98 protein-coding genes (1 of these 98 running past the window's edge) are annotated in these 115,343 nt (G+C 60.6%); 55 read left to right on the plus strand and 43 right to left on the minus strand.

Going from position 1 to position 115,343, the window contains the following annotated elements; genetic code table 11:
- The first annotated feature begins 401 nt into the window (after positions 1-401).
- From ACQKP1_RS18365 to ACQKP1_RS18380, 4 genes are all read left to right on the plus strand, one after another.
- Positions 402-1,355, plus strand: a complete 954-nt coding sequence (locus ACQKP1_RS18365) for an ornithine cyclodeaminase family protein (RefSeq protein ID WP_427276487.1) — start codon at positions 402-404, stop codon at positions 1,353-1,355.
- The gene (gene hrpB / locus ACQKP1_RS18370; RefSeq protein WP_427276488.1) at positions 1,352-3,814 is read left to right on the plus strand and encodes an ATP-dependent helicase HrpB; all 2,463 of its coding nucleotides are present in this window, start codon (positions 1,352-1,354) and stop codon (positions 3,812-3,814) included. The genes ACQKP1_RS18365 and hrpB overlap by 4 nt, the downstream gene beginning before the upstream one ends.
- A 25-nt stretch (positions 3,815-3,839) precedes the next feature.
- A complete protein-coding gene (locus tag ACQKP1_RS18375; RefSeq protein WP_006724163.1) occupies positions 3,840-5,141 on the plus strand; it encodes an ActS/PrrB/RegB family redox-sensitive histidine kinase in 1,302 nt (433 codons plus the stop codon).
- A 71-nt stretch (positions 5,142-5,212) separates the two neighbouring features.
- Complete coding sequence (locus ACQKP1_RS18380) at positions 5,213-5,809, plus strand: ActR/PrrA/RegA family redox response regulator transcription factor (protein WP_427276489.1); 597 nt, start codon at positions 5,213-5,215, stop codon at positions 5,807-5,809.
- Here the strand turns inward: ACQKP1_RS18380 and ACQKP1_RS18385 are convergent, their stop codons facing one another.
- Positions 5,810-6,292 carry an MmcB family DNA repair protein gene (locus tag ACQKP1_RS18385; RefSeq protein WP_427276490.1) on the minus strand — a complete coding sequence of 161 codons (483 nt, stop codon included), beginning with the start codon at positions 6,290-6,292 and terminating at the stop codon, positions 5,810-5,812.
- Positions 6,293-6,468: 176 nt separating this feature from the next.
- On the opposite strand from ACQKP1_RS18385, the gene ACQKP1_RS18390 reads away from it, so the two are divergent.
- The gene (locus tag ACQKP1_RS18390) at positions 6,469-7,134 is read left to right on the plus strand and encodes a L,D-transpeptidase (protein WP_427276491.1); all 666 of its coding nucleotides are present in this window, start codon (positions 6,469-6,471) and stop codon (positions 7,132-7,134) included.
- Positions 7,135-7,213: 79 nt separating this feature from the next.
- On the opposite strand, the gene ACQKP1_RS18395 is transcribed toward ACQKP1_RS18390, so the two are convergent.
- The 6 genes from ACQKP1_RS18395 to hslV form a co-directional block, all read right to left on the minus strand.
- Complete coding sequence (locus ACQKP1_RS18395; RefSeq protein WP_427276492.1) at positions 7,214-9,382, minus strand: malate synthase G; 2,169 nt, start codon at positions 9,380-9,382, stop codon at positions 7,214-7,216.
- Positions 9,383-9,485: 103 nt separating this feature from the next.
- On the minus strand, positions 9,486-11,489 hold the full coding sequence (locus ACQKP1_RS18400; RefSeq protein ID WP_427276493.1) for a hydantoinase/oxoprolinase N-terminal domain-containing protein: 2,004 nt from the start codon (positions 11,487-11,489) through the stop codon (positions 9,486-9,488).
- Between the two features lie 98 nt (positions 11,490-11,587).
- Positions 11,588-12,991: a cytochrome P450 gene (locus ACQKP1_RS18405; protein WP_427276494.1), complete on the minus strand. Its 1,404-nt coding sequence runs from the start codon at positions 12,989-12,991 to the stop codon at positions 11,588-11,590.
- Positions 12,992-13,030: 39 nt separating this feature from the next.
- Positions 13,031-14,032 (minus strand): DUF1402 family protein, encoded by a 1,002-nt coding sequence (locus ACQKP1_RS18410; RefSeq protein WP_427276495.1) that lies wholly within the window; start codon positions 14,030-14,032, stop codon positions 13,031-13,033.
- A gap of 114 nt (positions 14,033-14,146) precedes the next feature.
- Entirely contained in the window at positions 14,147-15,454 is a 1,308-nt protein-coding gene (hslU, locus tag ACQKP1_RS18415) for an ATP-dependent protease ATPase subunit HslU (protein ID WP_427276496.1), read from the minus strand.
- 69 nt (positions 15,455-15,523) lie between these two features.
- Positions 15,524-16,051 (minus strand): ATP-dependent protease subunit HslV, encoded by a 528-nt coding sequence (gene hslV, locus ACQKP1_RS18420; protein WP_427276497.1) that lies wholly within the window; start codon positions 16,049-16,051, stop codon positions 15,524-15,526.
- 201 nt (positions 16,052-16,252) lie between these two features.
- On the opposite strand from hslV, the gene hisB reads away from it, so the two are divergent.
- From hisB to coaA, 6 genes are all read left to right on the plus strand, one after another.
- Positions 16,253-16,849 (plus strand): imidazoleglycerol-phosphate dehydratase HisB, encoded by a 597-nt coding sequence (gene hisB, locus ACQKP1_RS18425; protein WP_054149978.1) that lies wholly within the window; start codon positions 16,253-16,255, stop codon positions 16,847-16,849.
- 87 nt (positions 16,850-16,936) lie between these two features.
- Complete coding sequence (gene hisH / locus ACQKP1_RS18430) at positions 16,937-17,587, plus strand: imidazole glycerol phosphate synthase subunit HisH (RefSeq protein WP_427276498.1); 651 nt, start codon at positions 16,937-16,939, stop codon at positions 17,585-17,587.
- 17 nt (positions 17,588-17,604) lie between these two features.
- A complete protein-coding gene (gene hisA, locus ACQKP1_RS18435; protein ID WP_427276499.1) occupies positions 17,605-18,339 on the plus strand; it encodes a 1-(5-phosphoribosyl)-5-[(5-phosphoribosylamino)methylideneamino]imidazole-4-carboxamide isomerase in 735 nt (244 codons plus the stop codon).
- Between the two features lie 10 nt (positions 18,340-18,349).
- Positions 18,350-19,126, plus strand: coding sequence for an imidazole glycerol phosphate synthase subunit HisF (gene hisF, locus ACQKP1_RS18440; RefSeq protein ID WP_427276500.1), 777 nt, complete (start codon positions 18,350-18,352; stop codon positions 19,124-19,126).
- 16 nt (positions 19,127-19,142) lie between these two features.
- Positions 19,143-19,466: a phosphoribosyl-ATP diphosphatase gene (locus ACQKP1_RS18445; protein ID WP_427276501.1), complete on the plus strand. Its 324-nt coding sequence runs from the start codon at positions 19,143-19,145 to the stop codon at positions 19,464-19,466.
- Positions 19,463-20,458 carry a type I pantothenate kinase gene (coaA, locus tag ACQKP1_RS18450; protein ID WP_427276502.1) on the plus strand — a complete coding sequence of 332 codons (996 nt, stop codon included), beginning with the start codon at positions 19,463-19,465 and terminating at the stop codon, positions 20,456-20,458. The genes ACQKP1_RS18445 and coaA overlap by 4 nt, the downstream gene beginning before the upstream one ends.
- A 15-nt stretch (positions 20,459-20,473) precedes the next feature.
- Here coaA and ACQKP1_RS18455 read toward each other — a convergent pair whose 3' ends face one another.
- From ACQKP1_RS18455 to ACQKP1_RS18465, 3 genes are all read right to left on the minus strand, one after another.
- Complete coding sequence (locus ACQKP1_RS18455; RefSeq protein WP_427276503.1) at positions 20,474-21,103, minus strand: alpha-ketoglutarate-dependent dioxygenase AlkB family protein; 630 nt, start codon at positions 21,101-21,103, stop codon at positions 20,474-20,476.
- A gap of 2 nt (positions 21,104-21,105) precedes the next feature.
- A complete protein-coding gene (arfB, locus tag ACQKP1_RS18460; RefSeq protein WP_427276504.1) occupies positions 21,106-21,540 on the minus strand; it encodes an alternative ribosome rescue aminoacyl-tRNA hydrolase ArfB in 435 nt (144 codons plus the stop codon).
- Positions 21,541-21,653: 113 nt separating this feature from the next.
- Positions 21,654-23,264: a phosphoenolpyruvate carboxykinase gene (locus ACQKP1_RS18465; RefSeq protein WP_427276505.1), complete on the minus strand. Its 1,611-nt coding sequence runs from the start codon at positions 23,262-23,264 to the stop codon at positions 21,654-21,656.
- A 340-nt stretch (positions 23,265-23,604) separates the two neighbouring features.
- Between ACQKP1_RS18465 and ACQKP1_RS18470 the strand changes: the two genes are divergently transcribed.
- From ACQKP1_RS18470 to trxA, 12 genes are all read left to right on the plus strand, one after another.
- Positions 23,605-24,330: a response regulator transcription factor gene (locus ACQKP1_RS18470; protein ID WP_006724182.1), complete on the plus strand. Its 726-nt coding sequence runs from the start codon at positions 23,605-23,607 to the stop codon at positions 24,328-24,330.
- A 52-nt stretch (positions 24,331-24,382) separates the two neighbouring features.
- Positions 24,383-26,164 (plus strand): stimulus-sensing domain-containing protein, encoded by a 1,782-nt coding sequence (locus ACQKP1_RS18475; RefSeq protein ID WP_427276506.1) that lies wholly within the window; start codon positions 24,383-24,385, stop codon positions 26,162-26,164.
- Complete coding sequence (locus ACQKP1_RS18480; RefSeq protein ID WP_427276507.1) at positions 26,161-26,631, plus strand: HPr kinase/phosphorylase; 471 nt, start codon at positions 26,161-26,163, stop codon at positions 26,629-26,631. Before ACQKP1_RS18475 ends, ACQKP1_RS18480 begins: the two co-directional genes overlap by 4 nt.
- A 105-nt stretch (positions 26,632-26,736) precedes the next feature.
- Positions 26,737-27,138 carry a PTS sugar transporter subunit IIA gene (locus ACQKP1_RS18485; RefSeq protein ID WP_006724185.1) on the plus strand — a complete coding sequence of 134 codons (402 nt, stop codon included), beginning with the start codon at positions 26,737-26,739 and terminating at the stop codon, positions 27,136-27,138.
- Entirely contained in the window at positions 27,135-27,422 is a 288-nt protein-coding gene (locus tag ACQKP1_RS18490) for an HPr family phosphocarrier protein (RefSeq protein WP_203018785.1), read from the plus strand. The genes ACQKP1_RS18485 and ACQKP1_RS18490 overlap by 4 nt, the downstream gene beginning before the upstream one ends.
- 160 nt (positions 27,423-27,582) lie before the next feature.
- Positions 27,583-28,980, plus strand: coding sequence for an adenosylhomocysteinase (ahcY, locus tag ACQKP1_RS18495; RefSeq protein WP_427276508.1), 1,398 nt, complete (start codon positions 27,583-27,585; stop codon positions 28,978-28,980).
- A gap of 240 nt (positions 28,981-29,220) precedes the next feature.
- A complete protein-coding gene (locus ACQKP1_RS18500; RefSeq protein WP_427276509.1) occupies positions 29,221-31,761 on the plus strand; it encodes an ATP-binding protein in 2,541 nt (846 codons plus the stop codon).
- Positions 31,758-33,287, plus strand: coding sequence for a tRNA (adenosine(37)-N6)-threonylcarbamoyltransferase complex ATPase subunit type 1 TsaE (tsaE, locus tag ACQKP1_RS18505; RefSeq protein ID WP_427276510.1), 1,530 nt, complete (start codon positions 31,758-31,760; stop codon positions 33,285-33,287). Before ACQKP1_RS18500 ends, tsaE begins: the two co-directional genes overlap by 4 nt.
- A 4-nt stretch (positions 33,288-33,291) precedes the next feature.
- Positions 33,292-34,026, plus strand: a complete 735-nt coding sequence (locus ACQKP1_RS18510; RefSeq protein WP_427276511.1) for a nucleotidyltransferase family protein — start codon at positions 33,292-33,294, stop codon at positions 34,024-34,026.
- A gap of 1 nt (position 34,027) precedes the next feature.
- Complete coding sequence (gene addB / locus ACQKP1_RS18515) at positions 34,028-37,216, plus strand: double-strand break repair protein AddB (protein ID WP_427276512.1); 3,189 nt, start codon at positions 34,028-34,030, stop codon at positions 37,214-37,216.
- The gene (addA, locus tag ACQKP1_RS18520; protein WP_427276513.1) at positions 37,209-40,766 is read left to right on the plus strand and encodes a double-strand break repair helicase AddA; all 3,558 of its coding nucleotides are present in this window, start codon (positions 37,209-37,211) and stop codon (positions 40,764-40,766) included. The genes addB and addA overlap by 8 nt, the downstream gene beginning before the upstream one ends.
- Before the next feature lie 75 nt (positions 40,767-40,841).
- Positions 40,842-41,162, plus strand: a complete 321-nt coding sequence (gene trxA, locus ACQKP1_RS18525) for a thioredoxin (RefSeq protein ID WP_006724193.1) — start codon at positions 40,842-40,844, stop codon at positions 41,160-41,162.
- 51 nt (positions 41,163-41,213) lie between these two features.
- Here trxA and ACQKP1_RS18530 read toward each other — a convergent pair whose 3' ends face one another.
- From ACQKP1_RS18530 to ACQKP1_RS18565, 8 genes are all read right to left on the minus strand, one after another.
- Positions 41,214-42,554, minus strand: a complete 1,341-nt coding sequence (locus tag ACQKP1_RS18530; RefSeq protein ID WP_427276514.1) for a bifunctional folylpolyglutamate synthase/dihydrofolate synthase — start codon at positions 42,552-42,554, stop codon at positions 41,214-41,216.
- Positions 42,555-42,594: 40 nt separating this feature from the next.
- Complete coding sequence (gene accD, locus ACQKP1_RS18535; protein WP_427276515.1) at positions 42,595-43,503, minus strand: acetyl-CoA carboxylase, carboxyltransferase subunit beta; 909 nt, start codon at positions 43,501-43,503, stop codon at positions 42,595-42,597.
- A gap of 38 nt (positions 43,504-43,541) precedes the next feature.
- Positions 43,542-44,381 carry a tryptophan synthase subunit alpha gene (gene trpA / locus ACQKP1_RS18540; RefSeq protein ID WP_427276516.1) on the minus strand — a complete coding sequence of 280 codons (840 nt, stop codon included), beginning with the start codon at positions 44,379-44,381 and terminating at the stop codon, positions 43,542-43,544.
- Between the two features lie 2 nt (positions 44,382-44,383).
- Positions 44,384-45,604: a tryptophan synthase subunit beta gene (gene trpB / locus ACQKP1_RS18545; RefSeq protein WP_427276517.1), complete on the minus strand. Its 1,221-nt coding sequence runs from the start codon at positions 45,602-45,604 to the stop codon at positions 44,384-44,386.
- Positions 45,601-46,275, minus strand: coding sequence for a phosphoribosylanthranilate isomerase (locus ACQKP1_RS18550; RefSeq protein WP_427276518.1), 675 nt, complete (start codon positions 46,273-46,275; stop codon positions 45,601-45,603). The genes trpB and ACQKP1_RS18550 overlap by 4 nt, the downstream gene beginning before the upstream one ends.
- A 72-nt stretch (positions 46,276-46,347) precedes the next feature.
- The gene (locus ACQKP1_RS18555; protein WP_427276519.1) at positions 46,348-47,106 is read right to left on the minus strand and encodes a M48 family metallopeptidase; all 759 of its coding nucleotides are present in this window, start codon (positions 47,104-47,106) and stop codon (positions 46,348-46,350) included.
- A 92-nt stretch (positions 47,107-47,198) separates the two neighbouring features.
- Positions 47,199-47,630 carry a DUF2852 domain-containing protein gene (locus ACQKP1_RS18560; protein ID WP_427276797.1) on the minus strand — a complete coding sequence of 144 codons (432 nt, stop codon included), beginning with the start codon at positions 47,628-47,630 and terminating at the stop codon, positions 47,199-47,201.
- Positions 47,631-47,774: 144 nt separating this feature from the next.
- Positions 47,775-49,058: a polyhydroxyalkanoate depolymerase gene (locus tag ACQKP1_RS18565; RefSeq protein WP_427276520.1), complete on the minus strand. Its 1,284-nt coding sequence runs from the start codon at positions 49,056-49,058 to the stop codon at positions 47,775-47,777.
- A 277-nt stretch (positions 49,059-49,335) separates the two neighbouring features.
- Between ACQKP1_RS18565 and ACQKP1_RS18570 the strand changes: the two genes are divergently transcribed.
- Entirely contained in the window at positions 49,336-49,926 is a 591-nt protein-coding gene (locus ACQKP1_RS18570; protein WP_427276521.1) for a nitroreductase family protein, read from the plus strand.
- A gap of 117 nt (positions 49,927-50,043) precedes the next feature.
- On the opposite strand, the gene gyrB is transcribed toward ACQKP1_RS18570, so the two are convergent.
- The 5 genes from gyrB to ACQKP1_RS18595 form a co-directional block, all read right to left on the minus strand.
- Positions 50,044-52,479: a DNA topoisomerase (ATP-hydrolyzing) subunit B gene (gene gyrB, locus ACQKP1_RS18575; protein ID WP_427276522.1), complete on the minus strand. Its 2,436-nt coding sequence runs from the start codon at positions 52,477-52,479 to the stop codon at positions 50,044-50,046.
- A 141-nt stretch (positions 52,480-52,620) separates the two neighbouring features.
- Complete coding sequence (locus tag ACQKP1_RS18580; protein WP_006724204.1) at positions 52,621-52,986, minus strand: helix-turn-helix domain-containing protein; 366 nt, start codon at positions 52,984-52,986, stop codon at positions 52,621-52,623.
- The gene (locus ACQKP1_RS18585) at positions 52,986-53,543 is read right to left on the minus strand and encodes a Smr/MutS family protein (RefSeq protein WP_203018765.1); all 558 of its coding nucleotides are present in this window, start codon (positions 53,541-53,543) and stop codon (positions 52,986-52,988) included. Before ACQKP1_RS18585 ends, ACQKP1_RS18580 begins: the two co-directional genes overlap by 1 nt.
- The gene (gene mltA / locus ACQKP1_RS18590; RefSeq protein ID WP_203018763.1) at positions 53,544-54,659 is read right to left on the minus strand and encodes a murein transglycosylase A; all 1,116 of its coding nucleotides are present in this window, start codon (positions 54,657-54,659) and stop codon (positions 53,544-53,546) included.
- Positions 54,656-55,354, minus strand: coding sequence for a Tim44/TimA family putative adaptor protein (locus ACQKP1_RS18595; protein WP_427276523.1), 699 nt, complete (start codon positions 55,352-55,354; stop codon positions 54,656-54,658). Before ACQKP1_RS18595 ends, mltA begins: the two co-directional genes overlap by 4 nt.
- Before the next feature lie 148 nt (positions 55,355-55,502).
- Between ACQKP1_RS18595 and ACQKP1_RS18600 the strand changes: the two genes are divergently transcribed.
- Both ACQKP1_RS18600 and secB read left to right on the plus strand, forming a co-directional pair.
- Entirely contained in the window at positions 55,503-55,991 is a 489-nt protein-coding gene (locus tag ACQKP1_RS18600; protein WP_427276524.1) for an FxsA family protein, read from the plus strand.
- 86 nt (positions 55,992-56,077) lie between these two features.
- Entirely contained in the window at positions 56,078-56,554 is a 477-nt protein-coding gene (gene secB / locus ACQKP1_RS18605; protein WP_427276525.1) for a protein-export chaperone SecB, read from the plus strand.
- A 49-nt stretch (positions 56,555-56,603) separates the two neighbouring features.
- Here the strand turns inward: secB and dnaQ are convergent, their stop codons facing one another.
- The 5 genes from dnaQ to ACQKP1_RS18630 are packed head-to-tail and all read right to left on the minus strand — an operon-like array spanning position 56,604 to position 60,205.
- Positions 56,604-57,305 carry a DNA polymerase III subunit epsilon gene (gene dnaQ / locus ACQKP1_RS18610; RefSeq protein ID WP_427276526.1) on the minus strand — a complete coding sequence of 234 codons (702 nt, stop codon included), beginning with the start codon at positions 57,303-57,305 and terminating at the stop codon, positions 56,604-56,606.
- On the minus strand, positions 57,298-57,903 hold the full coding sequence (gene coaE, locus ACQKP1_RS18615) for a dephospho-CoA kinase (protein ID WP_203018758.1): 606 nt from the start codon (positions 57,901-57,903) through the stop codon (positions 57,298-57,300). Before coaE ends, dnaQ begins: the two co-directional genes overlap by 8 nt.
- On the minus strand, positions 57,900-58,760 hold the full coding sequence (locus tag ACQKP1_RS18620; RefSeq protein WP_427276798.1) for a shikimate dehydrogenase: 861 nt from the start codon (positions 58,758-58,760) through the stop codon (positions 57,900-57,902). Before ACQKP1_RS18620 ends, coaE begins: the two co-directional genes overlap by 4 nt.
- Complete coding sequence (locus ACQKP1_RS18625) at positions 58,753-59,352, minus strand: Maf family protein (RefSeq protein WP_427276527.1); 600 nt, start codon at positions 59,350-59,352, stop codon at positions 58,753-58,755. Before ACQKP1_RS18625 ends, ACQKP1_RS18620 begins: the two co-directional genes overlap by 8 nt.
- A 31-nt stretch (positions 59,353-59,383) precedes the next feature.
- On the minus strand, positions 59,384-60,205 hold the full coding sequence (locus tag ACQKP1_RS18630) for a pyruvate, water dikinase regulatory protein (RefSeq protein ID WP_006724214.1): 822 nt from the start codon (positions 60,203-60,205) through the stop codon (positions 59,384-59,386).
- Positions 60,206-60,610: 405 nt separating this feature from the next.
- Between ACQKP1_RS18630 and hemE the strand changes: the two genes are divergently transcribed.
- The 8 genes from hemE (at position 60,611) to ACQKP1_RS18670 (ending at position 69,264) form a co-directional block, all read left to right on the plus strand.
- The gene (hemE, locus tag ACQKP1_RS18635; RefSeq protein ID WP_203018751.1) at positions 60,611-61,642 is read left to right on the plus strand and encodes a uroporphyrinogen decarboxylase; all 1,032 of its coding nucleotides are present in this window, start codon (positions 60,611-60,613) and stop codon (positions 61,640-61,642) included.
- Between the two features lie 2 nt (positions 61,643-61,644).
- On the plus strand, positions 61,645-62,181 hold the full coding sequence (hemJ, locus tag ACQKP1_RS18640) for a protoporphyrinogen oxidase HemJ (RefSeq protein WP_203018749.1): 537 nt from the start codon (positions 61,645-61,647) through the stop codon (positions 62,179-62,181).
- A 193-nt stretch (positions 62,182-62,374) separates the two neighbouring features.
- The gene (gene rho, locus ACQKP1_RS18645; protein ID WP_085942900.1) at positions 62,375-63,640 is read left to right on the plus strand and encodes a transcription termination factor Rho; all 1,266 of its coding nucleotides are present in this window, start codon (positions 62,375-62,377) and stop codon (positions 63,638-63,640) included.
- Between the two features lie 51 nt (positions 63,641-63,691).
- On the plus strand, positions 63,692-65,017 hold the full coding sequence (mnmE, locus tag ACQKP1_RS18650) for a tRNA uridine-5-carboxymethylaminomethyl(34) synthesis GTPase MnmE (RefSeq protein WP_203019853.1): 1,326 nt from the start codon (positions 63,692-63,694) through the stop codon (positions 65,015-65,017).
- A 28-nt stretch (positions 65,018-65,045) separates the two neighbouring features.
- Positions 65,046-66,917 (plus strand): tRNA uridine-5-carboxymethylaminomethyl(34) synthesis enzyme MnmG, encoded by a 1,872-nt coding sequence (mnmG, locus tag ACQKP1_RS18655; RefSeq protein ID WP_427276528.1) that lies wholly within the window; start codon positions 65,046-65,048, stop codon positions 66,915-66,917.
- A 1-nt stretch (position 66,918) separates the two neighbouring features.
- Positions 66,919-67,551, plus strand: coding sequence for a 16S rRNA (guanine(527)-N(7))-methyltransferase RsmG (rsmG, locus tag ACQKP1_RS18660; RefSeq protein WP_427276529.1), 633 nt, complete (start codon positions 66,919-66,921; stop codon positions 67,549-67,551).
- 15 nt (positions 67,552-67,566) lie between these two features.
- Positions 67,567-68,361: a ParA family protein gene (locus tag ACQKP1_RS18665; protein WP_203018743.1), complete on the plus strand. Its 795-nt coding sequence runs from the start codon at positions 67,567-67,569 to the stop codon at positions 68,359-68,361.
- Between the two features lie 21 nt (positions 68,362-68,382).
- Positions 68,383-69,264, plus strand: coding sequence for a ParB/RepB/Spo0J family partition protein (locus ACQKP1_RS18670; protein ID WP_006724222.1), 882 nt, complete (start codon positions 68,383-68,385; stop codon positions 69,262-69,264).
- On the opposite strand, the gene holA is transcribed toward ACQKP1_RS18670, so the two are convergent.
- The 3 genes from holA to leuS are packed head-to-tail and all read right to left on the minus strand — an operon-like array spanning position 69,265 to position 73,447.
- Positions 69,265-70,311 carry a DNA polymerase III subunit delta gene (gene holA / locus ACQKP1_RS18675; RefSeq protein ID WP_427276530.1) on the minus strand — a complete coding sequence of 349 codons (1,047 nt, stop codon included), beginning with the start codon at positions 70,309-70,311 and terminating at the stop codon, positions 69,265-69,267.
- Positions 70,312-70,320: 9 nt separating this feature from the next.
- Positions 70,321-70,836 carry an LPS assembly lipoprotein LptE gene (locus ACQKP1_RS18680; protein ID WP_006724224.1) on the minus strand — a complete coding sequence of 172 codons (516 nt, stop codon included), beginning with the start codon at positions 70,834-70,836 and terminating at the stop codon, positions 70,321-70,323.
- The gene (leuS, locus tag ACQKP1_RS18685) at positions 70,826-73,447 is read right to left on the minus strand and encodes a leucine--tRNA ligase (protein ID WP_427276531.1); all 2,622 of its coding nucleotides are present in this window, start codon (positions 73,445-73,447) and stop codon (positions 70,826-70,828) included. The genes ACQKP1_RS18680 and leuS overlap by 11 nt, the downstream gene beginning before the upstream one ends.
- A gap of 193 nt (positions 73,448-73,640) precedes the next feature.
- On the opposite strand from leuS, the gene ACQKP1_RS18690 reads away from it, so the two are divergent.
- Complete coding sequence (locus tag ACQKP1_RS18690) at positions 73,641-74,300, plus strand: YggS family pyridoxal phosphate-dependent enzyme (protein ID WP_427276532.1); 660 nt, start codon at positions 73,641-73,643, stop codon at positions 74,298-74,300.
- A 111-nt stretch (positions 74,301-74,411) separates the two neighbouring features.
- Positions 74,412-76,349: a propionyl-CoA synthetase gene (locus ACQKP1_RS18695; RefSeq protein WP_427276533.1), complete on the plus strand. Its 1,938-nt coding sequence runs from the start codon at positions 74,412-74,414 to the stop codon at positions 76,347-76,349.
- Positions 76,350-76,421: 72 nt separating this feature from the next.
- Here ACQKP1_RS18695 and ACQKP1_RS18700 read toward each other — a convergent pair whose 3' ends face one another.
- Complete coding sequence (locus ACQKP1_RS18700) at positions 76,422-77,123, minus strand: DUF1013 domain-containing protein (protein ID WP_427276534.1); 702 nt, start codon at positions 77,121-77,123, stop codon at positions 76,422-76,424.
- A gap of 233 nt (positions 77,124-77,356) precedes the next feature.
- On the opposite strand from ACQKP1_RS18700, the gene acs reads away from it, so the two are divergent.
- Entirely contained in the window at positions 77,357-79,309 is a 1,953-nt protein-coding gene (acs, locus tag ACQKP1_RS18705; protein WP_203018734.1) for an acetate--CoA ligase, read from the plus strand.
- Between the two features lie 41 nt (positions 79,310-79,350).
- Here the strand turns inward: acs and ACQKP1_RS18710 are convergent, their stop codons facing one another.
- The 3 genes from ACQKP1_RS18710 to ACQKP1_RS18720 all read right to left on the minus strand — a co-directional run bounded on the left by ACQKP1_RS18710 (position 79,351) and on the right by ACQKP1_RS18720 (position 80,376).
- Positions 79,351-79,620 carry an excalibur calcium-binding domain-containing protein gene (locus ACQKP1_RS18710; RefSeq protein WP_427276535.1) on the minus strand — a complete coding sequence of 90 codons (270 nt, stop codon included), beginning with the start codon at positions 79,618-79,620 and terminating at the stop codon, positions 79,351-79,353.
- Positions 79,621-79,664: 44 nt separating this feature from the next.
- The gene (locus ACQKP1_RS18715; RefSeq protein WP_427276536.1) at positions 79,665-80,084 is read right to left on the minus strand and encodes a thermonuclease family protein; all 420 of its coding nucleotides are present in this window, start codon (positions 80,082-80,084) and stop codon (positions 79,665-79,667) included.
- 88 nt (positions 80,085-80,172) lie between these two features.
- Positions 80,173-80,376 carry a DUF1674 domain-containing protein gene (locus ACQKP1_RS18720; protein WP_427276537.1) on the minus strand — a complete coding sequence of 68 codons (204 nt, stop codon included), beginning with the start codon at positions 80,374-80,376 and terminating at the stop codon, positions 80,173-80,175.
- 125 nt (positions 80,377-80,501) lie between these two features.
- Here ACQKP1_RS18720 and htpX point away from each other — a divergent pair, with 125 nt between their 5' ends.
- The 4 genes from htpX (at position 80,502) to purH (ending at position 86,426) form a co-directional block, all read left to right on the plus strand.
- The gene (gene htpX, locus ACQKP1_RS18725) at positions 80,502-81,464 is read left to right on the plus strand and encodes a zinc metalloprotease HtpX (RefSeq protein ID WP_427276538.1); all 963 of its coding nucleotides are present in this window, start codon (positions 80,502-80,504) and stop codon (positions 81,462-81,464) included.
- The gene (locus ACQKP1_RS18730) at positions 81,455-82,843 is read left to right on the plus strand and encodes an RsmB/NOP family class I SAM-dependent RNA methyltransferase (protein WP_427276539.1); all 1,389 of its coding nucleotides are present in this window, start codon (positions 81,455-81,457) and stop codon (positions 82,841-82,843) included. The genes htpX and ACQKP1_RS18730 overlap by 10 nt, the downstream gene beginning before the upstream one ends.
- 189 nt (positions 82,844-83,032) lie before the next feature.
- Positions 83,033-84,709 (plus strand): heparinase II/III family protein, encoded by a 1,677-nt coding sequence (locus ACQKP1_RS18735; RefSeq protein WP_427276540.1) that lies wholly within the window; start codon positions 83,033-83,035, stop codon positions 84,707-84,709.
- 100 nt (positions 84,710-84,809) lie between these two features.
- Positions 84,810-86,426, plus strand: a complete 1,617-nt coding sequence (gene purH / locus ACQKP1_RS18740) for a bifunctional phosphoribosylaminoimidazolecarboxamide formyltransferase/IMP cyclohydrolase (protein ID WP_427276541.1) — start codon at positions 84,810-84,812, stop codon at positions 86,424-86,426.
- A gap of 56 nt (positions 86,427-86,482) precedes the next feature.
- Here the strand turns inward: purH and ACQKP1_RS18745 are convergent, their stop codons facing one another.
- Positions 86,483-87,859 carry an MFS transporter gene (locus tag ACQKP1_RS18745; protein ID WP_427276799.1) on the minus strand — a complete coding sequence of 459 codons (1,377 nt, stop codon included), beginning with the start codon at positions 87,857-87,859 and terminating at the stop codon, positions 86,483-86,485.
- 54 nt (positions 87,860-87,913) lie between these two features.
- A complete protein-coding gene (locus ACQKP1_RS18750) occupies positions 87,914-92,701 on the minus strand; it encodes an NAD-glutamate dehydrogenase (RefSeq protein ID WP_427276542.1) in 4,788 nt (1,595 codons plus the stop codon).
- A 187-nt stretch (positions 92,702-92,888) separates the two neighbouring features.
- Here ACQKP1_RS18750 and pdxY point away from each other — a divergent pair, with 187 nt between their 5' ends.
- Positions 92,889-93,773, plus strand: a complete 885-nt coding sequence (gene pdxY, locus ACQKP1_RS18755) for a pyridoxal kinase PdxY (protein WP_427276543.1) — start codon at positions 92,889-92,891, stop codon at positions 93,771-93,773.
- Positions 93,774-93,838: 65 nt separating this feature from the next.
- Entirely contained in the window at positions 93,839-94,492 is a 654-nt protein-coding gene (locus ACQKP1_RS18760; protein WP_203018720.1) for a carbonic anhydrase, read from the plus strand.
- Positions 94,493-94,561: 69 nt separating this feature from the next.
- Here ACQKP1_RS18760 and ACQKP1_RS18765 read toward each other — a convergent pair whose 3' ends face one another.
- Both ACQKP1_RS18765 and ACQKP1_RS18770 read right to left on the minus strand, forming a co-directional pair.
- Positions 94,562-95,383, minus strand: coding sequence for a lytic murein transglycosylase (locus ACQKP1_RS18765; RefSeq protein ID WP_427276544.1), 822 nt, complete (start codon positions 95,381-95,383; stop codon positions 94,562-94,564).
- 178 nt (positions 95,384-95,561) lie between these two features.
- Positions 95,562-96,593, minus strand: a complete 1,032-nt coding sequence (locus ACQKP1_RS18770) for an aspartate-semialdehyde dehydrogenase (RefSeq protein WP_203018716.1) — start codon at positions 96,591-96,593, stop codon at positions 95,562-95,564.
- A gap of 410 nt (positions 96,594-97,003) precedes the next feature.
- On the opposite strand from ACQKP1_RS18770, the gene ACQKP1_RS18775 reads away from it, so the two are divergent.
- Complete coding sequence (locus ACQKP1_RS18775; protein ID WP_203018714.1) at positions 97,004-97,555, plus strand: GNAT family N-acetyltransferase; 552 nt, start codon at positions 97,004-97,006, stop codon at positions 97,553-97,555.
- 3 nt (positions 97,556-97,558) lie between these two features.
- On the opposite strand, the gene ACQKP1_RS18780 is transcribed toward ACQKP1_RS18775, so the two are convergent.
- Together ACQKP1_RS18780 and ACQKP1_RS18785 are read right to left on the minus strand one after the other, a co-directional pair.
- Positions 97,559-97,957, minus strand: a complete 399-nt coding sequence (locus ACQKP1_RS18780) for a DUF2794 domain-containing protein (RefSeq protein ID WP_203018712.1) — start codon at positions 97,955-97,957, stop codon at positions 97,559-97,561.
- Between the two features lie 94 nt (positions 97,958-98,051).
- Entirely contained in the window at positions 98,052-98,990 is a 939-nt protein-coding gene (locus ACQKP1_RS18785; RefSeq protein WP_427276545.1) for a LysR family transcriptional regulator, read from the minus strand.
- Between the two features lie 171 nt (positions 98,991-99,161).
- Between ACQKP1_RS18785 and chvE the strand changes: the two genes are divergently transcribed.
- From chvE to ACQKP1_RS18830, 9 genes are all read left to right on the plus strand, one after another.
- A complete protein-coding gene (gene chvE, locus ACQKP1_RS18790) occupies positions 99,162-100,232 on the plus strand; it encodes a multiple monosaccharide ABC transporter substrate-binding protein (protein ID WP_427276546.1) in 1,071 nt (356 codons plus the stop codon).
- Between the two features lie 121 nt (positions 100,233-100,353).
- Positions 100,354-101,889, plus strand: coding sequence for a multiple monosaccharide ABC transporter ATP-binding protein (gene mmsA, locus ACQKP1_RS18795; RefSeq protein WP_006724246.1), 1,536 nt, complete (start codon positions 100,354-100,356; stop codon positions 101,887-101,889).
- Positions 101,889-103,100, plus strand: a complete 1,212-nt coding sequence (gene mmsB / locus ACQKP1_RS18800) for a multiple monosaccharide ABC transporter permease (protein ID WP_006724247.1) — start codon at positions 101,889-101,891, stop codon at positions 103,098-103,100. The genes mmsA and mmsB overlap by 1 nt, the downstream gene beginning before the upstream one ends.
- 10 nt (positions 103,101-103,110) lie before the next feature.
- A complete protein-coding gene (gene araD1 / locus ACQKP1_RS18805) occupies positions 103,111-104,076 on the plus strand; it encodes an AraD1 family protein (RefSeq protein ID WP_427276547.1) in 966 nt (321 codons plus the stop codon).
- Positions 104,077-104,125: 49 nt separating this feature from the next.
- Positions 104,126-105,871 (plus strand): L-arabinonate dehydratase, encoded by a 1,746-nt coding sequence (gene araD, locus ACQKP1_RS18810; RefSeq protein ID WP_427276548.1) that lies wholly within the window; start codon positions 104,126-104,128, stop codon positions 105,869-105,871.
- 11 nt (positions 105,872-105,882) lie between these two features.
- Entirely contained in the window at positions 105,883-106,812 is a 930-nt protein-coding gene (locus ACQKP1_RS18815) for a Gfo/Idh/MocA family protein (protein ID WP_427276549.1), read from the plus strand.
- A 21-nt stretch (positions 106,813-106,833) separates the two neighbouring features.
- Positions 106,834-108,348, plus strand: a complete 1,515-nt coding sequence (locus ACQKP1_RS18820) for an aldehyde dehydrogenase (NADP(+)) (RefSeq protein ID WP_203018704.1) — start codon at positions 106,834-106,836, stop codon at positions 108,346-108,348.
- 9 nt (positions 108,349-108,357) lie between these two features.
- The gene (locus tag ACQKP1_RS18825; RefSeq protein ID WP_203018702.1) at positions 108,358-109,290 is read left to right on the plus strand and encodes a 2-dehydro-3-deoxygalactonokinase; all 933 of its coding nucleotides are present in this window, start codon (positions 108,358-108,360) and stop codon (positions 109,288-109,290) included.
- Positions 109,291-109,293: 3 nt separating this feature from the next.
- A complete protein-coding gene (locus tag ACQKP1_RS18830; protein ID WP_427276550.1) occupies positions 109,294-109,926 on the plus strand; it encodes a 2-dehydro-3-deoxy-6-phosphogalactonate aldolase in 633 nt (210 codons plus the stop codon).
- Between the two features lie 271 nt (positions 109,927-110,197).
- Here ACQKP1_RS18830 and ACQKP1_RS18835 read toward each other — a convergent pair whose 3' ends face one another.
- Together ACQKP1_RS18835 and acnA are read right to left on the minus strand one after the other, a co-directional pair.
- A complete protein-coding gene (locus tag ACQKP1_RS18835) occupies positions 110,198-110,986 on the minus strand; it encodes a DUF1223 domain-containing protein (RefSeq protein WP_427276551.1) in 789 nt (262 codons plus the stop codon).
- A 163-nt stretch (positions 110,987-111,149) separates the two neighbouring features.
- Positions 111,150-113,843 carry an aconitate hydratase AcnA gene (acnA, locus tag ACQKP1_RS18840; RefSeq protein WP_427276552.1) on the minus strand — a complete coding sequence of 898 codons (2,694 nt, stop codon included), beginning with the start codon at positions 113,841-113,843 and terminating at the stop codon, positions 111,150-111,152.
- A 272-nt stretch (positions 113,844-114,115) separates the two neighbouring features.
- On the opposite strand from acnA, the gene ccmA reads away from it, so the two are divergent.
- Positions 114,116-114,763 (plus strand): heme ABC exporter ATP-binding protein CcmA, encoded by a 648-nt coding sequence (gene ccmA, locus ACQKP1_RS18845; protein ID WP_427276800.1) that lies wholly within the window; start codon positions 114,116-114,118, stop codon positions 114,761-114,763.
- Positions 114,760-115,343: the 5' portion of a heme exporter protein CcmB gene (gene ccmB, locus ACQKP1_RS18850; protein ID WP_054150054.1), read on the plus strand. 76 nt of this gene lie beyond the right edge of the window; 584 of the gene's 660 nt are visible here — the first part of the coding sequence; its start codon is at positions 114,760-114,762; its stop codon lies off the right edge, out of view. The genes ccmA and ccmB overlap by 4 nt, the downstream gene beginning before the upstream one ends.

The following is a 115,343-nucleotide window of genomic DNA, read 5'->3' on the forward strand; positions in this document are numbered from 1 at the left end:
TTGTCAAAAAACAGACGGAGCAAAACCCGTCGAAAATCCCTCACCGCCCAACCCTTAAGTCGGGCAACAAAACCAGCATCACAGCCAATTTCAAGGATCTTGTCTGAACCAGTCCGGCGGGCCCTGCGGCGCCGCCCTCTCGTTCGGTGAAGCGGCTTATACGGCCACTCCCGCAAACCGTCAACAGCCGGATTTCACAAAAGTGCAAAAAATCGACATGTCATTGATTCTTTTGCATTTATTTCGATAGCCTTGAATTGTTGGTGGCAAGTGACACCATTTCAGCATCGATTGCACAGGTATCTGGAGGACCTTGGGTGCTGTTCAACCCCACTCCATGCGTTTGCAAGCCGGACTTGCCTTGCTAGTGTCCGACATCCCCATCCCGGAGTTCCCTTCGCATGCTTATCCTTGATCAGAACCAGACCAGCCATTGCCTCGAATGGAGCGCGCTCATCGGCGCGCTCGATACCATGTTCCAGGGGGACTGCGTCATGCCGATTCGTCACCATCATAAAGTCGATGTACCGGGAGAGAGCGATGCGACGCTGCTCCTGATGCCGGCCTGGCAACCCGGAAACTATGTAGGCGTGAAACTGGTTTCGGTTTTCCCGGACAATCATCTGCGCTCGCTGCCAGCGATCCATGGCAGTTATCTCCTCTCCTCCGGGCGTACCGGTGAACTGCTTGCGGTCATCGATGGCGGCGAACTCACAGCGCGGCGCACAGCCGCTGCCTCGGCGCTCGCGGCACGCCATCTGGCGCGCGAAGATGCGTCCCGTCTGCTCGTGGTTGGAACAGGTCGGCTCAGCGTCAATCTCATTGAAGCGCATAGCCGCGTGCGGCCCATTCAGGCGGTGTCGGTCTGGGGGCGAGATCGGAAGAAAGCAGAGCGCGCGGCGGATGAGGCGCGGGCGCTCGGCTTTGCCGTCGAGGTTGCTGACGATCTGGAAAGCGCTGCCCGGCAGGCCGACATCATCTCGTGTGCTACCCTGTCGCGCGCGCCTTTGATCCGGGGAGAGTGGTTGAAGCCCGGCAGCCATCTCGATCTGATCGGCGCCTTTACCAAGGATATGCGCGAGAGCGATGACGAGGCCGTTCGTCGGGCCCGCGTTTTCGTCGATACACGTGCCGGTGCCTTTGCCGAAGCCGGCGATATCCTGCAGGCGATCGCTTCCGGCGCCATCGCAAAAGATCACGTGCAGGGGGAACTGGCAGAACTGGTCAAGGGTCATGGTGGGCGCCGGAGTGCCGAGGACATCACCTTGTTCAAATCCGTAGGCGCAGCGCTCGAGGATCTTGCCGGCGCGATCCTCGCTTACGAGACCGCCAGTCAGGACAGTGCAGCGTCGTGAGACCTTCGCTTCCGCTTCTTCCGATCAGCGATCGTCTCGATCAGCTCGGTACGGCTCTCGAAAAGGGCAATCGCGCCGTGCTGTCGGCGCCCCCCGGCGCCGGCAAGACGACGATCGTTCCCTTACATCTGCTCGACCAGCCCTGGCGCAGCGACGGGCGGATCATCCTGCTGGAGCCTCGGCGACTTGCCGCACGGGCGGCCGCGTCGCGTATGGCCGGGCTGCTCGGCGAAGCCGTCGGCGAGACCGTGGGATACAGGATGCGGCTGGACAACCGGATCAGTGGCCGGACGCGCATCGAGGTGGTGACCGAAGGCGTCTTCGTGCGCATGATCCTCGACGACCCGGAATTGACCGGTGTGGCCGCCGTCCTGTTCGACGAGTTCCACGAACGGTCGCTGGACGCCGATCTCGGGCTGGCGCTGGCACTCGATGCCCAAGCCGTACTGCGCCCGGATCTGCGGATCGTCGTGATGTCGGCAACCCTGGATGTCGAGCGGATCGGACAGTTGCTTGAGGATCCACCCGTCATCATCAGTGAGGGGCGAAGCTTTCCGGTCGAGATCCGCCACCGCGACCGCTCGGGCGACGAGCGCATTGAAGATGCGGTCACCGCGACCATTCTGAAGACACTGTCGGAGGAGGCGGGATCGATCCTCGCCTTTCTGCCGGGGCAGGCGGAGATCCGGCGCACCGCCGAGCGGCTCGAGGACCGGATCGGGCCGGATGTGACGATCACACCGCTTTATGGCGTGCTGAGCCAGGCGGATCAGGACGCGGCGATCCGTCCGGCGGCACCGGGAAAACGCAAGGTCGTGCTGTCGACCTCGATCGCAGAGACTTCGATCACCATCGACGGTGTGCGCGTGGTGATCGACAGCGGGTTGCAACGGCTTCCCGTGTTTGAAGCATCGACGGGGATCACGCGTCTCGAAACGGTGCGGGTGTCCCGGGCTTCCGCAGACCAGCGAGCCGGTCGCGCGGGGCGAACGGAACCGGGGATTGCGATCCGGCTCTGGCATGCCGGACAAACGGCGGCCCTTCCCGCCTTCACGCCGCCTGAAATCCTGTCGAGTGACCTTTCCGGTCTTGCGCTGGACCTTGCCCATTGGGGCGTTGCGGATCCTGGCCAGCTCCTGCTGCTCGACACGCCGCCTGAGGCCGCCCTCAAGGAGGCACGCCAGTTGCTGATCGGTCTCGGGGCGCTCGACGAAAAGCTGCAGCTGACCGACAAGGGTCGACGCATGCGGGATTTCGGACTGCCACCCCGGCTGTCGGCCATGGTGCTCGGCGCCGCCGAGCACGGCGATGCCAAAGCCGCCGCAGAGCTGGCGGTTCTCCTCACCGAACAAGGACTGGGCGGCAATGATCTCGACCTCGATGAGCGGCTGAGGCAGTTCCGCCGGGATCGCGGCGAGCGGGCCCGCAACGCCCGCAACCTTGCGCAACGGCTATCTTCCGGTCTCAAGCATCGGGATGATGCCGATGCACCTGTCTCAGCTGGCGCCCTGCTCATTCACGCCTTCCCGGACAGGATTGCCCGCCAACGGGGCGGGCGTGGCCGGTTCGTGATGACCAATGGCCGGGGAGCAGAGATCCCCGCATCGGAACGCCTGGCGGGTGCCGAGCTGCTTGTCATCGCCGATCTGACCGGCAAGGCGGCGCAGGGACGTGTGCTGGCCGCAGCGGATACCTCACGCGGCGACATCGAGACACTTCTGCCCAAGGCCATCACGACATCGGAGGAAAGCGGCTTCGATACGGCGAGCCGACAGGTGCGGGCGAGGCGGGTGACGCGCCTGGGCGCGATTATCTTCGACGAGCAACCCCTGCCGAAGCCCAAAGGCGAGGATGCCGCCAGAGCACTTGCCGAGGGAGTGCGCCTTCTTGGTATTGCCGCCCTGCCCTTTTCCAAGGCGGCGGCCCAGTTGCGGCAAAGGCTCGGCTTTCTTTACCGCAGTCTTGGCGAGCCATGGCCGGATACGAGCGATGACGGCCTGATCGCGAGACTGGACGACTGGTTCGTGCCCTTTCAGTCTGGCGTGACGAGCTTCCAGGAGATCAGTGCCGGCAGCCTGCACGACGGGCTCATGGCCTTGGTGCCAGGTGGATCGCAGCGGGAGCTCGACCGGCTTGTCCCGACGCATTTCACTGCGCCGACCGGACAATCCCATCCGATCCGCTACGAGGGGGATGAGCCCCTCCTGCAGATCCGCGTGCAGGAGCTTTTCGGGTTGAAGAGCCACCCCACGATCGGCGGCGGCAAATTGCCACTGCTTCTGGAGTTGACCTCGCCCGCCCATCGACCCATTCAGACAACACGGGATCTTCCGGGGTTCTGGACGGGATCGTGGAAGGATGTGCGCGCCGACATGCGGGGCCGCTATCCGAAGCATCCCTGGCCAGAAGACCCGGCTGCAGCAGCCCCCACGACACGAGTGAAACCCCGCGGAACCTGATGGCGCGGCAGAACAGGGAATAGTGATGACCATGGATCTGGCAGCCAAATTCGGTCCGAGCAGCCGGCGCCTGCGTCTCGAAACCTTGGTGAAGCTCCGCTGGGTTGCCGTGGCGGGGCAATTGCTGACCATTCTCGTCGTGTCGCTCTGGTTCGAGTTTCCTCTGCCGCTCATGACATGCCTTGGGCTGATCGCCGCACTGGCTGCGGCCAATTCGTTGATGTCGGTGGCGTTCCCGCCCACCTACCGGCTGGAACCGGCGGCTGCTTTCGCAGTGCTTGCGCTCGATCTCTTCCAGATGGGAGCCCTGCTCTTCATTACAGGCGGGCTCAACAATCCCTTCGCGCCACTGATCTGCATCCCTGTCATCATCTCCTTCGCATCGCAGCCGAGCCGCCATTCGATTGCGCTTTTCGTGACGGCGCTCGCCTTCATCACCCTGCTTGCGTTCACACCCTATCCCCTGCCCTGGTTCGAGGGTCGAACGCTCGAAGTGCACCCGCTTCTGCAGCTCGGCATGTGGAGCTCGATCGTCTCGATGACGGCCTTTGCCGCCTTTTATGCTTATCGCGTCTCCCAGGAGGCGACGCTGCTAGCGGACGCTCTGACTGCGACTGAACTCATCCTGCAAAGGGAAAAGCATCTGCATCAGCTTGATGGTCTCGCAGCAGCCGCAGCGCATGAGCTCGGAACGCCGCTCGCGACCATCAGCGTGGTGGCCAAGGAGATGGAGCGCGACCTCGGCAATGACGAACGGTATCGCGAAGACGTGCAGCTTCTGCGCAGCCAGAGCGAGCGCTGCCGCGACATCCTGCGCCGACTGACGTCACTCGCCACGGAAGGCGAAGCCCATATGCGGGAGCTGCCGCTCTCCTCGATGATGGAAGAAGTCATCGCGCCGCATCGGGAGTTCGGGGTGAAAGTCGAGCTGATCGAGCTGTCCGATCGGGCACTCGAGCCGGTCGGCACCCGCAATCCCGCCATTCTCTATGGGCTCGGCAACCTGCTCGAGAATGCGGTCGATTACGCACGATCCAAGGTCATGGTCAGCGTGGAACATACGGCCGCGGACGTCACCGTCACGATCGAGGACGACGGGGCCGGTTTCTCCGCAGGGGTCTTGCAAAGAATTGGCGAGCCCTATGTTACCAGCAGACAGAATGAAACGCGCGCCGGGGGGCTCGGTCTTGGGCTGTTCATCGCAAAGACACTGCTCGAACGGTCCGGAGCCAGCCTTCGTTTCGAAAACCGCAGCCCGGAAGGGTCTGGCGCGCGCGTCGTGGTGATCTGGCCCCGCGAATACATGGAATTGGACACGTCGTTATGACTTTACCTCTAGGGTCTTCGCACGCATAAGGTCGACAGCGCAGTTTTTGGAACAGTCGCAGGAACGAAAAGATGGCAGACGCAGCATCACAGGTCGCAAAACCAGCCGCCGGCACGCAAGCAGCGGACAGTCACGATCTCGGCCCTGATCCATCGCTGCTGATCGTCGATGACGATGCGCCGTTTCTGCGTCGCCTGGCGCGCGCCATGGAAAGCCGCGGCTTCACGGTGGAGCTTGCCGGCTCCGTTGCCGAGGGCATTGCGAAAGCCAAGGAAGCCGCACCCGCCTATGCCGTGGTCGATCTGCGGCTAGGTGACGGAACCGGGCTCGACGTCATCGAGGCGATCCGGGAGCGCCGTTCCGACACACGGATCATCGTGCTCACCGGTTACGGCAACATCGCAACGGCAGTGACGGCCGTTAAGCTCGGGGCACTCGATTATCTGGCAAAGCCTGCAGACGCTGATGATGTCTACCTGGCGCTGACCCAACGACCAGGCGAGAAGGCCGAGATCCCTGAAAACCCGATGTCGGCCGACCGGATTCGCTGGGAGCATATTCAGCGCGTCTATGAAAGCTGCGAGAGGAACGTCTCCGAGACAGCTCGTCGCCTCAACATGCATCGCCGGACACTGCAGCGCATTCTCGCCAAACGCGCCCCGAAGTAATCAGACAGACTTGAGCTGGGCCGCCCATTCCGCGGCCATGAGCCTCTGTGCGGCGGCCCTCGAGAAGTCGAGGGTAACCGACTTCCGCGTCGCAGGCGGAAGCCGGTGCTCGGGAGCGTCTCTCAGCAGGTGGCCCGAATACCCATCCGATAGAAAGAGGCCGCAGTCTTCCGGGAAGATATCCAGAGGCACACCGGCGTGGGTGGCAAAAAACAATCGGTCGCAGTAGCGACGATAATCCGGCCACTTCCGGTCGACGCGATAATCCTCGATCGAAGATTTGATCTCGACAATCCAGATCTCGCCTTTGTCTGAAAGGGCCATCAGGTCGGCACGACGTCCATTGGAGAGCGTCAGTTCCGGCAGGATGGCAAAACGCATCTCCGCCAGAAGGATCTGGACACCACGCCGAATCATCATGGCGCGATCCGACTGACGCCCGTCAATTAAGGGGTTGTTTACTGCGACAGAGACTAAGGTCATGGATAACTCCACTCCGCGCGGCAGGTCTGTTGCAAAAAAGCAATGCGGAGTCATTTTGCAGCGCCGAACACAGTCGGCTGTAGTACGGCACTTGCGTTGCCGAGATTAATTCAAAATAAACCATAATCAAAGATGGTCACAAGACCGTCTCTCAGCCATCACCCACGAGCTTTATCATGCGCTTCCGCAATATCTTGACCGCGCTTGGCCTGGTTATGTCCCTAGGCCTCGCGGGCTGCACAACGACGACCGGCGACAAGGCCGAAGTGGCCGAAACGACCAAGGTCGAGATCTTCAGCGACTCCTATGGTTCGGTCACCGATGCAGGTTATGCCCTGCCGGCCATTCCGATTCAGAAGGTCGACAAGAAGTTTCACCGACAAATTGTCGATTATGCGACCACGGAAAAGCCCGGCACTGTCGTGGTCAATACGCGCGAGCGCTTCCTTTACTACGTGCTGCCGCGCGGCAAGGCCGTTCGTTACGGTATCGGCGTCGGCAAGCAGGGTTTTGCTTGGCAGGGTGAGGCCTATATCGCCTGGAAGCAGGCCTGGCCGACCTGGCATCCGCCGAAGGAAATGGCGGAACGGAAGCCCGAAGTCGCCAAGTATGTCGAAAAGGGCATGGAACCTGGCCTGCGCAACCCGCTCGGCGCACGCGCCATGTATCTCTTCAACGAGAAGGGCCAGGACACTCTGTTCCGTCTGCATGGCACGCCGGAATGGGCATCGATCGGAACGGCTGCTTCGTCGGGCTGCATCCGCATGATGAACCAGGACGTGATCGACCTCTACAATCGCGTCAAGCCGGGCCGCAACTCCAAGGTTGTTGTTCTGCAGTAAGCAGCGACTGCGTGATGAAACCGAAAGCCCCGCCGGATCGCTCCGGCGGGGCTTTTTCGTTTCCATCAAAGATTGGAGGTTAAGCTGCAGACTTCGCCTTGAGTTCAATGCGGCGGCGATGGAGAACCGGCTCGGTATAGCCATTCGGCTGCTCCCTGCCCTTCAGCACGAGGTCAAGTGCTGCCTGGAAAGCGACCGAGCCATCGTAGTCTTTCGCCATCGGCACGTAGACCGGGTCGGAGGCATTCTGTCCGTCGACGACCACCGCCATGCGCTTCAAGGTCTCGACGACCTGTTCTTCCGTCACCACGCCGTGATGCAGCCAGTTTGCCATGTGCTGGGCGGAGATGCGAAGCGTAGCGCGGTCCTCCATCAGTCCGACATTGTTGATGTCAGGCACCTTGGAGCAGCCGACGCCCTGGTCGATCCAGCGGACGACGTAGCCGAGGATGCCCTGGGCGTTGTTGTCGAGTTCCCGCTGGATTTCCTCTGGCGTCCAGTTCGGACGCGGCGCGACCGGAACGGAGAGGATATCGGCCAGTTTTGCGCGCGGACGTGACTTCAGGCCGTTCTGGACATCGGCGACATCGACGCTGTGATAGTGTGTGGCATGCAGCGTGGCAGCGGTCGGCGACGGGACCCAGGCGGTGTTGGCACCAGCCTTCGGATGGGCGATCTTCTGCTCCAGCATGGCCGCCATGAGATCGGGCATGGCCCACATGCCCTTGCCGATCTGGGCGTGCCCGGAGAGGCCGCATTCAAGGCCGATATCGACGTTCCAGTTTTCATAGGCCGAAATCCAGGCGGCCTGCTTCATGTCGCCCTTGCGGATCATCGGGCCCGCTTCCATCGAAGTGTGGATTTCGTCGCCGGTGCGGTCGAGGAAGCCGGTGTTGATGAAGACGACGCGGTCACGCGCCGCGCGGATGCATTCCTTGAGATTGACCGTCGTGCGACGCTCCTCGTCCATGATGCCCATCTTGATGGTGTTGGGCGCCATGCCGACGAGTTCTTCGACACGCGAGAAGATCTCACAGGCGAAGGCGACCTCTTCGGGGCCATGCATCTTCGGCTTCACGACATACATCGAGCCGGCGCGAGAGTTCTTGCGGCGGCCATTCGGACCGATGTCATGCAGTGCGATCAGAGCGGTGATCGCGGCATCCATGATGCCTTCCGGCACCTCGTGGCCATTCTTGTCGGTGATCGCAGGATTGGTCATGAGGTGACCGACATTGCGGATGAGCATCAGGGAGCGGCCCGGCAGCGTCACCGCACCGCCCTCAACACCCGTGAACTCAAGGTCTCCGCTCAGAGCACGCGTAAACGTCCTTCCGCCCTTGGAGACTTCCTCCGTCAGGTCGCCCTTCATCAGGCCGAGCCAATTGGAGTAGACAGTGATCTTGTCCTCGGCATCGACGGCCGCGACCGAATCCTCGCAGTCCATGATGGTGGTGAGCGCCGATTCGAGCCCGACATCGGCGATGCCGGCGGGATCGTCCTTGCCGATCAGGCTGTCCGGATCGACGAAGACGAGGGTGTGCAGGCCGTTGGTGCGGAAATAGAGGCGATATGCCTTATCGCTTTCACGCTTGAAACCGACATATTGGTCGGGACTGGATAGACCTGTCCGGCCGCTCGCGGTCTCGACGAAGAGCGCACCGTTTTCAAAGTCGAAACCTGCAACATCGGCCCAGCTGCCGCCGGCGAGCGGCAGGCTCCGGTCAAGGAAGGACTTCGCCCAGGACACCACCTTGGTACCGCGAACCGGATTGTAGCCCTTACTCTTCTCCGCGCCATCGGCCTCGGAAATCGCGTCGGTGCCATAAAGCGCATCGTAAAGAGAACCCCAGCGGGCATTGGCGGCATTCAGCGCATAACGCGCGTTCATGACGGGAACGACGAGCTGCGGGCCGGCGATCGACGAAATCTCCGGATCGACATTGGCCGTCTCGATCTTGAAGTCCGGGCCTTCGGGCAGGAGATAGCCGATTTCACGCAGGAAGCTTTCATAAGCGGCGAGATCGGCGGGAGCGCCGTTCTCGCGATACCAGGCATCGATTTGGGCCTGCAGCTCATCCCGCTTGGCAAGCAGAGCGCGGTTCTTCGGTGCCAGATCGTGAACGATCCGGGAAAAGCCGGCAAAGAAGGCATCGGCCTCGACTGGCGTTCCCGGGATCGCCTGGCTCACGATGAAATCGTAGAGGCGCTTGTCGATCGAAAGGCCGTGGGCTTCAACTGATGTCATGACGTCATTCCTCGTACTGGACTGGCTTTGGCACGCAGCATGGCTGAAACCGATTAGCAGTCAATCCGTCATAAATACGAAATATTGTTTCTAAAATCGAAAGTCAGCCGCGTGCGGTCCTGGGGCGCCCCGAGGCCGTCGCCGTGATCCGCGCTTCCACGAGCTGGCGGCGTCCCTCGATCTCGGGCGCGTCAAGTTCTTCCCGGATGATCAGCACAACATCGACGGCACCACTGGCTTCGGCCCTTGCACGCGCGAGTTCGGTCGCCCTTGTCCGCGCCCTCTCCAGGGCAACGGCTTCATCCGTCGCCCGCTCGCCGTCGCCGCCGCCGGTGATGATAAAGAGACCTTCTTCCGGCGAGGTGACGGTTACCGTCACGCTACTGCGTACCTGCCCAACCACAGCGCCGACGGCATTTGCGACATCGGCGTCTTCAGGCACGGCAAAATTAGATGCCAGCATATCAGCGATTGCGGGGTAATAGACGCCGGCGGAGGCTCCGAGGCCGACGAGAGGCCGATCGAGGGAAAGACCGAAGCGGGCGATGCCTGCCTGACGCCGGAGGGCACGGTCGATCAATATGGATTTCGAAGGCTCGACGTCGGCGAGCCCATCTTCGGCAAGCGCTGCGGAGAGAATGACTTCGGCCGACTGGCGCGTCAGGCGATCAACGATCAGCTGGGCAAGCACTTCGGGCGATGACGCGATCGGCTGGCCAGAACCATCCTTCTGTCGGATCGCCAGCGCCGTGCCGAGTTCGGCGGCCCTGCGATCCCACTGGCTCTGGCGACCCAAGATATGCATGGCATCGGAGGGTGTGATGCCGCAGATATGAACGAGGCCCCGCGCCACGAGACCGTCGAGTGTCGCCTTCTGCTGGGTGAAGCTGATCAGCTGGTCGAGGGGAAGCGGCACGGCACCAATCTTCTGAAACAGTGCGGCCTCCTGCGGCTGCAGCCCGGCTGCGAGGTGATCGGGAACGCCGGTGCGGACGGCAAAACGTCCGTCATGACGCCCGAGATGTGGCGCGCGGAGCTGGCGCTCTAGGGCGTCTGTGATGGCTATTCCGTGCAGCGATGCCGCAAGGCTCAGCGGCACCAGACGGCGGGGGCCGAGCTCGATCTTCGCCGCGAGGCCCCGGTCGTCGAAGCGGACTTCCGAATCGCCTCCGAGGCCAAAGGTGCGCATGGCGACTGCTTCCACCATGGTTCGGTAGCCGCCGACGACGGCGCCATCCTGATCAAGCCGCGGCTGGCCGGCCTCCATGACGGCGACGTCGGTCGTCGTGCCGCCGATATCGGAGACGACGGCATCGTCGAGGCCAGTCAGGTGACGCGCGCCGACAAGGCTTGCGGCTGGGCCGGAGAGAATGGTCTCGATTGGCCGCAGGCGGGCTTCGGCTGCCGAGATCAACGCACCGTCACCACGCACGACCATCAGTGGGGCATGGATGCCGCGCTCCCCGAGATAGCGCTCGGCTGAGCCGATCAACCGGTCGATCATCGAGACCAGGCGTGCATTGAGAAGGGTTGTCAGTGCCCGTCTTGGCCCGCCGAGCTTGGAGGAAAGCTCGTGGCTGCAGGTGACGGGCAGGCCGGAATGCCGGCGAATGATCTCGCGCGCGCGCTGCTCATGCGCCGGATTGCGAACCGCGAAATAGCCGGCGATCGCGAAGGATGAGACATTGGCCGAAAGCTCGGGCAGTGCCGCTTCCAACGCCGCCTGATCGAAAGGTGTCTCGTTGCCATGAACGTCATGACCGCCGGCAATGAAGAGGACTGGATCGTTGCCAAGCGCATCGGCCAGACCGTCGCGCTTCAGGTCTTCGGGGCCGAAGCCGATCATGATGAGGCCGGCGCGGCCGCCCTGCCCTTCCACCAGCGCATTCGTAGCGAGTGTCGTCGACAGCGAGACGAGGCCGATCGCCGTGGGATCAATCGCTGATTCGGCAAGCACACTTTCGAGCGCTCCTGAGATACCGATCGACAGGTCGTGACGGGTGGTGAGCGATTTCGCCTTGGCGACAATCCCATGCGTTTCGCTATAGATGACGGCGTCCGTATAGGTGCCGCCGGTGTCGATGCCCAGCATGTAATCGGATGTCACGCAGTCTTCCCCATGATGCCCGCCCTGATGGCGACGCATCCCTTATGACACAGGCATTCGCCGGATTTCCAGCGGAGGAGCGGCAGGATCGCGCCGCTTTACGGCTTGCGCGACGTGACCCGCATCGGCAGACCGCCAGCGGGTTGGGTGGTGAGCTTCTGGACCGGCCAGGGTTTCGTCTGCGGCGTCGCGGCGAAACGATATCGCTGCATCAACACCGCGAGCGCGATGACGGCTTCCTGCAGCGCAAAGGTGGCGCCGATGCAAACGCGCGGACCGGCGCCAAAAGGCAGATACTGAAAGCGACCGATTTTCTCCCGCTCGCCCAGCAGAAAGCGGGATGGGTCAAAGACGCGCGGCTTGTCCCAGTAGAGCTCGTGGCGATGCAGGGTCCAGGGCATGACGAGGACGGTGGCGCCCTTCGCAATCTCGACGGTCTCGCCATTGGGCGCGGTGTAGCGATCGTCGGCGATCGCATCGCGGTTGATGGAGGGCGCCGGCGGATAAAGCCGCATCGCCTCTTCGAAGGCGGCTCGCACATGCGGCATCTTATCGAGCCACTCGACAGGATCGGCGCCGGACGCGATGACCTCGTCGATTTCGCGCTCCATTGCGTCGCGGACATCCGGACAATGGGCCACACAATATAGTGTCCAGGCTAGCGCACGCGCCGTTGTTTCGTGTCCTGCCCCGATAAAGGTCAGGATATTGTCCTCGATCTCTTCGGAGGTCAGACCGTCAGGTCCTTCCAGTTCGAGAAGCAATGTCAGGAAATCGTCGGGTGCGTTCTCCCGATCCGCCTTGATGATGGCCCGTCGGTGATCCATCGTTCGGCGCACGAGTTCGCGGAACTTGCGCAGGACGCCGAGACCCCGGATTCGAGTCAGGCGCGGGATCCATCTCGGCGCCTTCAACAAGTCCAGTGGATCGATACGGCCCATGCTGTGCAGGAGATCGTCGACGTCCTTGGCAAAATCGCCCTGCTCGGAGACGATGCCACCCGAGAAAAGTGTTTCGGAGAGGATGGCATAGGTGAGTTCGGTCATATCGACGGCGATATCGCGGACCACGCCTTCGGCACCGGCTTCGTAGCGATCGAGAAAAAGTTCGCTTTGCTCACGCATCTGGCGCGCGAAACCGCGCGCATGCCGCGGGGTGAAGACAGGTGCCATGGCCTTGCGCGACCGTTTCCAGACCGGACCTTCGGCCGTCAAAAGCCCATCCCGCAGAATGGGGCGCAGAACGAGCTGGCGGATCTCGGACATCTCGTAATTCGAGGCGTTGTCGACGAGCACATGCCGGATCAGACCGGGATCATTGGCAATTATGGTGGTCTGGCCGAAAAAGCGCGTGACGATCCAGGGCCAGGTGTAGGAGGGCTGTCCCCACAGCTCGAGCGGGTTCTTCAGGACCGTGCGAATGATCTCCAGCCGGCTGGGCGGGACCGTCCGCGGCACGGGTGCCGGCGGCTCGAAGGTCGATTTGCGCAGACTGGCGTCCATGTGTTGCTCCCTCGAAGGGTTGGAGCCCCCCTTAAGGAGTTAGAGCAGGGGCTCCAACTCGTCCAGCCGATCATTGATCAACCAGCCGTAATAGTTCTCTTCCGGCCAATTCGCCGCACCGCTCGAGCGCTTCGCAGCCAGTGCGCGTGCGCGCTGCTGCGAGCCGCCGATATTGAAAAGCGTGGCTGTCACGCCAGGATTGCCCGAGATATCGACGTCGGCGATCTGCCGGTAATCGTCGATCGACTTGCGGATGACCGCCGCCATGAAGGCAAGCGAGATATCGGGATCCATGATCGCCTTGTAGACGCCCGCCGCATCATTCTCGTCCAGCTTCGGATAGCCGGACTTCTCATGCACGAGGTCCGACAGCATCAGGGCGGTCAGAGGATTGATCTGCCCCAGACCAAAGGTCTGACCGGCATAGAAAGGCTGGAAGAACACCGCGCTGAAGCGATTGTTCGGATAAGACTTACCGCCGACGGATTTGCCGCGAAACTGATCCTCCCAGACCTTCTCGCGGCAGGTCCAGAGACGGTAGCTGTCCGAATAGCCGCTGCATTCGGAAAATTCGGATCGGCCGACGAAGTCGGCAATGCTTTCGTCCTTATAGCCGAAACGGAAGCTGTTGCCTGCGTAGGAGGCAGCCTTCACATAATAGCTCTGCAGACTGTCATAGGCATCGACGTTGTAGGTGTGCTCGCCGACGATCGCGCCCACCATGTGGATCGGAGCGATCTGATAGGCTGATGCCGTCTTCTTGATCTTCCCGACCAGTCTCGAGTCGGTCTTCAGAAGATCGCGAACCTTCTCGTACTTGATGTCGAAGCTGGTCTTGCCCGCCTTGGTGCGGCGGACCGAGGCGCCAGGAACGGCCGGCTGCTCGGCATTGCGATTTCCCGGCGGCACCTTGTCTGCAGCGTGGCCCGACAACGGAACAAGCCCGGCAAGCCCCAATCCGACGATGATGATCCTGGTGATGTTCAGCACGATGCGCGGCCCCTGGACATGTGTCCCCGAACGGATTGCCGACGCATCCATGGGCGTCGTCCGACAGCGGCTCTCCTTACATAAGGGCTGCCTGTATTGTCGATATGGGTCGCTTTCACTTTCCCGACATGGCAACGGCGAAAGCGACCCATAGATGCACAAAGATCACAGGATGTAGCGGCTCAGATCGGTGTTCGCCGCGAGATCCCCGACATGCTCCTGAACATAGGTCGAGTCGATCATGACTTCCGAGCCACCACGGTCCGGTGCATGGAAGGATATCTCGTCCAACACGCGCTCCATGACCGTCTGCAAGCGACGGGCACCGATGTTCTCGACCGTCTCGTTGAGCTGGACCGCGACATCGGCAAGCGCATCAATCGCATCTTCGGTGAAGTCGAGATTGAGCTCCTCGGTCGCCATCAGCGCCTTGTACTGGCGGATCAGGCTCGCTTCGGTTTCCGTCAGGATGCGGCGGAAGTCTCCCTTTGTCAGCGGCTTCAGCTCGACGCGGATCGGCAGGCGGCCCTGGAGTTCCGGAAGAAGGTCGGAAGGCTTGGAGACGTGAAACGCGCCGGACGCGATGAAGAGGATATGGTCAGTCTTCACCGGACCATACTTGGTCGCAACCGTCGTGCCTTCGACGAGCGGAAGCAAGTCGCGCTGGACGCCTTCGCGCGAGACGCCCGCACCCATCGCGCCTTCGCGGGCTGCGATCTTGTCGATCTCGTCAAGGAAGACGATGCCGTCATTCTCGACCGAGCGCAGCGCTTCCCGCTGGATGACCTCATTGTCGATCAGCTTGTCCGATTCGTCACGGATCAGGTCAGCATAGGATGCCTTGACGGTGGTGCGGACCTTCTTGGTGCGGTTACCCATGGCCTTGCCGAACATTTCCGACAGATTGAGGATGCCGATATTGGCACCGGGCATGCCGGGGACCTCGAAACCGGGCGCGCCGGAACCGCTGTCGGCGACCTCGATGTCGATCTCCTTGTCGTCCAGCTCACCACCACGAAGCTTCTTGCGGAAGCTGTCGCGGGTGGCCGGCGACGCAGTGGCACCCACCAGAGCGTCGAGCACACGTTCTTCGGCCAGCTGATGGGCTTTGGCCTGCACTTCCTGCCGCTTCTTGTCGCGAATGAGGGCGATGCCGATCTCCACCAGATCGCGGATGATCTGCTCGACGTCGCGGCCGACATAACCAACCTCGGTGAACTTGGTGGCCTCAACCTTGATGAAGGGCGCACCGGCAAGCTTGGCCAGCCGACGGGAGATTTCCGTCTTGCCGACGCCGGTCGGCCCGATCATCAGGATGTTCTTCGGCATGACCTCGTCGCGCAGATCTTCCGAAAGCTGCTGGCGCCGCCAGCGGTTGCGAAGCGCGATTGCCACAGCACGCTTGGCGTCATGCTGGCCGATGATATGGCGGTCGAGTTCGGAGACGATCTCGCGCGGGGAGAAATTGGTCATTTTGGGTTGCTCCTCACGATGCCGCGGACCCGCGCATCGTCTCTTGGTGTGGAATTCGATCGGCAGCCGTCAGTCGGCGTCGAGGGTTTCGACCACCATGTTGTTGTTGGTGTAGACGCAGATCTCACCGGCGATCGTCAAAGCACGTTTGGCGATATCCTCGGCCGAGTGGTCGGTATCCATGAGCGCACGGGCGGCTGCGTAGGCGTAGTTGCCGCCGGATCCGATGGCGATCGCGCCATGCTCGGGCTCCAACACGTCGCCATTTCCGGTAATCGCAAGCGTGATCGACTTGTCGGCAACCAGCATCATGGCTTCGAGATTGCGCAGATACTTGTCGGTGCGCCAGTCCTTGGCGAGCTCGACGGCAGCGCGCATGAGCTGGCCGGGATATTGCTCGAGCTTCTTTTCGAGACGATCGAGCAGGGTGAAAGCATCCGCAGTCGCACCGGCAAAACCTGCGATCACATCGCCGCCCTTGCCGATGCGACGGACCTTGCGGGCATTGCCCTTCATCACGGTCTGGCCGAGGCTGACCTGTCCGTCACCGGCCATCACCACCTTGCCGTCCTTGCGTACGGTAATAATCGTTGTCATCAATCACCTGTCACCCGCCTTATACGGGCCTTGTGGAACGGGCTGTCAGGCCCGGTTTGTCGGTTCCTATGTAAGTGGGCTTTCAACGATTGCAATCTGCGGCAAAAGCTCCAAGGCCGCCTTGCGGCAGCGCAATGTAACTTCTGGATATTTCGCCGCCCTGCTGTTAAGGGAGGGCCGAGATCCTCATGGAGCAGCCAAATGGCAGAGCGTAAAGGCGAAGTTTCCCGCAAGACCAACGAAACCTCGGTCTCGGTTTCCGTCCATATCGACGGCACCGGCACGGGCAAGATTTCGACGGGCGTGGGGTTCTTTGATCATATGCTCGACCAGCTCTGCCGCCACTCGCTGATCGACATGGACATCGACGTGAAGGGTGACCTGCATATCGACGATCACCATACCGTCGAGGATACGGGCATCGCGCTCGGCCAAGCGATTTCCAAGGCGCTCGGCGACCGCAAGGGCATCACGCGCTATGCCTCGATCGACCTGGCCATGGACGAGACGATGACCAAGGCGGCCATCGACGTCTCCGGTCGTCCGTTCCTAGTCTGGAATGTCAATTTCAGCGCGCCGAAGATCGGTACCTTCGACACCGAACTGGTGCGCGAGTTCTTCCAGGCTCTCGCCCAGAATGCCGGAATCACCCTGCACGTGCTGAACCATTACGGCGCGAACAACCACCATATCGCCGAGACCTGCTTCAAGGCGGTCGCGCGCGCGCTCCGCACGGCAACCGAAGTCGATCCGCGGCAGGCAAACCGTATCCCCTCCACCAAGGGCACCCTGGTTTAAGGGGCGTCTTCCCCCACGGGGGAAAGTGCCACCGTGCTCCGGTTCGGGCGTTGAACCCCGATCGTCGAGCAGAAAGGACTGGACAACATGCGTGTATCCATCATCGACTACGGTTCGGGCAATCTGCGCTCGGCCACCAAGGCCTTTGAACGGGCCGCTCGCGAGGCCGGGCTCGACGCCGAAATCGAACTCACCGACAAGGCGGACCGGGTCGCCACCGCCGACCGAATCGTGCTTCCGGGTGTCGGAGCCTATGCCGACTGCCGCCGGGGGCTCGATGCCGTTCCCGGCATGCATGATGCGATCACGGAAGTCGTCGAGAGCAAGGGCCGTCCCTTTTTCGGCATCTGCGTCGGCATGCAGCTCATGTCGTCACGTGGTCTCGAGAAAACCGTGACCGACGGCTTTGGCTGGATCGAAGGCGATGTCGTCGAGATGTCTCCGTCCGACCCGTCCCTCAAGATCCCACAGATCGGCTGGAACACGCTCGCACTCAACCGTCCACATCCCTTGTTTGACCGCATTCCGACAGGGCCAAACGGGCTGCACGCCTATTTCGTGCACTCCTATCACCTTGCAGCGCGCAAGCCCGAAGATGTGATTGCGACGACCGAGTATGGTGGCGCAATGACCGCGTTTGTCGGGCGCGACAACATGGTGGGTGCGCAATTCCATCCCGAGAAGAGCCAGGCACTCGGCCTGAAGCTCATCGCCAATTTCCTGACCTGGACGCCCTGAAGGGCACGGATAGCCTCATGATCCTTTTTCCCGCCATCGACCTCAAGGACGGCCAGTGCGTTCGCCTCAAGCTGGGCGATATGGAGCAGGCGACCGTCTATAATGCCGATCCAGCCGCGCAGGCACGCTCCTTCGAAGACCAGGGCTTCGAATGGCTGCATGTCGTCGATCTCAACGGAGCCTTTGCCGGTGAAAGCGTCAATGGCGCTGCCGTCGATGCGATCCTGAAGGCGACAAAGAACCCCGTGCAGCTCGGCGGCGGCATTCGCACGCTCGACCATATCGAGAACTGGCTGTCGCGTGGACTATCGCGCGTTATCCTCGGTACGGTTGCCGTACGTGATCCGGCGCTTGTCATCGAAGCCTGCAAGCGCTTCCCTGGCAAGGTCGCCGTCGGTATCGACGCCAAGGGCGGCAAAGTCGCCGTCGAAGGCTGGGCGGAAGCCTCCGAACTCGGCGTGATCGAACTCGCGCAGCGTTTCGAAGGCGCCGGCGTGGCGGCCATCATCTATACCGACATCGACCGCGACGGGATCCTGACCGGTATCAACTGGGCCTCGACGTTGGAGCTTGCCGCTGCCGTTTCGATCCCGGTGATCGCTTCCGGCGGTCTCGCCTCAATCGAAGACATCAAGCGTATGCTGGAACCGGATGCCGGGAAGCTCGAAGGTGCGATTTCTGGGCGCGCGCTCTATGATGGGCGCATTGACCCTGCAGAAGCGCTTGATCTGATCAAGGCTGCGAGAGGCTGAGGACGAGACCATGACACTCAAGGCCCGCGTGATCCCCTGCCTCGACGTCAAGGACGGCCGCGTCGTCAAGGGCGTCAACTTCGTCGATCTCATCGATGCCGGTGACCCGGTCGAGGCGGCCAAGGCCTACGATGCAGCCGGTGCCGACGAGCTCTGCTTCCTCGACATCACCGCATCCTCGGACAATCGCGACACGATCTTTGACGTGGTCGCCCAGACGGCCGATCATTGCTTCATGCCGCTGACGGTCGGCGGTGGCGTTCGCGCGGTTGCCGATATCCGCAAGCTCTTGCTCTGTGGCGCGGACAAGGTGTCGATCAATTCGGCAGCGGTGAAGAACCCCGATTTCGTCGCAGAAGCCGCCGACAAGTTCGGCAATCAGTGCATCGTCGTGTCGATCGATGCGAAGAAGGTATCTGGCTCCGGCGAAGCGGATCGCTGGGAGATCTTCACCCATGGCGGCCGTCAGCCGACCGGGATCGATGCGGTCGAATTCGCGGTGAAGATGGTCGAGCGCGGCGCCGGCGAACTTCTGGTCACCTCCATGGACCGCGACGGCACAAAAAGCGGTTACGATATCGGCCTCACCCGCACGATCGCGGACAGCGTACGCGTGCCGGTCATTGCTTCGGGCGGCGTCGGCAACCTCGATGATCTGGTCGCCGGTATTCGCGATGGCCATGCGACGGCGGTCCTCGCCGCCTCGATCTTCCACTTCGGCACCTATTCGATTGCAGAGGCAAAGGCCCATATGGCCGCAGCCGGCATCGCCATGCGTCTCGACTGACGCGGAAGGACCCGTGATGAGTAGTTTCACCCTTGCCGATCTCGAAGCCATTGTAGCGAGCCGGGCCCAGGCGGATCCGAGCCAGTCCTGGACCGCGAAACTCATGGCAGGCGGCCAGGACAAGGCTGCAAAGAAACTCGGAGAAGAGGCGATCGAGGCTGTGATGGCTGCGGTCAGGCAAGATCGCGAAAACCTCGTCTACGAGAGCGCGGACCTCCTCTATCACCTGATGGTCGTATTGAAAATTGCTGACATCCCTTTACAAGCGGTGATGCAGGAACTCGAGCGCCGGACGGCTCAGACAGGCCTGAGCGAAAAGGCCAGTCGGCAGGATCCATGACGATAGCTATGCGGGACTCCGAAACGCCAGACGTCCTCGACCATTTCCAGGCGAACGGCTATTCCCCTTACCATTTCTTCGACAGCGAGGAATGGGCGCATTTCCGCGCCGATACACCTCTGACGCTGACAGCCGACGAAGTGAAACGGCTTCGCTCGATCGACGACCCGATCGATCTCGACGAAGTCAGGCGGATCTATCTGTCGCTGTCGCGCCTACTGTCGTCACATGTCGAATCCTCCCAGCTGCTGTTTGAGCAGCGCAACCGCTTCCTCAGCCTGTCGGACGTCTTTAAGACGCCCTTTGTGATCGGCATTGCCGGGTCTGTCGCGGTTGGAAAGTCCACGACAGCGCGTGTTCTGAAAGAACTGCTTGCACGCTGGCCGTCGAGCCCGAAGGTCGACCTCGTCACCACCGACGGCTTCCTGTATCCTAACGCGCATCTGGTGAAGAATGGGATCCTGAACCGCAAAGGCTTTCCCGAAAGCTACGACGTAGGTGCGCTTCTGCGCTTCCTGTCGGCGATCAAGGCGGGACTGCCGAACGTCAAGGCACCCTGCTATTCGCACCTGACCTATGACGTGCTGCCAAACGAGTACCGGGTGGTCGACCGACCTGACATCCTGATCTTCGAGGGTATCAACGTCCTGCAGTCACGCAATCTGCCGGCAGACGGCAAGATCGTGCCGATGGTCTCGGATTTCTTCGATTTTTCGATCTATATCGACGCGGACGAGAACGCGACCCACCGCTGGTATGTCGACCGCTTCATGAAACTGCGGCAGACCGCGTTCCGCGATCCGAACTCCTACTTCCATCGCTATGCGACCATCAGCGAAGACGAGGCCAAGGAAATCGCGGAGGGGCTCTGGACGAATATCAACCTGAAGAACCTCAGGGAAAACATCCTGCCCACGCGTCCCCGTGCCGATCTGATCCTGCGCAAGGGTGACAACCACCTCGTTGAGACGGTTGCGCTCAGAAAACTGTAAGCGATCGATCGCCGGCTATGGATTGACCCGGCGAAGCGTCAGATTGATGCGCCCACCCGACTTCAGAAGGGTGGAGGTGCCGGGATAGATGCGGTCTACCCCGTGGAAGCAGAGACGCCCCTCGCCTCCCAGCAAGAAAACGTCGCCGCTTTCCAGCTTCAGCGATCGGGTGCGATCCGTCCGTGCCAAGCCGCCAATGCGAAACAGGCAGGTATTGCCGAGTGAGATCGACAGCACCGGTGCCGCGAACTCCGTTTCGTCGCGGTCCTGATGCAGGCCCATCTTGGCATCGTCAGCATAAAAATTGACGAGACAGGCCTCGGGGTCTTTCGGATAACCCGAGAGTTCACGCCAGAGATCGAGGAGAGTTTGCGGGATCGCCGGCCAGGGCTTGCCTGTCATCGGGTGGGTGGGCTGATAGCGATAACCGCGCTCCTTGTCCGTCACCCAGCCGAGCGGCCCGCAATTCGTCATCCGGACAGACATGGGCCTGCCGGAGCCAGGCATGACCGGCACGTAGAGCGGTGCATCGGTCACGACACCGCGAATGATCTCGATAAGGTTTTCCTGTTCTTCACGCCCCAGCCGGCCAGGCAGGTAACGAAGACCGGATGAGAGGCCGATCTCGGCTTTCGCACCAGTCATTCTCAATCTCCCAGCGGCTTGCTGCGCATCTTCTTCACATCCGAGCGGCCGGATTTCTCCTTGAGACGCCGTTCCACTGAACCTCTGGTCGGCTTTGTCTTCTTGCGCGGCGGCGGTGGCGGCTTCGCGGCTTCGAGGAGCAATTCCTTCAGCCGTTCACGCGCATCTTCGCGGTTGCGATCCTGGCTGCGGAAGCGGCTCGCCTCGATCATCAGCACGCCTTCCTTCGACAGGCGCTTGCCGGCGAGTTTCGCCGCGTTCTGTTTGACGCGATCGTTGAGCGCCGGAGATCCAAGCAGATTGAAGAAAAGCTGAACGGCAGTGGAGACCTTGTTGACGTTCTGGCCGCCAGGGCCGCCGGCCAGCACGAATTGCTCCGTCAATTCCCAGCCGGCTATCGTGATGCGGTTGTTGATCTCGAGTGGTTCGCTTGCCATGTCATCGGTCTCTTTGTCAGGTCTCCATATCGGCCGTGACCAGGGCAAAGGCAAGCCGGAAGCAGAAAAGGCCCGGCAGCAAAGCTACCGGGCCTTCTCAGGAATTCAGTCGTTCATTCCGCAGCCAGGCGAATTCCCGGGGCCGCATCTCGAACCTTGCCGTCGACATGGGCTTCGAACTTGGCGAAGTTGTCGATGAACATGCCGACCAGCTTCTTAGCCTGCGCGTCGTAGGCCGCACCATCGTCCCAGGTCGAACGCGGATCGAGGATCTTCGTGTCAACGCCGGCGACAGCGACCGGAACGGCGAAGCCGAAGTTCGCATCCGTGCGCATCTCGGCCTTCTTCAGCTCGCCGGTCAGAGCGGCTGTCAACAGAGCGCGGGTCGCCTTGATCGGCATGCGATTGCCGATGCCATAGGCTCCGCCGGTCCAGCCGGTGTTGACCAGCCAACAATCGACCCGGTGGCGGGCGATCAGATCACGCAGCAGGTTGCCGTATTCGGTCGGATGGCGCGGCATGAAGGGCGCGCCGAAGCATGTCGAGAAGGTCGCTTCCGGCTCGGTCACGCCCTTTTCAGTGCCGGCTACCTTGGCGGTATAGCCGGACAGGAAGTGGTACATGGCCTGTTCCGGCGTGAGCTTCGCGATCGGCGGCAGAACGCCGAAGGCATCCGCCGTCAACATGATGATCGTCTTCGGATGCGGCGCGATTCCGGTTTCCGACGCATTCGGGATGAAATGCAACGGATAGGCGCAACGGGTGTTTTCCGTCAGCGAACCATCGTCGAAGTCGGGCACGCGGTTCTCGTCGAGCACGACGTTTTCCAGCACGGTGCCGAAACGCTTCGTGGTCGCGTAGATTTCCGGCTCGGCTTCGGCAGAGAGACGGATCGTCTTGGCGTAGCAGCCACCTTCGAAGTTGAAGATGCCGTTTTCGCCCCAGCCATGCTCGTCGTCACCGACCAGCGTGCGCTTGGGGTCCGCCGAGAGCGTGGTCTTGCCGGTGCCGGACAGGCCGAAGAAGACAGCCGCATCGCCATCGGGGCCGACATTTGCCGAGCAATGCATCGGCATGACGCCCTTCGACGGCAGCAGGTAGTTGAGTACGGTGAAAACAGACTTCTTCATTTCACCGGCATAGGATGTGCCGCCGATGAGGACGATGCCATTGGTCAGGTCGCAGGCAATGACGGTTTCGGTGCGGCAGCCATGGCGGGCCGGATCGGCGCGGAAGCTCGGCAGATCGATGATCGTCAGCTTCGGCAGGAATCCTTCCAAGGCGTCACGCTCGGGGCGAATCAGCAGATTGCGGATGAAGAGCGAGTGCCAAGCGAATTCGGTCACGACCCGCGTTGGCAAGGCGTTATCCGCGTCGGCGCCGCCGATAAGGTCCTGAACGAAAAGATCGCGGCCTGCGGCATGGGCCAGCATGTCCTGGTGAAGCACGGCAAAATGTTCCGGGGACATCGGCTTGTTGTTGTCCCACCAGATCTGGTCGTCCGTCTTGTCGTCGCGGACGACGAACTTGTCCTTGGCAGAACGGCCGGTGTGCTGACCGGTCAGCGCGCGAAGTGCACCATCTGCGGTCAGCTCCGCCTCTCCGCGACGGATCGCCTCTTCATAAAGAGCCGCTTCCAGGAAGTTGTAGCGAACGCTGGCAGCCTTCCCCAAGCCGATTTCCGAGATCCCCGCAGCCGGGTTCCTCACGCCGAATTCCTCCATGGTCCGCTTTCCTCTCACATCGGCCAGAACTTTGAATGAGCGAAACCTAAACGGCAGAGCGGCAAAATGCAAGGCAACATCGAGAAAAATATAATGATATCAATTATTTAATCGATTTAAAACAGCAAACGCTCATTTTAAATCGTTTAGTTCCGCTTCCATTCCGCTATCAACGGGAGCCGTGAAGGACGGAAAAAGACGGACGAACCAAAATCCGCTATCCCTGCCCCTTCCCCTCTGCCACAATTTGTTCCACCTTTATCCCCATATCGCACTGCCATGGAACCAGAGCTGGGCTGGACAGACCAGGAGCAGCGCAACGATGACGGAGACGTACCCTATGCAGACGATCGCCCTCGTGGATGACGACCGCAATATTCTGACTTCGGTTTCGATCGCACTCGAAGCGGAAGGTTATAAGGTCGAAACCTACACCGATGGCGCCTCGGCTCTCGATGGTCTTCTGGCCCGACCGCCACAGCTCGCCATCTTCGACATCAAGATGCCGCGCATGGATGGCATGGAGCTGCTGCGCCGCCTGCGCCAGAAGTCCGACATCCCGGTGATCTTCCTGACCTCCAAGGACGAGGAAATCGACGAGCTCTTCGGCTTGAAGATGGGCGCCGACGATTTCATCACCAAGCCCTTTTCGCAGCGGCTGCTCGTAGAGCGAGTCAAGGCAATCCTGCGACGGTCTGCAAGCCGCGAGAGCTTTGCGGCGGGTAATGGCCCTGCCAAGGGCAGCCCCGAGCAACAGGCCCGCACGCTGGAGCGCGGACAGCTGGTGATGGACCAGGAACGTCACACCTGCACCTGGAAGGGTGATCCGGTGACGCTGACCGTAACCGAATTTCTCATCCTGCAGTCGCTGGCGCAGCGCCCCGGCGTGGTCAAGAGCCGCGACGCCCTGATGGATGCGGCCTATGACGAGCAGGTCTATGTTGATGACCGCACGATCGACAGCCACATCAAGCGGCTGCGCAAAAAGTTCAAGATGGTCGATACCGACTTCGACATGATTGAAACGCTTTACGGTGTCGGCTACCGCTTCCGCGAAGCAGCGTAAGATCCCGTTGTAGCGGCCCTGGTGGCTGACGAGACGGGCGAAAGGCAAAGGTTTGACCCAGCAGGTTGACGAGGGACATCTGGAGGAGACGGATTCCGGCTCCGAGCAGCGTCGGCTGTTCAGCCATCCCTTCACGCTCATCCGCCGGATCTTCGGCCATGCGCTGTTTTCCAGCCTGACGCGCCGAATTGTCTTCTTCAACCTCGCGGCGCTCATCGTGCTCGTCGGCGGCATCATGTATCTCAACCAGTTCCGCGAGGGACTGATCGATGCGCGCGTCGAAAGCCTTCTCACCCAAGGCGAGATCATCGCGGCGGCTGTCTCGGCATCCGCCTCCGTCGACACCAACTCGATCACCATCGATCCGGAGAAACTGCTCGAGCTGCAGGCCGGACAGAGCATAACGCCGGTTCCGAACGACGAGGATCTCGAGTTTCCGATCAATCCCGAGCGCGTGGCACCCGTGCTGCGGCGTTTGATATCGCCGACGCGCATTCGGGCCCGACTCTTCGATGCCGATGCCAACCTGCTGCTTGATTCGCGGCATCTCTATTCCCGCGGCCAGGTGCTGCGCTTCGACCTGCCGCCGGTCGACAATGATTCCACCAGCTTTACCGACTGGATCACCCGCCTTTTCAATACGATCCTGCAGCCCGGCAATCTGCCGGTCTATCGCGAAGCGCCGGGCGGTGATGGCTCGATCTATCCCGAGGTCATGAACGCGCTGACCGGTGTGCGCGGTGCGGTGGTACGCGTAACCGACCAGGGGGAGCTCATCGTCTCTGTCGCAGTACCGGTACAGCGCTCCCGCGCCGTGCTTGGTGTGCTCCTGCTTTCGACCCAGGCAGGCGACATCGACAAGATCGTCCATGCGGAACGCCTCGCCATCCTGCGGGTGTTCGGGGTGGCGACCCTTGTCAACATCGTCGTGTCGCTGCTCTTGTCCTCCACCATCGCCAACCCGCTGCGCCGCCTCTCGGCTGCCGCCATCCGTGTTCGCCGTGGCGCAAAGGAGCGTGAGGAAATCCCTGATTTCTCCATCCGGCAGGACGAGATCGGCAACCTTTCCATCGCGCTTCGCGAAATGACGACAGCACTCTACGACCGCATCGATGCGATCGAGAGTTTCGCCGCCGATGTCAGCCACGAACTGAAGAACCCGCTGACCTCGCTGCGTTCGGCCGTCGAAACCCTGCCACTCGCCAAGACAGACCAGTCCCGGCAGCGGCTGATGGATATCATCCAGCATGACGTGCGCCGTCTCGACCGTCTGATCAGTGACATCTCGGACGCTTCGCGTCTCGACGCGGAACTGGCGCGCTCGGATGCAAAGCCCGTGGATCTTGAGATCCTTGTGTCCAGCCTCGTCGACATCTCCAGGGAAATCCGCAGTGGCAAGAAGGCGGTTCAGATCGACTATGTGATCGATCAGAAACCCGGATCGAACCAGCATTTCGTCGTGCACGGGCATGACCTGCGTCTCGGACAAATCGTTACCAATCTGATCGAGAATGCACGGTCCTTCGTGCCAGAAGACAGCGGCCGGATCCTCGTCAAACTGTCCCGCAATCGCACGCGCTGCCAGATCCAGGTGGAGGACAACGGGCCTGGCATTCAGGCCGAGGACATCGACCGCATCTTCGAACGCTTCTATACCGACCGACCCGAGGGTGAGAGCTTTGGCCAGAATTCCGGTCTCGGACTATCGATCAGCCGACAGATCGCCGAGGCCCATGGCGGCACCCTGCGGGCCGACAACGTCATGGACCCGGCATCGGGCCGCATCACCGGCGCCCGCTTCGTCCTGTCCCTGCCCGTAGAAACTGCGGCATGACGGGCGAGACCCACAACATCCACGCGACGGCGATCAGCGTCGATGGTTTCGGCTTGGCATTTGTCGGGCCATCGGGCAGCGGCAAGTCGAACCTTGCTTTCGATTGCCTAGCAGAAGCCAGGCTCGCCAACATTCCGGCTGCGCTCATCTCGGATGACCGTGTCATCGTATCGCTTGAGAACGGCCAGGTCTTTGCCTCCTGCCCCGAACCGATCCGCGGCCTGATCGAACTCCGGTATAGCGGTATCGTCTCCGTCGATCATGTGGACCGCGCCGAACTGAGCTATATCGTGCTGCCGGTCGGCGCGGATGAAAGACATCGGTTGCCGCCGGACGACGAGCAAGCCGAGCTTGTCGCGGGACTTAGCCTTCCGGTCGTCAGGGTGCCGATGTGGAGCCGTTTTCCACTCAGCCTGATATTGGCGCGTATTCGAAGCCTTGCAGCGAACCGGCAATTTACACGCTGATTTGGCTTGCACTTCCCGCTTTGATCGACAAGATGGCGTCCTACTGATGGACGAAACGCCAATCTTGAGCTATTTGGCGAGAATTGCGCTAAGGGGCAGTAGAGAATGATCGGACTTGTGCTTGTCACGCATGGCAAGCTGGCTGAAGAGTTTCACCACGCGGTGGAGCACGTCGTAGGCCCACAGAAATGCATCGAGACCGTCTCGATCGGCCCCGAAGATGACATGGATCAGCGTCGTCAGGACATTCTTGATGCCGTGTCACGTGCAGACGATGGCCATGGCGTTATCATTCTGACCGACATGTTCGGTGGTACGCCTTCGAACCTCGCGATCTCCGTGATGAACACCGGCCGCATCGAAGTGATCGCCGGGGTCAATCTCCCGATGCTGATCAAGCTTGCCGGCGTTCGCGGCGACAACGACATGGATCGCGCCCTTGTCGAGGCCTCCGAGGCTGGGCGCAAATACATCAATGTTGCAAGCCGCGTCTTGAGTGGCAAATGACTGCTATGGCCGACGCAATCTCCCGCGATCTCCTGATCATCAACAAGCGCGGATTGCATGCGCGCGCGTCCGCGAAGTTCGTGCAGACTGTCAGCGGGTTCGATGCGACCGTCAGCGTCTCCAAGGACGGAACGACTGTCGGCGGCACCTCGATCATGGGATTGATGATGCTGGCGGCAAGCCCGGGCTGCTCGATCTGCGTCTCGGCATCCGGCAATCAGGCCGAGGACGTGGTGAACGCACTCGCCGCCCTGGTCGCGGACCGCTTTGGTGAAGAGATGTAAAGCATCGCGACATAAAGACATAAAGACTTCTTTATGTCAGATTGCCTTTGCCGCCATTCCCTGCTAGAAGATCGCCAGCCCTGCAGCCTTGACTGCGGGAGAGCCAGTTAATCCATCCGCCATGAGATGCGGATCGGGTCGGATCCAGCCGGAGAATCCCATGAGCAAACATGACTATGTGATCGCTGATATCGGTCTTGCCGATTTCGGCCGCAAAGAAATCAGCATCGCTGAAACCGAAATGCCGGGCCTGATGGCCTGCCGCGAAGAATTCGGCGCGAGCCAGCCGCTGAAGGGTGCGCGGATCACCGGTTCGCTGCATATGACGATCCAGACTGCCGTTCTGATCGAAACGCTCGTAGCGCTGGGCGCAGATGTCCGTTGGGCATCGTGCAACATCTTCTCCACCCAGGACCACGCTGCCGCTGCCATCGCTGCTGCCGGCATCCCGGTCTTTGCGATCAAGGGCGAGTCGCTCACCGATTACTGGGAATACACCGACAAGATCTTCCAGTGGACCGATGGCGGCTTCTCCAACATGATCCTCGATGATGGCGGCGATGCCACCATGTACATTCTGCTCGGCGCCCGCGCCGAAGCCGGCGAGGACGTTCTTTCCAATCCGCAGTCGGAAGAAGAAGAAATCCTGGTTGCGCAGATCAAGAAGCGTCTCGCCGCTTCGCCTGGCTGGTTCACCAAGCAGCGCGATGCGATCAAGGGTGTCACCGAAGAAACCACCACCGGCGTGCACCGCCTTTATGAACTCGCCAAGAAGGGTCTCCTCCCCTTCCCGGCCATCAACGTCAACGACTCGGTCACCAAGTCGAAGTTCGACAACAAGTATGGCTGCAAGGAATCGCTGGTCGACGGCATTCGCCGCGGTACCGACGTGATGATGGCCGGCAAGGTCGCTGTCGTCTGCGGCTACGGCGACGTCGGCAAGGGTTCGGCCGCTTCGCTGCGCGGCGCCGGCGCCCGCGTCAAGGTCACGGAAGTCGATCCGATCTGCGCCCTGCAAGCGGCCATGGACGGCTTTGAAGTGGTCACGCTGGAAGACGTCGTCTCCTCGGCTGACATCTTCATCACCACGACCGGCAACAAGGACGTCATCCGCATCGAGCATATGCGCGAGATGAAGGACATGGCGATCGTCGGCAACATCGGCCACTTCGACAACGAGATTCAGGTCGCTTCGCTGAAGAACCTGCGTTGGACGAACATCAAGCCGCAGGTCGACATGATCGAGTTCCCGAAGGGTAACCGCATGATCCTCTTGTCTGAGGGTCGTCTCTTGAACCTCGGCAATGCAACGGGTCACCCGTCCTTCGTCATGTCGGCATCGTTCACCAACCAGGTTCTCGGCCAGATCGAACTCTTCGCCAAGACCGACGAGTACAAGCCGGGCGTCTACGTCCTGCCGAAGCACCTCGACGAAAAGGTCGCTCGCCTGCACCTCGAAAAGCTCGGCGTGAAGCTGACCACGCTTTCTGACGAACAGGCCTCCTATATCGGCGTCACACCGCAGGGTCCGTTCAAGGCAGAACACTACCGCTATTAAAATATAGCTGGATAATATCTACATCTAGTGGGCGGCGCCTTGACAAAGGCGCCGCTTTCTTTTTTGGGCGCTGGCCTTCCCGACCCTATCCATCGAAGGTATTGTTTTAGGACTTGATTCGTGAACTGCACGAGCGGTCCGCGGATACGGATGTCTTGTCGACGATGCGGCACATAATAAGACGGAGACAGACCGAGAATGTCGGTAGATCAACGCGCCCCGCGTCAGCGGGATACGGCCATGACGGCCGGTTTTTCGAGCCTCTGGCGGCCAGTTTCTGAGCAGAAATACGGGAAGCTTCGCAAGCTGACCCATCGTCCCGGCCTGTCCGTGACGAGGCGTGTTCTGTCGTGCGGAAGTGCACTCGCAAGTCTGTTTGTTCCGGGCCTTGCCCATGCGCAGGCTACCAATGCCATGCGCGGCTTCAACAGCATCGACGTCGCCGGATATGCGGTGCTTCTCGGTTCGGTTTCGGCCGCCCTGATCTTCGCGGCTGTTCTCCTGCGTCAGCGCAACAAACTCGATGGTGAAGTGCGTGAACTACGCTCCGCCTATTCGGACAGCCAGCAGAAGATCTCGCGCTATCAGACGCTGATTGCCGACAAGAACCGCCGCACGGTGATCTGGGAAGGCCACAACGGCCGGGCCGAGCTTCTCGGACAGCTTCCGGCGGAGACGGGTGCTCCCCAGCAGGATCCGGACTTTCTGGCGTTCGGACGCTGGCTGAAGCCGCATTCCGCCAGTGAGGTGGAGCGCGCAATCGAGGCACTCCGGCTGAACGCCAAGTCTTTCGATCTCGTGGTCGAGACCCAGCGCGGAGACGTTCTGGAGGTTCAGGGCAATCTCTACGGTGGCCGCGCCTATGCGCATTTCGTGGCGCTGGACAACCTGCGCGCCGAACTCGCCGAACTCAAGATCGAACGCAACCGCTTGCGAAGCTCGATTGCGACCTTCGAATCACTGCTCGATTCGATCGAACAGCCGGTCTGGCAGAGGGACAGCGACGGGCGTCTCGTCTGGGTGAACCAGGCCTATAGCGATGCCGTCGAATCCACATCACCGCAACAAGCAGTGCAAGAAGGACGCGAGATCCTCGGCACTCTGACGCGCGAGAAGATCAAGGCTTCCGCAACGCCGGAATCACCGTTCCACGATACCGTTTCGACCGCCGTCCGCGGCGCACGCACCTTCTTCGACGTCGTCGATGTGCGGGGTCCCGGCGGCTCCTGCGGCATGGCGATCGACGTGTCCTCCTCCGAGACACTCAGGGAGGAACTTGCGCGGACGCTCAAGAGCCACGCCGATACGCTCGATCATCTCGCAACCCCGGTTGCGATCTTCGACTCTGATCGTCGCCTGCAGTTCTACAATCAGGCTTTCCTCCAGCTCTGGGGTCTCGAGACCAAGTTCCTCGAGAGCCGGCCGGATCATGCCGAACTGCTTGATCGCCTTCGCGATGCACACAAATTGCCCGAGCAGCTGAGCTGGAAGGCCTGGAAAGACAATTGCCTTTCTGTCTACCGTGCGCTCGAAACCCAGACCGACCTGTGGCACCTTCCCAACGGCCAGACGCTGCGCGTGATCGCCTCCGCGCACCCACAAGGCGGTGCGACCTGGGTCTTTGAAAACCTGACCGAACAGTTCAATCTGGAAACCCGCTACAACACGCTGGTCCAGGTGCAGGGCGAAACCATCGACCATCTGTCGGAGGGTGTTGCCGTGTTCGGGCCCGATGGCCGAATCCAGCTCTCCAACCCCGCCTTCCGGGCGCTGTGGGGCATCACCGAGAGCCAGGCTGCGGTCGGCACACATATCCGTCTGCTCGAAGCCGCCTGTGCGCCGTCCTATGACAAGCCGGACGGCTGGAAGGCCTACGGCAAGATGATCACCAGCTTCGAGGACGAACGTCCTTCGAGCCAGGGGACTCTCGAACTCTATTCCGGCCTGGTGCTCGACTATGCAGTGACGCCACTGCCCAACGCACAGACCATGCTGACCTTCGTCAACATGACGGACAGTGTCCGGGCGGAAAGGGCTCTCAAGGAGAAGAACGAAGCGCTGCGGAAGGCCGACGAGCTGAAGAACGATTTCGTTCAGCATGTCTCCTACGAACTGCGCTCGCCGCTGACCAACATCATCGGCTTCACCGATCTTCTGAAGACACCGACGATCGGTCCACTCAACGAGCGGCAGGCCGAGTACATCGATCACATCTCGACGTCGTCTTCCGTCCTACTGACCATCGTCAACGACATCCTCGATCTCGCGACCGTGGATGCCGGGATCATGCAGCTCGACTATTCGGAGATCGATCTGAGCGACCTGCTCGACGATGTCTCGATGCAGATGACCGACCGGCTGCAGGAAGGCAGCGTGACGCTCGAGATTGCGGCCCCTGCCCTGCTCGGTCACCTGATCGCAGACCGGCAGCGGTTGAAACAGATCCTCATCAAGATACTGACAAACGCCGTCAATTTCGCACCCGAAGGCAGCGTTGTCTCCATGAAATGCTGGCGCGATGGTACCGACTTCTCGTTCTCGGTCAGCGACAGCGGCTGCGGCATGAGCGCCGATCTTCTTTCCTCTGCATTCGATCGATTTTCGACGAGCGCCAAGGGTGGAAAGCGCAGCGGACCAGGTCTTGGCCTTTCAATCGTCCAGAGCTTCGTCAATCTCCACAAGGGTGACGTCAAGATCGAGAGCGAGCCCGGTCAGGGAACCACGGTTCATTGCCGCATTCCCAATGCCAGCATACCGCAGATGATCGCCGCCGCAGAATGAACCCCGAGCCGTCCCCGCTTGTCGTTCACCTCGCCGATGATGCCGCAACGGCACTGTTCGGCGAGGATCTGTTGCTGGCACTTCAGATCGGCGATTGCGTCGCGCTTGACGGTGATCTCGGGGCCGGCAAATCGACTTTGAGCCGGGCATTCATCCGCGCGCTCGCCGGTGATCCCGATCTCGAAGTGCCGAGCCCGACATTCACGCTCGTTCAGAATTACGACCTCAGCATTCCTGTCGCCCACTTCGACCTTTACCGGCTCTCCGATCCGAGCGAATTGGATGAACTGGGCCTGGAAGAGGCCTTGGCCGATGGCATATGCCTCGTCGAGTGGCCGGGCAAGGCAGGCCGCGCGCTTCCGAAAAACCGGATCGAGATCGAGTTTCAATTCGCATCCGATGGCGGGCGAAATCTGGTTATCCGCGCGCCAGAGGCAAAACTGGCCCGGCTTGGCCGCGTGGATGAAATCCGTCGCTTCCTGAAGAAGAACAGATACGGAGATGCCCACCGACGGCATTTGACGGGCGACGCTTCCAACCGGGCCTATGAGCACGTCTATCCTGCCGACGGCAGTGCCCGCCTCGTCCTGATGGATGCGCCCAAGCGGCCAAACGGTCCGCCAATCCGCGACGGCAAGCCCTATTCGCAGCTCGTGCATCTGGCCGAGGATGTGCGTCCCTTCGTCGCCATCGGGCAGGCATTGAGAGAGCGCGGCTTTGCCGCTCCCGAAGTCCTGGTACAGGATTTCGACTCAGGTCTGTTGCTTCTCGAAGATCTCGGTGAAGACAGCGTGCTGGACACTCAGGGCAAACCGATCGCCGAGCGCTATCGGGCCAGTGCTGTCTGCCTGGCCGACATTCATGACACGCCCTTCGATCGGGAGATCGTCATCCCCGGTGGTCACCGCCACACCATCCCGGATTTCGACCGCGCGGCGATGAAGTTCGAGGTCGAACTGCTTCTCGACTGGCACCTGCCCTGGAAACGTGACGGGCAACCGGCGACGGCCCAAGAGCGCTCGCGCTATCTCGCCATCTGGGATCAGCTGATTGACGAGCTGGCCGATGCTGACATCTCCATCGTGATGCGGGACTTTCATTCGCCGAACATCATCTGGCGGGACGACCGCGAGGGCCATGACCGGGTCGGCCTTATCGATTTTCAGGACGCGATGATTGGTCCCTCGGCCTATGATCTCGTCTCGCTGGTGCAGGATGCGCGGGTCACCATCGAGCGGCCGCTGATGGATCAGCTGATGGCCGACTATCTGACTGCGCGCGCCAAGAAACCGGATTTCAACGAGGCGGCATTCCTGAAAAGCTGGGCGATCATGTCGGCGCAGCGCGCCTGCAAGCTGAACGGGCTCTGGGTGCGACTGAAGGAACGGGATGGCAAGCCGGGCTATATGCGCCATCTTCCCCGCACACTCTGGCACTTGAGCGTCGCTTTCGAACATCCTGTGCTCGCCCCCTTGCGGAACTGGTGCATAGAGGCTGGAATCGAGCTTCCCGAATCACCGGCCTGAGCAAATGATCATCAGACAAGCCATGGTGCTCGCGGCCGGACTCGGCACGCGGATGCGCCCCATTACAGAGACGACCCCGAAGCCGTTGGTCCGCATCGGGGATAAGCCGATGATCGACTACGTGCTCGACGCGCTCGTAGACGCCGGCGTCGAGACCGTTGTCGTCAACGTGCATCATCATGCCGACCAGATGGAGGCTCACCTCGCCACGGAGACGCGGGCCGAGATCCGGATCTCGAACGAACGGGAGCGGTTGATGGATTCGGGCGGTGGTCTGGCCAAGGGCCTCAAGCTGCTCGACCAGGACCAGCCGGCACTCGTCATGAATGCCGACCTGTTCTGGGTCGGGGAACGCGACGATGAGCCAAGCAATCTTATCCGCCTGGCGCAGCAGTTCGATCCCTCCCGGATGGACATCGCGATGCTCTGCGTCGAGCAGGAACGGACCACGGGGCATAACGGCAAGAACGATTTCTCGATGGCGGATGACGGTCGGCTGACCCGCTATGTCTCCGGCGCATCAAACCCGGTTGTCTATGCCGGGGCTCTCGCGCTGATGCCGCATCTCTTCGACGACGCGCCGGATGGCCCCTTCAACCTCAACATCTATTTCGATCGTGCGATTGCCGCTAATCGGCTGTTCGGCACCGGCCTCAATGGTCAATGGCTGACGGTCGGAACGCCTGACGCGATCGCACCTGCCGAATCCGTGGTGGCCCGATACGGCGGGAACCGTTGAGATGGTGAGCAAGGCGCCGCGTCTGCTGACGATCCCTCCGGGCCGGCCCTTTCTCAGGACGCTGACGGAAGCGCTGCTCGACGGTCGATTGACCGACAGTTTTCGCTACGACCCTGTGGATCCGCTTCCTCTGGCAGGGGTCACTCTGCTGGTTCCGACCCGGCGCGCAGCCCGCGTGTTGCGGTCGGAGTTCGTCGACCTGCTTGGTGGTCGCGCGGCGATCCTTCCCGATATTCGCACGCTGGGTGAAACGGACGACGACAGCGGCTTCTTCGATCTCGATGCACCGCAGCTGATGGATCTTGCCCCGCCGGTGAGCGGCACAGTCATGCTTCTGGAACTCGCCCGGCTGATCCTCGCCTGGCGCAACCAGTTGCCGGAGATCGTCCGATCAATCCATTCGGACACGCCGCTCGTCGCACCCGCGAGCCCAGCGGATGCCGTCTGGCTGGCTCGGGCGCTGGTCGAACTGATCGAAGCCGCCGAGACGGAAGGCTGCGACTGGAAGGATCTCGAAAAGCTGCAATCAGCGGATTTCGGCTCCTGGTGGCAGCTGACTCTGGAGTTTCTGAAGATCGCGACCCAGTTCTGGCCTGTACGGCTGCAGGAACTGGTGCGGTCATCACCGGCCCGTCACCGCGACGCCGTGCTCCGGGCCGAGGCGGAGAGATTCCGCAGACAGGGTGCTTCCGGTCCCGTCATCGTTGCGGGCTCCACCGGCTCGATCCCGGCAGCGGCCGAACTGATTGCCGCGATCGCCGAACTCGACCAGGGTGTCGTGGTGCTGCCCGGGCTCGATCTCGACATGCCGGATGAGGACTGGGCGAAACTCAACGACCGCGAGATATCGGTGATCCGTCCAAGCCCTGCCGTGCGCGGACATCCGCAATACGGTCTTGCCCATCTGCTGCGGCATATGAAACTCGAACGCCCCGATGTCCGGGTTCTCGAAACCTCCGATCCGGCGCTCCGGGATCGAGCCGAATTTCTGTCGCGTGCCATGGCACCCGCCGAGGCGACCGACACCTGGAAGGCCTGGCGGCAGGACATTGACGATTCACGTGTGCTCGCGGCATTTCGCGATGTCGCGCTGATCGAGACGGCCAATGAGCGCGAGGAAGCAACAGCCATTGCGATTGCGCTGCGGCTCGGGCTCGAAGAGGCGTCAGACAATCCCGAAAGCCGGGTGGCGCTGATCACGCCCGATCGTGCGCTGGCGCGACGTGTGATGTCCGAACTCGCGCGGTTCGGGATCGAGGCGGATGATTCGGCGGGCACGCCGATGACCGGGACCCAGGCCGCCATGCTGACCCAGGTCGTGGCCGAGGCCTGCCTGCGTCCGGGTGACCCTGTGGCCATCGTCTCGCTCATCAAGCATCCGCTGGCACGGTTCGGCTTCACCGCCGAGGATATGCGCAAGGCTGCCGATGCGCTCGAACGCATCGCGCTGCGTGGGGGCCTGAAAAGCCTCGACCTTGCCGAGATGGAACCTCTCTTTGCGGACGGGCTTGAGGCGCATCTGGCCGACCGCCACAAGCCTCAATGGCGCATCTCGATTGCGCCCGAAGAGATCGAGCTCGCTCGCCTGCTGGCGCGCCGTGTGACGCATGCTGTCGAGCCGCTCGTATCGGCGGTTATCCGCTCGAGCGACGGGCGCGTGCTGTCGCAGACACTGACTGTCAGCGATTGGGCAGAGCGCACGGGTCGGGTTCTTGAAGCCGTCACGGTCGACGAGCGCGGTGACCTTGCCGGTCTCTGGGGCGATGCGGCAGGCGAGGCTCTGGCGCGGCTTCTCGCCGAAGTTCTGGAGACGGATGGGCAGATCGAGGCGGACGGTGCGCAATGGGTGGATATCCTGACCGCGCTGATGGCAGGCCAGGCGGTGAAGCCGCGGGCCATGCGGCATCCGCGCGTCTTCATCTTCGGCACGCTCGAAGCACGCCTGCAGAATGTCGACATGATGGTGATCGGCGGCATGAACGAAGGGAGCTGGCCCGGCCAGACCAAGAACAACCCCTTCCTGTCGCGCGTCATGAAGACCGAAGTCGGGCTTGAGCCGCCGGAACGGCAGATCGGCCAGGTGGCGCATGACTTCCAGATGGCCTGCGGCACGCGGAAACTGATTTTCTCGCGTTCGCTGCGACAAGGATCTGCGCCGACGGTTGCCTCGCGCTGGCTCCAGCGTTTGATGGCGCTCGGCGGCACCCTGCTGGAAGACGAGATGCGAAAGCGCGGCCAGATCTACCGGCGTTACGCCGATCTCATCGACCAGGGCGAGAACCAGGCTCCGGCTCAGCGCCCCGCACCGCGCCCTCGCGTCGAACTGCAGCCGCGCTCCTTCAGCTTTTCAGAAGTCGGTCGCTTCCGGCGGGATCCCTATTCGATCTATGCGCGGCGAATCCTGCGTCTTGATCCCGTCGATCCCTTCAACCAGGATCCGGGGGCTGCCGAACGCGGGACGCTCTATCACCGGATCGTCGAGCGCTTCATCCGCGAGGACCATGATCCGGCCCGGCTGGACGCGCTCGATATCCTGCACCGGATCACCGACGAGGAGTTTCTGGAGGAAGCCCTGCCGCTGCATATCGACATCGTCTGGCGCCAACGCTTCTACAGTGTCGCCTCGGCCTTTCTCGATTGGGAGCGGCAGCGGAGGCCGGAGATCAAGCGATCACTGACGGAAGTCAGGGGCAATGTGCTGCTCCGGCCCGTCGATATCACCATCAGCGGGATCGCCGACCAGATCGATATCCGGGGGGGCGGATTCGCCGACATCATCGACTACAAGACGGGGCTCAATCCGAGCGCCAACCAGGCGCGCAGCCTGCTCGACCCGCAATTGGCTCTCGAAGCTGCAGCCCTTCTCCAAGGCGCCTTCAAGCCCGCCGGAGACATGAAGCCGCTCAACCTTGTCTATGTCCGTCTGCGACCCGGCGATCGTTTTTCGGCCGACCAGGTGAACAACGAGATGGCGACGCGGGGCGACAACAAGAAGTCTGCGCTTGAGCTTGCCACGCAATCTGTCGACGAGCTCGGCGGCTTCGTCCAGGCGCTGCAGAGCGGCGAGCGCGGTTATGTCTCCCGTCTCATCCCGGCCGAACAGAACGCCTATGGCGGCGAATATGACCATCTGGCCCGCGTCGCGGAGTGGTCGACGGCGGAAGCCGAGGAAGGAGCCGGCCATGAGTGATCAGCGCTTTGCCCTGGACGAGCTACCGACCGGCAGCGATCCCGCCGCCTGGCTCGGCTGGACCACGCTTGCCCAGTCGCGCGCATCCCATCCCGGCCAATCGGCCTGGGTGTCGGCGAATGCCGGCTCCGGCAAGACGCATGTGCTGACGCAGCGGGTGATCCGGCTGCTGCTCGCCGGCGCCCGCCCCTCGTCCATCCTCTGCCTGACCTATACCAAGGCTGCGGCGTCCGAAATGTCGAACCGCGTCTTCGAGCGGCTGGCGGAATGGGCAACGCTGGATGACCTCGAACTTGCCAAGCGGATTGCGGCCATCGAACAGAGGGAGCCGGATCGCGCGACGCTTGCGGCCGCACGGCGGCTCTTTGCCAAGGCTCTGGAAACACCGGGTGGCCTGAAGATCCAGACGATCCACGCCTTCTGCGAAGCGCTGCTGCACCAGTTTCCCCTGGAGGCCAATGTCGCCGGGCATTTCAACGTGCTCGACGATCGGGCCGCCGTCACGGTTCTTGCCGAAGCACGGCGATCGCTGCTGACGGCGACGTCGACTGAGAACGATGCAGCGCTCGCCGAAGCCTTCTCGCAGGTCTTGAGCATTGCCGACGAAAGCGGGCTCGAAGGCTTGATTGCAGATACCGTGGCCAACCGCCATGCTGTCAGGGACTTCCGGCAGCGGGCGGAACGGACGGGTGGCCTTGATGCGACGCTGCGGAAGAGTCTTGGTATCGGCCCGCTGGAGAGCGAGACCAGCCGTGCCGACGACTACTGGCCGCTTGCCGGTTTGTCGGGTGGCAATTTCAGCCGCTACATCCAGCTTGCCCTCGAAAAGGGTGGCGAGAAGGTGCGGGCCGTCGCGGAAGTGCTGGAACGGGCGCTGGTGGAGGCGGATCCGCTGGCGCGCGCGAAGCTTCTGGACCAGGCTTTCCTGACGGCGCAGGAGGCGCCCAAGGCCGACAGCTCGCTGATTGCCGCCGCCATGACCAAGGTCGCGCCGGATCTCAAGGATGCCGTGATTGCGGCCCGCGACCACGTGGTCGCCATGCGGGACAGGCTGCGGATTTTCCGCATGTATGAGGCGACGCGGTCGGCGCTGACGCTCGCTGTCCGTCTCGACACCGACTACGAGGAACTAAAAAAGCGGCGCTCGCAGCTCGATTTCGAGGACCTGATCGTCCGCACCGCCCGACTTCTGACGCGCGGCGATGTCGGCGCCTGGGTGCATTACAAGCTGGACCAGGGCATCGACCACATCCTCGTCGACGAAGCACAGGACACGAGCCCGGTACAATGGGATGTCATCCGGTCGCTGCGCGAGGACTTTTTTACGGGTCTCAGCGCCCGGCCCGGGATCCGCACCTTCTTTGCCGTGGGGGACGAGAAGCAGTCGATCTACTCCTTCCAGGGCGCACGCCCGGAGCAGTTTTCTCAGGAGGCAAGCCAGACTGCGCGCGCGGTCATCGAAAGCGGGCAGAGCTTCAACACAGTGCGCCTGCCGCTGTCCTTCCGCTCGACGCAATCGGTCCTTGCCGCCGTCGATCAGGTCTTCAGCCTGCCGGAAAACAGCCGGGGCCTCAGCGCCGGTGGGGACCCAGTCATCCACCAGTCGAGCCGCATCGGACATCCCGGCACCGTCGACGTCTGGGACATGATCGCAGCCGAACAGCAGGAGAAGGACGAAGACTGGACCGCCCCCTTCGACGCGACGCCGGAAAGTGCGCCCTCCGCCATTCTGGCAAGGCGCGTCGCGCACCAGATCAGCCAGTTGGTCGGACGCGAGACGATCATCGAGAAGGCCAACAAGCGGCTGATCCGCCCGGGCGACATTCTCGTGCTCGTGCGCAAGCGCGACGGCTTCGTCAATGCGCTGACCCGCGCGCTCAAACGCCCATATAACATCCCAGTCGCCGGTGCCGACCGTCTGAAGCTGACAAGCCATATCGCCGTGCAGGACATGTTGGCGCTCGGACGCTTCCTGCTGCTGCCGGGCGACGATCTTTCACTGGCATCGCTATTGAAGAGCCCGCTCTTCAACCACAGCGAAGATGCTTTGATGGACCTCGCGGCCGAGCGGCCTGAAGGACAGAGCCTCTGGTCGAGGATGATGGAGCAGGCTGAGACCGAGGCGGCATGGAAGAAGACATGCGACAGGCTCAATCTGTTTCTCGAACAGGCGCGGGAATTCTCGGTCCATGATTTCTACGCCCGGGTTCTCAGCGTCCATGGAGGCCGGCGGGCCTATCTCGGGCGCCTCGGCTCGGAGGTCAGCGACATCCTCGACGAGTTCCTGACCTTTGCGCTCGCTTTCGAGACCAGCGGCCTGCCCGGCTTGCAATCCTTCGTTTCGACGCTCGAGATGGAAGCGCCGGAGGTCAAGCGCGAGCAGGACAAGGAACGCAACGAAGTCCGGATCATGACGGTTCATGCCTCGAAGGGACTTGAGGCGCCGATCGTGTTCCTGATCGATGGCGGCTCGAAGCCCTTCAATTCGAACCATGTGGCAAAGCTGCGAATCATCGGGACGGCTGAAGGCATGCCCTTCCCGATCTGGGTGCCGTCGAAGTCGCTCGGCAACTCTGTCGCCGCTGCCGACATGGATCAGCGCAAGGAGCAGGCCGAGGAGGAATATCGCCGGCTGCTCTATGTCGCGATGACGCGCGCTGCCGACCGTCTGATCGTTGGCGGCTATCGCGGCGTGCAGGACACGGGCGAGATCTGGCACAAGATGATCGCGCGGGCGCTGAGCGCCGACGAAACGCGCTGCAAACAGGCCGAATTCACCGGGCCGGATGGCAGCTGGGCCGGATTGCGCTGGTCTCTCGGCGAGGCAAATGATGATCTCCCCGTCACGGAAGAGCGCGCTGAGGCTGAGGAGGGCCATAGCCTGCCCTCGACGCTCTGGAACCCGCTGCCGCCCCCGGTCAGCCTGCCGAGACCGCTCAGCCCATCGGGTGCCGGCAGCATCACCGTGGACGAAGACGAGGATGTGCTGACGGCCTCGGCGCTGTTTTCCGCGTCGGAGAAAGCGGATCTCGCCCTCCAGCGCGGGCGGCTCATCCATCGGATGCTGCAGAACCTGCCGGGCTTTCCGGAGGGTGACCGCCGTGAGGCAGCCGAGCGTTATGCGGAACGGGCCGCCCGGTTCTGGCCGGGAGAGCAGCGCCAGCGACTGGTCTCTACCGTCATGGCTGTTCTGGAAGACAAGGCGCTTCACCCACTCTTCGATGCCGGCAGCCGTGCCGAAGTCTCGGTCATGGGGACCATGCGGCTGAAGGGCGAGTTGCGTGCCGTCTCCGGCCGGATCGACCGCATGGCGGTGCTTGGCGACCGGGTGATCATCGCCGACTACAAGACCAATCGAAATCCGCCGCTGGAGGCCGCGCAAGCCCCCCTCTCCCACCGGGTGCAGCTTGCGATCTATCGCGAGATCCTGCAGCCGCTTTATCCCGGCAAACGGATCGAATGCTGGCTAATCTACACGGAAAACGGCAGCCTCATTCCGCTCGATGACAGCCTTCTTAAGCGGTCCCTTGCCGACCTCGAAACATCGTGAGATACCGCATATTGAAATCGCTGCCGCCCGGCATCACATATCTAGTCAATTCCGTATTTATGAAGGGAGAGCCCCATGGCTACCGTTAAAGTCGACAAGTCCAATTTCCAGGCCGAGGTGCTCAACGCTTCCGAACCGGTTGTCGTGGATTTCTGGGCCGAATGGTGCGGCCCGTGCAAGATGATTGCACCGAGCCTCGAAGAAATCTCCAACGAGCTCGCCGGCAAGGTGAAGATCGCCAAGCTCAACATTGATGAGAACCCGGAACTGGCTGCCCAGTTCGGCGTTCGCTCGATCCCGACGCTGGCCGTCTTCAAGGGTGGCGAAGTGGCCGACATTAAGGTGGGTGCAGCCCCGAAGACCGCGCTGTCCAGCTGGATCGCCGGCGCGGCATAAGGCTCACATCATTGACGACTAAAGAAAAAGCCCGGTTTTGCCGGGCTTTTTTCATTTGGGTATGGTGCCGTTTTCAGCGAGCACATTGCCCGCAAGATAGAGCGAGCCGCCAATCATGATGCGCGGCGAAATGCCGCCTTCGCTGCGCTCACGGATGGCATCAAGCGCCTGAGCCAGCGAGCCCATCGGAAGAGCTTTCAAACCGGCCTCTGCTGCAGACTGGGCGAGCGCCACCGGATCGAGGCCGACGTCCGAGCCCAGGATCGGGACGGTGTAGACATTGTGGGCGATATCGACGAAGGCGCGGAAGAAGCCGATCGGGTCCTTGGTATTGATCATGCCGATGACCAGATGCAGCGGCCGCGCCTGGCGTTCTTCCATGGCCGCCATGGCTTCGGCGATCACCTCGCCCGCACCCGGGTTGTGCCCGCCATCGAGCCAGATTTCCGCACCTTGGGGCGCACGCTCCACCAGCCGGCCTTCGGTCAGCCTTTGCAGGCGGCCCGGCCATTCGACCGACAGCATGGCCTTTTCGGCGATCTCTTCCGTGACCGGATAGCCGGCGGCCTTCACGGCGCGGATTGCGGTTGCGGCATTGCCGATCTGGTGGCGACCCGGCAGTCGCGGCAGAGTCAGATCCATCAGACCGAACTCGTCCTGATAGACGAGCCGCCCGAATTCTTCATAGGCGAGGAAATCCTGGGCGAAGACCGCGTGCGGACAGCCGAGGCGTTCGGCCGTGCTGATCAGCACATCCTTGGCGCCGTCGAACTCCTGGTGACCGATAACCACGGGCACGCCGCGCTTCATGATGCCGGCCTTTTCTGCGGCGATCAGTTCGACACGATCGCCGAGATAGGCCTGGTGATCGAGCGAGATCGGCTGAATGATGCAGACAGCGGGCTTTTCGACGACGTTGGTGGCGTCGAAGCGGCCGCCAAGACCGACCTCCAAAACGACGACGTCGGCAGGCTGTTCGGAAAAGAGAATGAATGTCACTGCCGTCAGGATCTCGAAGACGGTGATCGGTTTGCCACCGTTTGCCTCGGCAACGCGGCGAAGGGCATCGGCAAACAGTTCATCATCTACGATCTGCCCGGGGCCACCTTTTACGCCGATGCGATAGCGCTCATGCCAGCGCACGAGATGCGGCGAGGTGTGGACATGGACAGACAGGCCTTGGGCTTCCAGAAGCGCCCGGCAGAAGGCCGAGGCCGAGCCCTTGCCGTTTGTGCCGGCTACATGAATGACCGGCGGCAGCTTCAGATGCGGGTTACCCAGAACCTCAAGGAGGCGGCGGATACGGTCGAGCGAAAGATCATAACCTTTGGGGTGCAGCCCCATGAGTTTTTCGATCTCGGCATCGGCCTGACTGACGATGGGGGCTGTCATCACATTCGTTCCGCGAGCGCGGCCTCACAGAAAACGCGGCTCAGGCCGAGGCCTTCTCGACCGGCTCGGCCACTTTCGCAGGTACGGCCGTGTCGTTCGCAGGGCGCTTGGTCATGATCTTCAGCACACGCGCGAGCGTGTCCGGAATGTCGTGACGCTTGACGACCATGTCGACCATGCCGTGTTCCAGCAGGTATTCCGAGGTCTGGAAGCCCTCCGGCAGCTTCTCGCGGATCGTCTGCTCGATAACGCGCTTGCCGGCAAAGCAGATCTCGGCACCCGGCTCTGCAATATGGAGATCGCCTAGCATGGCATAGGATGCCGTCACGCCACCGGTTGTCGGGTTGGTCAGGACGACGATATAGGGCTGGCCGGCTTCCTTCAGCATGTCGACGGCAACCGTGGTGCGCGGCAGCTGCATCAGCGAGAGGATGCCCTCCTGCATGCGCGCGCCACCCGAAGCCGGGAACATGACGAGCGGGCACTTTTCCTTGATGGCGCGCTCGAAAGCCTTCACGATCGCTTCACCAGCGGCAATGCCAAGCGAACCACCCATGAAGTTGAACTCGTGGACAACAGCGACGAGCTTCAGACCCTGCACTGTGCCAACGCCGGCAACGATCGTGTCTTCCTGATCCGTCTTCACGCGGCTGTCGCGAAGACGGTCGGTGTATTTCTTGGAATCGCGGAACTTCAGAGGATCCTGTGCGACCTTCGGCTGCGGCAGCGCCTCGAACTGGCCACCGTCGAAGAGATCAGTCAGGCGGGCCTTGGCCGGCATCTTCATGTGGTAGCCCGAGGCCGGGATCACCCACTTGTTCTCTTCCAGGTCCTTGTGGAAGACCATCTCGCCCGTTTCCGGGCACTTGATCCAGAGGTTTTCCGGAACTTCGCGGCGACCCAGCATCGAGTTGATGCGCGGGCGCACATAGTTGGTGATCCAGTTCACGCGGCTTACTCCTGATGTTTAAAGCCCATATGGGGTGCTTATTCGGCAGCAGCAAGGCGCGCAGAGCGCACACCGCTTGCCAGTCCGCGCACCAGCGTGGCGACGGCCTGAACCGTATCTGCCGTCGCATTGCCATCGGCTGTGAGATTGGTGGCAACCTGATTGACGATCGCGGTTCCAACCACGACGCCATCGGCATTCGCACCGATCAGGCGGGCATGTTCGGCGGTCTTGACGCCGAAGCCGACGCAGATCGGCAGATCCGTATGCGCCTTGATGCGCTGAACGGCGCCAGCAACGCGCGAAGGATCCGGCAACGACGAACCGGTGATACCGTTCATTGAGACGTAATAGACGAAGCCCGAGGTGTTCTTGAGAACGGTCGGCAGACGCTTGTCGTCGGTCGTCGGGGTTGCCAGACGGATGAAGTTGATATCGCGGCTGCGGGCGGGAATGCAGAGTTCATCATCCATTTCCGGCGGAAGGTCGACGACGATCAGGCCGTCGATGCCGGCGGCGAGTGCGTCGTCAAGGAAACGCTCGACGCCATAAACGTAGATCGGGTTGTAGTAACCCATCATGACGATCGGCGTTTCGTTGTCCGTCTTGCGGAATTCCCGGGCCAGATCGAGCGTGCGCACGAGGGTCTGACCGGCCTTCAGGGCCCGCTGGCCGGCAAGCTGGATTGCCGGGCCGTCGGCCATCGGATCCGAGAAGGGCATGCCGAGCTCAATGACGTCGGCGCCGGCTTCCGGCAGGGCCTTCATGATCTCAAGCGACGTGTCGTAGTCCGGATCGCCACCCATGAAATAGGTGACGAGAGCCGGGCGGCCTTCTGCCTTCAGGGCAGCAAAACGTTGGTCCATACGCGCAGTCATGATCAGAGCCCCATACCGAGAATCTTGCCGACAGTGAAGATGTCCTTGTCGCCGCGGCCGCAGAGGTTCATCACGATGATCTGGTCCTTGTCCATGCCAGGCGCACGCTTGATGACTTCGGCGAGCGCGTGGCTTGGCTCGAGCGCCGGGATGATGCCCTCGGTGCGTGTCAGGAGCTGGAAGGCTTCGAGCGCCTCATCGTCTTTGATCGGAACATATTCGACGCGGCCCATGTCCTTCAGCCAGGAGTGCTCGGGACCGATGCCGGGATAGTCGAGACCGGCGGAGATCGAGTGACCTTCCTTGATCTGGCCGTCGCCATCCTGCAGCAGATAGGTGCGGTTGCCATGCAGGACGCCCGGCGTGCCGGCGGTCAGCGAAGCGCAATGCTCCTCGCCTTCGAGACCCTTGCCACCGGCTTCGACGCCAACGATCCGCACGCTCTCGTCATCCAGGAAGGGATGGAAGAGACCAATCGCGTTAGAACCGCCACCGACGGCAGCAATCAGCATGTCCGGCAAACGGCCTTCGGCGGCCAGCATCTGCTCGCGGGTCTCGCGGCCGATCACCGACTGGAACTCGCGGACCATTTCCGGATAGGGATGCGGGCCAGCGGCAGTGCCGATCATGTAATAGGTGTCGTCGACATTGGTGACCCAGTCGCGCAGCGCCTCGTTCATGGCATCCTTCAGCGTGCCATGGCCGGCGGTGACCGGCTTCACTTCGGCACCGAGGAGCTTCATGCGGAAAACGTTCGGCGCCTGGCGCTCGACGTCGGTTGCACCCATGTAAACGACGCAAGGGATGCCGAAGCGGGCCGCAACCGTGGCAGAGGCGACGCCGTGCTGGCCGGCGCCGGTTTCAGCGATGATGCGGGTCTTGCCCATGCGCTTGGCGAGCATGATCTGGCCAAGGCAGTTGTTGATCTTGTGCGAACCGGTGTGGTTCAGCTCGTCGCGCTTGAAGTAGATTTTCGCGCCGCCGAGTTCTTCCGTAAGACGCTCGGCAAAATAAAGCGGGCTTGGACGACCGGTGTAATGGGTGTTTAGATGCGCCAGCTCCGCCTGGAATTCCGGATCCGTCTTTGCCTTTTCCCATTCTGCCTGCAGGTCGAGGATCAGCGGCATCAGCGTCTCGGCGACGAAGCGGCCACCGAAGATGCCGAAACGGCCGTCTTCATCCGGACCTTCACGGAAGGAATTGGGTTTCGGTGACTGGTTCACTTGACACTCCCTGAAACCGGCTGTGCACGACTTGCCTCGGCAACGGCCGCAAAAAACTCATCCATAAGCTGCAGATCCTTGACGCCCGGCGCAGATTCCACGCCGGAGGATACGTCGATCGCCCGCGCTCCGGTCTCCCGCAGGGCTTCTGCGATGTTGGCCTTGTTGAGGCCTCCGGAAAGCATGTAATCGACGCTGCCGTCAAGCGAACGCAAGAGACGCCAATCGAATGTAACTCCATTGCCGCCAGGCAAATCGGAGCCTACAGGCGGCTTGGCATCGAAGAGAAAACGATCAGCGATTCCGATATAGGGCTCGATACGCTTCAGGTCATCGGCATCACGAATGGAAAATGCCTTCATGATCGGAAGGCCGGTCACGGCCTTGACCGTCAGCAAGCGTTCCGGGCTCTCATGGCCATGAAACTGCAGAATGTCAGGCCGCATCAAGGCTATGATCTCGTCGAGATCGTCATTGTCGGCGTCAACCGTCACCGCGACGCTCTTTACACGACCGCGAACGCGATCGGCGAGCGTGCCGGCAATGTCGGGTTCAATGTTGCGCGGGCTCTTTTCGAAGAAGATGAAGCCAATATGGCTCGCGCCGCGGTCAGCCGCACGATCGACCGCCTCCGGCGTCTTCAGTCCGCAGATCTTGATATCGGGTCTCATGGCAGCGAAGTCGCACGAATTCAAAAAAGAGTCGAGCCAATTTGCGACAAAGGCTGAAAGGTCGCGGGTTGCTCAGTCGAAGTCGATGGCATGCAGCGCCGAACCGTGGCGCTTCAGCCAGGCCTTGGCCTCATCCATCTCCGGGCAGAGTTTGCGGCAGAGTGACCAGAAGGCCGGACCATGGTTCATCTCCCGCAGATGCGCGACCTCATGGGCTGCGAGATAGTCGATCACGAGCGGCGGGGCCATGACGATCCGCCAGGAAAAGCTGAGCTTGCCATCCCAGGAACAGGATCCCCAGCGGCTGCGGGTATCCTTCAAGGTCATGCTCTTGACCGGCTTCCCGACCGTCTTGGCATGAAGCGTCACAAGTTGCTCCAGATCGCGACGCGCTTCCTTCTTCAGGAAGTCGGCAACGCGCCGGGGCAGATGATCCTCAAGCCCGCTGACGCTCAGGATGTGGCCGATCTCGCTGTCTATCGACTGGGTCAGCCCGCGAAGCTGTCCCGTATGAACGATGCGGTGCGGAACGCCACGGAGGAGGATTTCCCCGCCATCCTCAATCGCGCTGGCCGTTTTCTGGCGCCTGAGCTTGGTGCTGAGCCAGCCTTGGTGGCGATCGAGAAAGTCCTCGATGTCCCGCTCGCGTAGCCCCGGGGGAATGGTCATCTTCAAAGCGCGACCGCCGGGCTCGATTCTGAGCGTGATCCGGGTCGCTCGGCTGTTCTTTCTGATGGTCAGCGGGATAGACCTGCCGTCGACGGCAATCGCCCGCTCCAGCTGGATCGGCGGGGCTCTCTGCAGTGTCAGCTTTTTCAGCAGGGGAAACATGCGTGTGTTCTAGCCGATTCGGGAGCTCTTCTTGCAACAAAAAAGGCCGGCGCACGAGCGCCGACCCGGTTGCGACAGGATGGCTCGACCGGTCAGTTGCCAGTGAAGCCCTGGGTCGGACCGGGCTGGTCCGCGGTCTTCACCTGCTGGCGATCACGCATGAAGCGGTCGAACTCTTCCTGATCCTTCGCCCGACGCAGTTCGCGGGCGTAATTGTCGAATTCCGAGCGCATCTCATCCAGGCGACGGCGTTCTGCGTCCAGACGTTCAAGTTCTGCCTTGCGCCAATCGTCAAAGGCAACATTGCCGGTCGGGCTTGCAGCAGTATAGCTGTTCGTGCGGCACCAGGCGAAAGCGCTATCCGCTTTCTGATTGGCTTCACGCTTGAAGTTCTGAAACTTCTCGCCGAACAGGATGTAGGCAAGCATGGCCAGACCGAGCGGCCAGAAGACCATGAAGCCGAGCACCATCAAGGCGACGGTTGCCGGAGTCCAATCCGGCCGAAGCAGTGCTGACTGGTTCATCATCGATAACCTCGTTTTGCGCGGACAGCGGAATGCCGTCCGACGGTTTCGATGTGGGAAATGCCGCCCTGCCCTTCAAGAAAGAAGCGGACCCAATCGGAGAACCGACTGAATCCGCTGCTTAAATTCGGAATGACGAAAGTGTCAGAGAGCCTTGCCGCCCTTGATGACACGCTTGACCGGAGTGGTGGACTTGGCCTTCTTGCCGTGTGTGCGAGCGAATTCGACAATGCGCGGCGCGATTTCGCGACGGAAACGCGAGCCATTGAATACGCCGTAGTGGCCAACGTCCGGCTGCATGTAATGCAGGCGCATATCATCGGGAATGTTGGTGCAGATTGTCTGCGCCGCCTTGGTCTGACCGAGACCCGAGATGTCGTCGTTTTCGCCTTCGACCGTCAGAAGCGCGACGTTGCGGATCGCAGTCGTGTCGACACGCTTGTTGCGATGCATCATCTCACCCTTGGGCAGGGAGTGCTTGATGAACACCGTCTCGACGGTCTGGAGATAGAATTCCGCCGTCAGGTCCATGACCGCCAGATATTCATCATAGAAGTCGCGGTGCTTCTCGGCCGAGTCTCCGTCATTCTTGACGAGGTGCATATAGAAGTCCTTGTGGGCGATCATGTGCCGATCGAGATTCATCGACATAAACCCGGAGAGCTGCAGGAAGCCCGGATAGACCTGTCGCATGAAGCCGGGCTGCGGCCACGGCACCTGCATGATGACGTTGTCGCGGAACCATTCGAGCGGCTTGTCCTGGGCCAGCTGATTGACGGCCGTCGGGTTGATGCGCGTGTCGATCGGTCCACCCATCAGAGTCATCGAGGACGGTGCGCAGACGTCCCCCTCACCTTCCATGACGGCGACAGCGGCCAGTACGGGAACCGAAGGCTGACAAACCGCGACGACATGGGTGTCTGGACCCAGATGATGGAGGATGTCGATGACATAGTCGATATAGTCGTCGAGATCGAAATCGCCTTCGGTCACCGGGACCATACGGGCATCGATCCAGTCGGTGATGTAAAGATCAGCACTCGGCAGCAGCGCCTCGACCGTCCCCCGGAGCAAAGTCGCGTAGTGGCCGGACATGGGAGCAACGATGAGGATGCGCGGGCCTTTTTCAGCGCCGGCCTGAAGATGGCGCTTGAAGTGAATGAGGTCGCAGAAAGGATTGCGCCAGACGATTTCTTCCTCGACCGTGACGCTTTCACCATCGATCCGCGTTGTTGGGAGACCGAAGGCCGGCTTGCCATAGCGGCGTGTCACACGTTCGAACACTTCAAAGCCCGCTGAAAATGAACGCCCGACGACCGTATGGGACCAAGGGTTAAGTGGGTTTCTCCAAGCCAGGTTCATTGCGTCCGCTGTTGCCCGGAATGGTGCCATGAATGCATGGTTCAGTTCATAGAGCTGATAGAACATGGGTTCTGTACCTTTGTGTCGGACCAGGCTGGCCCGCGTTCATTCGCTACACTAACAGACTTTGTGCATCGCAAAAGCCCGGAATATCCCTCCTTTCGCAGCACACAACGTCTCATGACTTCGGATGATGTTCGAAAAGCCTTAAAGTTCCTCCCCTGGCGCGGGGTTAATCAACGATCACAGTGTTCACCCTAATTTGCAGGCCGGAACCCTTTCCGAGGCTTGCGAATTGATGTTTGTTCCATCGGTCATCCTAAGACACGTGTGAAGGAACACCATGACCAGCAGCAATCACCGCCAGTCCGAATACAATGTCGATCCGATCTTTCTCGATCGATGGTCGCCGCGTGCCTTTGACGGAAGCACGATGCCGAAGGAAGATCTCCTGACCATCCTCGATGCGGCGCATTGGGCGCCATCAGCGTTCAACTACCAGCCCTGGCGCTTCATCTACGCCCTGAAGGGAACACCTGAGTTCGACAAGCTTCTCGATATCCTAATCGAGTTCAACCGGGGCTGGGCCAAGAATGCCGCAGCACTCGTCTTCATCTTTTCCGACACTTTGAGCCGTCCGGCCGATGGTTCGGAGCCGAAGTCCTATCGCAGCCATAGTTTCGACGCGGGTGCTGCCTGGGGTCTGCTCTCGGTTCAGGCCATCAAGTCGGGCTATTTCGCCCACGCAATGACCGGCTTCGACTTCGACCGGGCCGTCTCGGAGCTTGGCGCGCCTGATGGTTTTCACATCAATGCAGCAGTGGCCATCGGCAAGCTGGGTGACAAGGAATCGCTGCCAGAAGGTCTGCGTTCGAAGGAAACGCCGAATGGTCGCAAGCCGCTTGCAGAGGTGGCATTCGAGGGACGTTTCTGAGCGCACACATTCATGGTTTCACGTGAATCACGTTAACCATCTCAACAACTAAACCTGTTGATCAAGAAAAAGGGCCGCTCCCGAAGTGCGGCCCTTTTGATTTGCGATCTACCGATCTCAGATGTCGAGGTTGGCGACGCTGAGCGCGTTGTCCTGAATGAACTCGCGGCGTGGTTCGACCTCGTCGCCCATGAGGCGCGAGAACAGGCCGTCGGCGTCAGTCGAGTCGTTGACACGGACCTGAAGCAGAGAGCGGACATTCGGATCGAGCGTGGTTTCCCAGAGCTGCTCGGCATTCATTTCGCCCAAGCCCTTGTATCGTTGCATGGAGAGGCCCTTGCGGCCGGTTGCGAAGATCGAATCCAGAAGGGCGCGCGGGCCCGACATCTCGCTACGGCCATCCTTACGGGTGAGAACCGGCGGTTCGGAATAGATCTCGCGCAGTCGGGCGGACATCTGGTCCATGTGGCGAGCGTCCGCCGAACCGATCAGGGCGACATCGACCGAGGCCACCTCCTTGACACCGCGGACCATGCGCTCGAAGCGAAGGCCGCCTTCGTCGGTGACGAAACCCTGCCAGCCGCGTTCGGTGTCTTCGGCGATCATGTCCAGACGGCTCGCGACCAGCGCTGCGGTCGCCTCGGCCTGCTGGCGGTTGCCTGTCAGTTCGGGATTGAGCGCGCCGGCGATTGCTGCCTGCTCGATGACATTCCGGTTGTAGCGGGAATGCAGGCCATCGATCAGTGACCGCAGACGCAAGGCATCCTGGATTACGTCGCGCAGGTCCTGGCCGGCGCGGACTTCGCCATTGGCGAGCGTCAGCGTTGCCTCTTCGAGACCCATGGTGATCAGATAGTCTTCCAGCGCCTTCTCGTCCTTCAGGTACTGAACGGACTTGCCGCGCGAGACCTTATAGAGCGGCGGCTGGGCGATGTAGAGATGGCCGCGCTCGATGAGCTCCGGCATCTGACGGAAGAAGAATGTCAGCAGAAGCGTTCTGATATGTGCGCCGTCGACGTCAGCATCGGTCATGATGATGATCTTGTGGTAGCGCAGCTTGTCGGCGTTGAACTCGTCCTTGCCGATGGATGTGCCGAGGGCTGTGATCAGCGTGCCGATTTCCTGGCTCGAGAGCATCTTGTCGAAGCGGGCGCGCTCGACGTTGAGGATCTTACCACGCAGCGGCAGGATCGCCTGGTTTTCGCGCGAACGGCCCTGCTTCGCGGAGCCACCTGCCGAGTCACCCTCGACGAGGAAGAGTTCGGACTTTGCCGGGTCACGCTCCGAGCAGTCGGCGAGCTTGCCTGGCAGCGAGGCGATGTCGAGGGCACCCTTGCGGCGGGTCAGTTCACGCGCCTTGCGAGCGGCTTCGCGGGCAACCGCAGCCTCAACGACCTTGCCGACAAGGATCTTGGCTTCCGTCGGGTGTTCCTCGAACCAGGTGCTGAGTGCTTCATTGACGAGGTTTTCGACGACCGGGCGAACTTCCGAAGAAACGAGCTTGTCTTTCGTCTGGGACGAGAACTTGGGATCCGGTACCTTTACCGAGAGGACGGCAGACAGACCTTCGCGGCAGTCTTCACCCTGCAGCGACACCTTCTCCTTCTTGGTGATGCCCGAGCTATCTGCATAGGACGTCACCTGACGGGTCAGAGCGGCGCGGAAGCCGGCCATATGCGTGCCGCCGTCCCGCTGGGGAATGTTGTTGGTGAAGCAGAGCACGTTCTCGTGGTAGCTGTCGTTCCACCACATGGCAACTTCGACGGTGATACCGTCCTTCTCGCCCTTGATGGCGACAGGCTTGTCGACCAGCGGCTTCTTCGAGCGATCGAGATAGCGGACGAAGGCTTCGAGACCGCCGTCATAGAGCATCTCTTCCTGGCGGATGTCGGACTTGCGCTTGTCGGTGAGGAGAATGCGAACGCCCGAGTTCAGGAACGCGAGTTCGCGCAGGCGATGCTCGAGCGTTCCATAGTCGAAATCGACATTGGTGAAGGTATCGGTGCTCGGGAGGAAGGTGACTTCCGTCCCCGAACGGCCCTCATATTCGCCGATCACTTTCAGCGGGCCATCGGCTACGCCATGGGTGAAGCTGATTTCGTGCAGCTTGTTGTTGCGGCGAATCTTCAGGGTGAGCTTTACCGAAAGCGCATTGACGACGGATACGCCGACGCCGTGCAGACCGCCGGAGACCTTGTAGGAATTCTGGTCGAACTTACCGCCGGCATGCAGCTGGGTCATGATGACCTCGGCGGCGGAGACGCCTTCGCCGGTGTGAATGTCCGTCGGAATGCCACGACCGTTGTCCGTCACGGTGACGGAGCCATCGGCATTCAGCGTGACGGTGACGATGTCGGCATGACCGGCCAGCGCTTCATCGATCGCGTTGTCGACGACTTCGTAGACCATGTGATGGAGGCCGGAGCCGTCGTCGGTATCACCGATATACATGCCGGGGCGCTTGCGGACGGCGTCCAGTCCCTTCAGAACCTTGATCGAATCCGCGCCATATTCGGCCGGTCCACCATTCTCCGCGATCGGCAAGTCGGTCATTCAGCAATCTTTCCAGTCAATTCTCAAAGGCCCGGCTGATTCGAATCAGCAGCTTCAAGTGGCCCGACTATAGGGGTTTTGGCCTGAGTTCCAAAGGCGAGGGCGTCGTTTCTCGTGGATAGATTGGGCTTTTCAACCCCTTCAAGGCCGTTTTTTGGCGCTATCCAGAATATCCTGCATTTCTCCTATCACATCGGGAGAGAGCTGGCGAATCAGCTTCGCCAGATCGTTGGCGAAGGCCGTATATTCCGGCTTCATCCCGGAGGTATCGACCACCACGCGGGGATCGGAGCGGCCCGCCGTCGAGAAGAGCTCTTCGGCCTCGTCCCAGATGATGTTGAAGTAGCCAGCAACACGCTGGAGAAAATCGAAATTGGGCAGGCCGCGCCTGCCGTGTTCAAGTGCCGAGAGATAGGCGGGCGAGACCCCGATCGCTGCGGCCATCTCCTTCTGAGAGACACCCTTTCGTTCCCGCAACTGCCGCAACGCATCACCGAAGGGCGTCATCAGCGCTCCTGTCCGCGGCGGGAGAGCCGCACATAAAGTGCCCCCTCCCCGCCATGCTGACGTGCCGCAGGCTCATAGGAGGAAATCAGGAAACGGAATTCCGGCAGGGAAAACCAGAGCGGCACCGCGCGCTTTAGTGCGCCTTCACTTCCAAGCGAGCTTCCCTTGCCGGTAATTACGAGGACGTGGCGCAGGCCCCGATCATGGGCCCGGATGAGAAAATCGAGCAGCATTCCATGCGCCTCACTCTGGATCAGCCCGTGCAGGTCGATCCGTGCTTCAAGCGCCAGATGACCGCGGGAGAGCTTGCGCTTGACCGGCTTTTCCAAGGGGTGGTGGATTCGAGCTGCGGACTTTCGCTCGGCATCTGAGTTCGAGTTCGACGGGGAGACTACGGCACGATTGAGGGCAGGCACGACCTTCTCTTCGACCGGCGTCTCGAACTGCTCCTCGAAACTCAGCAGGTCTTCCATACGCCCGGGCATCGGGCGGGTCGAACGCGCGACCTTGCCCCAGAGGATGCGATCTTCCGGATTGAGCTTTGGTCCACCCGACACTCAGACAAACCTCTCTGCCGCCTGCTTCGGGATGAGTATATAGAAGTCGGCTGCGTTGCGCACGGCCCCCGCCAACTCGCCTGCCTCATCTCCGGAGCCCGTGAAGATATCCCCACGCGCCGGTCCGACGATCGCAGATCCGGTATCGAGCGCCAGCATGGTCCGGGCGAAATCGCGTCCGCCATCCATATGGGTCAATCCCTTCGCATGGATGAAAAATGGAAAGCCGAAGGTGTGGATCTGGCGATCGACCGCGAGAGATCGACCCGCAATCAGCGGTACCTTGGCGGCGGCAATCGGACCACGGGTGAGATCGTCGACCTCCGCTTCCCGGAAGAAGATGTAGGATCGATTGTGCCAGAGGATCTCGTCCAACCGGTCGGGATGGGCAGCGAGCCAGGCCCTAATCGACTGCATGGAGATATCCGCTTCCGAGATCTCACCCATATCGATCAGCAGGCGGCCGATGCCGGAAAAGGGGTGCCCGGCCTTTGCCGCATAGGTTATCCGGCGGACGCGTCCATCGGGATATCGTAGTCGTGCAGCACCCTGGACATGGGCAAAGAACACATCGACCCTCGAGCGGGCCCAGGCAATTTCAAGCCCCCTGCCCTCAAGCCAGCCTTGATCGATGTCCCGACGATCGGGATAGGGCTTCAGGCCATTGTCGGTTCGAAGGGCAAAGGCGTAACCGGCCTCAAGGTCGGCTGGTCGATTGCCATCATCCACGTCCACAAGATCCAGAGGACGGCGATAGAAGGGGTGGCGGTATTCGTCGTCAGGCCGATCGCTGACGGGGACCTCAGGCTCGTAGAAGGCCGTGACCAGACCTGCGTTTTGGCCGCCGGGCTCTACCAGGAAGGGTCGCGTTTGCTGTTCGAAGAAAAGCCGTGCCTGAGCTGCGTTGTCCGGACTGTGCGTCGATGCAGCGTCCAGCAGAGGCATCAGATCTTCGGCGGTCAGTCCCAATGCACCTGGCTTATATGGTTTGACCGACTGCAGGTATCTCCTACAGTCGGTCAAGGCAGGCCAAAGGGATGAAGGATCGTCGGATGACCAGCCGGGCAGATCATCGAAGGATGCCGGCCTCAGGCGACAGGCGCTGAGATCGCTCATTGTTCTGCTTCGGTCGCGATCAGCTTCCAGTTTGGATCACGCGAGCGCACATCGCGGGCGAAGGTCCACACGTCGTTCACCTCGGATACCGCCTCGGCATCGCCATCAATCATGGCACCTGCATTGTCGTAGGTCGCCGTAATCAACTGGCTGATGATGCGAACGGTCACCTGCTCTTCGTTCTCGCGAGCGGATGCCTGTATGATGTCCGCCTTCTCGATGCCGACAAAGGTCGATTTTACGATCTCGCCGCGGCTCTCGCGATCGGCGATTGCGCTTTCGAAACCGTCAAAGACTTCGCGGGACAGAAGGCCTTTCAAGGTCTTCCTGTCGCCGTCGGCATAAGCCATGACGATCATCTCGTAGGCAATCTTCGCACCGTTGAGGAATTCCTTCGGATTAAAGCTCGGATCGTGGTGCAGAAGTTCGCGCAACTGATCGTTCAGGGGCGTGCCGGCGGGTGAATAAGCATCCACGGCGACAAACCGATCTTCAGCGTTGCCGTCCTCGCGGCGCGGAAGGGTGACAACCTTGCCATCATCACGCGCTGCCCCCTTGGCCAGATCACGCTGTGCGAACGGATCGAACGGCGGCTTTTCGTGGCCCGTGCGTCGTCCAAGAACGCTGCGGAGCTGAAAGAAGATCAGAACCGCTGCGACCAGGAAGAACAATGTAACGAAATCACTAGACCCCATGAATACCGCCAGGCTTGATTGAATTTGATTTTTCCTTCTCCCATATAGTCCGGAGCGCTGCATCATTCAAATGGCGCAATGCATTCTTTGCATCGAGTAAGCGCCGACTCTTGCGATATCCGGATCACAAAGGCGTTTGGAGCAGCCCATGCGCCTTCCCCTGGTGCTATTTCTCATCGCACCCCTCGTTGAAATCGCCAGCTTTATCTTGGTCGGGCAAGCCATCGGTGTCTTGCCGACCCTGGGGTTGATCATTCTTGCGGCTTTCGCAGGTGTCATACTGCTCCGCTATCAAGGGGCGGGTATCCTGCGCCGATTGCAGAGCGAGGCGCAGCGCGGCATGGATCCCGGACGGGAACTGGTTCGCGGTGCCCTTCTGGTGGTGGCCGCCTTTCTTCTGATCGTGCCCGGCTTCTTCGGCGACATCATCGGCATTCTACTCTTCCTGCCTTTCGTTCGTGATCTCGCCTGGCGTCTGATCAAGCCGCGGCTCATTGTCCGCAGTAGTTTTTCTGACGCCGGTTTCAGGACGAGCCGTCCCAGTGACGAAAATGTGGTCGACCTCGGCGACGACGAATATCAGCGCGAACCCGACCGGAACTCGCCCTGGCGCGATCCACGGATCGGCCGCGAGTGACCCCCTGACGCACCGGCGCGCAGGGTTGTAAGCGCAAGTTTCAAATGTTAGATGGCCTTAGCAATTCATCTTCAAGGACACGCCCTATGGCCGACAACAATCAGGGAACGGCTTCTCCGTCCCTCAACATTCTCGCCCAGTACATCAAGGATTTCTCGTTTGAAAATCCAGGTGCACCCCGCTCGCTTCAGGCGCGCGACAAGGCGCCGGCCATCAACATCAATGTCAATGTCAATGCAAACCCGCTTTCGGACACCGACTTCGACGTCGTCCTGGCGTTGAATGCAGAAGCCAAGGATGGCGACAAGGTCGTGTTCGTCACCGAACTCATCTATGGCGGCGTCTTCCGGATCACCGGCTTCCCGCAGGAACACATGCTGCCGGTTCTCTTCATCGAGTGCCCGCGCCTGCTCTTCCCCTTCGCTCGTCAGATCATCGCCGACGCGACACGCAACGGTGGTTTCCCGCCGCTGATGATCGATCCGATCGACTTTGCCCAGATGTTCGCCCAGCGTGTTTCAGAAGAACAGTCTCGCGCAAAGACGCAGGCCGTGCCGAACTGAGCGAGCATTCCGCATTCGCCAAAGCAAAGGGCCCTCGCGGGCCCTTTTTTCATGCGTCGTATTTCGACCAGATGGCCTTACCGCCGAGACGGCCGACGAGTTTGGCGTGACCTTCCACCTCCGCTGCGGATAGGCGGGACGCAAGAGCGCGCGGGCGATCATAGCTGATCTCGATCAGATCATCGATTTCGTTCGACTGGTTCCGCCGCGTCTCGATGGTCGTTAGACCCAGTGCCGCCTGCCGACCACCCAGCATCTCGATATAGACTTCGGCGAGCAGTTCGGAGTCGAGTAGAGCGCCGTGCTTCGTACGATGCGAGTTGTCGATACCGTATCGACGGCAGAGGGCGTCCAGCGAGTTCGGCCCCATCGGATGTTTCCGGCGTGCGAGCGCCAGCGTGTCGATGACCATGTCGGAAGGAACCGGCGCGAGGCTCAAGCGGTCGAATTCAGCGTTGATGAAGCCCATGTCGAATGAGGCGTTGTGAGCAATCCACTTCGCCCCTTCGAAGAATTCCTGGAGGTCGGAAACGATCTCGGCGAACACCGGTTTGTCTTTCAGAAATTCGTCGGTGATGCCGTGCACCGCCAATGCATCGGGATGAACCTTGCGGTCGCCGGGATTGATATAGACATGAAAGGTGCGACCGGTCGGAAAATGATTGAGCAATTCGATGCCACCGATTTCGATGACCCGGTCAGCCTTGTTGTCGAGCCCGGTCGTTTCCGTGTCGAAGATGATCTCACGCATTGTCTGTCCGCTCCGCCTGTTCGCGTAGTTCTCTGACGATCGTTTTGACTTGGGCGCGCGCGCTGTCAATCCCGTGGCCGGTATCAATGACGTAATCGGCCCGGGCACGCTTTTGTGCATCCGGAACCTGCCTCGATAGGATCAGCTGAAATTTCTCTTCCGTCATTCCCGGTCGTGCCAGCACTCTTTCTCTCTGCAGCTCAGGTTCGCAACTGACGACAACGATCCGGTCCACACGCTTTTCGCCACCGGTCTCGAACAAGAGGGGAATGTCGAGAAGGACAAGGGCATGGCCGAGTGCGCTTTGCTCGTCAAGGAAAGCGTGTTCCTTGTCGCGCACGAGGGGATGAACGATGGCCTCTAGCTCTTTAAACTTAGCCGGATTCTTTGCCAGATTCGCCGACAGCTTCGCGCGATCGACAATGCCGTCGACGATGGCGTCGGGAAAGAGGCCCGCAATGGGTGCCACGGCTTCCGACCGATACAGTTCGTGAACCACGCGATCAGCGTCATTGACGGGCACACCCTCGTCGGCAAAGAGCGCGGCAGTCGTGGACTTGCCCATGCCGATCGAGCCTGTGAGCCCCACGATGATCATGCATGCGCCTTGATGTCATCGAGCACGAGCTGGCGCAAAGCGGCGGTAACTTCGGGCTTTTGTCCGAACCATCGTTCAAACCCCGGCACAGCCTGATGCAAAAGCATGCCCAGACCATCGACCGTCGGCAGACCAATCTGCTCTGCCTGTTGAATGAACGGCGTCTTCAGCGGCACGTAGACGATATCAGTGACAACGGAATCTTCCCTCATCCTGTCGAAGGGAAGAACGGGCGCTGCCGTTCCATCCATCCCGAGGGATGACGTGTTCACGAAGAGCCCGGCGCCCTCCAGGAGAGAGTTAAGGGCGTCCATCCCGTGAGCTTGGAGCGGTGCCCCGAAGCGGTCTACGAGTTCCTGCGCGCGCTCGACGGTTCGGTTGACCACGTGAACTTCGGGTATGCCACGATCACGAAGAGCCTGCAGAATTGCGCGGCTGGCGCCGCCTGCTCCCAAGACCACAGCGCGTTCGACCTTGTCCCATCCCGGGTGCTGCGAATCCAGATTGGCAACAAAGCCGATGCCGTCGGTGTTGGTCGCATGCAGAAGCCCGTCTTCCCGCCAGAGCGTATTGGCCGCTCCGAGCTCTTCGGCGACCGGGTCTATCCGATCGGCAAGCTTGCTCGCGGCCTCCTTGTGCGGGATCGTGATATTGCCACCACGATAGGGACTATCCGCGTCTTTCAAACGAAGCATGAAGTCGGCAAAGTCCTCCGGCGCGACCGCGATCTTCTCGTAGGAACCGGACAGACCATAGGTTTCGAGCCAGTGTCCATGGATCATCGGGGAGCGAGAATGCTTGATTGGATAGCCGGCGACAAAAGCACGGGGCAAAAATGTTTCACGTGAATCACGCATGGTTAATCTCATGCTCACGAAGAGCCGCGAGGAGCGGCAGAAGCGGTAGACCAAGGATGGTGAAATAGTCACCGGCAATCGCATCGAAGAGCTGAACGCCCTCCCCTTCAAGCTGATAGCAGCCGACACTGGATAAGATCGACTTGCCATTCCGCTCGATATAGCCATCCAGGAACTCATCCGAGAAATCGCGAACCTGCATGCAGGCCTTGGTCACATCGCTCCAGAGCAGCTCACCATCCCGAACCAGACAGACTGCACTGTTCAGGAAGTGTGCCTTGCCGCGCAGGCTGATCAAGGTCTGCCGAGCTTCGTCCAGAGAAGCAGCCTTGTGGAAGATCCGGTTGCCGAGAGACATGGTCTGGTCGCAGCCAATGACGAAGGCGCCTGGAGAGCGCTCCGACACATTCATAGCCTTGGCCAGTGCCAGATGCCGGGCAACCGATACGGGGTCTCGTCCTGCGAGCGGAAGATTGTCTTCGATGGCTCTTTCATCCACCGTGGCAGGGATCGCGACAAAGTCGAGGCCGGCATTCTTCAAAAGCATCTGGCGCGCCGTGCTGCCCGACGCGAGAATCAAGGGTGAACCCATGCTGAGACCTTCGTAATGGTAGTGTCCTGAATTAGCGCGGCTTGGGACGCAGAGCAACAATGGCCGCCGCCGTCTCCTCGATCGACCGGCGCGTCACGTCGATCAGAGGCCAGTTGTTGCGCGCACACAGCGAGCGGGCATATTTCAGCTCCTCCGTGATTGAGGCCCGGTCGACATATTCGCTTCGGTCATAGCCGGTTGTCGCGCCAAGGACCCGGTTCTCGCGAACCTGGGAAATCCGATCCGAAGTTGCGATGAGACCGACGATCAGAGGCCGTGTTGCCTTCAGCAATCCTTCGGGCAGCGGAACGCCCGGGACGATCGGCAGGTTCGCGGTCTTGATGCCGCGGTTGGCGAGATAGATGCTCGTGGGGGTCTTGGAGGTGCGGCTGATGCCGATGATCACGACGTCGGCCTGGTCATAATCTTCCGGCGCCTGGCCGTCGTCATGGTCCATGGTGAAATTCAACGCTTCGATGCGTGCGAAATACTCGGCATTCAGAACGTGTTGGGCACCGACGCGGCCGCGGGAGGGCGCACCCAGATAGTCCTGAAACTTCTCGATGATCGGGGCCAGCACGTTGACGCAGGGCAAGCCCAGTTCATGACATCCTGTTTCGACAAGTGCTGCGAGATCCTGGTCGACGATCGTATAGAGAACGATGCCCGGTTCGCGGTCGAGTGCATCGATCAGCGCCTTGATCTGCTTTTTGCTGCGGATCAGGGGATAGACATGTTCGATGGCATTGGAACCACGAAATTGCGCCGCCGCTGCTCGCCCCGCCGAGATCAAAGTCTCCCCGGTTGAGTCAGAAATCAGATGGAGATGAAAGAAGTTTTTGCGGTTCTCCACGTTCTTCACCGCACCCTGTTGATAGCTTGGGATAAACAGAGGCCGCTGCGAGCGGGACAGACGAGGGGCGGGAAAAGTGCCGTTTTATCCACAGTTGGTCACCGTGAGGCTTCCGATTCCGGGGGGCTGTGAATTGCGGTGATGACAGCAGATCGTCCCTCGCATTTCGACTCCTCCTCCCTCGTTAACGCAAATTCTGTCCGGATCGCAAATCCATGGAATTGCGGGTTAATTTGCGGTTATCCCCATTATCCCAGAGCCGGAGCGAACTTGGTGCCCTCGCCACTCGACTGTTGCCGCGGATCGGGAACAAGCTGTGATCCTAGATTAATCCTTGATAGTCAGAGACTCTTAGAAATAGAAGAAGATTCAATATCTCTTTTCTTTTTTGAAAGGGCTTGAGCCTTGAGCACGCCGAACCGAAAAGTCCTCGACGTTCTGAATGGGAAAACGGTCACGCCACCGCCCATCTGGCTCATGAGACAGGCAGGCCGTTATCTCCCGGAATATCGGGAAACACGGAAGAAGGCCGGGAGCTTTCTCGATCTCTGTTATTCGCCTGAGTATGCGACAGAGGTGACTCTTCAGCCGATCCGCCGATACGGCTTTGATGCAGCCATTCTGTTTTCGGATATCCTGGTCATCCCGGATGCGCTTCATCGCAACGTGACCTTCACCGAAGGCCATGGTCCGCAGATGGACCCCATCGACACGGACGGCATACTGGCCCTTTCGCAAGAAGGCGTCCTAGATCACCTCAAGCCGGTCATGGAGACGGTTTCACGGCTGCGTGGTGCACTGCCCAGCGAAACGACCCTGCTAGGCTTCTGTGGCGCTCCCTGGACCGTGGCGACCTACATGATCGCTGGTCATGGCACGCCAGACCAGGCCCCTGCCCGTCTCTTCGCCTATCGCCATCCTGAGGTCTTTGCCCGTCTGCTCGATTTTCTAGCTGACGTCTCGGCCGATTACCTCGTCGAGCAGATCGATGCCGGTGCGGATGCTGTTCAGATCTTTGATTCCTGGGCAGGTGTTCTCGGCGAGACTGAATTTGAGGCTTTCGCCGTGCGGCCGGTTCGGCGCATCATCGACTCGGTGAAGTCTCGTCGCCCTCAGGCGAAGGTGATTGCCTTTGCCAAGGGCGCGGGGATCTTGCTGAAGAATTATCGCCAGGACACGAACGCCGACGCCATCGGTCTCGATTGGTCGGTTCCCTTGAGCCTCGCTGTCGAGCTGCAGAAGGATGGCCCTGTTCAAGGCAATCTGGATCCGATGCGTGTCGTGGCTGGTGGCCCAGCGCTCAAGGACGGGATCGATGCGATCCTGCAGGCGCTCGGTCATGGACCGCTGATCTTCAATCTCGGCCATGGGATCACGCCGCAGGCTGATCCGGAGCATGTAACCGAGCTAGTCGCTCAGGTTCGGAGTTTCGGCTGACCATGGAAAAACAGATCGACGACAAGCCCGGGAGGCGGGCAGCGCGCAAGGCCGCGTCGGCTCTCGTCTTCTTCGGCATCGTCGGCGCCGGCATCATGCTGGCTGGACCAGACCAAGCTTATCCCTGGATCAAGGCGCTGCATGTGATCGCCATCATCTCGTGGATGGCAGGCATGCTCTACCTGCCGCGGCTTTTCATCTACCATTCCGACTGCGAGCCGTCGTCGCAGCAGGCAAAGACATTTGCCGTGATGGAAACCAGGCTCATGAAGGTCATCATGACCCCGGCGATGATCGTGTCATGGATCCTGGGACTATATCTGGCCTGGCAGGTCTTTGGTTTCCAAGGTGGTTGGCTGCATGCGAAGATCGCAGCCGTGGTCGCACTGTCCGGTGTTCACGGCTATTTCGCCAAGGCGGTCAAATCGTTCGGGCGCGGCGACTACGTGGGAACGCCGCGGTACTGGCGCATGATGAACGAGGCGCCGACCCTGCTGATGATCCTGATTGTGGTGCTTGCCATCGTCAAACCGTTCTGATCTCGGTCCGATCACGCTTTATTTTTGCCGGTGGCGGCTTTTCGCTTGCGGTCGAATCCGCGAGTCGCTATTTTCGCGCCACTTCCTTCTTTTGGCTTGCGTACTATTCAGTCATTTGCGGCTCTCGCGATCGTACCGAATTCCACCAGCTCGCCGTTCCCCTTGAAAATTCTATCTGACGTGGTCCCTCTTCATGGCTGAAATGAAGCTACAAGAACTCAAAAGCAAATCGCCGACCGATCTCCTGACCTTTGCTGAATCGCTCGAAGTTGAAAACGCGAGCACGATGCGCAAGCAGGAGCTGATGTTTGCGATCTTGAAGATGCTGGCGAGCCAGGATGTTGAGATCATCGGCGAAGGCGTCGTGGAAGTTCTGCAGGATGGCTTCGGTTTCCTGCGTTCTGCAAACGCGAATTACCTCCCCGGCCCTGATGATATCTATATTTCGCCCTCACAGATCCGCCGCTTCTCGTTGAAGACCGGCGATACCGTCGAGGGACCGATCCGGGGACCCAAGGAAGGCGAGCGCTATTTCGCCCTGCTGAAGGTCAACACGATCAATTTCGAGGATCCCGAAAAGATCCGCCACAAGGTGCATTTCGACAACCTGACGCCGCTCTATCCAAACGAGCGCTTCAAGATGGAACTTGATGTACCGACATCGAAGGATCTGTCTGCGCGCGTCATCGATCTCGTGGCGCCGCTCGGCAAGGGCCAGCGCGGCCTGATCGTCGCACCGCCGCGCACCGGTAAGACCGTCATTCTGCAGAATATCGCGCATTCGATCACGGCCAACCATCCGGAATGTTATCTGATCGTCCTTCTGATCGACGAACGTCCGGAAGAAGTGACCGACATGCAGCGTTCGGTCCGCGGTGAAGTCGTTTCTTCAACGTTCGACGAACCCGCGGTTCGTCACGTGCAGGTGGCCGAAATGGTCATTGAAAAGGCCAAGCGTCTTGTCGAACACGGCCGAGACGTCGTCATTCTGCTCGATTCCATTACGCGCCTCGGCCGTGCTTACAACACCGTGGTCCCGTCTTCCGGCAAGGTTTTGACCGGTGGTGTCGATGCCAATGCATTGCAGCGTCCGAAGCGCTTCTTCGGTGCAGCCCGCAACATCGAAGAAGGCGGTTCGCTGACGATCATCGCAACGGCGCTGATCGACACAGGTAGCCGCATGGACGAAGTCATCTTCGAAGAGTTCAAGGGCACGGGTAACTCGGAAATCGTTCTCGATCGCAAGGTCGCGGACAAGCGCATCTTCCCCGCGATGGACATCCTCAAGTCCGGTACGCGTAAGGAAGATCTCTTGGTTCCGCGCCAGGATCTCCAGAAGATTTTCGTTCTGCGCCGTATTCTTGCGCCGATGGGCACGACCGACGCCATCGAATTCCTCATCGACAAACTCAAGCAGACGAAGAACAACGGCGACTTCTTCGACTCGATGAACACCTGATGTTCTGCCGGTTCCGGCCGGCAGCCTCAGGCTTCGCCTGTGAGTGATCTCGTGACCGCTCGTTCCGATACTATTTGTGCCCTTGCGTCCGGCGGTCTACCCGCCGGCGTTGCTGTTATCAGGGTCAGCGGTCCAGGAAGCTTCGAAGTTGTCAGCAAGATGGTCGGGTCGCTGCCGGAGCCGCGCCTGGCAGGTCTTCGGACGATCCGGACGACGAGCGGCGAGTTTCTTGATCGGGGTCTCGTTCTCATTTTCCCAGCGCCCAATTCGTTCACCGGCGAAGACTGTGTGGAATTGCATCTGCATGGCGGCCGTGCCGTCGTGAACGCGGCACTTCGATCATTAGCCGGATTCAACGGGATTAGATTGGCCGAAGCGGGCGAGTTCTCGAGACGCGCGTTTGAAAACGGCAAGATGGATCTTGTAGAGGTCGAAGGTCTCGCCGATCTTCTGAGCGCCGAGACCGAGATGCAGAGAAGGCTTGCGGGTGAACAGGCCAATGGTCATTTGTCCGCGGTCTACGATGAATGGCGTGAGAAACTTGTTTTCGTGCGCGCCATGCTCGAAGCCGAATTGGACTTCAGCGACGAGGGCGATATCCCAGGTTCGGTGTCCGATCGTATCTGGGCCGATGTCGAGGATCTTAAGTTACAGGTGGATCGGGCAATCGGAAATCTTCGGGCCGGCGAGATCATCCGCGATGGTTTCAAGGTGGCGCTGGCCGGTCTGCCGAATGCCGGGAAATCAAGCCTGATGAATGCGCTGGCACAGCGCGACGTGGCGATTGTGACACCTGTAGCCGGCACGACGCGCGATGTAGTTCGTTGTGAATTGGATATTGACGGATATAAGTTTGAACTCTCCGATACTGCTGGTCTCAGAGACACAGACGATGTGGTTGAGCAAGAGGGGATCCGTCGTGCCTTCAGGACGATCAATGATGCAGACCTTGTTCTGCATCTGATCGATCTGTCCGAGCAGCCGAAAGCGCAGCCGATAGATTTCGACCGCCCCACACTGTGTATCGGGACGAAGAGCGACCTTGCCAGCAATCTAGTGCCTAGCTCTGCTTGCGCTTTCCACGTTTCATCCGCGTCAGGAGAAGGGTTGGAAACCCTGAGGCTACGGCTGCTTGATGCGGTGCGTAGCCATACGCAGGTCGAGAGCCTTGCAATTCCCAGTCGTTTGAGGCATGCAGAGCGCCTTCGGCTGGCGTCGAGACATCTTGCGTCCGCGCTCGAGGGTAGTTTCTTGCCCCTCGAGATCCGTGCCGAAGAGCTGCGACTGGCGTCCGTCGAATTGGCGAGAGTGACCGGTCGAATCGATACCGAAACGCTTTTGGGTAAAATCTTCTCCGAATTCTGTGTCGGGAAGTGATTCACGTGAAACAGGCTGTACCGCGATCATGTCTGAGAGACATTTCGATGTAATTGTTGTTGGTGGCGGTCATGCGGGTACCGAAGCAGCCGCAGCGGCTGCACGAATGGGTGCTAAAACCGCGCTCGTGACCCACAAGGCTGCAACAATCGGCGTCATGTCCTGCAATCCGGCGATTGGCGGCTTGGGAAAAGGGCATCTTGTCCGTGAGATCGATGCGCTTGACGGCATTATGGGTCGCGCGGCGGACGAAGGCGGAATTCAATTCCGTATGCTGAACCGGAAGAAGGGTCCGGCTGTTTGGGGGCCGCGCACCCAGGCGGATCGAAAGCTCTATCGACTGGCTGTTCAGCGTCTGCTCGCGGAGATTCCTAATCTCGACATCATCGAAGGTGGCGTGGTCGGATTTGTTCGTGACTCTTCCGAAATAAATGGTGTGATTCTTGGTGACAGGCAGCAACTCCGTGCTGCTGCAGTCGTCTTGACAACTGGTACTTTTCTCAACGGTCTGATCCACATCGGTGACAAAAAGATTGCTGCTGGCCGTGTTGGCGAGGCCCCTGCCCTGGGTGTCAGTGATGACTTGGCAGCGTTGGGCCTGAAGCTCGGTCGCCTCAAGACCGGTACCCCGGCGCGCCTCGATCGCAATACAATCCGCTGGGACGAGCTTGAAGTTCAGGAAGCGGACGAGAATCCGATCCCATTCTCATTCATGACGGAAGTCGTCACGACGCCACAGATCGCTTGCGGCATCACGCGGACGACGGCTGAAACCCATCGGATCATCCGGGAGAACATCCACCGCTCGGCCATGTATTCCGGCCAGATCGAAGGTGTCGGTCCGCGGTATTGTCCGTCCATTGAGGACAAGATCAATCGTTTCGGCGATCGTGATGGTCATCAGATTTTTCTGGAGCCTGAAGGATTGGATGATGTCACGATCTATCCAAACGGGATCTCGACCTCGCTGCCGGAAGATGTGCAGGAGCTATTCATACGGTCGATCCCGGGTCTGGAGAATGTCCGAATTCTCCAGCCCGGTTATGCCATCGAGTATGACTATGTCGATCCACAGCAGCTCGACCTATCGCTGGCTGTTAAAGGTGTGAAGGGTTTGTACCTCGCTGGTCAGATCAATGGCACCACTGGTTATGAAGAGGCCGGGGCGCAAGGGTTGCTGGCGGGGATCAATGCCGCCCGGCTTGCAGCCGGTCAAAGTGGTTTCTCCTTCAGCCGTACGGATTCCTATATCGGCGTGATGATCGATGATCTGACATCGCGCGGGGTAGCAGAGCCCTATCGTATGTTTACCTCCCGGGCCGAGTATCGCCTGTCATTGAGGGCTGACAATGCCGACATGCGGCTCACGCCCTATGGCATTGAGCTGGGTTGCGTGTCTTCTGAACGGTCCAGAAAATTCGAGACCTATCGCGCGCAGCGTGAAGGACTATACGAGCAGCTTGGTGCGCTTACCGCCTCGCCCAATGAGATGGCTATTGCCGGAGTGGCGATCAATCAGGATGGCCGTCGTCGTTCGGCGCGAGAGATCCTGTCGTACCCGGACATAAGCTGGGATCAGGTTGTTCAAGTCTGGCCTGAACTAAAGTCCACTGATGCGAAGATCGCTGCCGCCGTCGAGATCGACTGCCTGTACCATGTCTATCTCGAAAGGCAGTCGGCGGATATCGAGGGCTTGCGGGCCGAAGAAGAGCGCGTGATCCCCGATGATTTCGACTATTCGTTGCTATCTGGTCTCTCTAATGAGTTGAAGGCCAAGTTGATGGCCAGAAAGCCCCGCAATATCGCCCAGGCAAGTCGACTTGAAGGAATGACCCCTGCGGCGGTCGCTTTGCTTGTCGCGCACCTGCGCAAAACCCAAGTTAGTAAATTGGCATCTTGATATGCAAAGAACGAAAAGTGCTCCGTATGGAATCGATGTTTCACGTGAAACGCAGGAGCGCCTTGATCGCTTTGCAAACCTCTTTCTGAAATGGGCTGCCAGAATCAATCTCATAGCGCCTTCAACGCTGGAACAGCTATGGACGCGCCATATTGCGGACTCGTTGCAACTCCGAAACATTGTGCCGACTTCGGGCCGGTGGATCGATCTTGGGAGCGGCGGGGGATTTCCGGGTATCATCACGGCGATCAACCTCGCGGAAAGCCAAGCTGGATGGGTAGATCTTGTCGAAAGTAACAACAAGAAGTGCGGCTTCCTGCGGACGGCGATTTTGGAGACAGGCGCTCGGGCGTCCGTGCACCCTCTCCGGATCGAGGACGCCGCTTCGAAGCTGCCAGCGCCTGACTTCATATCCGCGCGCGCCCTTGCCGAACTTGATTTGCTGTTCGCCTATGCCCACCCCTGGGCACTTGCCAATCCAAATCTCAAGTTGATCTTCCATAAAGGTCGGGATTATCAGTCCGAGATCGATAAAGCGCGTGGTCGCTGGGACTTCGATCTGGTAAAACATCAAAGCGTTGTCGAGGAAGATTCCGTGATCTTGGAGATCACCTCTCTGACGCGCAGGGTTTAACGGTTCGGGTGCCAAATGAGTCTCGAGAAAAACCGCATCATCACCATCGCCAACCAAAAGGGTGGTGTGGGCAAGACCACGACAGCGATCAACCTGGCGACAGCCCTGGCGGCGATCGGAGAGCGGGTGCTTATCGTTGACCTGGACCCGCAGGGAAATGCGAGTACCGGCCTCGGTATCGACCGTCGTGATCGGCGCCTGTCTTCTTACGATGTGCTGATCGGCACTCATTCGGTCAGCGAGGCGGTCCTTGAAACGGCAGTGCCGAACCTTTCGATCGTCCCATCCACGATGGACCTGCTCGGTTTCGAAATGGAAATCTCGCAGCAGGCCGATCGGGTCTTTCGTCTGAAGAGGGCTCTCAATCAGGATGATGCGCGCGCTTATAGCTATGTGCTGCTCGATTGCCCGCCATCGTTCAACCTTTTGACGATGAATGCCATGGCGGCAGCCCATTCAGTCCTGGTGCCGTTGCAGTGCGAATTCTTTGCGCTGGAAGGTCTTAGCCAGTTGCTCGACACCATCAACCAGGTACGGCAGACCGTGAATCCGTCTCTGGATATCCAGGGTATCGTGCTGACAATGTTCGATTCCCGCAATAATCTCGCGCAACAGGTGGTCAGCGATGTGCGGGAGCATCTCGGCGAGAAGGTTTACGCGACGCTCATTCCCAGAAATGTTCGGGTCTCTGAGGCTCCGTCTTATGGTAAGCCGGCTATCCTTTACGATCTCAAATGCGCCGGTAGCCAGGCCTATCTCCAACTGGCTTCTGAAGTCATTCAGCGCGAACGGCAGCGCAAAGCCGCCTAATCTTCGTACAAGGGTGTGAGTATGAGCGAAGACGTATCGAAACGGCGCCTTGGGCGCGGACTTGCAGCGCTAATTGGCGAGATGGATCAGCCAGTTCCCGTAGGCGAGACGCGTCCAACCGTTAGTGCGGACCGGACTGTTCCGATCGAATTCGTGGCCCGTAGCCCCAAGAATCCTCGCCGGTATTTCGACGAGGCCGAACTTCAGGATCTGGCCGGATCCATTCGCCAGCACGGAATCGTTCAGCCTGTCGTCGTTCGGACGACGAGCAGCGATCGGTACGAAATCATTGCCGGCGAACGTCGCTGGCGTGCGGCACAACTCGCCGGCCTCGTTGAAATTCCCGTCATCGTTCGCGATGTCGATGATCGGACAGCTCTTGAGCTCGCCATCGTCGAAAACGTCCAGCGTGCCGATCTCAATCCGCTCGAAGAAGCGCTTGGCTATGAGCAGCTTATCGCAGAACATGGCTATACCCAGAACGATCTGGGTGAGATCATCGGCAAAAGCCGGAGCCATGTTGCCAACAGCCTTCGACTATTGAAGCTCCCCGATCCGGTTCGCGACATGCTGGCCGATGGCAGCCTGTCGGCGGGTCATGCGCGTGCGCTTGTTTCCACTCCCGATCCCGTTGTTCTTGCCAAGACGATTGCCCAGAAGGGGCTTTCCGTTCGCGACGCCGAGAAGCTGGCGCAGAACCACATCAAGGCACAGCATGCCCCTGCCCCGACGGAAGTACGCGAATCCAAAGATTCTGATACCATCGCTCTGGAGCGCAGCCTTTCGGATCGGCTCGGCTTGTCCGTATCGATCAACCACAAGGGCGGCGGCGGTCAGTTGAAGATCAATTACAAGACGCTCGACCAGCTGGAAGAGATCTGCCGCCTGCTCGAAGCCCGCTGATCAGCCACGGCGATTGCGACGTGCTGACTGAAGTGTCGTCGCAAGAAGCGTCTGGATCGCCAGATTGTCTTCAAGTTGCGCGTTCTGGCGGCTTTGAAGGATGGCCGCGTTCAGTCTTGCGCTTTCCCGCGCCAGATCCGAACTATTCCAGTTCCGTAACGCTTTCTCGATCACCGGTTTGCGCTTGAAGTGAATTCCCCGCCCATGCGTCTGCATGACCTGAGAAGCCTGCTGCTGGCGCTCTTCCATCTCCAGGCGCATGGTCTCCAGCAGCTGCACCTGTTTCATGGTGCCCTGCAGGACGAGGAAGACAGCGGTCTTGGAGGCAATGACCTTCTGGACGGCATGGAGAAATCCATCGGGATCGCCTGACAAAACGGCATCGACCACCTCGTCGGTCGATACTGCACTCGCATCGCCAACGATCTCGAGCACATGGTTCTCGTCGATCAACGCGTCCTTCATGCAGTAGAGGACCAGCTTCTGTATTTCATTGCGGGAGGCGATGCGATCGCCGCCGATCGATTCCAGCAAAAGTTCTCGTGCTGCCGGCGTGATGCGCAGATTGGCGCCTGCAAGCTCGGCGTCGATCAGGCCATTCAGCGCCTTTGCATCATCCTGGTAACAGGCGATGCAGGCGACGCTGCGCTCGCTTTCGGCGACCTTGCGAAGTGCTGACCCCTTCTTGAGATCGCCGGCTTCGATCAGAAGATAGCTGCCTTCGGGAGGGTGTGAGGCGAGATGCGCTAATCCGTCGACCAACTGCTTCTCGTTGGCGGCGCCCCGGACCCAAATCAGCTTCTCACCGCCGAACAGCCCGAAGGCGTTGACTTCGTCGATGAGGCGACCGGGATCAGATTGAATGTCCGAGGCATCCAGCCGGATCAGTGCAAAGCCGTCGTTGAGATCGACACCGGTTGTCTTGGCAACCTGGGACGCGCGCTCTGCCACCAGACCGCGATCGGGTCCGTAGATAACGAACATCCGGTAGTGCCTGGCCGATTTGGCCAGGAACCCTTCGAATTCATGCGATTTGACCTCAACCATAGCCGCAGATCAGCGACCGAGAGCCATGGCGAGATCGGCATAGATGATTTCAGCAAGCTCGCGGGCGGCGCGTGTCTCGGCATCACGCACGGCACGGAGCTTTGCGAACTCCTGGCGCGGATAATCGAAGAGGGCGACACCCGATCGGCGACCCGTCTTCAGAACCGTGTCGTCGGATATCCGCTTCAGCGTGTAGGTGCCCGTGACGACGGCGCGACCCGCGTTTGCCGTATCGGAGGTTTCATCGAGAAGGATGCCCTCGACACCACCGCTGACAGTCAGGTCGACCCGATATTCCGGGGTCTTCGTTTCGTCACCGCCGCTGGTCAAGAAGATCAATCGGTTGCGCGTCTCGAGGCCTATGCGGCTGGTCGCTTCGGAATAGGCGATCGCAGCCAATGCACCGCGGGTTTCGCCGTTGGTGTCCTGATAGAGCGGACGTGCCTGGCAGCCCGCCATCAGCAGAGCCGCGCCGATCAGAACCGAGCGCCGAAGCAGCTTGGAAGGCTTGAATTCAGAGGACAATGTTCACGATCCTTAGCGGGACAACGATGATCTTCTTCGGGGCCTGGCCATTGAGAACGGCCTTGACGGCGTCGAGCGCCAGAACGGCTTCCTGGACGGCATTCTGGTCTGCGTCGCGCGCGATTGTCAATTCGGCACGCTTCTTACCGTTGATCTGCACCGGCAGAACGATCTCGTTCTCTGCGACCAGCGCTTCGTCGAACTGCGGCCAGTCCGTCCTGGCGATCAGGCCATCGTTTCCGAGGACCGACCAGCATTCCTCGGCGAGATGCGGGGTCATTGGTGCGATCAGATGTACCAGGATCTCTGCTGCATTGCGGGCAGCTGCGACGTAAGCTGCATCTCCCTGCCCTCCCGCGACATTCGTCAGCGGTGCAGCCAGCGCATTGACCAGTTCGTAGATGCGCGCAATCGCCTTGTTGAAGGCCAGCTTGTCGAGGTCACCCTGGACAGCCTTCAAGGTCTTGTGCGCCGCCTGCGAGATTACAAGGCCGTCGCCATCCTTAGCCGGATTCGAAGGCACGGACTTCAGCCGCTCCGCGGCTTCCGAGACGAGACGCCAGACTCGCTGGACGAAGCGGTGAGCACCTTCCACACCGGATTCCGACCAGATGACGTCACGGTCGGGAGGTGAATCGGAGAGCACAAAAAAGCGGGCGGTATCGGCACCATAGGAGCCGATGATGTCATCGGGATCGACGACGTTCTTCTTCGACTTCGACATTTTCTCGATCGAGCCGATCCTGGCTTCCTGACCATTGCTGAGCAGGAACGCACGACGCTCACCATCCGCGTCCTCGATGCGCAGGTCTGCCGGAGCAACCCATTCGCGCTGCAAGCCCTCACCGATGCTGTAGGTCTCGTGCACGACCATGCCCTGCGTGAAGAGCCCCTTGAAGGGTTCCTTCAGATCGAGATGACCGGTTTCGCGCATGGCGCGCGTGAAGAAGCGCGAATAGAGCAGGTGCAGGATCGCGTGCTCAATGCCGCCGATGTACTGGTCGACTGGCAGCCAGCGGTTGGCAACGGCGGGGTCCGTCGGATTGTCTTCCCAGGGTGCCGTGAAACGCGCGAAATACCAGCTCGAATCGACGAAGGTGTCCATCGTGTCCGTCTCACGACGGGCATCCTTGCCGCAGTGGGGGCAGGCGACATGACGCCAGGTCGCGTGACGGTCGAGCGGATTGCCCGGCTTGTCGAAGCTGACATCGTCGGGAAGTTTGACCGGCAGATCCTTCTTCGGGACCGGCACGACGCCGCAATCATCGCAATGGATGACCGGGATCGGGCAGCCCCAGTAGCGCTGGCGGGAGATGCCCCAGTCGCGCAGACGGAAGTTGACCTTGCGTTCACCTTGCGGCGCGCCTTTCAGCTGCTGAGACGCAAGCCGATTCGCTACTTCTTCAAAGGCGTCCGTTGTCGAGAGACCATCGAGGAAGCGCGAATTGATCATGACACCGTCGTCGGTGAAGGCGGTGTCGCCAATCGCAAAGCTTGCAGCATCGCCGTCCCTCGGCATGACAACCGGGACGACGGGCAGGTCATATTTACGGGCAAAATCCAGGTCGCGCTGGTCGCCGGAGGGGCAGCCGAAGATCGCGCCCGTGCCGTAGTCCATCAAGACGAAGTTCGCGACATAGACCGGCAGCTCCCAGCTCGGGTCGAGCGGGTGCTTCACGCGGATACCGGTGTCGATGCCCCTCTTCTCGGCCGTTTCCAGTGCTGCCAGCGACGTGCCGGCATGGCGGCATTCCTGGCAGAAGGCGTCGACGGCTGCGTCGCGCGCGGCGGCTTCCTTGGCCAAGGGGTGATCGGCGGCGATTGCAAGGAAAGAGGCGCCAAACAGGGTGTCAGGCCGGGTGGTGTAAACGGTCACTTCGCCGGCCTCGCTGCCGGAGGCGACTTCCCAGCGGATGGCCATGCCTTCCGAGCGGCCGATCCAGTTCTTCTGCATCAACCGGACCTTTTCCGGCCAGTTATCGAGTTCGTCGAGCGCGTCGAGCAGGTCCTGGCTGAAGTCGGTGATCTTAAAGAACCACTGGGTCAGTTCCCGCTGTTCGACCAGCGCGCCGGAGCGCCATCCACGGCCATCGATGACCTGCTCGTTGGCGAGCACGGTCATGTCTTCCGGGTCCCAGTTGACCTTCGAATTCTTGCGATAGACCAGGCCCTTCTCCAGGAAGTCCAGGAAGAGGTGCTGCTGACGGTGATAGTAGTCGACATCGCAGGTCGCGAATTCGCGCGACCAGTCCAGCGACAGACCCATGGACTTCAGCTGGCCGCGCATGGTCGCGATGTTCTCATAGGTCCAGGCCTTGGGGTGGACCTTGTTCTTCATCGCGGCGTTTTCCGCCGGCATGCCAAAGGCATCCCAACCCATCGGATGCAGCACGTTGTAGCCACGAGCACGCTTATAGCGCGCCACGACATCGCCCATCGCATAGTTGCGGACATGGCCCATATGGATGCGTCCCGACGGATAGGGGAACATCTCAAGCACGTAGTATTTCTCGCGCGGGTCAGCATTGTCGGTCTCGAAGACCTTGTCTTCGGACCATTTCGCCTGCCAACGGGGCTCGGCGTCGCGCGGATTGTAACGTTCGGTAGCCATGGATCGCATTTCCGGGAATAGCATCAAAAAGAGAGGGCCGACCTTCATCATGAAACCGTCCAAGCGTCAAGTTTTTGAGGCATTCGCAAGGCCTTTCCCGCCAAGCGCTTGCCATGGCTGCGGCCTGCCATTAACCCCTTGCCGAAAGATCTTATCACACCAGATATCGGGCAGATGAAAACGAGGGTTGGGCATGTCGGTTGAAGAGCGGCTCCAGGACGTCCGGGGCAAAATCGCTAAGGCTGCGCAGGAGGCCGGTCGTGAGCCGGATTCGATTTCACTCGTTGCTGTTTCCAAGACCTTCGATGCCGAGCATATCCGCCCGACGATTGCCGAGGGTCAGCGGGTATTCGGGGAAAACCGCGTGCAGGAAGCCCAGGGGAAATGGCCTGATCTGAAGGCGGAAACTCCTGATCTCGAACTGCATCTGATCGGCCCGCTTCAGTCGAACAAGGCAGCCGATGCCGTCGCCCTGTTCGATGTCATCGAGACAGTCGATCGCGAGAAGATCGCCCGGGCGCTCGCAGAGGAGACGAAGCGGCAGGGCCGGTCGATCCGCTTCTACATCCAGGTCAATACCGGTCTCGAGCCTCAGAAGGCCGGGATCGCGCCCGATGATGTCGGGTCCTTCGTCGCGCTCTGCCGCGATGAACTTGCGATGCATGTCGAGGGCCTCATGTGCATCCCGCCGGTCGATGAGAACCCGGGGCCACATTTTGCCCTGCTTGCCAAACTCGCAGAGGAAAATGGCCTTTCGAAGCTGTCGATGGGCATGTCCGGCGATTTCGAGACCGCGATCAGCTTCGGAGCGACGAGCGTCAGAGTCGGATCAGCCATTTTTGGCACACGTTAATTTGCCTTAGACCTTCGGCATAGCGCTTTGGTCTCTCTTTCCTCCTTCCTTCGTCGATCCTAAAATGACGGTAAAGGCGAAAGCCTAAAGCGTTGTCATGGGAGGATCGACATGCGCGAGAGCTATCAGGACATCTACGATTCCTGGAAGGTAGACCCGGACGGCTTCTGGGCCACGGCTGCGGAGGAGATTCATTGGTTCAAAGCGCCAGAGGCGGTCTTCGATGCCTCTCAGGGGGCCTACGGCCGCTGGTTTCCCGGCGGAGAAACCAATACCTGCTACAACTGCATCGACCGTCATGTCGAAGCCGGGCGTGGTGCTGAGACGGCCGTCATCTACGACAGTCCAATGACCGGTCAGACCGCTCGCTACAGTTATGATCAGGTCCTGACCGAAGTCTCTGCAATTGCGGCCGTTTTGCGCAATCACGGCGTCGCCAAGGGCGATAGGGTCATCATCTACATGCCGATGATTCCGGAGGCCGTCTTCTCGATGCTTGCATGCGCGCGCATCGGCGCCGTGCATTCGGTCGTCTTCGGCGGCTTTGCGGCGCATGAGCTGGCGACCCGCATCGACGATTCCGGCGCCAAAGTGGTGATCGGCGCAAGCTGCGGCCTCGAGCCCGGACGTATCGTTCCCTACAAACCGATGCTCGACCAGGCCATCGACATGGCGAAGGTGAAGCCCGATTACTGCCTGATTTTGCAGCGCGACCAGTATCACGCGCCGCTGCGTTACGAACACGGCGATGTGGATCTGGCCCAGGCGATCGAACAGGAAAAGATCAACGGCTCGTCTGTCGAATGCGTGCCGGTGGCCGCGACCGATCCGCTTTACGTTCTCTATACATCCGGAACCACCGGTCAGCCCAAGGGCGTCGTGCGCGACAATGGCGGCCATATGGTCGCTCTCAACTGGACGATGAAGAACATCTATGGCGTCAAGCCTGGAGAAGTCTTCTGGGCCGCCTCCGACATCGGATGGGTCGTCGGCCATTCCTACATTGTCTATGGGCCTCTTCTGGCCGGCAATGCGACCGTGATTTTCGAAGGCAAACCCGTGGGTACGCCGGATGCCGGCACTTTCTGGCGGGTGGTCAGCGATCACGACGTGAAGGCGCTGTTTACCGCACCGACGGCCTTCCGCGCGATCCGTCGTGACGATCCGAAGGGCGAACATGTCGCGCGCTATGACATCTCCGGTCTTCGCGCCCTCTTCCTGGCCGGTGAGCGAGCCGATCCCGAAACGCTGAAATGGGCAGAACGGATCCTGAAAATTCCTGTTATCGACCATTGGTGGCAGACGGAAACAGGTTGGGCGATCGCCGCAAACCCGGCGGGCTTGGGGTTGCTTCCCGTGAAACACGGGTCCCCGACCAAGGCCATGCCGGGTTACGCGCTCAACGTGCTCGACGACGCGGGACATCCGGTCGCTCCTGGCACGCTCGGAAACATTGTCGCCAAGCTTCCCCTGCCTCCGGGTTGTCTGGTTACCTTCTGGAATGCCGACGAACGTTTTCGCGCCTCTTGCCTCGAGGAGTTTCCCGGCTACTACAAGACGGCGGATGCCGGCATCATTGACGAAGACGGCTATGTCTTCGTCATGGCGCGGACCGACGACATCATAAATTGCGCCGGTCACCGTCTCTCGACCGGTGCCATGGAAGAGGTCTGCGCCATGCATCCCGATGTGGCGGAATGCGCTGTTATCGGGATTGCCGACGAATTGAAGGGACAGATCCCCTGCGGCTTCCTGATCCTGAAGAAGAATGTGCATCGCGACCATGCTGTGATCGCCAAGGAAGTCGTTCAGTTGGTGCGCGACGAAATCGGGCCAGTGGCAGCTTTCAAGATGGTACTGATGGTCGATCGTCTGCCGAAGACGCGCTCGGGCAAGATTCTGCGTGGCACGATGCAGAAGATCGCCGACGGTCTGCCCTGGAAGATGCCCGCGACGATCGACGATCCTGCAATCCTCGACGAGATCACGGCCGTGTTGCAGGCGCATGGTCAGGTCCCGGCATCCGCCAAAACGGTTGCAAGCGCCTGAACCATCAGGCGGGCAAGAAAAAACCCCGGCCGCCTTGGGCTCCCGGGGTCCATCGCTTGTACCGATCTCTGATCAGTACTGGTCGTCTTCGTCTTCATTGTTGCGGTCGGACTTGAGCGACTGCAGCTTGGCGAAGACGGCGTTGGCGTCGATTTCCTTCTCTTCTTCGCGCTCGTAGCCGAAGCCGAGGTTTTCAGTCTCGCTTGCAGACTGGAGCGTCGCGCCGAGTTCGGCAGCGGTCGGCAGCGGACGACCCTTGGATGCCTTTTCGACTTCGAGATCGAGGTCGATCTGGCTGCAGAGGCCGAGTGTGACCGGATCCATCGGCGCGAGGTTGGCCGAGTTCCAGTGGGTGCGCTCGCGGATCTGCTCGATGGTCGACTTCGTGGTGCCGACGAGACGCGAAATCTGGGCGTCCTTCAGTTCCGGATGGTTGCGAACCAGCCAGAGGATGGCGTTCGGGCGATCCTGGCGCTTCGAAACAGGCGTGTAGCGCGGGCCGCGGCGCTTCGAGTCGGGAACGCGAACCTTGGGTTCCGAGATCTTCAGCTTGTAGTTCACGTCCTTTTCAGCGCGCGCGATTTCGTCGCGCGAGAGCTGGCCGGTTGCAATCGGGTCGAGACCCTTGATGCCCTGGGCCGCTTCGCCGTCCGCAATTGCCTTCACCTCGAGCGGGTGCAACTTGCAGAACTGCGCGATCTGGTCGAATGACAGCGCGGTATTGTCGACGAGCCATACAGCGGTCGCCTTCGGCATGAGCAGTGTCTGGGCCATGGATACAATCCTTCTGAGGGTCCGCGCCGGTTGTCGCGGGCCGTGGGTTTAAACCACTATTTCCGGGAATTCGGCGTCCTTATAGCGATTATGTAACGAAATTGCAATTCGCGAAGTCGCGAATGACCTTTGTCTAATTGCTGGCCATGTTGCACCTGCTATGTATGTCGGCGATAGGCCGGGGAGGACGGTCCTGGTCGCCAGTTGTGGCCCGTCAACATGAGGAGGAATTCATGTCAGCCAAAACCTATCCGGTGCTGAAATCGGCAAAAGTTCGCGCTCTGATCGATGAAGACAAGTACCAGAAATGGTATCAGGAGAGCATCGAGGACCCCGAGAAGTTCTGGGGCAAACACGGCAAGCGGATCGACTGGTTCAAGCCGTATACGAAGGTCAAGAACACGTCCTTCAAGGGCAAGGTTCCCGTGAAGTGGTTCGAAGACGGCCTCACCAACGTCTCCTATAACTGTATCGACCGCCACCTGAAGACGCATGGCGAACAGACCGCCATCATCTGGGAAGGCGACAACCCCTATATCGACAAGAAGATCACCTATAACGAGCTCTACGAGCATGTTTGCCGTATGGCGAACGTCTTGAAGAAGCACGGCGTCAAGAAGGGTGATCGAGTCACCATCTACATGCCGATGATTCCGGAAGCGGCCTATGCGATGCTCGCCTGCGCCCGCATCGGTGCCATCCATTCGGTGGTCTTTGGCGGCTTCTCGCCGGAAGCGCTGGCCGGCCGTATCGTCGACTGCGAATCAACCTTCGTGATCACCTGCGATGAAGGCGTGCGCGGCGGCAAGCCGGTACCGCTCAAGGAAAACACCGACATCGCGATCGACATCGCCGCGAAGCAGTATGTCATCGTCAACAAGGTGCTCGTCGTGCGCCGCACCGGCGGCAAAATCGGCTGGGCGCCGGGCCGCGACATCTGGCATCACCAGGAAGTGCACACGGTCAAGGCAGACTGCCCGCCGGTCAAGATGAAGGCGGAGGATCCGCTGTTCATCCTCTACACCTCCGGTTCGACGGGCAAGCCGAAGGGCGTCATGCACACGACGGGCGGTTATCTCGTCTATGCCTCGATGACGCATGAATATGTCTTCGATTATCAAGATGGGGACGTTTACTGGTGCACGGCCGATGTCGGCTGGGTGACTGGGCATTCTTACATTGTCTACGGGCCGCTTGCGAACTGTGCCACAACACTGATGTTCGAGGGCATTCCGACCTTCCCGGACCAGGGCCGCTTCTGGGAAGTGATCGAGAAGCACAAGGTCAACATCTTCTATACCGCACCGACCGCCATCCGCTCGCTGATGGGTGCGGGTGACGATTTCGTCAAGCGTTCGGATCGCTCGTCGCTGCGCCTTCTCGGCTCGGTCGGCGAGCCGATCAATCCGGAAGCCTGGGAATGGTATTACAACGTCGTCGGCGAGCAGAAATCGCCTGTAGTCGATACCTGGTGGCAGACCGAAACCGGTGGGATCATGATCACGCCGTTGCCGGGTGCGACGGCACTGAAGCCTGGTTCGGCGACCATGCCATTCTTCGGAATCAAGCCAGAGCTTGTCGATAATGAAGGCAATGTGCTGGAGGGTGCGACCGACGGCAATCTCTGCATCACCGACAGCTGGCCGGGGCAGGCACGCTCTGTCTATGGCGACCACGACCGTTATGTGCAGACCTACTTCTCCACGTATAAGGGCAAGTATTTCACAGGTGACGGCTGCCGCCGGGACGAAGACGGCTATTACTGGATCACGGGTCGCGTCGATGACGTCCTGAACGTGTCCGGTCACCGTCTGGGAACGGCGGAAGTCGAATCGGCGCTGGTCTCGCACCATCTCGTTTCCGAAGCGGCCGTCGTCGGCTATCCGCACACTATCAAGGGCCAAGGCATCTATTGCTATGTCACCTTGATGTCGGGTCACGAGGGCAATGATGCGCTCAGAGCCGATTTGGTGAAGCATGTGCGGACGGAAATCGGGCCGATCGCTACGCCGGACAAGATCCAGTTCGCACCCGGCCTGCCGAAGACCCGCTCGGGCAAGATCATGCGCCGCATCTTGCGCAAGATCGCCGAGGACGATTTTGGCGCGCTTGGCGATACCTCGACGCTGGCCGATCCGGCTGTCGTCGACGATCTGATCGCCAATCGCCAGAACAAGAGCGCCTGACAAAAAAGACCACCGGGAGCTTCCTCAAGCTCCCGGTGGTCTCAACATCCGATCACACGGCGGATTTCATTGACCTGCTCCACTGACGAGCAGACGTTCTCACATGGTATACCGTCGTTATCGCCATCGGCGCGTCGATACCCGTTGCACCACAGGATAACCGCTTCCTCACAACTCGAGACCTGCTTGCAGGTTCGTGCTGCCATTTCAATGGCGCCTGCCTGCGCATGCGCGCCGGATCCTGCCTGCGCCAAAAGAAGCAAAACCAGAAAAGATGCGGATCTGAACAACAAAGCCTGACGAATCGACATGCTTTGCATCAAGCAGCAACTGGCAGCAGCTGTCTACAAATCCCCTACAATCCGCGGGGGCAAACTCTCTTGGCCTTTTGCTTTCCCGCATACGGCTCGGCCAGACCGGCCGCTAGAAGGCGGTCGGCCGGGCGACTACCGTCTGCCAAGGTTAGATCGGCGACGACGCGTCCAAAATACTTGTCGCCAGAGATTGCGGTTAGCTGAACCGTCAAATGGCCATCTATCAGGCTCGTGAGTTCGCCCTTTGCCTTGAGCGCCGCCTCGCGGAGAGCGGGGCATTTAGACTTCAGCTCAGGCGCATCGATGCCGCGCAGGCGCACATAGGTGCTGACCTTATGATCTGGCCAGGGCATGGCCTCGACGAGAACGGTATCGCCATCGATCACCTTGACCACTTCGGCCGCGACTGGCCCGTCGATCTGGCGGCTCCCTGCGCTTAACGGCGCTACGGACACCAGCATCAGGAAGATTGTCATAGAAGGGAGTGTTGATCGGAACATAATAGGAACATATTCCGATCTTGGACGCAATTCAATGGGTAATAATTCCTCAGAAGTCGATTGCGCGACCCTTGATTTCCCAATCGCCAAAACGGGCGGGATCAGCGCCGCCTCGGCCTCCGATTTCGGGCGGCATCTGCTGTGCCGCTTCGCTCCGGCGCCTTTCCTCTGCTTCGGCCAGTGCCCGCTTCGCGGCCGGGCTCAATTCACGCGGCAGTTCCACGTCGACTTCGGCTTCACGATCTTCTGACATCATATCGTCCTTTGCTGAGACGGCATTTCATGCGCAAACATTGAAATTGGGTTGCGCACTTTTTAAATCAACAGGCGAAAACGGCAATAGAATTGCCAAGAGCGCTGCATTTAGAGGACCACGACATGAATACTATGCGGACTGCCATGCTGCTCGCCTTCATGACTGCCCTCTTCATGGGCGTCGGCTTCCTGATTGGAGGCAGGGGCGGCATGATGATTGCCTTCGTCATTGCCGCGGGCATGAATTTCTTCTCCTACTGGAATTCCGACAAGATGGTGCTTCGGGCCTACCGGGCTCAGGAAGTCAACGAGCGCACGGCACCGGAATTCTACGTGATGGTGCGCGATCTGGCCCGCAATGCCGGTCTGCCCATGCCGAAGGTCTATGTGTTCGACAACCCGCAGCCGAATGCCTTTGCGACCGGTCGCAATCCGCAGAACGCCGCCGTTGCTGCTTCCACCGGGCTGCTGCAGCGGCTCAGCCCGGAAGAGGTCGCAGGCGTCATGGCGCATGAGCTTGCCCATGTCGAGAACCGCGACACGCTGACGATGACGATCACGGCAACGCTTGCCGGTGCGATCTCGATGCTGTCGAATTTCGCCTTCCTGTTTTCCAGCGGGCGTGACGATCGCAACAATCCGCTCGGTATAGTCGGCGTCCTCATCGCCATGATCGTTGCCCCCCTGGCTGCCATGCTGGTCCAGATGGCCATCAGTCGGACGCGCGAATATGCTGCCGACCGCCGCGGGGCAGAGATCTGCGGCCAGCCGCGCTGGCTCGCATCGGCCCTGCAGAAGATCGCCGGCGACGCGTCTCACATTGAGAACGTGGACGCGGAGCGCAATCCGGCAACAGCTCACATGTTCATCATCAATCCCTTGAACGGTCAGCGGATGGACAATCTCTTTTCGACCCATCCCAACACACGCAATCGTATCGAGGCGCTGCTGGCCATGAGCGATATCTGGCCGGGGGGATCGACGCCGCCAGAGGCCCCTGTTAAGGCAACGCGGACAGCGCGTTCTGTTCCGACCACCGGTTGGGGACGCGGAAAAGCTGAACCACCCAAGGGACCATGGTCTTGAAAGAAGCAGCGACGGGCAAACCGAAAACCAAGCACAACGGCAACAGGAAACATGGAGAGCGTTCCGCTCGACAGCCCTTGAAGCCGGGGCTCGAAGCCCGTATTGCCGCCAGCCGGATACTGGCAGCGGTGATCGATCGGAAAACATCGCTCGATGGCATGCTGGATTCAGAGCACGGAAACCCAGCATTCTTGCCATTGAACGATGCGGACCGCGGTCTCGTAAAGGCGATCCTTCAGAGCGCGTTGCGCCATCTGCCACGGATCGAGGCCATCATTGCGAAACTGCTCGATAGCCCGCTGCCGGACGGTGCTCGCTCCCTGCATCACCTCTTGATCGTGGCTGCGGCCCAGATGCTCTATCTCGATGTGCCCGATCATTCGGCTGTTGACCTTGCGGTTGAGCAGGCCAATGGCGATCCCAGAAGTCGCCGTTTCTCCAAGCTGGTGAATGCCATCCTGCGCCGCATCGGACGTGAAAAGACAGAGCTTCTCGCCGCAGTAGATGATCTTCCATGCATGCCGCATTGGTTTATGGCGCGCCTGACGGAAGTCTATGGTGAACAGCGAGCGCTTGCGATCGCTGCGTCCCAGCTGGAGTCCCCGACGATCGATCTGACCGTGAAGTCGGATGCAGCCGGCTGGGCTGCGCGGCTTGGGGGACAGGTCTTGCCGACCGGCAGCGTGCGGCTTGAGCGGTTCCGCGGCTCGGTGACCGCGCTTGAAGGTTTCGAGGATGGTGCGTGGTGGGTGCAAGATGCGGCCGCCGCCATTCCGGCAAAACTGTTCGGTGATCTCAAGGGGAAACGGGTTGCCGATCTTTGCGCCGCACCCGGCGGCAAGACGGCACAGTTGGTGCTGGCCGGCGGCGATGTTCTGGCCGTCGAGCAGTCTAAGTCACGGGTGAAGCGTCTGGAGACCAATCTCCAGCGCCTGGGAGTTTCTGTCGAAATCCGATGTGTGAACCTGCTCGACCTCGATGAGACAGAGGCGTTCGATGCGATCCTGCTCGATACACCCTGCTCATCGACCGGTACGACACGTCGCCACCCAGATGTTCTCTGGACAAAGAATGCGGCCGATATCGCCAAGCTTGCCGAACTGCAGGAGAAGTTGCTGCGCCATGCCGTGACACTCTTGAAACCGGGTGGGCGTCTGGTCTTTTCCAACTGCTCCATCGACCCATCCGAAGGCGAGGAGATTGTTGCCCGGGTGTTGGCGGAGATCTCTGACCTGCGTCTGCAGCCAATCGATGCGGCGGACTGGCCCGGGCTGGAAGCAGCGATCACCGCCAAGGGTGAATTCAGGACCACGCCGGACATGCTTGCAGAAAATGGTGGGCTTGACGGCTTCTACGCTGCGGTCATTGCTAAAATTTAACTAATATCTCAATAAACCTGTTGGGAAGTCTGCGTGAACGTGGACCGTCGCTCCGCATGGCCGGGGCGCGGCTATATGACTTGTCATTTCGTGCCCGCGTCAGGAGCCCGGAGGCCTTATCCCTTCGAGTTCTTCAGGCTGGGACAACAGGAATGGCTGGATCATCATGATCTGGTGACAGGAACCATTATGCGAATCAATGATCGCGCCCGACTGATTTCGCTCCACGTCGCCGAATCCTGGCGCCGCATGCGGCAGGCGGCTGCCATCGTGACGCCTTCCGCTCTGCAGCGAGGGACTTTCCGCCTGAACCGAGTCGTCGTGGCGCCGACCGATCTCAGGGCGATCGACTCGTTTGTGGCGGATGAGATCTTCAACGGGCGCTTTCCACTTGCCGGACGCGTTCTCGATACCGAGGGTCAATCTCCCTTCGAACTGGAGTTGCCGTCCGTCCAGTTTGCACGCCGCCTGCACGGCTTCGGCTGGCTGCGCCATATTCGCGCCGACAAGACGGCACCCGCCTGCGAGAATGCCCGATGGATCACGGACCAGTGGATCACCCTTCATGGCGGCCGCAGCAAGGGCGTCGCCTGGGACAGTGAGGTCGTGTCCCGGCGGATCATCAGCTGGCTTTCGCATTCACCGATCGTGCTGCACGAAGCCGACGCTGGCTTTTATCGCCGGTTCACGTCGTCTCTTGGGCAGCAGGTGCGCCACCTTCAGCGCCGCGCCGATTCAATGCCCGAGGGTCTCCCGCGCCTGAAGGCCCGCATTGCCATCGCCATGGCGTCGATCGCGGCCGAGGCGCGCCCTGCTGCCGTTCGTCGCGCGGGGCGATTGCTTGACCGGGAGCTCGAGCGGCAGGTTCTGGCAGATGGCAGCCATGTCTCTCGCAATCCGCAGGCCTCTGTCGATCTGCTATTCGATCTTCTGCCGCTGCGCCAAAGCTACATCAATCTCGGTCACGAGGTTCCCGCCAAGCTCATTCCGGTCATCGACCGGATGTACCCGGCCGTGCGCTTCTTCCGTCACAGCAGCGGCGACCTCGCCCTCTTCAATGGCGCCAGTTCGTCGCTCGCCACCGATCTCATGAGTGTCCTCCGATATGACGAAACGGCGGGACAGCCCTTCAAGGCCCTGCCGCATGGCGGCTATCATCGGCTTTTCGGGGGCGACACCACGATCCTGGTCGACACCGGCAAACCCCTCTCGGCGCGGCTATCGAGCACGGCGCATGCCGGTTGTCTCTCGTTCGAACTGTCTTCGGGACGGAACCGCTTCCTGATCAACAGCGGGTCACCGCGCTTCGCAGGGGAACGCCTCCGTCAACTTGCCCGTGCCACGGCAGCCCATAGCACCGTGTGCATCGGTGACGTTTCCTCGGCGCGGATCGCGCAGTCGTCCCGCCTCGGCAAGATCATGCTATCGGGTCCCTCCAAAATCGAGGTCGAACGACAGACCGGTCCCGATGGCAGTGACCGACTGTCCGCACGGCACGACGGCTATGTGAAGCGCTTCGGTGTCTTGCACGAGCGCGACATCCGCATCAACGAGCAGGGTACCAAGATCGCCGGGCGGGATCGCCTGTTGTTGCCGGACGGGTTACCGACACCCAATCTGCCGGGTGCAGAGGTTATCGCGCGTTTCCATGTGCATCCGACAATCACGGTGGAACGTTCCGACGACCGGAAGATACGGCTCGTGGCTCCTGATGGTGAGAGCTGGTCCTTCTCCATCCCGGTCGGTGAAATCGCCATTGGTGAAGATGTCTTCTTCGCCGATGTTTCGGGTATCCGCCCGTCACAGCAGCTGGAGATCGTCTTCGAGGGGCCGGAAATACGCTGGTTTCTCGCGCATCACGCCTGATGGCGGGCATCTTGCGGTTTCCTCACAGGTGAAGCTGTGCTAGGCGGCGGCATCGCGCCCGCTGCCGCATTTCCGGGCGCCCGCCAGCTCGGAGTGAACCATGGCCGTCGTTTCCAAAAAGATCCCCGCCCCCGACCTCGTGCGCGTGCGTACCGCACTTCTCTCGGTGTCCGACAAGACCGGCATCGTCGAATTCGCCCAGGCGCTGCACCAGCGCGGCGTCCGCCTACTGTCGACTGGCGGCACCCACAAGGCTCTTGCTGCGGCCGGCCTGCCAGTCATCGACGTCTCCGAGATCACGGGCTTCCCCGAAATCATGGATGGCCGCGTCAAGACGCTCCATCCGCTGGTCCATGGCGGTCTCCTGTCGATCCGGGACGATGCAGAGCATGTCGAGGCGATGAAGGCGCATGGCATCGAGGCCATCGATCTCTCCGTGATCAACCTCTATCCGTTCGAACAGGTTCGCGCCGCCGGCGGCGATTATCCGACCACCGTCGAAAACATCGACATCGGGGGACCCGCCATGATCCGCGCTTCGGCGAAGAACCACGCTTATGTCACCGTCGTCACCGATGCGGCCGACTATGCCGAGGTGATTGCCGCGCTCTCCGAAAATGACGGCCAGACGACCTATGCGCTGCGTCAGCGGCTCGCAGCCAAAGCCTATGCCCGCACCGCCGCCTATGACACTGCGATCTCCAACTGGTTTGCAGAAGCGCTCGAGATCGAGATGCCTGCTTACCGGACCGTTGGCGGCGTGTTGAAGGAAAAGATGCGCTACGGCGAGAACCCGCATCAGAGCGCGGGCTTCTATGTCACCGGCGACAATCGCCCCGGCGTCGCAACCGCGACGCTGCTGCAGGGCAAGCAGCTTTCCTACAACAACATCAACGATACGGACGCGGCGTTCGAACTCGTTGCCGAGTTTCCGCCGGAAAACGGCCCGGCCTGTGCAATCATCAAGCATGCAAATCCTTGTGGCGTCGCCACAGGCTCAAGCCTGGTCGAGGCCTACAAGCGGGCACTGGCCTGCGACAGCACCTCGGCTTTCGGTGGTATCATCGCGCTCAACCAGATCCTCGATGCCGAGACCGCGCAGGAAATCGTCAAGCTCTTCACCGAAGTGATCATTGCCCCTGAAGTCACCGACGAGGCCAAGGCGATCATCGCCGCCAAGCCGAACCTGCGCTTGCTGACCACGGGCGCCCTGCCCGATCCGCGTGCCCGCGGCGTCATGGCCAAGACGGTCTCCGGTGGTCTGCTTGTCCAGAGCCGTGACAACGTCATGGTCGAGGATCTCGACCTCAAGGTGGTGACCAAGCGCGCCCCGACGGCGACCGAGCTGGAGGACATGAAGTTCGCCTTCAAGATCGCCAAGCATGTGAAGTCGAATGCGGTGATCTATGCCAAGGATGGCCAGACAGCCGGCATCGGCGCCGGCCAGATGAGCCGTGTCGATTCCGCCCGCATTGCCGCGCTGAAGGCGGAAGACGCCGCCAAGGCGCTCGGCCTTTCGGCGCCGCTGACCAAGGGCTCAGCGGTTGCCTCCGAGGCCTTCTATCCCTTCGCGGACGGTCTTCTGGCCGCGATCGCTGCGGGTGCCACGGCTGTCATCCAGCCGGGTGGATCTATGCGCGACGAAGAGGTGATTGCAGCTGCCGACGAACATGGCGTGGCAATGGTCTTTACCGGCGTCCGTCACTTCCGCCACTGAAGAAGCCCGATCAGTGGTGAAAACAAATGGCCGGTGGAGCGATCCACCGGCCTTTTTTACAGGCTCGTCCCCTTGTCCGTTGCCGGATAATTCGTCCTCAAGAGAAGGACGAGGCCGCCGATCAGAAACACAAGCAGTGTGGCCATGCCGGCGCGTGGAGAGCCCGACCAGGCCGTTACGACCGAGAAGGAGAGCGTCGCGAGGAAGCTCGTCGCGCGGCCTGACAGGGAGTAGATGCCGAAATAACGGCCGGCTTCATGCAGTTCGACGCTGCGGGCGAGATAGGAGCGCGAGGAGGCCTGGACGGGGCCGAAGGACATACCAATCAACAGGCCGTAGAGGACATAAGCCTTTTCGGCGGGGGTGGCGAACAGTCCGTCGGTGCCTGTGATGGGCAGGCTCACCAGCCCGAAGAGAGTGAAGTCGACGCCGGTAGAGATGATCCCGAAGGTGGCAACGATCAGCAATCCCAGGCTCACCATGACCACCACCTTGGACCCGAGTGCCCTATCTACGCGACCGGCCACGAGGCAGCCGAAGATCGCGACGATATTGAGAATGATCCCGTAGATGCCGATTTCCATCGTCGACCAGCCGAACATGGCGGCAGCGAAGACACCGCCCAGCACGAGAAGTCCATTGACGCCGTCCTGATAGATCATCCGGGCAATCAGGAAACGCAAGATGTTGCTGCGATGGCGGAGTTCGCCAAGTGTCGAGCGGATCTCGCGAAGACCCGACCGGACGGCCGCGCCTAGAGCTTTGCCCTTCGCTGCGTCCGGGGTGAACAAGAACATCGGCAAGATGAAGATCAGATACCAGACCGCGGAAATCGGGCCCGTGATGCGCGCATCTTCGCCGGTTGCCGGATCAAGACCGAACAGGGGATCGAGCCCGATCAGCGTCTTTCCGGTCGTCGGGTTGCCGGCAAGGAAGAGCACCACGAAGATCAGCACGATCATGCCGCCCATATAGCCCATGCCCCAGGCAATGTTGGACACGCGCCCGACATCCTGCTGGCTGACGAGGCGCGGCATCATGGAATCGTTGAAGACGATGGAAAATTCCGCGGCGATGCTGGCGAGGATCATCAGCAGCATCACGAAGGCGACAGGCGATCCCGGAGCGGCTGTCCAGAGAAGGGCGAGGCAGGCGATCTTGATCAGCGCGAAAAAGGCGATCCAGGGCTTCCTGGATCCGGACTCGTCGGCGATTGAACCGAGGATGGGTGCGAGGATGGCAATGATGACGCCTGAAATTGTCGCCGCATTGCTCCAGGCCGTTTGGGCGCTCACCGGATCATCGGTCATCCGCGAGACGAAGTAGGGACCGAAAATGAAGGTCGTGACCACGGTGAAGAAGGGCTGTGCTGCCCAGTCAAAAAACATCCAGCCACGAACACCCCTGTCGATGGTGCCGTGGCTGGTCTTCATGTCTGTACGTGTCGTCACGCGCACCCCCGGAGCCTCTAAAGCCCCGGGACAGTGTCACCTCACGTGGTCCTGTGCAAGATCACCCAGAAGCCCGGCGGCGACAGCGAGCTTGGAAATGCTCGGTTCGCCGCTGTCGACGATCGACGACAGTTCTTTGCCGATCCGCTCGACGCGGTTTCTGTCCGTCGCAATCCACGCCTGAACCGGTTGCGGCTCCTTGCCGTGGCTCGTCAGCGCCACACAGACGATCTGTCTGCGCGCCTGACCGATTCGGTCGAGGCTGCGTGTCAACGCCAGGCTGTCGTAGTGGTCGGCCGTCTGGATCCGTCCCGCATTCTCGATGATCCGGCCGATGCGGAAGGCTTCGGAGACTGCGAAGAAGCCGCGCATGGCACCGGCGAAATCGGTGCCGGTGCGTTCGGCAATCTGCAGGATCTCGGGCAGCAGCTGCATCGTCTGCAGATTGACGACCTCGGATGCCAATGCTTCCGGTGCGCCGGCTTCGATCAGGGCAGCGATCTGGTCGTCGAAGTGCTGACGAAGGGCGGTCGGAACCGTCTTCTTGAACACGGGTGACGCCGAAGCGACCGCGGCCTTCAACTGCGCCACGGCATCGCCGATCGAACCCTTCACGTAGCCGGTGTCGATCAGCAGCCGGGTCATGGCCGCATAGATCTCGGAGATGATCGCATAGAGCCGGTTCTGGGTCTGCCCCGGGATGCGGGCGTCCAGGGCGTCGATCTTGTCCCAGAGCGGCGTCAGACCGAGCGCCTCGCGGGTGACCAGTGCTGCCTTGACGACGGTGTCCGGCGAGCTCCCCGTCGCGTCGCAGACCGAAACGACAAAGCCGGGGCCGCCACGATTGATGGCGTGGTTGGCGAGAACCGTCGCGATAATTTCACGGCGGAGGCGATGACCGGCGATGTCGCTCGCAAAGCTGTCGCGCATGGCGGCCGGGAAGTAGTTGAACAGAGTCGCCTCGCAATAGCTGTCGTCCGGAAGGTCCGAGTCGATCAGCTGATCGAAGAGCACGATCTTCGCATAAGAGAGCAGCACGCCGATTTCCGGTCGCGTCAGCGCCTTGCCCGAGACATAGCGCTCCGCAACAGCGGAGGAATCCGGAAGTGTCTCGACCTTGCGGTTGAGGCGCCCCATGCCCTCGAGATAATCCATGAGCCGGCTCAGCTCTTCGCGATTGCCGGCACCCTTGGCTTCAGTGAGCGAGATCGACAGCGACTGGAGGTAGTTGTTGCGCAGAACGAGATCTGCCACTTCGTCCGTCATCTCGGCGAGCAGCACATTGCGTTTCTCCCGCGGCAGACGCCCCTCCAGCATGGCCGGGCTCAAGGCGATCTTGATGTTGACCTCGACGTCCGAGGAATTCACCCCGGCCGAGTTGTCGATCGCATCGGAGTTGCAGCGGCCACCGTTTAAGGCGTAGGCGATGCGGCCCTTCTGGGTCACGCCCAGATTGGCGCCTTCGCCGATGACCTTGGCGCGGACATCGGCTGCGTTGACGCGGATTGCATCATTGGCGCGGTCACCGACTTCGGCATCGGTCTCGGCTGCTGCCTTGATGTATGTGCCAATACCGCCGAACCACAGGAGATCCACCGGCGCCTTGAGGATTGCCGTCATGATATCCATCGGCGTGGCGGTGGTCGTTTCAAGACCGATGGCCGCAGCCGCTTCCGGGGTGAGTTTGACGGATTTCTCGGCACGAGAAATGATCATCGCGCCAGCCGACAGCGTCGAGCGGTCATAGTCCTGCCAGCTGGAACGCGGCAGATCAAACATGCGCTTGCGCTCGGCAAACGAGGTGGCCGGATCCGGGTTGGGATCGATGAAGATGTCGCGATGGTCGAAAGCTGCAATCAGCCTGATCTTTTCCGAGAGCAGCATGCCGTTGCCGAAGACGTCGCCCGACATGTCACCGACGCCCGCCACAGTGAACGGCGTCGTCTGGATATCGGTATCGATTTCCCGGAAGTGGCGCTTGACCGTTTCCCAGGCGCCGCGGGCGGTGATGCCCATCTTCTTGTGGTCGTATCCAGCGGAACCGCCTGAGGCGAAGGCATCGTCAAGCCAGAAGCCCGCTTCTTGGGCCAGACCGTTCGCCGTGTCCGAGAAGGTCGCCGTGCCCTTGTCGGCGGCAACAACGAAATAGGGATCGTCGCCATCCGGCCGGAGGGTGTTCGCTGGCGGGACGATCTCACCGGCAACGATGTTGTCGGTGATCGACAGGAGGGTGCGGATGTAGGTTTTGTAGGCTTCCGTACCGGCGGCGAACCAGGCTTCGCGGTTGGTCGCAGGCGGGAGCTGCTTGGGGAAGAAGCCGCCCTTCGCACCGACCGGCACGATTACGGCATTCTTGACCTGCTGCGCCTTGACGAGGCCCAGCACTTCCGTGCGGTAGTCCTGCGCGCGATCCGACCAGCGCAGACCGCCTCTGGCAACCTTGCCGAAGCGCAGATGGACGCCTTCGACCTCGACGCCGTAGACGAAGATTTCGCGGAACGGACGCGGTTCGGGCAGGCCTTCCAGCTTCTGCGGATCGAACTTGAAGGCAAGCATCGGGCGATCGCTCTGTTGATAGCCCTTCTGGAAGAAATTGGTTCTGAGTGTCGCCTCGATCGCATTGATGTAGCGCCGCACGATGCGGTCCTCATCGAGGATCTTCACGTCGTTCAGCTTGCTTTCCAGTGCGTCAAGCAGTTCTGCGTGGCGGCTCTTGCGGCTTTTCTCCGCCAGCGAGACATCGAAGCGGTTCTTGAAGAGGGCTACCAGGTCGACTGCGATGGCCGGGTGCTTGGTCAGCGTTTCCGCCATGTAGGTCAGCGAATAGACCGCGCCTGCCTGACGGAGATAGGCGGCATAAGCCCTCAGCACCGATGCTTCGCGGGCAGTGACGCTTGCCGCCAGGATCAGGCGGTTGAATGCGTCATTATCGACCGCACCCGTAAAGGCGGCAAGAAAGGCTTCTTCCACCTGTGTCGCATGCTGCTTGATGTCGAAGTTCACCCCATCTGGAACCTGCAGTTCCATGTCGTGGAGAACGATGAAACGCTGCTCGTCGTCGGAGCGACCGATGCCGATGTCGAACGTGCGTTCGCTGATCACCCGGAATCCGAGGTTTTCAAGCAGAGGCACACGACGGGACAGAGGAAGATGATCACTCACGTGGAAGATCTTGAGATAGAGAAGCGGGCCGCGCTCGTCCGTCACCTGGTGGAATTCGAGCGACAGCGGGGCTCCTGCGATGCAGGCCTTGATGTGCTTGAGATCGCTGACCGCCTCTTCCGGGGTAAAGGCTTCCTCGAATGCCTGCCCCACTTCAAGCGTCGGAGCGCCCTTGCCGGCAAGGGCCGTGAACCGATCCGTCCAGCGCGCGGTTATCTGGCGCACCGCCTCCTCAAGGACCGCCTGAGGGATTTGAGGTGTCGCTCCCTCGCGTCGGCCGATGATGATATGCACGCGGGCCACGCCGCCTTCAGGGAAGGCCGGATAGAAGGCTGAAACATGCCCGTTGTAGACGGACTGGAAGTAGAGGCCGATCTTCTCGCGAACCATCGAATTGTAGTCTTCGCGGGGCACGTAAACGATCAGCGAGACGAAACGATCGAAATGGTCGATGCGCGGCAAGACGCGAACGCGCGGGCGCTCCGAGAGATCGTTGATCTGTTCGCAGAATTTCGCCAACAGGTCCGGTGTGATCTGGAAGAGATCGTCGCGGGGATAGTTTTCCAGCGTGTTCTGCAGCATGCGGCCGGAATGGCTGCGGGGGTCGAAGTCGAAGTGGGAGACGACCTTCTCGACCTTGGCGCGCAAAAGGGGGATCTGATTGACCGAGCGCGTATAGGCAGTGGCTGTAAACAGGCCGACGATGCGGAGCTCGCCCGCGACCTTGCCGTTCGGACCAAAGCGTTTGATGCCGATATAATCCATGTAGGCGCGGCGGTGGACGACGGATTTCACATTCGCCTTGGTGACGATGAGGTAGTCGGGACCTTGCAGGAAGGCGAGGATCTCGGGGGTGGTCGTGACCTGGTGCTGCCCCTGGCGAAGCACGCGAACATCGGGGTCCGAGAGAATGCCGAGGCCGCTGCCCTTCTCGCGCTCAACGGTCGCTTCCGCTCCGTCGCCCGAATAGGTGTATTCGCGCATGCCGAGGAAGGTGAAATTGTTGTTGCGCAGCCACTCGATGAACGCAACCGCCTCGTCGCGCTCGGCTTCGGTCCGTCCTGCAGACAGGTCCCGAAGCTCGGAAAGCACTGTTTCCAGCAGGTTCAGCATGGGCTTCCAGTCGGTCGCTGCCATCTTGACCTGCGCCAGCACGTTCTGGAGCCGCCCTATCAGATCGGCGGACTGCTCCGCTGAGAGCGGCGCAAGATGAAGTTGGATGTAGCTGACCTTGATAGCCCCTTCAGGATCTGAATCCGGGTTGGAGAGCGAGATGTCACCGCGCGGTGTTACGGCAAGGATAGGATGGACCGCCATATAGATGTCGCGATAGTGGCTGGTCACCTCGCCCATCAGCGAATCGTAGAGGAAGGACTTGTTGTGGTCGACGATGGAGAGAACGCTGACCGGAATGCCGTTCGGGCTCACACCCTCAATGGGATCGATGCTGATATGGGGCGTCGTGCGATCCCAACACGTAATGTCACTCGCGGCTCTTGAGGCCGATCGTGCCAGCATGGACGCGTTGTAGCGATCCAGGTCGTCGTTGCTTCCTCTTCCGAATATGACTTTGGGCGATACATAGGCACCGCCCTGTTCTCGCGCCAACTGCTGCGCATTTTCCAGCAATTCATCCCGCTTGCTGAACCCGGTCCTGCCCATGTACCCCTCCGTAAATCGCGCCTTTGCGCGTCATCTTCACGCAAATGGCTTGCAAAAGTATGTATGGAACAGAAATAGGAAAAAATCAGGCGAAAATATGCGGTCAAATTCATAAAATTCAGGAAATTTTTGCACCAGATGGTGCTTTGCCAGTTCGATTGCCGGGTGAGAAAGCGAATCACATAAAATGCGCGAAAAGAGCAAGGGTGCCGTCATCGTCATTTCGAGCCATGTGGTCCGAGGATCCGTGGGCAACAGAGCCGCCGTGTTCGCCCTGGAAGTCCTCGGCCGGCCGGTCTGGGCACTTCCGACAGTCGTGCTTCCCTGGCATCCGGGACATGGTCCGGCAACGCGCCTACGATTTCCCGATGACGACTTCGACAGCGTGATCGATGACCTGATCAGGGCGCCATGGCTGGGTGAGGTCTCGGCAATCTTGTCCGGGTACTTCGGCAGCGCTCGCCAGCCAGCCGCTATCGCTCGTCTCGTTGAGGCTGCCAAACAGAAAAATCCGGATCTGCTCTATGTTTGCGACCCCGTAATCGGCGATCTCGGAGGGCTTTACGTTCCAGTCGAAACTGCAACGGCCATTCGAGAACAGCTTATTCCGCTTGCCGATCTTGCGACACCCAATCGCTACGAACTGCAGTGGCTGGCAGGGCGCGAACTGCCAAGCAACCAGGCCATCATTGAAGCGGCAGGCGATCTCGGACCGAAACGCATGCTTGTCACCTCCGCAGTGCCAATGATGGCGAAGGGGACGGGAAACCTCCTGCTGAGTGGCCGATCGGCTCTGCTTGCCGAACACCGGCTTATCGACAATCCGCCAAACGGGTTGGGCGATCTTCTCGCCGCCGTCTTTCTGGCACGTCTTCTCGAAGGCCTGGACGAAGAAAAGGCGCTGCAATTGGCGACGGCCAGTGTCTTCGAAATTCTGATGCAAACTGCCAAGCGCTGCGGTGACGAGCTTACTCTGGAGAGTGACGCCACCAGCCTTTCGACGCCCATGGCCATGGTACAGATGCGCCGCCTGCTGCATCCGGCCCCGCGTAAGCCCAGCACCCGGCCCTGATTTCCCAGGCAATTCTGTGGCTGCAATCAGTTGCCAGCGCCGTTCACGCGCTGTAATCGGTAGCGATGAGCCAATTTCCCTCCGCACTTCTCAACGGCTATCGCAACTTCATGAGCGGCCGGTATCACGATCAGCGTGATCGCTACCGGGCGCTCGCCGAGCAGGGGCAAAAGCCCAATACGCTGGTGATTGCGTGCTGCGATTCCCGGGCAGCGCCCGAGGTGATCTTCGATTCCATTCCGGGCGAGCTCTTTGTCGTCCGCAATGTCGCCAATATGGTGCCGCCCTACGAACCGGACGGCCAGTATCACTCGACCTCGGCCGCCCTTGAATTCGCCGTTCAGGCGCTGCGTGTGCAGGACATTATCGTGATGGGCCATGGGCGATGCGGCGGTATTCGTGCAGCCCTTGACCCGAACGCGGAGCCGCTCTCGCCAGGCGACTTCATCGGCAAGTGGATGAACCTCGTCGCGCCCGCCGCCGAGCAGATCCAGGGTAATTCGACCATGACCCCAGCCGAGCGCCAGACGGCGCTTGAGCGCATCTCCATCCGCAATTCGATTGCCAATCTGCGGACATTCCCGTGCGTGAAGATCCTCGAGGAGCGCGGAAAACTGCGCATCCACGGTGCCTGGTTCGACATCAGCAATGGGGAATTGTGGGTCATGGACCCGAAGACCAAGGACTTCGAGCGGCTCGGAGCAGAGCCGAACAACTGATCAGCCGGTCAGGCGCTTGCATCACCTGAAATGCGAAACGGCGGCTCATGGCCGCCGTTTGCTTGTCGATTATTCGGCGTCGATCCGCGCGCCGATATAGGCAATTGCTTGCTGGTAGACGCCTGCGGCATTCCAGCCCTGAATGGCGGCGTAGTTCGGCTCACCCTGCTGATAGCCGGCGCCTGGCTGCCAGCCGTGGCCACGCAAAAAGTTTGCTGTCGATGCGAGAGCGTCGGCGCGCGAACGGACCATGTCGATATGGCCATCGCCGTCACCGTCGACACCGAAGCGAATGACGTTACGCGGTAGAAACTGTGTCTGGCCGATTTCGCCGTGGGCTGCGCCCTTGGCGTTCACGTCGAGGTTGCCGGCCTGAACAAGTTCCAGCGCTGCGTAAAACTGGTCGGTGAAGAATGCGCTGCGGCGGCAATCGAAGGCGAGCGTGGCGACGGCCGAAAGGGTGTGCTCCTTGCCAAGGAAGGAGCCGAAGCCCGTCTCCATGCCCCAGATGGCGATCAGCGGGCCGGGGGGCACGCCATAGCGCTGCTCAAGTCGTGCGAAGAGCGCGGCGTTGTTTTTCTTCATCGTCTTGCCGCGGTTGATGATTGTCTGCCCGCCGCGCTTCTGCATGAACTGGTCGAAGGACAGCTTGAAGCTCTTCTGACCGCGGTCGGCACTGATCGTGCTGCGGCTATAGCTGACCGTTGAGAAAACCCTGTCGAGCATGCGGGGGCTGAAGCCCTGGGCGGCGGCCTGCTGCTTGAAGGCGGAGCTCCATTCTTCAAAGCCAGCGGAGGTGTTGCTGCAAGCAGCAGCGGCGGCGTGTTGCGTGCCGGCGAACAGCGCGACGACGGAAACGAGAGCCGCCGACAAAGTGGATGTCAGTCGCATTGATGCCTCATAACAGACTGTGGAGGGGCGATTCGGCCGCACCATGCCAGTGAAAGATGACTCTGTCATCCGTCGTAAGCTAATGTAGGGCCGCGAAGGTCTCAAATCGGATCACTTTCAGCTGAAAGCGCCGTGCGAGGCTTCCCGCGTTCGATCAGGAAGCCTCTGCTTTGATGAATCAAGCGGCCGTGCGGGGCTTGATCAAGCCGCGATTGACGAGCAACTCGGCAATCTGGATGGCGTTGAGGGCTGCACCCTTGCGCAGGTTGTCGGAGACGACCCACATATTGAGACCGTTTTCCACCGTCGCATCCTCGCGGATGCGCGAGATGTAGGTGGCGTCTTCGCCGGCGCATTCGACGGGCGTGATGTAGCCGCCGTTTTCATGCTTGTCGATGACAAGGCAACCCGGGGCATCGCGCAGGATGTCGCGTGCCTGGTCTGCGGTGATCTCGTTCTCGAACTCGATGTTGACGGATTCCGAATGGCCAATGAAGACCGGTACGCGCACGGCTGTGCAGGTCACTTTGATCTTCGGGTCGAGCATCTTCTTCGTCTCGGCCAGAACCTTCCACTCTTCCTTCGTATAGCCATCTTCCATGAAGCTATCGATATGGGGAATGACGTTGAAGGCGATCCGCTTGGTGAACTTCTTCGATTCCACCGGATCGGCGACAAACACGGCGCGGGTCTGCGTGAACAGTTCGTCCATGCCTTCCTTGCCGGCGCCGGAAACCGACTGGTAGGTCGATACGACGACGCGCTTGATCTTGGCCACGTCATGCAGCGGCTTCAGGGCCACGACGAGCTGGGCGGTCGAGCAGTTCGGATTGGCGATGATGTTGCGCTTCTTGAAATCGACAATGGCGTCCGGATTGACTTCCGGAACGATCAGCGGAACCTCGGCGTCGTAGCGCCAGGCCGAGGAGTTATCGATGACAACGCAGCCCTGTGCGCCGATCTTCGGCGACCACTTCTGCGAAATCGTGCCGCCGGCCGACATCAGGCAAATGTCCGTATCGGAGAAATCGTAGTTCTCGAGGTTGGAAACCTTCAGGACCTTGTCACCGAAGGAGACTTCCGTGCCCTGTGAACGCGCCGATGCGAGTGCCACGACTTCCGATGCCGGAAAACCGCGTTCGGAGAGGATGTTCAGCATTTCGCGCCCGACATTGCCGGTTGCGCCTACGACTGCAATCTTGAAACCCATGTCTATGCTCTCTTTCTGTCTCTCCGCGGATGGTGAGGGGGAAGTTCGCGAACAGACGCAACCTTCCTTGTCCCCGGCCGTGCCGGGGAGAGAGCGGTGGCCGAAGACGTCAGACGGTTTTCGTCGTCGTTTTGGCCTTGGTCGTGGATGCAAGAGAAAGGCATGCGCCACCGGCAGCAGACTGCTGCAGGAGGTGGAAGACCGCAAAGGGTTGCCCGAAAGCGTGCATGGACCGAATTCCTCTTCGCGGCGAGGAATTACAAGGTTTTCAGCACGAGTCAAGCCGACTGACCGCCAGCTCAGGCGAAAAGCGAAGGCCATCTCGGTGACGGCGATGTCACCATGACACGCCGGCGCTTGTCTCGCCTCTCCGCGCGTGGATAAAGAAGGAGATTGACCGGAGTAATTGCATGAATCTCGAAATTCGCGATCTGATCCCTGATGACCTTTCGCAGGTGACTGCGATTTACGCGGACGCTGTGGTCAATGGAACCGCGAGCTATGAGCTCGTTGCGCCCGATCTAGACGAAATGTCGGCGAGATTTGCCGCCCTCAAGGTCAAGGGCTATCCGTATCTCGCCGCCATCAACGAACAGGGATCGCTCGCCGGTTATGCCTATGCTTCGGCCTTCAGAACCCGCCCCGCCTATCGTTGGCTCGTCGAAGATTCGATTTATATCGCACCCGCCGCCCGTGGCCGCGGTGTCGGCAAGGCCCTGCTGAGGGAATTGCTGATCCAGTGCGAGAAGCTGGGCTTTCGCCAGATGGTCGCCGTCATCGGCGGTGCGAGCGAGGCGTCCATGGCCGTGCACCGCAGTTGTGGCTTCGAGCCCGCCGGACGGCTGGTGGGTACCGGTTTCAAGCATGATCTGTGGCTCGACACCGTCTTCATGCAGAAAGCGCTGGGCGAGGGCAATTCGACCATGCCCGATCTGTCCAGCTATCCCGGCACGATGCCCTGATCGTCAGTCGAGGGCTTTCAGCGCCTTGTCGAAAACCTTGAGGACCTGTCGCAGATCGTGACCGCGCTTCAGGATCCGGCCATCCGTGGCCGCAACCGAAAAGGCGCCTTGCTTGGCGGCAAGCTTCGGGTTCTTTTCGATCCGGTAGAGCGGATATTCACCTGACCGTTTAAAGACGGAAAAGACCGCGCGATCCTTGAGGTGATCGATCGCATAGTCGCGCCATTCACCCTCGCCGACCATGCGGCCATAGATCCAGAGGATCGCGTCCAGTTCGCGGCGATGGAACGTGACGGGAAGAGGGTCGAGGGATTGTCTGTAGATGCCGAGATCAACCACGCCGGTGGCGCTCTTCTCGGCTCCCTCGTCTTCACGGCGCTGCCCTTCCGGCTGCTCTGTCATCAATGCTCCATGAGCTGCGATTTATGACGGCTGGGTGACAGTGTGCCTGACATGCCCGAAATTGCAAGCTTATCGGGGTCCCGCGACCATGGTCTCAGCGCCCCCTGCTGAGGAACCGACTGAGCAGCAGCTCACGCAGCCTTGCGGCGATCGGCGACAAACGTTTGCCGCTCAGGGTGATCAGATGATAGGGCGTCACTTCGATCGGCGTATCGAGTTTGAGCGTGGTCAGGTCGCCGACGGGGGTCTGTCGACAGAGTAGATCGGCGACTTCACGCGACATCGGAGCGATCGCGTTGGACGAGGCGAGCATCGCGATCATGACCAGAAGAGATGTGGTGTTGACGATGTTGCGCGGGATTGGGGCACCTTCCTCGATGAAGACATTTTCCACCGCCTGGCGCAGCGGGGTGCCGGGCGCCTGCATGACCCAGGGGAAATGGGCCATGTCCGAGATGTTGAGTCGGTCCACGTTGACCAGCGGATGACTGCGGTGCACGACGATCTCGACCTCTTCCATGGTCGCGCCGTCGACATGAAACTGCCGCGCGTCGATGCCGGACGGGATGCGCCCGAGAACGAAGTCGTATTGGCCTGACAGAAGATCGCGGATCATCTCGCCGCTCGGTGCAACGTCGACATGGATATCGACGGTGGAGGCTTCAGCCTTCAACGCGCGGATGGCAGGCACGACGTAACCGACTGCGCCGCCGGTGACGGCGCCGATCCTGACCTTTCCCGTCAAGCCGCGCTGAATGGCTTCGACCTCGCGGGCAGCTTCGCGCATTTCCTCCAGCACGTTCTGAGCCCGGCGGGCGAGTGCGCTGCCGACGGCCGTCGGCTCCATGCCTTTCGGTGTGCGGACGAAAATCGGTGACCCGACATAGCGTTCGATTTCGCCCAGCATGCGGGAAGCCGCAGGCTGCGTCAGCGCAAGTTCCTGAGCGGCCAAGCTTAATTGCCCGAGCTCGGCAATCGAGCGGATGAGGTTCAGGTGCTTCGGCTGCAATCGGTGGACATGAATCTCGGTCATAAAGGACATATCAACCATGGTATGCAGAAAGTCAAAATAATCATTTGATCGGTATATTGGCCACGATAAGACTCGCCACGGAGCTGGGGGCTGCCGTGTCAGCCGCTCGTTCTTGTTTCAGCGAGTGCCAGGAGGAGCTTGGCCTCGCACGGTATGACCAGGGAGGTTACCATGAAGAAACTTGGCGCCCTGATTGCGTCGTTCGCAATCGGCATCGCATCATTCGCGCCCGCGTCCTTCGCACAGGACAAGGGCATGGTCGGCATTTCAATGCCGACGAAGACGTCGACCCGCTGGATTTCCGATGGCGAGACCATGCAAAAGCTGTTCCAGGACGCTGGCTACACGCCGGACCTGCAGTTTGCTGACGACGACATTCCGAACCAGCTGGCCCAGATCGAAAACATGGTCACCAAGGGTGCCAAGGTTCTCGTGATCGGCGCCATCGACGGCACCACGCTCTCCGACATCCTGCAGAAGGCTGCTGATGCCGGCGTCAAGGTCATCGCATATGACCGCCTGATCCGTGACTCGGGCAATGTCGACTTCTACGCCACCTTCGACAACTTCCAGGTCGGCGTTCTCCAGGCAACCAGCCTCGTTGATGGCCTCAAGGCCAAGTTCCCGGACACCAAGCCGTGGAACGTCGAACTCTTCGGCGGTTCGCCTGACGACAACAACGCCTTCTTCTTTTACGACGGCGCCATGTCGGTTCTGCAGCCGCTCATCGACAGCGGTGACATCGTGATCAAGTCCGGCCAGCAGGGCATGGACCAGGTCGGTACGCTGCGTTGGGACGGTACTGTTGCCCAGGCTCGTATGGAAAACCTGCTGTCCTCGACCTACACCGAAGACAAGCTGCACGGCGCTCTTTCGCCGTATGACGGTCTCTCCATCGGTATCCTGTCCGCTCTCAAGGGCGTAGGCTACGGTTCGGGCGACATGGCGATGCCGGTTGTTACCGGTCAGGACGCCGAACTGCCCTCGATCAAGTCGATGCTTGCCGACGAGCAGTACTCGACCGTCTTCAAGGACACCCGCGAACTCGCCAAGGTTGCCGTCTCGATGGTAGAAGCCATCATGGAAGGCAAGGAGCCCGAGATCAACGACAACGAGACCTACAACAACGGTGTCAAGGTCGTTCCGTCCTACCTGCTGAAGCCTGTCGCTCTCGACAAGGCCAATGCCAAGGACGTTCTGGTCAATGCCGGCTACTACACGGCCGAGCAGATCGACAACTGATCCTTCGGATCGCATCCGGGTCCGCGATCCGTCGCGGACCCCTTTTCTATACGCATTGAGGGAGCTCGCGCCTCCGGCTGGATCCAGGTAGGATCGCTGGCTTGGCGCAGGAATTCTGTACATGGACAACATCATTCTCGAGATGCGCGGCATCACAAAGACATTCCCCGGCGTGAAAGCGCTGGACAATGTCAGCTTCAAGGTGCGCGAGGGAGAGATCCACGCGCTGGTCGGCGAAAACGGTGCCGGCAAGTCCACGCTGATGAAGGTCCTGAGCGGCGTCTATCCCGCGGGCACCTATGACGGCGATATCTATTACGACGGCGAAGTCCGTCGCTTCGGCCGGATCTCCGACAGCGAAGAACTCGGAATCATCATCATTCACCAGGAGCTGGCGCTCGTGCCGCTCCTGTCGATCGCCGAAAACATCTTCCTCGGCAACGAGATCGCCGACAATGGCGTGATCCACTGGCCCCAGACCTTCGCGCGGACGAAAGAGCTGCTGGCGAAGGTCGGCCTGAAGGATCCTCCGTCCACGCGCATCACCGACATCGGCGTCGGCAAGCAACAGCTGGTCGAAATCGCCAAGGCGCTGTCAAAGAAGGTCCGGCTGCTCATCCTCGACGAGCCAACCGCTTCGCTCAATGAAACGGATTCGGACGCGCTGCTCACGCTTCTGATGGAATTCCGCAAACAGGGGATGACCTCGATCATCATCTCCCACAAGCTCAACGAAATCCGAAAGGTCGCCGACCAGATCACCATCATTCGCGATGGCGGCACGGTCGAAACCCTCGACTGTCATACGCAGGAAATCACGGAAGACCGGATCATCAAGGGCATGGTCGGTCGTGACATGGAAGACCGCTATCCGAAGCGCGAACCGAAGATCGGCGAGATGCTTCTCGAAGTGAAGAACTGGAACGTCTTCCATCAGAACCACCGTGATCGCCAGTTCCTGCATGATGTCGCCTTCAACGTTCGGGCTGGCGAAGTCGTCGGCATCGCCGGTCTCATGGGCGCCGGCCGCACCGAGACGGCGATGAGCATTTTCGGCAAGTCCTGGGGTCACAAGATCACCGGCGATGTGTGGATGCACGGTAAACCGGTCGACGTCTCGACCATCCCGAAGGCGATCGGTGCGGGTCTTGCCTATGTGACGGAAGACCGCAAACATCTCGGTCTCGTCCTGCAGAACAATATCAAGGAAAACACCACGCTCGCCAATCTCAATGGCGTGTCCAGTGGCACAGTGATCGACGATCGCAAGGAAGCCAAGGTGGCTGCCGATTACCGGCAGAAGCTCAGGATCCGGTCGCATTCGATCTATCAGGAAGCGGTCAACCTGTCCGGCGGCAACCAGCAGAAGGTCGTGCTGTCGAAGTGGTTGTTCACCAATCCGGAGATCCTGATCCTCGACGAGCCGACCCGCGGCATCGACGTTGGCGCGAAATTCGAAATCTACACCATCATCAACCAGCTTGCCGCCGAAGGTAAGGGCATTCTGATGATCTCATCGGAAATGCCGGAACTGCTCGGCACCTGCGACCGCATCTACGTCATGAACGAAGGTCGCATCGTCGCGGAACTGTCCAAGGAAGAAGCAAGCCAAGAGTCCATCATGCGTGCCATCATGCGCTCTGGGGAGAAACACTAATGGCCATCGACACAAGAACCGAAACCCCCAAGGTCTCCGTGGGCGACTACCTGCGCAACAACATCCGCGAATACGGACTGCTGCTGGCGCTCGTCGTCATCATGCTGCTGTTCCAATTCCTGACCAATGGCGTCCTCTTCCGCCCGGTCAACATCACCAACCTGGTGCTGCAGAACTCGTTCATCGTCATCATGGCGCTCGGCATGCTGCTGATCATCGTGGCGGGGCATATCGACCTGTCGGTCGGCTCGATCGTCGCCTTCATCGGCGGCATATCGGCGATCATGCTGGTCAAATGGGGCTGGCATTTCTCGCTGGTCATTCCGCTGTGTCTGATGCTTGGCGGCATCATGGGCGCTGCCCAGGGTTACTGGGTCGCCTATCAGAAGATCCCGTCCTTCATCGTGACGCTTGCCGGCATGCTGGTTTTCCGCGGTCTCACCTATGTGGTCCTGCAGGGGCGCCCAATCGGTCCGTTCCCGAAGGAATTCACCCTGCTGTCGACCGGCTTCATCCCGGATTTCCTGCCGCTGACGGACACTGCAACGACGGGTATCGCAAACCATGTCGCCATCATCGTCGTCGTGCTGCTCGTGGCTCTGGCGATCTTCAACGGCATGAAGCATCGTCGCCTGAACGAAGAGCACGGCACTGAAAACGAACCCTTCGTCTTCTTCGCCGTGCAGATGGGCATCATCAGCGTCGTCGCGATCTTCCTCGGCTATCAGCTGGCAACCTATCGCGGCCTGCCGAACGTGCTCGTCGTCATGGGCATCCTGATTGCGCTTTACTCCTTCGTCACCACACGGACGACCATCGGTCGCCGGATCTATGCGCTGGGTGGCAACGAGAAGGCGGCCAAGCTCTCTGGCATCAACACCGAGCGGCTCACTTTCTATGCGTTCGTCAACATGGGCGTGCTTGCGGCTCTCGCTGGCATGATCATCGCGGCGCGCCTCAATTCGGCAACGCCGAAGGCGGGCGTCGGCTTCGAACTCGACGTCATCGCTGCCTGCTTCATCGGCGGCGCCTCGGCATCCGGCGGCGTTGGCAAGATTACCGGTGCAGTCATTGGCGCCTTCATCATGGGTGTCATGAACAACGGCATGTCGATCATGGGTATCGGCATCGACTACCAGCAGCTCATCAAGGGCCTCGTGCTTTTGGCTGCTGTCTTCTTCGACGTTTACAACAAGAACAAAGCAGTCTGAGGATAGGCTTATGTTTCTCTCGCAATTGAAGGCTGGCGGCATCATTTGCCGCCAGGGTGAGGCTGCGCGCCTTGTCCCAGGATTTAACTCCACCTACGAACTGGCCAAGGCGGCGATTGCCGCCGGGACCACCGTTGCAGCCCTGATCGAACAGCAGGGCCAAGGCGACACTGTCGACCTCGTCGCGCTCGCCGCCGAAGGCAAGCTCGACTGCCCGGTCCGCCATCCCGATCCGGCCCACATGTACCTGACCGGTACGGGTCTCACCCATACGGGCTCGGCATCCGCGCGAGACAACATGCATGCGGACACCGCCGGCATGAGCGACTCGATGAAGATGTTCCGCATGGGCCTGGAAGGCGGCAAGCCGAAGCCCGGCGAAACCGGTGTTCAGCCCGAGTGGTTCTACAAGGGCAACGGCTTCAACGCCGTCGCACCCGGTGACGATCTCGTGTCGCCGTCCTTCGCTCTCGATGGTGGTGAAGAACCGGAAATGGCCGGCTATTATATCATCGGCGAAGACGGCACGGCGCATCGCCTCGGCTTCTCCGTTGCCAACGAATTCTCCGACCACGTGACCGAGAAGATCAACTATCTCTTCCTGGCCCATTCCAAGCTGCGTCCGGCCTCCTTCGGTCCGGAGCTTCGTGTCGGCGCCCTTCCCGATCACGTCGAAGGCACCTCGCGCATCCTGCGTGGCGGCAAGACAGTGTGGGAAAAGCCCTTCCTTTCGGGCGAGGCGAACATGTCTCACACGATCGCGAACCTTGAATATCACCACTTCAAGTATGCGCTGTTCTGCCAGCCCGGCGACCTTCACGTTCACATGTACGGCACGGCAACACTGTCCGTGGCTGATGGATTCGTGACGCAGGAAGGCGACGTGTTCGAAATCGAGTCCCCGCAATTCGGTCTTCCGCTGCGCAATCGCCTCGCAAAGGCTGCTGCAGAGACCGTCAAGGTCAAGATGCTCTGAGCGGATCGGTCATCCGGCCCGCCCATTCAACAGAGACAGGACGATAGCCATGAGCAAGTTCAAACCGGCGGCCTGGCCGCGCCAACTGAGATCGCAGCACTGGTACGGGGGCACGTCCCGCGACACGATCTATCATCGTGGCTGGATGAAGAACCAGGGTCACCCGCATGACCTGTTCGACGGCCGTCCCGTCATCGGCATCCTCAACACCTGGTCCGACCTTACTCCCTGCAACGGCCATCTGCGCGAACTGGCCGAAAAGGTGAAGGCCGGCGTCTGGGAGGCCGGCGGCTTCCCGGTCGAGATCCCGGTGTTCTCGGCGTCCGAAAACACCTTCCGCCCTACCGCGATGATGTACCGCAACCTCGCGGCCCTCGCCGTCGAAGAAGCCATGCGCGGTCAGCCGATCGACGGTGCCGTGCTGCTCGTCGGTTGCGACAAGACCACCCCGTCGCTGGTGATGGCCGCTGCCTCGACCGATCTGCCATCGATCGTCGTCACCGGCGGTCCGATGCTGAACGGCTATTTCCGCGGCGAACGCGTCGGTTCCGGCACGCATCTGTGGAAGTTCTCCGAAGCCGTGAAGGCTGGCGAGATGACCCAGGAGGAGTTCGTTGAAGCGGAAGCCTCGATGTCGCGCTCGAGCGGCACCTGCAACACCATGGGCACAGCCTCGACGATGGCGTCGATGGTTGAAGCCCTCGGCATGGCGCTCTCCGGAAACGCCGCGATCCCGGCCGTCGACAGCCGCCGCAAGGTGATGGCGCAGCTTTCGGGCCGTCGCATCGTGCAGATGGTCAAGGACGACCTCAAGCCCTCGGACATCATGACGAAGGAAGCCTTCGAGAACGCGATCCGCGTCAATGGCGCCATCGGCGGCTCGACCAATGCCGTCGTGCATATTCTGGCGATGGCCGGCCGCGTCGGCGTCGATATCACGCTCGATGACTGGGATCGCCTCGGCCGCGACATCCCGACGATCGTCAACCTCATGCCGTCGGGCAAATACCTGATGGAAGAGTTCTTCTATGCGGGCGGTCTGCCTGTCGTCATCAAGATGCTCGGCGAGGCCGGAAAGCTGCACAAGGACGCACTGACGGTTTCCGGCGAAAGCATCTGGGACGAGGTGAAGGACGTTCGCAACTGGAACGAGGACGTTATCCTGCCGGTCGACAAGGCGCTCACCCAGCAGGGCGGTATCGTCGTCCTGCGCGGCAACCTCGCGCCGAAGGGCTGCGTGCTGAAGCCGTCGGCCGCCTCTCCGCATCTGATGAAGCATCGCGGCCGCGCCGTGGTCTTCGAAGACATCGACGACTACAAGGCGAAGATCAACGACGAGGCGCTCGACATCGACGAGACCTGCGTCATGGTCCTCAAATACTGTGGTCCGCGCGGTTATCCGGGCATGGCGGAAGTGGGCAATATGGGCCTTCCGCCGAAGGTACTGCGCAAGGGGATCACTGACATGGTCCGCATCTCCGATGCGCGCATGTCCGGCACCGCCTATGGCACCGTGCTCCTGCACACGTCGCCGGAAGCGGCGCGTGGTGGGCCGCTCGCGATCGTCAAGAACGGCGACTTCATCGAAGTCGACGTCGAAGCCCGTCGCGTGCATCTCGATATCTCCGACGAGGAAATGCAGCGCCGTCTCGCCGAATGGCGTCCGCCGGTCGAACCGCCAGCAAGCGGTTATGCCAAGCTCTTCCATGATCACGTCGAGGGTGCCGATACCGGTGCCGACTTCGACTTCCTGAAGGGCTGCCGCGGCTCGCCGGTCGGCAAGGATGCACACTGAGGGATCTCACCATGGCAGAACGTATCCCGCTCGCGCTCGTCGGCATCGGCAAGATCGCCCGCGACCAGCACATCCCGTCGATCGCAGGCGGCAATGACTTCGTCGTTGCCGTCGGCGTGAGCCGTCACGGCAAGGTCGAGGGTGCGGAGAACTTCACGGATTTCGACGAGTTCCTCGCAGCGCGCCCTGACATCAAGGTCGTGTCGCTTTGCACGCCGCCCGAGGTCCGCTTCGACATGGCAACGGCTGCGATTGCAGCTGGTCGCCATGTGCTGATGGAAAAGCCGCCTGCAACGACACTTGGCGAAGCCGAGGCTCTTTCGGAGCTCGCTGCCAAGGCCGGCGTGACGCTGTTTGCCACCTGGCATTCACGCTTTGCGCTCGGTGTCGAGCCTGCCAAGCAATGGCTTGCGGACAAGGTCATCCAGTCGGTCTCGATCGTCTGGAAGGAAGACGTGCGTCGCTGGCATCCCGGCCAGGCCTGGATCTGGGAGCCGGGCGGCTTCGGCGTCTTCGATCCGGGTATCAATGCACTCTCCATCCTGACGGAGATCGTGCCCGGCCACATCATGGTGGAAAAATCCACTCTGGAGTTCCCGGAAAACAAGAAGCAGCCGATCGCCGCTTCCATCGCCATGCGGACCGTCGAAGGCGCGCCTGTTACGGCCGAATTCGACTGGCGACAGGAAGGCCCGCAGACGTGGGACATCACAGTCCAGACGAATGCCGGCGAGTTGCGCCTTTCAAAGGGCGGCTCGGAACTCTATATCGGGGGTAAGGAACAGGCGTCCGGCCCGGACCGCGAATATGCGGGAATCTACGAACGCTTTGCCCACCTCATGCGCTCCCGCCAGAGCGACACCGACTATCAGCCGCTGCGTATCGTGGCGGATTCATTCCTCTGCGGGGAACGAAAAGTCGTCGCTCACTTCGAAGACTGAGAAGAAAAGGAGGCCCGACCCATGGCCTATACACCGACTGGAAAACACCTGATCGCCGGCAACTGGATTGCCAGCACGGACACCTTCGCCTCGTCGCCTGCCACGGGCTCCTCCCACACCTTCTCGAAGGGCACGCCTGCCCTGGTCGATCAGGCGGTCAAGGCCGCTGAAGAGGCCTTCGAAACCTATGCCTATTCGACGCGCGAAGAGCGTGCCGCTTTCCTGGATGCCATCGCAGAAGAAATCGATGCGCGTGGCGATGCGATCACCGAGATCGGCTCCCAGGAAACCGGCCTGCCGGAAGCCCGGCTGATCGGTGAGCGCGGTCGTACTGTCGGCCAGCTTCGCCTGTTCGCGGCGCATATCCGCAAGGGCGATTATCTCGATCGTCGTCACGACGAAGCCCTGCCCGACCGCAAGCCGCTTCCGCGTCCGGACCTTCAGATGGTCCAGCGCCCAATCGGCCCGGTTGCCGTCTTCGGCGCCTCGAACTTCCCGCTCGCCTTCTCGACGGCCGGTGGTGACACGGCAGCGGCCCTCGCTGCCGGCTGCCCCGTTGTCGTCAAGGCGCATGATGCCCATCCGGGCACGGGTGAAATCGTGGCGTCCGCCATTGATGCCGCGATTAAGCGCTGCGGCGTGCACCCGGGCGTCTTCTCGCTCGTGCATGGCGGCAGCCGCGATGTCGGTCAGGCCCTGGTCCAGCATCCGCTGATCAAGGCTGTCGGATTTACCGGTTCGCTCGGTGGTGGTCGCGCGCTCTTCGATCTCTGCGCCCAGCGCCCTGAACCGATCCCGTTCTTCGGCGAGCTCGGCTCGGTCAACCCGATGTTCATGCTGCCGAAGGCGATTGCCAACCGTGGCGAAGCCATCGCCAAGGGTTGGGTCGGTTCGCTGACCATGGGTGCCGGCCAGTTCTGCACGAACCCTGGTATCGTTGTGCTGCTGAAGGGCGCCGATGCCGACAAGTTTGTCGAGACCGCAACCGAGGCCCTTTCGGGTGTCGGACCGCAGACCATGCTGACCGACGGCATCGCCAAGGCCTATCGTGACGGTGCCACACGTATCGCCGGTACCGAGGGCGTGCGCTCGGTGCTGACATCTACCTGCGACCTGCGCAACGCGACACCGTACCTGTTCCAGACCACCGCCAAGGACTGGCTCGACAATCACGTGCTCGGCGAAGAAGTCTTCGGCCCGCTCGGCCTTGTTGTCATCGCGGAAAGCGAAGACGAAATGGTCGCCATGGCCCGCAGCCTTTCCGGCCAGTTGACGGCATCTCTGCATGTAGACGCCGGTGATGAAGCGCTTGGCAAGCGTTTGATGCCAATCCTGGAGCGCAAGGCTGGCCGCGTGCTCGCCAACGGTTTCCCGACGGGTGTCGAAGTGGCCGATTCCATGGTTCATGGTGGCCCCTATCCGGCGTCCACGAACTTCGGTGCGACTTCTGTCGGTACGCTCTCGATCCGCCGCTTCCTGCGGCCGGTCTGCTACCAGGACATCCCGGCGGCCCTGCTGCCGATCGATCTGGCTTAAGGAGCCGACGTGACTGGATCACCGTTTGCCGCGCTCGTCGATTGGGGCACCAGCAACCTGCGTATCTGGCTCGTCGACAGCCAGGGTGCGGTGATCGGTGAACGACAGTCGCCCGAGGGAATGGGCAGCCTGGAGAAGGCTGCCTATCCCGCGGTGCTGGAGGGACACCTGTCGGCGCTTGGCGCGCCTGCAGATCTACCGGTCGTCGTCGCTGGTATGGCGGGAGCACGCACTGGCTGGCGCGAAGCACCCTATGTGGAAACGCCAGCGCCTTTGGTGGGCCTCTTCCAGCATGCCGTCCAGCCCGAGGGCGTCAACCGCCCGGTCTATATCCTTCCGGGTGTCTGCCAGCGCGAAGGTGGCGCCTTTGACGTCATGCGCGGCGAGGAAACGCAATTGGCCGGCGCGCTGGAGCAGGGCCTGGATAACGCTCTGTTCTGCCTGCCTGGTACACATTCCAAATGGGCCTTGGTCGAGGGTGGTCAGGTCAGGCGCTTCTCGACGGTCATGACCGGTGAGTTGTTTAATCTGATTAGCCGGCAATCGATCCTGCGGCTGTCCGTTCCTGAAGATGGGGATACGGAGGCGGATCCCGACATTTTCGACGCTGCCGTCGATCAGGCGCTGCAGCCCGGGTTTGCTCTGACATCCGTGCTGTTCTCAATCCGTGCCGAAAGCCTGCTTGCGGGCCAAGGGGCAAAGGTCAATCCGGCAGCTCGTCTTTCCGGCCTGCTCATCGGTGCCGAGATCGCTGCCATCCGAGAAGACCTTCTGCGCCACGGAAAGGCCTATTTGATCGGCACGGGAAAGCTGACGCGTCTTTATGCGCGCGCTATCACCAAGGCCGGCGGTGAGCCTGTCCTGCTTGATGGCGGCCTGCTGGTGCGCCGTGGCCTGCTTGCCTCCGCGCTTTCGCTTTTCGATCATGAATTCAAGGACTGAACGATGACCGCCTCCGTTGCCTGGCCCGCCCTTCGCCGCAACCTCGTTGCCATCCTGCGCGGCATCAAGCCGACCGAGATCGAGGCAACCGTCGATGTCCTCATCGAAGCTGGCTTCGAAGCGATCGAAGTTCCCCTGAACTCGCCTGACCCGTTCGTCTCGATCGAGAAGGCGCGCAAGCGCGCGCCCGCAAACGTTCTGATCGGTGCCGGCACCGTTCTCGAGGTTGCCCAGGTCGATCGGCTTCATGACGTCGGCGGAAATCTGCTCGTGACGCCGAATGTCGAACCCGACGTCATCAGGCGTGCCGTCGCCCATGGCATGGTGGCAATGCCGGGCGTCTTCACGCCGACCGAAGCGCTTCTTGCCGCCAAGTCTGGCGCTGCAGCGCTGAAGTTCTTCCCGGCAAGCGTGCTCGGACCAGGCGGCATTTCGGCCATCAAGGCGATCCTGCCACCGAACCTGCCGATCGGTGCTGTTGGTGGTGTCTCCGATGCCAACTTCGCCGATTACTGGAAAGTCGGCGTTCGTGCGTTCGGCCTCGGCTCCAGCCTGTACAAGCCGGGCGACGATGCCAAGCTGATTGGCGAGCGTGCCGTCAGAAGCGTTGCGGCCTACGACGCCCTGCAGGGCTAAGTCGAGACCACGGCAATTGCATCAGAAGCCCGTCCGCCTGCCGGACGGGCTTTTTTCGTTTCAACTTTTGGCGATCGTGTGTGACCGTTGTCACGCGTCAAATCAGATAAACGTGCGGCTGCCCAAATTTGAACATACCTGCGCCGCTTTTTGCGATAGTATATAACTAACTTGGTTGGCGCGGTGCGCCAAACGGTCCGGTCTGGCGCATTGACCCCTTACCCCCAGCCCCCCAATGCTTCTGGGCCGGACCACACCAGGTTCTTTTCCCTTACAGAGTCTTCGGCTTCACCATCATCATCGTCGCACCGACGATGTGAGATGGGTTTCCTTTCTCATCCGCTGCCTGCAGTAGGATAGCGCAGCCGTCGCTCTTGTCGTCGCCCATGCGTTTGGCGGGCAGCGTGAGGTCCAGAGCCTTGCCGTCCCACATGCCGACGGTCTGCACATCCGTCACGCTGTGCCAGTAATCGAGGTTCTGCCCGGTGTTTTCACCCTTGAGGACCTCGACCGTCTGATGCTGGCGGAAATAGACGACCACGACGTTGGCCTTGCCATGGCCAGCACCCACGGAGATGGATAGTTGGTCGTCATGGCGCGACGCGCGGATGGGCACGACGAGACCCTTGCCGGCCGACTGGAGCCTCTGAAGACGGCGGTCGATATCGGTAGCATCAGTGCCCTTCAGGTGTTCTCGACCGTTGAGAACCGCCTGGGGCGTGTAGACGCCGCTTCGGCCAAAGGCCTTGGCATAGGCATATTGCCGCTCGGTGTTCTCGGGCGTGGCAAGGGTATCGGCCCAACCGAGATAATTCCAGTAATCGACGTGATAGGAGAGTGCCACGACCTCGCCTTGGCGCACGAGTTTCTCAAAGGCGCGATCGGCGGGCGGGCAGGAGCGACAGCCCTGCGAGGTGAAGAGTTCGACGACACCCTTCGGCTCGAAAAATTCCTCGGCCGTGCTTTGCCCCGGAAAGAGGAACAGGCTTGAGACAGCCAAGGCCACCATCGCCCATGCCGTGACCCATGCCGTTGTCTTGTCAGAGTTCTTGTGCCGCATGCTATCGAGATGCCTTCACTTGAGTGCAGCACTGATAGCGCCAAGAGCGCCATGCGGGAAGTCACGATGGGGTGAAACTTTCGGCACCGGCCGAGCGTGCTGATGCAAAAGAAAAGGCCGCCGGTTTCCCGACGGCCTCTCATGGTCTTGTGCCTTAGACGGATCAGGCGGCGAGATCGCGCAGAACGGTCTGCAGGATGCCACCATTGTTCATGTAGGTGACTTCGTCGAGCGTATCGATGCGGCAGAGCAGCGGTACGTCCTTCACGGTGCCGTCGGAGTAGGTGATCTTGGCGATCTTCTTCTCGCGCGGCTTGATGTCGCCTTCCAGGCCCTCGATCGTGACGATCTCGTCGCCCTTGAGGTTGAGCGAGGCCCAGGTGGTGCCGTCCTCGAAGGTGAAGGGCACGACGCCCATGCCGACGAGGTTCGAACGGTGGATACGCTCGAAGGACTGCGCGATCACGGCCTTGACGCCGAGCAGGTTGGTGCCCTTGGCCGCCCAGTCACGCGACGAACCGTTACCGTATTCGACACCTGCGAAGATGACGAGCGGAACGCCCTCTTCCTTGTACATCATGGCCGCATCGTAGATCGACAGCTCTTCCTTGGACGGATAGTGGACCGTGTAGCCACCTTCCTTGCCGTTCGGGCCGAGCATGTGGTTGCGGATGCGGATGTTGGCGAAGGTGCCGCGCATCATGACTTCATGGTTGCCACGGCGCGTGCCGTACTGGTTGAAGTCCGCCACAGCGACGCCGTTGTCGGTCAGGTAGGCACCTGCCGGAGACGCTGCCTTGATCGAACCGGCCGGAGAGATGTGGTCGGTGGTGATCTTGTCGCCGAAGAGACCGAGGACACGGGCGCCCTTGATGTCCTTCAGGCCCGAGCCGGTCTTGCCCATGCCGACGAAGTAAGGCGGGTTCTGCACATAGGTCGACTTGTCGTCCCAGGCATAGGTCTGACCGGCAGGAACCTGAACGGCCTGCCAGTTTTCGTCGCCCTTGAACACGTCGGCATACTTCGATTCGTAGAGTTCGCGCGTGACGTATTTCAGGATGAATTCCTGGATCTCGTGCGAGGTCGGCCAGATGTCCTTGAGGAACACAGGGTTGCCGTTCTGGTCTTCGCCGAGCGGCTCGGTGGTCAGGTCCTTCTGGACGGTGCCGGCGAGTGCGTAGGCGACGACCAGCGGCGGCGATGCCAGGTAGTTTGCCTGTACGTCCGGCGAGATGCGGCCCTCGAAGTTGCGGTTGCCAGAGAGCACGCCCGCTGTGATCAGGCCCTTGTCGTTGATCGTCTTGGAGATCGGCGCCGGCAGCGGGCCGGAGTTGCCGATGCAGGTCGTGCAACCGAAGCCGACGAGGTTGAAGCCGAGCGCATCAAGCGACGTCTGAAGGCCAGACTTGGCGAGATATTCGCCAACGACCTGAGACCCAGGTGCCAGCGAGGTCTTCACCCACGGCTTGGACTTCAGGCCCTTGGCAACGGCGTTGCGGGCGAGAAGGCCGGCCGCAATCAGCACGCTCGGGTTCGAGGTGTTGGTGCAGGAGGTGATAGCGGCAATCGCCACATCGCCATGGCCGAGGTCGAAATCGGTGCCTTCAACCGCATAACGGTTAGAGAGCTGGCCGGGCTTCTTGTAATCGCCTTCGAGAGCCGTTGCGAAGTTCGGAGCAATGGTTTCGAGCGGCAGACGGCCTTCCGGACGCTTCGGGCCCGCCATGGACGGCACGACGTCGCCGAGGTCGAGTTCGAGCGTGTCGGTGAAGACGAGGTCCGAACCGTCGCCATCGCGCCACATGCCTTGAGCCTTGGAATAGGCTTCAACCAGGGCAATACGGTCCTTGGTGCGGCCCGACATGGTCAGGTAGTTGATGGTTTCGCCGTCAACCGGGAAGAAGCCGCAGGTGGCGCCGTATTCCGGACCCATGTTGCCGATCGTGGCGCGGTCTGCGAGCGACATCGAATCAAGGCCGGGGCCAAAGAATTCGACGAACTTGGAGACAACGCCCTTCTTGCGCAGCATCTGCACCACGGTCAGAACGAGGTCGGTCGCGGTCACGCCTTCCTTCACCTTGCCTGTCAGCTTGAAGCCGATGACTTCCGGCAGCAGCATGGAGACGGGCTGGCCGAGCATGGCGGCTTCGGCTTCGATACCACCAACGCCCCAGCCGAGAACGCCAAGACCGTTGATCATCGTGGTGTGGCTGTCCGTGCCGACGCAGGTGTCCGGATAAGCCGTGGTTTCGCCGTCCTCATCCTTGGTCCAGACGGTCTGGCCGAGGTATTCCAGATTGACCTGGTGACAGATGCCGGTGCCCGGGGGAACGACGCGGAAGTTCTTGAACGCCTGCTGGCCCCACTTTAGGAAGCGGTAGCGCTCGCCATTGCGCTCGTATTCGAGCTCGACGTTGCGGGCAAAGGCCGTCGGCGTACCGAATTCGTCGACGATGACAGAGTGGTCGATGACGAGGTCGACGGGAACCAGCGGGTTGATCTTCTCCGGATCACCACCGAGATTGACCATGGCGTCGCGCATGGCGGCGAGGTCAACGACGGCGGGAACGCCGGTGAAGTCCTGCATCAGCACGCGGGCCGGGCGGTAGGCGATTTCCGCCTCGGTCAGGCCCTTGTTTACAAGCCATTCGGCGACGGCCTGGATGTCCTTCTTGGTGACCGAGCGGCCATCCTCGTTGCGGAGAAGGTTCTCGAGAAGCACCTTCATCGAGTAAGGGAGCTTCGATACACCGGCAAGACCGTTCGCTTCGGCCTTCGGGATGCTGTAGTAGACATAGTCCTTGCCGTCGACGGTCAGGACCGACCGGCAATTGAAACTGTCGAGAGATTTAGCCACGGATAGAACCCCGCATATTCTGATAGCCAACACAATCGTGCGGACGCCTATGCACTTCATGCACATCAGGATGCGGGTACGACCATTTCCGCTGTCCGCACGTGAAAACCGCTCCTCGCGATATTCAAGTTCGGCACAAGGATGAACTTCACGCCGGCCGCTGGCGTGGTTGCAGGTCTTATAGATAATTTCTAAGAAAGGCGCCAGACCGACGAAGGACGAAAACGGAATTTTTTATGAGGCAGGCCTCATCCTGCCAGAAGGCGACCATGATCAGGCTCGAAGCCGAAAATCTCTCAGCGCGCCGTGGCGAGGATCTGATTTTCGTTAATGTTTCCTTTAAGTTGGCTCCAGGAGAAGCGATGGTTCTGACGGGCCGAAACGGCTCCGGGAAATCGACGCTTCTGCGCGTCATTGCCGGACTGCTTCGTCCGGAGACAGGCCGGGCGGTCTGTGTCTCCGACGCGGACGGAGAGGCCCGGCCAGCCGGAGAATTCAGCCATTACCTCGGCCATCGAAACGGGATGAAACGCGAGCTGACGGTCGCCGAGAACCTCGCCTTCTGGAAATCCTTTCTTGGCGATATCGGTGGCGGAGCGGGGCTCAGCGTCGAGGAGGCAGCCGCTGCCGTCGATCTTTCCGGCATCACGCATCTTCCGTATGGCTATCTTTCTGCCGGACAGCAGCGGCGCTTCGCCATGGCGCGGCTTCTTGTCGCGCATCGCCCGGTCTGGATCCTCGACGAGCCGACGGCCGCGCTCGACCGCAAGGCGGACGCGATGTTCGAAGAGCTCGTGCGCCGGCACCGTCAGTCAGGCGGTATCGCGCTTGCCGCAACCCATCAGCCGCTCGGGATGGATGGAGCCCAGACGCTGGAGATGCTCGGCTTCGATGGCGTCGAACTGGAGTATTCCGCATGATGGCGCTGTTTCTCCGGGATCTGAAACTCTCCGTCCGTGCCGGCGGCGGCGCGATGATCGGCGTGCTTTTCTTCACCACGGTGGTTGCCGTCATCCCGTTCGGCGTCGGGCCTGATCTAAATCTCCTCTCGCGGATCGGACCTGCCATCGTCTGGATTGGGGCCCTGCTCTCTGCCCTGCTCGGCCTCGATCGGCTGTTCCAGGCCGAGCGCGACGACGGGTCGCTCGACATCCTGCTGATGCAGGAAACACCGCTCGTGCTTACAGTGCTCGTCAAATGTCTGGCGCATTGGGTCGCCACCGGTCTGCCGCTCGTGATCGCCTCGCCGCTGCTCGGTCTGTTCATGAACATGGATGAGGTTGCCATCGGCGCCGTGATGCTGACGCTGCTGGTCGGATCGCCGGCCATCACCTTCATCGGTGCGGCCGGGGCGGCGGTGGCCGTCGCCCTGCCCCGCGGCGGTCTGCTGGTCTCCATTCTCGTGTTGCCGCTCGCCGTCCCCGTGCTGATTTTCGGGGTCAGTGCCTCCTATGCGGCGGTCGAGGATCCTGCGCCCTTCCTGCCGCCCTTCATGTTCCT

Origin of the sequence: Allorhizobium sp. NPDC080224 (assembly GCF_050281005.1) — a bacterium.
Lineage (GTDB): Bacteria > Pseudomonadota > Alphaproteobacteria > Rhizobiales > Rhizobiaceae > Allorhizobium.

Bases quoted from the DNA above. Each gene is read 5' to 3' on its own strand.
- ACQKP1_RS18385 (WP_427276490.1), bottom strand. From the start codon at position 6,292: ATGACCTTAGTCTCTGTCGCAGTAAACAACCCCTTAATTGACGGGCGT.
- ACQKP1_RS18595 (WP_427276523.1), bottom strand. From the start codon at position 55,354: ATGGGGTCTAGTGATTTCGTTACATTGTTCTTCCTGGTCGCAGCGGTT.
- ACQKP1_RS18455 (WP_427276503.1), bottom strand. From the start codon at position 21,103: ATGACTGGTGCGAAAGCCGAGATCGGCCTCTCATCCGGTCTTCGTTAC.
- ACQKP1_RS18555 (WP_427276519.1), bottom strand. From the start codon at position 47,106: ATGTTTCCCCTGCTGAAAAAGCTGACACTGCAGAGAGCCCCGCCGATC.
- mmsB (WP_006724247.1), top strand. From the start codon at position 101,889: ATGGCCATCGACACAAGAACCGAAACCCCCAAGGTCTCCGTGGGCGAC.
- trpA (WP_427276516.1), bottom strand. From the start codon at position 44,381: ATGACTGCGCGTATGGACCAACGTTTTGCTGCCCTGAAGGCAGAAGGC.
- araD1 (WP_427276547.1), top strand. From the start codon at position 103,111: ATGTTTCTCTCGCAATTGAAGGCTGGCGGCATCATTTGCCGCCAGGGT.
- hemJ (WP_203018749.1), top strand. From the start codon at position 61,645: ATGGAAAAACAGATCGACGACAAGCCCGGGAGGCGGGCAGCGCGCAAG.
- ACQKP1_RS18770 (WP_203018716.1), bottom strand. From the start codon at position 96,593: ATGGGTTTCAAGATTGCAGTCGTAGGCGCAACCGGCAATGTCGGGCGC.
- dnaQ (WP_427276526.1), bottom strand. From the start codon at position 57,305: ATGCGTGAGATCATCTTCGACACGGAAACGACCGGGCTCGACAACAAG.
- hslU (WP_427276496.1), bottom strand. From the start codon at position 15,454: ATGACCAATTTCTCCCCGCGCGAGATCGTCTCCGAACTCGACCGCCAT.
- ACQKP1_RS18760 (WP_203018720.1), top strand. From the start codon at position 93,839: ATGAGCCAATTTCCCTCCGCACTTCTCAACGGCTATCGCAACTTCATG.
- ACQKP1_RS18815 (WP_427276549.1), top strand. From the start codon at position 105,883: ATGGCAGAACGTATCCCGCTCGCGCTCGTCGGCATCGGCAAGATCGCC.
- ACQKP1_RS18765 (WP_427276544.1), bottom strand. From the start codon at position 95,383: ATGCGACTGACATCCACTTTGTCGGCGGCTCTCGTTTCCGTCGTCGCG.
- ACQKP1_RS18735 (WP_427276540.1), top strand. From the start codon at position 83,033: ATGCGAATCAATGATCGCGCCCGACTGATTTCGCTCCACGTCGCCGAA.
- ACQKP1_RS18485 (WP_006724185.1), top strand. From the start codon at position 26,737: ATGATCGGACTTGTGCTTGTCACGCATGGCAAGCTGGCTGAAGAGTTT.
- pdxY (WP_427276543.1), top strand. From the start codon at position 92,889: ATGCGCGAAAAGAGCAAGGGTGCCGTCATCGTCATTTCGAGCCATGTG.
- ACQKP1_RS18670 (WP_006724222.1), top strand. From the start codon at position 68,383: ATGAGCGAAGACGTATCGAAACGGCGCCTTGGGCGCGGACTTGCAGCG.
- ACQKP1_RS18665 (WP_203018743.1), top strand. From the start codon at position 67,567: ATGAGTCTCGAGAAAAACCGCATCATCACCATCGCCAACCAAAAGGGT.
- purH (WP_427276541.1), top strand. From the start codon at position 84,810: ATGGCCGTCGTTTCCAAAAAGATCCCCGCCCCCGACCTCGTGCGCGTG.
- ACQKP1_RS18510 (WP_427276511.1), top strand. From the start codon at position 33,292: ATGATCATCAGACAAGCCATGGTGCTCGCGGCCGGACTCGGCACGCGG.
- ACQKP1_RS18470 (WP_006724182.1), top strand. From the start codon at position 23,605: ATGCAGACGATCGCCCTCGTGGATGACGACCGCAATATTCTGACTTCG.
- addA (WP_427276513.1), top strand. From the start codon at position 37,209: ATGAGTGATCAGCGCTTTGCCCTGGACGAGCTACCGACCGGCAGCGAT.
- ACQKP1_RS18375 (WP_006724163.1), top strand. From the start codon at position 3,840: ATGACCATGGATCTGGCAGCCAAATTCGGTCCGAGCAGCCGGCGCCTG.
- hisA (WP_427276499.1), top strand. From the start codon at position 17,605: ATGATCCTTTTTCCCGCCATCGACCTCAAGGACGGCCAGTGCGTTCGC.
- leuS (WP_427276531.1), bottom strand. From the start codon at position 73,447: ATGGCTACCGAACGTTACAATCCGCGCGACGCCGAGCCCCGTTGGCAG.
- ACQKP1_RS18580 (WP_006724204.1), bottom strand. From the start codon at position 52,986: ATGACGCCCTTCGGTGATGCGTTGCGGCAGTTGCGGGAACGAAAGGGT.
- ACQKP1_RS18365 (WP_427276487.1), top strand. From the start codon at position 402: ATGCTTATCCTTGATCAGAACCAGACCAGCCATTGCCTCGAATGGAGC.
- ACQKP1_RS18570 (WP_427276521.1), top strand. From the start codon at position 49,336: ATGACCAGCAGCAATCACCGCCAGTCCGAATACAATGTCGATCCGATC.
- acs (WP_203018734.1), top strand. From the start codon at position 77,357: ATGTCAGCCAAAACCTATCCGGTGCTGAAATCGGCAAAAGTTCGCGCT.
- ACQKP1_RS18465 (WP_427276505.1), bottom strand. From the start codon at position 23,264: ATGGAGGAATTCGGCGTGAGGAACCCGGCTGCGGGGATCTCGGAAATC.
- ACQKP1_RS18720 (WP_427276537.1), bottom strand. From the start codon at position 80,376: ATGTCAGAAGATCGTGAAGCCGAAGTCGACGTGGAACTGCCGCGTGAA.
- ACQKP1_RS18730 (WP_427276539.1), top strand. From the start codon at position 81,455: ATGGTCTTGAAAGAAGCAGCGACGGGCAAACCGAAAACCAAGCACAAC.
- hisF (WP_427276500.1), top strand. From the start codon at position 18,350: ATGACACTCAAGGCCCGCGTGATCCCCTGCCTCGACGTCAAGGACGGC.
- ACQKP1_RS18780 (WP_203018712.1), bottom strand. From the start codon at position 97,957: ATGACAGAGCAGCCGGAAGGGCAGCGCCGTGAAGACGAGGGAGCCGAG.
- ACQKP1_RS18600 (WP_427276524.1), top strand. From the start codon at position 55,503: ATGCGCCTTCCCCTGGTGCTATTTCTCATCGCACCCCTCGTTGAAATC.
- ACQKP1_RS18480 (WP_427276507.1), top strand. From the start codon at position 26,161: ATGACGGGCGAGACCCACAACATCCACGCGACGGCGATCAGCGTCGAT.
- ahcY (WP_427276508.1), top strand. From the start codon at position 27,583: ATGAGCAAACATGACTATGTGATCGCTGATATCGGTCTTGCCGATTTC.
- trxA (WP_006724193.1), top strand. From the start codon at position 40,842: ATGGCTACCGTTAAAGTCGACAAGTCCAATTTCCAGGCCGAGGTGCTC.
- mltA (WP_203018763.1), bottom strand. From the start codon at position 54,659: ATGAGCGATCTCAGCGCCTGTCGCCTGAGGCCGGCATCCTTCGATGAT.
- ACQKP1_RS18445 (WP_427276501.1), top strand. From the start codon at position 19,143: ATGAGTAGTTTCACCCTTGCCGATCTCGAAGCCATTGTAGCGAGCCGG.
- ACQKP1_RS18405 (WP_427276494.1), bottom strand. From the start codon at position 12,991: ATGGACGCCAGTCTGCGCAAATCGACCTTCGAGCCGCCGGCACCCGTG.
- hisB (WP_054149978.1), top strand. From the start codon at position 16,253: ATGGCAGAGCGTAAAGGCGAAGTTTCCCGCAAGACCAACGAAACCTCG.
- ACQKP1_RS18775 (WP_203018714.1), top strand. From the start codon at position 97,004: ATGAATCTCGAAATTCGCGATCTGATCCCTGATGACCTTTCGCAGGTG.
- ACQKP1_RS18550 (WP_427276518.1), bottom strand. From the start codon at position 46,275: ATGAGACCCGATATCAAGATCTGCGGACTGAAGACGCCGGAGGCGGTC.
- ACQKP1_RS18700 (WP_427276534.1), bottom strand. From the start codon at position 77,123: ATGGCCCAGACACTGCTCATGCCGAAGGCGACCGCTGTATGGCTCGTC.
- ACQKP1_RS18625 (WP_427276527.1), bottom strand. From the start codon at position 59,352: ATGGGTTCACCCTTGATTCTCGCGTCGGGCAGCACGGCGCGCCAGATG.
- ACQKP1_RS18835 (WP_427276551.1), bottom strand. From the start codon at position 110,986: ATGCGGCACAAGAACTCTGACAAGACAACGGCATGGGTCACGGCATGG.
- ACQKP1_RS18500 (WP_427276509.1), top strand. From the start codon at position 29,221: ATGACGGCCGGTTTTTCGAGCCTCTGGCGGCCAGTTTCTGAGCAGAAA.
- ACQKP1_RS18715 (WP_427276536.1), bottom strand. From the start codon at position 80,084: ATGCTGGTGTCCGTAGCGCCGTTAAGCGCAGGGAGCCGCCAGATCGAC.
- ACQKP1_RS18560 (WP_427276797.1), bottom strand. From the start codon at position 47,630: ATGAACCAGTCAGCACTGCTTCGGCCGGATTGGACTCCGGCAACCGTC.
- ACQKP1_RS18745 (WP_427276799.1), bottom strand. From the start codon at position 87,859: ATGAAGACCAGCCACGGCACCATCGACAGGGGTGTTCGTGGCTGGATG.
- htpX (WP_427276538.1), top strand. From the start codon at position 80,502: ATGAATACTATGCGGACTGCCATGCTGCTCGCCTTCATGACTGCCCTC.
- mmsA (WP_006724246.1), top strand. From the start codon at position 100,354: ATGGACAACATCATTCTCGAGATGCGCGGCATCACAAAGACATTCCCC.
- ACQKP1_RS18710 (WP_427276535.1), bottom strand. From the start codon at position 79,620: ATGTCGATTCGTCAGGCTTTGTTGTTCAGATCCGCATCTTTTCTGGTT.
- ACQKP1_RS18695 (WP_427276533.1), top strand. From the start codon at position 74,412: ATGCGCGAGAGCTATCAGGACATCTACGATTCCTGGAAGGTAGACCCG.
- secB (WP_427276525.1), top strand. From the start codon at position 56,078: ATGGCCGACAACAATCAGGGAACGGCTTCTCCGTCCCTCAACATTCTC.
- addB (WP_427276512.1), top strand. From the start codon at position 34,028: ATGGTGAGCAAGGCGCCGCGTCTGCTGACGATCCCTCCGGGCCGGCCC.
- ACQKP1_RS18820 (WP_203018704.1), top strand. From the start codon at position 106,834: ATGGCCTATACACCGACTGGAAAACACCTGATCGCCGGCAACTGGATT.
- ACQKP1_RS18490 (WP_203018785.1), top strand. From the start codon at position 27,135: ATGACTGCTATGGCCGACGCAATCTCCCGCGATCTCCTGATCATCAAC.
- ACQKP1_RS18830 (WP_427276550.1), top strand. From the start codon at position 109,294: ATGACCGCCTCCGTTGCCTGGCCCGCCCTTCGCCGCAACCTCGTTGCC.
- ACQKP1_RS18750 (WP_427276542.1), bottom strand. From the start codon at position 92,701: ATGGGCAGGACCGGGTTCAGCAAGCGGGATGAATTGCTGGAAAATGCG.
- chvE (WP_427276546.1), top strand. From the start codon at position 99,162: ATGAAGAAACTTGGCGCCCTGATTGCGTCGTTCGCAATCGGCATCGCA.
- hisH (WP_427276498.1), top strand. From the start codon at position 16,937: ATGCGTGTATCCATCATCGACTACGGTTCGGGCAATCTGCGCTCGGCC.
- ACQKP1_RS18620 (WP_427276798.1), bottom strand. From the start codon at position 58,760: ATGCGTGATTCACGTGAAACATTTTTGCCCCGTGCTTTTGTCGCCGGC.
- araD (WP_427276548.1), top strand. From the start codon at position 104,126: ATGAGCAAGTTCAAACCGGCGGCCTGGCCGCGCCAACTGAGATCGCAG.
- ACQKP1_RS18785 (WP_427276545.1), bottom strand. From the start codon at position 98,990: ATGACCGAGATTCATGTCCACCGATTGCAGCCGAAGCACCTGAACCTC.
- coaA (WP_427276502.1), top strand. From the start codon at position 19,463: ATGACGATAGCTATGCGGGACTCCGAAACGCCAGACGTCCTCGACCAT.
- tsaE (WP_427276510.1), top strand. From the start codon at position 31,758: ATGAACCCCGAGCCGTCCCCGCTTGTCGTTCACCTCGCCGATGATGCC.
- ACQKP1_RS18395 (WP_427276492.1), bottom strand. From the start codon at position 9,382: ATGACATCAGTTGAAGCCCACGGCCTTTCGATCGACAAGCGCCTCTAC.
- rho (WP_085942900.1), top strand. From the start codon at position 62,375: ATGGCTGAAATGAAGCTACAAGAACTCAAAAGCAAATCGCCGACCGAT.
- ACQKP1_RS18690 (WP_427276532.1), top strand. From the start codon at position 73,641: ATGTCGGTTGAAGAGCGGCTCCAGGACGTCCGGGGCAAAATCGCTAAG.
- ACQKP1_RS18380 (WP_427276489.1), top strand. From the start codon at position 5,213: ATGGCAGACGCAGCATCACAGGTCGCAAAACCAGCCGCCGGCACGCAA.
- ACQKP1_RS18565 (WP_427276520.1), bottom strand. From the start codon at position 49,058: ATGTTCTATCAGCTCTATGAACTGAACCATGCATTCATGGCACCATTC.
- holA (WP_427276530.1), bottom strand. From the start codon at position 70,311: ATGGTTGAGGTCAAATCGCATGAATTCGAAGGGTTCCTGGCCAAATCG.
- ACQKP1_RS18390 (WP_427276491.1), top strand. From the start codon at position 6,469: ATGCGCTTCCGCAATATCTTGACCGCGCTTGGCCTGGTTATGTCCCTA.
- ACQKP1_RS18530 (WP_427276514.1), bottom strand. From the start codon at position 42,554: ATGACAGCCCCCATCGTCAGTCAGGCCGATGCCGAGATCGAAAAACTC.
- mnmG (WP_427276528.1), top strand. From the start codon at position 65,046: ATGTCTGAGAGACATTTCGATGTAATTGTTGTTGGTGGCGGTCATGCG.
- coaE (WP_203018758.1), bottom strand. From the start codon at position 57,903: ATGATCATCGTGGGGCTCACAGGCTCGATCGGCATGGGCAAGTCCACG.
- ACQKP1_RS18410 (WP_427276495.1), bottom strand. From the start codon at position 14,032: ATGGATGCGTCGGCAATCCGTTCGGGGACACATGTCCAGGGGCCGCGC.
- arfB (WP_427276504.1), bottom strand. From the start codon at position 21,540: ATGGCAAGCGAACCACTCGAGATCAACAACCGCATCACGATAGCCGGC.
- gyrB (WP_427276522.1), bottom strand. From the start codon at position 52,479: ATGACCGACTTGCCGATCGCGGAGAATGGTGGACCGGCCGAATATGGC.
- rsmG (WP_427276529.1), top strand. From the start codon at position 66,919: ATGCAAAGAACGAAAAGTGCTCCGTATGGAATCGATGTTTCACGTGAA.
- hslV (WP_427276497.1), bottom strand. From the start codon at position 16,051: ATGACAACGATTATTACCGTACGCAAGGACGGCAAGGTGGTGATGGCC.